Origin of the sequence: Anianabacter salinae, from assembly GCF_019061145.1 — a bacterium.
GTDB classification, from domain to species: domain Bacteria; phylum Pseudomonadota; class Alphaproteobacteria; order Rhodobacterales; family Rhodobacteraceae; genus Anianibacter; species Anianibacter salinarum.
The window spans coordinates 613217-725690 of record NZ_JAHQZS010000001.1 but is presented as its reverse complement, the minus strand read 5'-3'; the positions used below and the strand labels follow the sequence as shown (position 1 = coordinate 725690).

110 protein-coding genes and 1 tRNA gene (2 of these 111 cut by a window edge) are annotated in these 112474 nt (G+C 66.2%); 39 read left to right on the top strand and 72 right to left on the bottom strand.

Annotated features, from left to right (window positions below; translation table 11 throughout):
* From KTJ87_RS03575 to KTJ87_RS03375, 41 genes are all read right to left on the bottom strand, one after another.
* Positions 1-725, bottom strand: partial view of a peptide chain release factor 3 gene (locus KTJ87_RS03575; protein ID WP_267137932.1) — the start only. It extends 895 nt beyond the left edge of the window; only the first 725 of its 1620 coding nucleotides appear in the window; it begins with the start codon at positions 723-725; its stop codon lies beyond the left edge, outside the window.
* Positions 726-819: 94 nt separating this feature from the next.
* Positions 820-2487 carry a ribonuclease J gene (locus tag KTJ87_RS03570; RefSeq protein WP_267137685.1) on the bottom strand — a complete coding sequence of 556 codons (1668 nt, stop codon included), beginning with the start codon at positions 2485-2487 and terminating at the stop codon, positions 820-822.
* On the bottom strand, positions 2484-3263 hold the full coding sequence (locus KTJ87_RS03565) for a type III pantothenate kinase (protein WP_267137684.1): 780 nt from the start codon (positions 3261-3263) through the stop codon (positions 2484-2486). Before KTJ87_RS03565 ends, KTJ87_RS03570 begins: the two co-directional genes overlap by 4 nt.
* Positions 3264-3277: 14 nt before the next feature.
* Positions 3278-4033, bottom strand: a complete 756-nt coding sequence (locus KTJ87_RS03560; RefSeq protein WP_267137683.1) for a biotin--[acetyl-CoA-carboxylase] ligase — start codon at positions 4031-4033, stop codon at positions 3278-3280.
* Between the two features lie 101 nt (positions 4034-4134).
* Positions 4135-5571 carry an NADH-quinone oxidoreductase subunit NuoN gene (gene nuoN / locus KTJ87_RS03555; protein ID WP_267137682.1) on the bottom strand — a complete coding sequence of 479 codons (1437 nt, stop codon included), beginning with the start codon at positions 5569-5571 and terminating at the stop codon, positions 4135-4137.
* Between the two features lie 22 nt (positions 5572-5593).
* Positions 5594-7138 carry an NADH-quinone oxidoreductase subunit M gene (locus KTJ87_RS03550; RefSeq protein ID WP_267137681.1) on the bottom strand — a complete coding sequence of 515 codons (1545 nt, stop codon included), beginning with the start codon at positions 7136-7138 and terminating at the stop codon, positions 5594-5596.
* Positions 7138-9237 carry an NADH-quinone oxidoreductase subunit L gene (gene nuoL, locus KTJ87_RS03545; RefSeq protein ID WP_267137680.1) on the bottom strand — a complete coding sequence of 700 codons (2100 nt, stop codon included), beginning with the start codon at positions 9235-9237 and terminating at the stop codon, positions 7138-7140. Before nuoL ends, KTJ87_RS03550 begins: the two co-directional genes overlap by 1 nt.
* Positions 9238-9420: 183 nt before the next feature.
* Complete coding sequence (gene nuoK / locus KTJ87_RS03540; protein ID WP_267137679.1) at positions 9421-9729, bottom strand: NADH-quinone oxidoreductase subunit NuoK; 309 nt, start codon at positions 9727-9729, stop codon at positions 9421-9423.
* A 99-nt stretch (positions 9730-9828) separates the two neighbouring features.
* On the bottom strand, positions 9829-10443 hold the full coding sequence (locus KTJ87_RS03535) for an NADH-quinone oxidoreductase subunit J (protein WP_267137678.1): 615 nt from the start codon (positions 10441-10443) through the stop codon (positions 9829-9831).
* Between the two features lie 52 nt (positions 10444-10495).
* Positions 10496-10990 (bottom strand): NADH-quinone oxidoreductase subunit NuoI, encoded by a 495-nt coding sequence (nuoI, locus tag KTJ87_RS03530; RefSeq protein ID WP_267137677.1) that lies wholly within the window; start codon positions 10988-10990, stop codon positions 10496-10498.
* A gap of 17 nt (positions 10991-11007) precedes the next feature.
* On the bottom strand, positions 11008-11751 hold the full coding sequence (locus KTJ87_RS03525) for a class I SAM-dependent methyltransferase (protein ID WP_267137676.1): 744 nt from the start codon (positions 11749-11751) through the stop codon (positions 11008-11010).
* Positions 11752-11779: 28 nt separating this feature from the next.
* The gene (gene nuoH, locus KTJ87_RS03520) at positions 11780-12808 is read right to left on the bottom strand and encodes an NADH-quinone oxidoreductase subunit NuoH (protein WP_267137675.1); all 1029 of its coding nucleotides are present in this window, start codon (positions 12806-12808) and stop codon (positions 11780-11782) included.
* A 6-nt stretch (positions 12809-12814) separates the two neighbouring features.
* Positions 12815-13210 carry a hypothetical protein gene (locus KTJ87_RS03515; protein WP_407650458.1) on the bottom strand — a complete coding sequence of 132 codons (396 nt, stop codon included), beginning with the start codon at positions 13208-13210 and terminating at the stop codon, positions 12815-12817.
* A 5-nt stretch (positions 13211-13215) separates the two neighbouring features.
* Positions 13216-15240 carry an NADH-quinone oxidoreductase subunit NuoG gene (gene nuoG / locus KTJ87_RS03510; protein ID WP_267137674.1) on the bottom strand — a complete coding sequence of 675 codons (2025 nt, stop codon included), beginning with the start codon at positions 15238-15240 and terminating at the stop codon, positions 13216-13218.
* A gap of 3 nt (positions 15241-15243) precedes the next feature.
* Entirely contained in the window at positions 15244-15744 is a 501-nt protein-coding gene (locus KTJ87_RS03505) for a DUF3291 domain-containing protein (RefSeq protein WP_267137673.1), read from the bottom strand.
* A gap of 4 nt (positions 15745-15748) precedes the next feature.
* A complete protein-coding gene (locus tag KTJ87_RS03500) occupies positions 15749-16096 on the bottom strand; it encodes a hypothetical protein (RefSeq protein ID WP_267137672.1) in 348 nt (115 codons plus the stop codon).
* Between the two features lie 3 nt (positions 16097-16099).
* Positions 16100-16324 carry a hypothetical protein gene (locus tag KTJ87_RS03495; protein WP_267137671.1) on the bottom strand — a complete coding sequence of 75 codons (225 nt, stop codon included), beginning with the start codon at positions 16322-16324 and terminating at the stop codon, positions 16100-16102.
* 5 nt (positions 16325-16329) lie between these two features.
* On the bottom strand, positions 16330-17625 hold the full coding sequence (gene nuoF, locus KTJ87_RS03490; protein WP_267137670.1) for an NADH-quinone oxidoreductase subunit NuoF: 1296 nt from the start codon (positions 17623-17625) through the stop codon (positions 16330-16332).
* Between the two features lie 4 nt (positions 17626-17629).
* Positions 17630-17860 (bottom strand): DUF5337 domain-containing protein, encoded by a 231-nt coding sequence (locus KTJ87_RS03485; protein ID WP_267137669.1) that lies wholly within the window; start codon positions 17858-17860, stop codon positions 17630-17632.
* An 8-nt stretch (positions 17861-17868) separates the two neighbouring features.
* Entirely contained in the window at positions 17869-18732 is an 864-nt protein-coding gene (locus tag KTJ87_RS03480) for a hypothetical protein (RefSeq protein ID WP_267137668.1), read from the bottom strand.
* Between the two features lie 36 nt (positions 18733-18768).
* The gene (locus KTJ87_RS03475) at positions 18769-19908 is read right to left on the bottom strand and encodes an NADH-quinone oxidoreductase subunit E (protein ID WP_267137667.1); all 1140 of its coding nucleotides are present in this window, start codon (positions 19906-19908) and stop codon (positions 18769-18771) included.
* 1 nt (position 19909) lies between these two features.
* Entirely contained in the window at positions 19910-20068 is a 159-nt protein-coding gene (locus KTJ87_RS03470; protein WP_267137666.1) for a hypothetical protein, read from the bottom strand.
* Positions 20068-21282 (bottom strand): NADH-quinone oxidoreductase subunit D, encoded by a 1215-nt coding sequence (locus tag KTJ87_RS03465; protein WP_267137665.1) that lies wholly within the window; start codon positions 21280-21282, stop codon positions 20068-20070. The genes KTJ87_RS03470 and KTJ87_RS03465 overlap by 1 nt, the downstream gene beginning before the upstream one ends.
* Before the next feature lies 1 nt (position 21283).
* On the bottom strand, positions 21284-22162 hold the full coding sequence (locus KTJ87_RS03460) for a sulfotransferase (RefSeq protein ID WP_267137664.1): 879 nt from the start codon (positions 22160-22162) through the stop codon (positions 21284-21286).
* Positions 22163-22165: 3 nt separating this feature from the next.
* The gene (locus KTJ87_RS03455; RefSeq protein WP_267137663.1) at positions 22166-22789 is read right to left on the bottom strand and encodes an NADH-quinone oxidoreductase subunit C; all 624 of its coding nucleotides are present in this window, start codon (positions 22787-22789) and stop codon (positions 22166-22168) included.
* A gap of 27 nt (positions 22790-22816) precedes the next feature.
* On the bottom strand, positions 22817-23350 hold the full coding sequence (locus KTJ87_RS03450) for a NuoB/complex I 20 kDa subunit family protein (RefSeq protein ID WP_267137662.1): 534 nt from the start codon (positions 23348-23350) through the stop codon (positions 22817-22819).
* Complete coding sequence (locus tag KTJ87_RS03445; RefSeq protein WP_267137661.1) at positions 23341-23706, bottom strand: NADH-quinone oxidoreductase subunit A; 366 nt, start codon at positions 23704-23706, stop codon at positions 23341-23343. The genes KTJ87_RS03450 and KTJ87_RS03445 overlap by 10 nt, the downstream gene beginning before the upstream one ends.
* Before the next feature lie 146 nt (positions 23707-23852).
* Positions 23853-24623 (bottom strand): crotonase/enoyl-CoA hydratase family protein, encoded by a 771-nt coding sequence (locus tag KTJ87_RS03440; protein WP_267137930.1) that lies wholly within the window; start codon positions 24621-24623, stop codon positions 23853-23855.
* Complete coding sequence (locus tag KTJ87_RS03435; protein WP_267137660.1) at positions 24620-24799, bottom strand: DUF6653 family protein; 180 nt, start codon at positions 24797-24799, stop codon at positions 24620-24622. The genes KTJ87_RS03440 and KTJ87_RS03435 overlap by 4 nt, the downstream gene beginning before the upstream one ends.
* Positions 24799-25152: a DUF6653 family protein gene (locus KTJ87_RS03430; protein WP_267137659.1), complete on the bottom strand. Its 354-nt coding sequence runs from the start codon at positions 25150-25152 to the stop codon at positions 24799-24801. Before KTJ87_RS03430 ends, KTJ87_RS03435 begins: the two co-directional genes overlap by 1 nt.
* Entirely contained in the window at positions 25145-26005 is an 861-nt protein-coding gene (locus KTJ87_RS03425) for a hydroxymethylglutaryl-CoA lyase (RefSeq protein WP_267137658.1), read from the bottom strand. Before KTJ87_RS03425 ends, KTJ87_RS03430 begins: the two co-directional genes overlap by 8 nt.
* Positions 26002-26667 carry a glutathione S-transferase family protein gene (locus KTJ87_RS03420; protein WP_267137657.1) on the bottom strand — a complete coding sequence of 222 codons (666 nt, stop codon included), beginning with the start codon at positions 26665-26667 and terminating at the stop codon, positions 26002-26004. Before KTJ87_RS03420 ends, KTJ87_RS03425 begins: the two co-directional genes overlap by 4 nt.
* A complete protein-coding gene (locus KTJ87_RS03415; protein WP_267137656.1) occupies positions 26664-28613 on the bottom strand; it encodes an acetyl/propionyl/methylcrotonyl-CoA carboxylase subunit alpha in 1950 nt (649 codons plus the stop codon). The genes KTJ87_RS03420 and KTJ87_RS03415 overlap by 4 nt, the downstream gene beginning before the upstream one ends.
* The gene (locus KTJ87_RS03410; RefSeq protein ID WP_267137655.1) at positions 28613-29584 is read right to left on the bottom strand and encodes an NAD(P)H-dependent flavin oxidoreductase; all 972 of its coding nucleotides are present in this window, start codon (positions 29582-29584) and stop codon (positions 28613-28615) included. The genes KTJ87_RS03415 and KTJ87_RS03410 overlap by 1 nt, the downstream gene beginning before the upstream one ends.
* Positions 29585-29681: 97 nt before the next feature.
* The gene (locus KTJ87_RS03405; RefSeq protein WP_267137654.1) at positions 29682-31289 is read right to left on the bottom strand and encodes a carboxyl transferase domain-containing protein; all 1608 of its coding nucleotides are present in this window, start codon (positions 31287-31289) and stop codon (positions 29682-29684) included.
* Positions 31286-32098, bottom strand: a complete 813-nt coding sequence (locus tag KTJ87_RS03400) for an EcsC family protein (RefSeq protein WP_267137653.1) — start codon at positions 32096-32098, stop codon at positions 31286-31288. Before KTJ87_RS03400 ends, KTJ87_RS03405 begins: the two co-directional genes overlap by 4 nt.
* A 3-nt stretch (positions 32099-32101) precedes the next feature.
* Positions 32102-32593 carry a lysozyme inhibitor LprI family protein gene (locus KTJ87_RS03395; RefSeq protein ID WP_267137652.1) on the bottom strand — a complete coding sequence of 164 codons (492 nt, stop codon included), beginning with the start codon at positions 32591-32593 and terminating at the stop codon, positions 32102-32104.
* Positions 32590-33306 (bottom strand): flavodoxin family protein, encoded by a 717-nt coding sequence (locus tag KTJ87_RS03390; protein ID WP_323371607.1) that lies wholly within the window; start codon positions 33304-33306, stop codon positions 32590-32592. The genes KTJ87_RS03395 and KTJ87_RS03390 overlap by 4 nt, the downstream gene beginning before the upstream one ends.
* On the bottom strand, positions 33303-33641 hold the full coding sequence (locus tag KTJ87_RS03385; protein WP_267137651.1) for a hypothetical protein: 339 nt from the start codon (positions 33639-33641) through the stop codon (positions 33303-33305). Before KTJ87_RS03385 ends, KTJ87_RS03390 begins: the two co-directional genes overlap by 4 nt.
* Positions 33638-34798, bottom strand: a complete 1161-nt coding sequence (locus KTJ87_RS03380) for an isovaleryl-CoA dehydrogenase (RefSeq protein ID WP_267137650.1) — start codon at positions 34796-34798, stop codon at positions 33638-33640. Before KTJ87_RS03380 ends, KTJ87_RS03385 begins: the two co-directional genes overlap by 4 nt.
* A 192-nt stretch (positions 34799-34990) precedes the next feature.
* Positions 34991-35656: an HAD-IA family hydrolase gene (locus KTJ87_RS03375; RefSeq protein ID WP_267137649.1), complete on the bottom strand. Its 666-nt coding sequence runs from the start codon at positions 35654-35656 to the stop codon at positions 34991-34993.
* A gap of 90 nt (positions 35657-35746) precedes the next feature.
* On the opposite strand from KTJ87_RS03375, the gene glmU reads away from it, so the two are divergent.
* From glmU to KTJ87_RS03355, 4 genes are read left to right on the top strand one after another with little or no spacing between them, the layout of a single operon-like run.
* On the top strand, positions 35747-37099 hold the full coding sequence (gene glmU / locus KTJ87_RS03370) for a bifunctional UDP-N-acetylglucosamine diphosphorylase/glucosamine-1-phosphate N-acetyltransferase GlmU (protein WP_267137648.1): 1353 nt from the start codon (positions 35747-35749) through the stop codon (positions 37097-37099).
* 3 nt (positions 37100-37102) lie between these two features.
* Positions 37103-38929, top strand: coding sequence for a glutamine--fructose-6-phosphate transaminase (isomerizing) (glmS, locus tag KTJ87_RS03365; protein WP_267137647.1), 1827 nt, complete (start codon positions 37103-37105; stop codon positions 38927-38929).
* Positions 38926-39633: a DNA alkylation repair protein gene (locus tag KTJ87_RS03360; protein WP_267137646.1), complete on the top strand. Its 708-nt coding sequence runs from the start codon at positions 38926-38928 to the stop codon at positions 39631-39633. The genes glmS and KTJ87_RS03360 overlap by 4 nt, the downstream gene beginning before the upstream one ends.
* Positions 39634-39655: 22 nt before the next feature.
* On the top strand, positions 39656-40342 hold the full coding sequence (locus KTJ87_RS03355) for an HAD family hydrolase (RefSeq protein ID WP_267137645.1): 687 nt from the start codon (positions 39656-39658) through the stop codon (positions 40340-40342).
* Here KTJ87_RS03355 and KTJ87_RS03350 read toward each other — a convergent pair.
* Both KTJ87_RS03350 and KTJ87_RS03345 read right to left on the bottom strand, forming a co-directional pair.
* Positions 40331-41806 carry an AMP-binding protein gene (locus KTJ87_RS03350; protein ID WP_407650457.1) on the bottom strand — a complete coding sequence of 492 codons (1476 nt, stop codon included), beginning with the start codon at positions 41804-41806 and terminating at the stop codon, positions 40331-40333. The two genes, KTJ87_RS03355 and KTJ87_RS03350, sit on opposite strands and share 12 nt — an antisense overlap.
* Positions 41807-41955: 149 nt before the next feature.
* The gene (locus KTJ87_RS03345; RefSeq protein WP_267137644.1) at positions 41956-42411 is read right to left on the bottom strand and encodes a D-galactarate dehydratase; all 456 of its coding nucleotides are present in this window, start codon (positions 42409-42411) and stop codon (positions 41956-41958) included.
* Positions 42412-42496: 85 nt separating this feature from the next.
* On the opposite strand from KTJ87_RS03345, the gene moaA reads away from it, so the two are divergent.
* Positions 42497-43504, top strand: coding sequence for a GTP 3',8-cyclase MoaA (gene moaA / locus KTJ87_RS03340; RefSeq protein ID WP_267137927.1), 1008 nt, complete (start codon positions 42497-42499; stop codon positions 43502-43504).
* Positions 43505-43591: 87 nt separating this feature from the next.
* Here the strand turns inward: moaA and KTJ87_RS03335 are convergent, their stop codons facing one another.
* Positions 43592-44269 (bottom strand): ImuA family protein, encoded by a 678-nt coding sequence (locus KTJ87_RS03335; RefSeq protein WP_267137643.1) that lies wholly within the window; start codon positions 44267-44269, stop codon positions 43592-43594.
* A 103-nt stretch (positions 44270-44372) separates the two neighbouring features.
* Between KTJ87_RS03335 and KTJ87_RS03330 the strand changes: the two genes are divergently transcribed.
* Together KTJ87_RS03330 and KTJ87_RS03325 are read left to right on the top strand one after the other, a co-directional pair.
* The gene (locus KTJ87_RS03330; RefSeq protein ID WP_267137642.1) at positions 44373-45416 is read left to right on the top strand and encodes an aldo/keto reductase; all 1044 of its coding nucleotides are present in this window, start codon (positions 44373-44375) and stop codon (positions 45414-45416) included.
* A gap of 65 nt (positions 45417-45481) precedes the next feature.
* Complete coding sequence (locus KTJ87_RS03325) at positions 45482-46648, top strand: WD40/YVTN/BNR-like repeat-containing protein (protein WP_267137641.1); 1167 nt, start codon at positions 45482-45484, stop codon at positions 46646-46648.
* 2 nt (positions 46649-46650) lie between these two features.
* Here KTJ87_RS03325 and KTJ87_RS03320 read toward each other — a convergent pair whose 3' ends face one another.
* On the bottom strand, positions 46651-47508 hold the full coding sequence (locus KTJ87_RS03320; RefSeq protein WP_267137640.1) for a helix-turn-helix domain-containing protein: 858 nt from the start codon (positions 47506-47508) through the stop codon (positions 46651-46653).
* Positions 47509-47616: 108 nt separating this feature from the next.
* Here KTJ87_RS03320 and KTJ87_RS03315 point away from each other — a divergent pair, with 108 nt between their 5' ends.
* Positions 47617-47859 (top strand): DUF2061 domain-containing protein, encoded by a 243-nt coding sequence (locus KTJ87_RS03315; RefSeq protein ID WP_267137639.1) that lies wholly within the window; start codon positions 47617-47619, stop codon positions 47857-47859.
* Here KTJ87_RS03315 and KTJ87_RS03310 read toward each other — a convergent pair.
* Entirely contained in the window at positions 47837-48538 is a 702-nt protein-coding gene (locus KTJ87_RS03310; protein ID WP_267137638.1) for an NUDIX hydrolase, read from the bottom strand. The genes KTJ87_RS03315 and KTJ87_RS03310 overlap by 23 nt on opposite strands.
* A 25-nt stretch (positions 48539-48563) precedes the next feature.
* A complete protein-coding gene (locus KTJ87_RS03305; RefSeq protein WP_267137637.1) occupies positions 48564-48959 on the bottom strand; it encodes a DUF983 domain-containing protein in 396 nt (131 codons plus the stop codon).
* Positions 48960-49164: 205 nt separating this feature from the next.
* Between KTJ87_RS03305 and KTJ87_RS03300 the strand changes: the two genes are divergently transcribed.
* From KTJ87_RS03300 to KTJ87_RS03285, 4 genes are all read left to right on the top strand, one after another.
* On the top strand, positions 49165-49701 hold the full coding sequence (locus KTJ87_RS03300; protein ID WP_267137636.1) for an EF-hand domain-containing protein: 537 nt from the start codon (positions 49165-49167) through the stop codon (positions 49699-49701).
* An 86-nt stretch (positions 49702-49787) separates the two neighbouring features.
* The gene (locus tag KTJ87_RS03295; protein WP_267137635.1) at positions 49788-50372 is read left to right on the top strand and encodes an RNA polymerase sigma factor; all 585 of its coding nucleotides are present in this window, start codon (positions 49788-49790) and stop codon (positions 50370-50372) included.
* Complete coding sequence (locus KTJ87_RS03290) at positions 50365-50724, top strand: dihydroorotate dehydrogenase (RefSeq protein WP_267137634.1); 360 nt, start codon at positions 50365-50367, stop codon at positions 50722-50724. The genes KTJ87_RS03295 and KTJ87_RS03290 overlap by 8 nt, the downstream gene beginning before the upstream one ends.
* A 3-nt stretch (positions 50725-50727) precedes the next feature.
* A complete protein-coding gene (locus KTJ87_RS03285; protein WP_267137633.1) occupies positions 50728-51243 on the top strand; it encodes a periplasmic heavy metal sensor in 516 nt (171 codons plus the stop codon).
* Here the strand turns inward: KTJ87_RS03285 and KTJ87_RS03280 are convergent.
* Complete coding sequence (locus KTJ87_RS03280; protein WP_267137632.1) at positions 51240-52619, bottom strand: diguanylate cyclase; 1380 nt, start codon at positions 52617-52619, stop codon at positions 51240-51242. The two genes, KTJ87_RS03285 and KTJ87_RS03280, sit on opposite strands and share 4 nt — an antisense overlap.
* A gap of 101 nt (positions 52620-52720) precedes the next feature.
* Between KTJ87_RS03280 and KTJ87_RS03275 the strand changes: the two genes are divergently transcribed.
* On the top strand, positions 52721-52999 hold the full coding sequence (locus KTJ87_RS03275; protein WP_267137631.1) for a DUF3572 domain-containing protein: 279 nt from the start codon (positions 52721-52723) through the stop codon (positions 52997-52999).
* 136 nt (positions 53000-53135) lie between these two features.
* Positions 53136-54416, top strand: a complete 1281-nt coding sequence (locus KTJ87_RS03270; protein ID WP_267137630.1) for a DUF3422 family protein — start codon at positions 53136-53138, stop codon at positions 54414-54416.
* A 17-nt stretch (positions 54417-54433) separates the two neighbouring features.
* Here the strand turns inward: KTJ87_RS03270 and KTJ87_RS03265 are convergent, their stop codons facing one another.
* The 6 genes from KTJ87_RS03265 to KTJ87_RS03240 form a co-directional block, all read right to left on the bottom strand.
* Positions 54434-55495 carry a YeeE/YedE family protein gene (locus KTJ87_RS03265; RefSeq protein WP_267137629.1) on the bottom strand — a complete coding sequence of 354 codons (1062 nt, stop codon included), beginning with the start codon at positions 55493-55495 and terminating at the stop codon, positions 54434-54436.
* A 205-nt stretch (positions 55496-55700) separates the two neighbouring features.
* Positions 55701-56630, bottom strand: coding sequence for an ABC transporter permease (locus KTJ87_RS03260; RefSeq protein WP_267137628.1), 930 nt, complete (start codon positions 56628-56630; stop codon positions 55701-55703).
* Entirely contained in the window at positions 56623-57630 is a 1008-nt protein-coding gene (locus KTJ87_RS03255; protein WP_267137627.1) for an ABC transporter permease, read from the bottom strand. The genes KTJ87_RS03260 and KTJ87_RS03255 overlap by 8 nt, the downstream gene beginning before the upstream one ends.
* 70 nt (positions 57631-57700) lie before the next feature.
* Positions 57701-59419 carry a peptide ABC transporter substrate-binding protein gene (locus KTJ87_RS03250; protein WP_267137626.1) on the bottom strand — a complete coding sequence of 573 codons (1719 nt, stop codon included), beginning with the start codon at positions 59417-59419 and terminating at the stop codon, positions 57701-57703.
* Between the two features lies 1 nt (position 59420).
* Entirely contained in the window at positions 59421-60494 is a 1074-nt protein-coding gene (locus tag KTJ87_RS03245; protein WP_323371604.1) for an ABC transporter ATP-binding protein, read from the bottom strand.
* The gene (locus KTJ87_RS03240; RefSeq protein ID WP_267137625.1) at positions 60487-61491 is read right to left on the bottom strand and encodes an ABC transporter ATP-binding protein; all 1005 of its coding nucleotides are present in this window, start codon (positions 61489-61491) and stop codon (positions 60487-60489) included. The genes KTJ87_RS03245 and KTJ87_RS03240 overlap by 8 nt, the downstream gene beginning before the upstream one ends.
* Before the next feature lie 223 nt (positions 61492-61714).
* Between KTJ87_RS03240 and argE the strand changes: the two genes are divergently transcribed.
* The 6 genes from argE to KTJ87_RS03210 all read left to right on the top strand — a co-directional run bounded on the left by argE (position 61715) and on the right by KTJ87_RS03210 (position 70632).
* The gene (gene argE, locus KTJ87_RS03235; protein ID WP_267137624.1) at positions 61715-62890 is read left to right on the top strand and encodes an acetylornithine deacetylase; all 1176 of its coding nucleotides are present in this window, start codon (positions 61715-61717) and stop codon (positions 62888-62890) included.
* Entirely contained in the window at positions 62887-64230 is a 1344-nt protein-coding gene (locus KTJ87_RS03230; RefSeq protein WP_267137623.1) for an NAD(P)/FAD-dependent oxidoreductase, read from the top strand. The genes argE and KTJ87_RS03230 overlap by 4 nt, the downstream gene beginning before the upstream one ends.
* A gap of 75 nt (positions 64231-64305) precedes the next feature.
* Positions 64306-65475: a M20 aminoacylase family protein gene (locus KTJ87_RS03225; RefSeq protein WP_267137622.1), complete on the top strand. Its 1170-nt coding sequence runs from the start codon at positions 64306-64308 to the stop codon at positions 65473-65475.
* Between the two features lie 283 nt (positions 65476-65758).
* Positions 65759-66823: a serine hydrolase domain-containing protein gene (locus KTJ87_RS03220; RefSeq protein WP_267137621.1), complete on the top strand. Its 1065-nt coding sequence runs from the start codon at positions 65759-65761 to the stop codon at positions 66821-66823.
* Positions 66824-66909: 86 nt separating this feature from the next.
* Entirely contained in the window at positions 66910-68622 is a 1713-nt protein-coding gene (gene metG, locus KTJ87_RS03215) for a methionine--tRNA ligase (RefSeq protein ID WP_267137620.1), read from the top strand.
* A gap of 9 nt (positions 68623-68631) precedes the next feature.
* The gene (locus KTJ87_RS03210) at positions 68632-70632 is read left to right on the top strand and encodes an acyltransferase family protein (RefSeq protein ID WP_267137619.1); all 2001 of its coding nucleotides are present in this window, start codon (positions 68632-68634) and stop codon (positions 70630-70632) included.
* Between the two features lie 145 nt (positions 70633-70777).
* Here KTJ87_RS03210 and KTJ87_RS03205 read toward each other — a convergent pair whose 3' ends face one another.
* The 5 genes from KTJ87_RS03205 to KTJ87_RS03185 form a co-directional block, all read right to left on the bottom strand.
* Positions 70778-71266 carry a hypothetical protein gene (locus KTJ87_RS03205; RefSeq protein WP_267137618.1) on the bottom strand — a complete coding sequence of 163 codons (489 nt, stop codon included), beginning with the start codon at positions 71264-71266 and terminating at the stop codon, positions 70778-70780.
* Positions 71267-71302: 36 nt separating this feature from the next.
* Positions 71303-71389, bottom strand: a tRNA-Leu gene (locus tag KTJ87_RS03200).
* A gap of 344 nt (positions 71390-71733) precedes the next feature.
* Entirely contained in the window at positions 71734-72276 is a 543-nt protein-coding gene (locus KTJ87_RS03195) for a tetratricopeptide repeat protein (RefSeq protein ID WP_267137617.1), read from the bottom strand.
* 35 nt (positions 72277-72311) lie between these two features.
* A complete protein-coding gene (locus KTJ87_RS03190) occupies positions 72312-73124 on the bottom strand; it encodes a hypothetical protein (RefSeq protein ID WP_267137616.1) in 813 nt (270 codons plus the stop codon).
* A 207-nt stretch (positions 73125-73331) separates the two neighbouring features.
* Entirely contained in the window at positions 73332-73796 is a 465-nt protein-coding gene (locus KTJ87_RS03185) for an Lrp/AsnC family transcriptional regulator (RefSeq protein WP_267137615.1), read from the bottom strand.
* A gap of 104 nt (positions 73797-73900) precedes the next feature.
* Between KTJ87_RS03185 and putA the strand changes: the two genes are divergently transcribed.
* Together putA and KTJ87_RS03175 are read left to right on the top strand one after the other, a co-directional pair.
* A complete protein-coding gene (gene putA, locus KTJ87_RS03180; protein ID WP_267137614.1) occupies positions 73901-77341 on the top strand; it encodes a bifunctional proline dehydrogenase/L-glutamate gamma-semialdehyde dehydrogenase PutA in 3441 nt (1146 codons plus the stop codon).
* Between the two features lie 30 nt (positions 77342-77371).
* Positions 77372-78118: a rhomboid family intramembrane serine protease gene (locus tag KTJ87_RS03175; RefSeq protein WP_267137613.1), complete on the top strand. Its 747-nt coding sequence runs from the start codon at positions 77372-77374 to the stop codon at positions 78116-78118.
* Between the two features lie 36 nt (positions 78119-78154).
* Here KTJ87_RS03175 and KTJ87_RS03170 read toward each other — a convergent pair whose 3' ends face one another.
* Positions 78155-78940: an inositol monophosphatase family protein gene (locus tag KTJ87_RS03170; RefSeq protein WP_267137612.1), complete on the bottom strand. Its 786-nt coding sequence runs from the start codon at positions 78938-78940 to the stop codon at positions 78155-78157.
* A 235-nt stretch (positions 78941-79175) separates the two neighbouring features.
* On the opposite strand from KTJ87_RS03170, the gene glsA reads away from it, so the two are divergent.
* A complete protein-coding gene (gene glsA, locus KTJ87_RS03165) occupies positions 79176-81038 on the top strand; it encodes a glutaminase A (RefSeq protein WP_267137611.1) in 1863 nt (620 codons plus the stop codon).
* 26 nt (positions 81039-81064) lie between these two features.
* On the opposite strand, the gene KTJ87_RS03160 is transcribed toward glsA, so the two are convergent.
* Both KTJ87_RS03160 and KTJ87_RS03155 read right to left on the bottom strand, forming a co-directional pair.
* Positions 81065-82339, bottom strand: a complete 1275-nt coding sequence (locus KTJ87_RS03160; RefSeq protein WP_267137610.1) for an MFS transporter — start codon at positions 82337-82339, stop codon at positions 81065-81067.
* Between the two features lie 129 nt (positions 82340-82468).
* Positions 82469-83410: a LysR family transcriptional regulator gene (locus KTJ87_RS03155; RefSeq protein ID WP_267137609.1), complete on the bottom strand. Its 942-nt coding sequence runs from the start codon at positions 83408-83410 to the stop codon at positions 82469-82471.
* A gap of 92 nt (positions 83411-83502) precedes the next feature.
* Between KTJ87_RS03155 and metF the strand changes: the two genes are divergently transcribed.
* The 3 genes from metF (at position 83503) to KTJ87_RS03140 (ending at position 85450) form a co-directional block, all read left to right on the top strand.
* Positions 83503-84369, top strand: a complete 867-nt coding sequence (metF, locus tag KTJ87_RS03150) for a methylenetetrahydrofolate reductase [NAD(P)H] (RefSeq protein ID WP_267137608.1) — start codon at positions 83503-83505, stop codon at positions 84367-84369.
* Positions 84370-84431: 62 nt separating this feature from the next.
* Positions 84432-84917 (top strand): PaaI family thioesterase, encoded by a 486-nt coding sequence (locus tag KTJ87_RS03145; protein ID WP_267137607.1) that lies wholly within the window; start codon positions 84432-84434, stop codon positions 84915-84917.
* On the top strand, positions 84893-85450 hold the full coding sequence (locus KTJ87_RS03140) for a GNAT family N-acetyltransferase (RefSeq protein WP_267137606.1): 558 nt from the start codon (positions 84893-84895) through the stop codon (positions 85448-85450). Before KTJ87_RS03145 ends, KTJ87_RS03140 begins: the two co-directional genes overlap by 25 nt.
* Positions 85451-85453: 3 nt before the next feature.
* Here the strand turns inward: KTJ87_RS03140 and KTJ87_RS03135 are convergent, their stop codons facing one another.
* The 3 genes from KTJ87_RS03135 to KTJ87_RS03125 form a co-directional block, all read right to left on the bottom strand.
* Positions 85454-86509 carry a DUF2235 domain-containing protein gene (locus tag KTJ87_RS03135; RefSeq protein WP_407650456.1) on the bottom strand — a complete coding sequence of 352 codons (1056 nt, stop codon included), beginning with the start codon at positions 86507-86509 and terminating at the stop codon, positions 85454-85456.
* Complete coding sequence (locus KTJ87_RS03130) at positions 86496-88793, bottom strand: xanthine dehydrogenase family protein molybdopterin-binding subunit (RefSeq protein WP_267137605.1); 2298 nt, start codon at positions 88791-88793, stop codon at positions 86496-86498. The genes KTJ87_RS03135 and KTJ87_RS03130 overlap by 14 nt, the downstream gene beginning before the upstream one ends.
* 65 nt (positions 88794-88858) lie before the next feature.
* The gene (locus tag KTJ87_RS03125) at positions 88859-90001 is read right to left on the bottom strand and encodes a type III PLP-dependent enzyme (protein WP_267137604.1); all 1143 of its coding nucleotides are present in this window, start codon (positions 89999-90001) and stop codon (positions 88859-88861) included.
* Positions 90002-90133: 132 nt separating this feature from the next.
* Between KTJ87_RS03125 and KTJ87_RS03120 the strand changes: the two genes are divergently transcribed.
* Together KTJ87_RS03120 and KTJ87_RS03115 are read left to right on the top strand one after the other, a co-directional pair.
* A complete protein-coding gene (locus KTJ87_RS03120; protein WP_267137603.1) occupies positions 90134-90562 on the top strand; it encodes an Lrp/AsnC family transcriptional regulator in 429 nt (142 codons plus the stop codon).
* 65 nt (positions 90563-90627) lie between these two features.
* Positions 90628-93744 (top strand): valine--tRNA ligase, encoded by a 3117-nt coding sequence (locus tag KTJ87_RS03115; protein WP_267137602.1) that lies wholly within the window; start codon positions 90628-90630, stop codon positions 93742-93744.
* Between the two features lie 20 nt (positions 93745-93764).
* Here the strand turns inward: KTJ87_RS03115 and KTJ87_RS03110 are convergent, their stop codons facing one another.
* The 3 genes from KTJ87_RS03110 to KTJ87_RS03100 are packed head-to-tail and all read right to left on the bottom strand — an operon-like array spanning position 93765 to position 96033.
* A complete protein-coding gene (locus tag KTJ87_RS03110) occupies positions 93765-95099 on the bottom strand; it encodes an MATE family efflux transporter (protein ID WP_267137601.1) in 1335 nt (444 codons plus the stop codon).
* Entirely contained in the window at positions 95096-95611 is a 516-nt protein-coding gene (locus KTJ87_RS03105; protein ID WP_267137600.1) for a PaaI family thioesterase, read from the bottom strand. The genes KTJ87_RS03110 and KTJ87_RS03105 overlap by 4 nt, the downstream gene beginning before the upstream one ends.
* Positions 95608-96033, bottom strand: coding sequence for a PaaI family thioesterase (locus tag KTJ87_RS03100; protein WP_267137599.1), 426 nt, complete (start codon positions 96031-96033; stop codon positions 95608-95610). The genes KTJ87_RS03105 and KTJ87_RS03100 overlap by 4 nt, the downstream gene beginning before the upstream one ends.
* A gap of 110 nt (positions 96034-96143) precedes the next feature.
* On the opposite strand from KTJ87_RS03100, the gene KTJ87_RS03095 reads away from it, so the two are divergent.
* The 9 genes from KTJ87_RS03095 (at position 96144) to KTJ87_RS03055 (ending at position 106058) form a co-directional block, all read left to right on the top strand.
* Complete coding sequence (locus KTJ87_RS03095) at positions 96144-97301, top strand: putative manganese transporter (protein WP_267137598.1); 1158 nt, start codon at positions 96144-96146, stop codon at positions 97299-97301.
* 49 nt (positions 97302-97350) lie between these two features.
* Entirely contained in the window at positions 97351-97731 is a 381-nt protein-coding gene (locus tag KTJ87_RS03090) for a MerR family transcriptional regulator (RefSeq protein ID WP_267137597.1), read from the top strand.
* A 263-nt stretch (positions 97732-97994) separates the two neighbouring features.
* Entirely contained in the window at positions 97995-98393 is a 399-nt protein-coding gene (locus KTJ87_RS03085; protein WP_323371601.1) for a MerR family transcriptional regulator, read from the top strand.
* Positions 98394-98403: 10 nt separating this feature from the next.
* A complete protein-coding gene (locus tag KTJ87_RS03080) occupies positions 98404-100182 on the top strand; it encodes an acyl-CoA dehydrogenase C-terminal domain-containing protein (protein ID WP_267137596.1) in 1779 nt (592 codons plus the stop codon).
* 87 nt (positions 100183-100269) lie between these two features.
* Positions 100270-100482, top strand: coding sequence for a hypothetical protein (locus KTJ87_RS03075; protein ID WP_267137595.1), 213 nt, complete (start codon positions 100270-100272; stop codon positions 100480-100482).
* A 26-nt stretch (positions 100483-100508) separates the two neighbouring features.
* A complete protein-coding gene (locus tag KTJ87_RS03070; RefSeq protein ID WP_407650467.1) occupies positions 100509-101660 on the top strand; it encodes an acyl-CoA dehydrogenase family protein in 1152 nt (383 codons plus the stop codon).
* Between the two features lie 306 nt (positions 101661-101966).
* On the top strand, positions 101967-102602 hold the full coding sequence (locus tag KTJ87_RS03065; protein WP_267137593.1) for a glutathione S-transferase family protein: 636 nt from the start codon (positions 101967-101969) through the stop codon (positions 102600-102602).
* Between the two features lie 19 nt (positions 102603-102621).
* Positions 102622-103833 carry an acetyl-CoA C-acetyltransferase gene (locus KTJ87_RS03060; RefSeq protein ID WP_267137592.1) on the top strand — a complete coding sequence of 404 codons (1212 nt, stop codon included), beginning with the start codon at positions 102622-102624 and terminating at the stop codon, positions 103831-103833.
* A 23-nt stretch (positions 103834-103856) separates the two neighbouring features.
* Complete coding sequence (locus KTJ87_RS03055; protein ID WP_267137591.1) at positions 103857-106058, top strand: 3-hydroxyacyl-CoA dehydrogenase NAD-binding domain-containing protein; 2202 nt, start codon at positions 103857-103859, stop codon at positions 106056-106058.
* A gap of 194 nt (positions 106059-106252) precedes the next feature.
* On the opposite strand, the gene KTJ87_RS03050 is transcribed toward KTJ87_RS03055, so the two are convergent.
* Complete coding sequence (locus tag KTJ87_RS03050; protein ID WP_267137590.1) at positions 106253-107308, bottom strand: glycosyltransferase family 2 protein; 1056 nt, start codon at positions 107306-107308, stop codon at positions 106253-106255.
* A gap of 122 nt (positions 107309-107430) precedes the next feature.
* Between KTJ87_RS03050 and KTJ87_RS03045 the strand changes: the two genes are divergently transcribed.
* Complete coding sequence (locus tag KTJ87_RS03045) at positions 107431-109056, top strand: AMP-binding protein (RefSeq protein ID WP_267137589.1); 1626 nt, start codon at positions 107431-107433, stop codon at positions 109054-109056.
* Between the two features lie 80 nt (positions 109057-109136).
* On the top strand, positions 109137-110153 hold the full coding sequence (locus KTJ87_RS03040) for a hypothetical protein (RefSeq protein ID WP_267137588.1): 1017 nt from the start codon (positions 109137-109139) through the stop codon (positions 110151-110153).
* Positions 110154-110400: 247 nt separating this feature from the next.
* Here KTJ87_RS03040 and KTJ87_RS03035 read toward each other — a convergent pair whose 3' ends face one another.
* The 3 genes from KTJ87_RS03035 to KTJ87_RS03025 all read right to left on the bottom strand — a co-directional run.
* Complete coding sequence (locus KTJ87_RS03035; protein ID WP_267137587.1) at positions 110401-111333, bottom strand: hypothetical protein; 933 nt, start codon at positions 111331-111333, stop codon at positions 110401-110403.
* 76 nt (positions 111334-111409) lie between these two features.
* Positions 111410-112042 (bottom strand): uracil phosphoribosyltransferase, encoded by a 633-nt coding sequence (upp, locus tag KTJ87_RS03030; RefSeq protein WP_267137586.1) that lies wholly within the window; start codon positions 112040-112042, stop codon positions 111410-111412.
* A gap of 1 nt (position 112043) precedes the next feature.
* Positions 112044-112474: the 3' end of an adenosine deaminase gene (locus KTJ87_RS03025; RefSeq protein ID WP_267137585.1), read on the bottom strand. 559 nt of this gene lie beyond the right edge of the window; 431 of the gene's 990 nt are visible here — the last part of the coding sequence; its start codon lies beyond the right edge, outside the window; it ends in the stop codon at positions 112044-112046.

Sequence of the window (112474 nt, the reverse complement as noted above, 5' to 3'; positions counted from 1 at the left end):
ATCTCGAGGTCTTCGCGCAGCTTGTCCAGAAGATGCGGCGGAACGTGATCGGCCAGTTTGGGATCATCCAGCCCGTCGATGCGGATGGATTCGCCGACCTTGTTGCGGTCGGCGCGGTCCATCAGCTCCAGCCGGTCGTTCAGCACGTCATAGCAGCCGATGAACTCGCGCCCGACGCCGATGGGCCAGCTTGCGGGCGTCACGTCGATGGCGAGGTTTTCCTGGATCTCGTCGATGATCTCGAAGGTGTCGCGGCTTTCGCGGTCCATCTTGTTGCAGAAGGTCAGGATCGGCAGGTCGCGCAGGCGGCACACCTCGAACAGCTTGCGCGTCTGCGACTCGACACCCTTGGCGCCGTCGATCACCATCACGGCGCAGTCCACCGCCGTCAGCGTGCGGTAGGTGTCTTCGGAAAAGTCCGAGTGGCCGGGCGTGTCGACAAGGTTGAACCGATAGTCCAGCCCGCCGCTCGCAAAATCGAACGACATCGCCGAGGCCGAGACCGAGATGCCCCGGTCCTTTTCCATCTGCATGTAATCCGACCGGGTGCGCCGCGCCTCGCCCTTGGCACGCACCTGCCCCGCCATCTGGATCGCGCCCCCGTACAGCAGGAACTTTTCCGTCAGCGTCGTCTTGCCCGCGTCGGGATGCGAGATGATGGCAAAGGTCCGCCGCCGGGCAATCTCGGCGGGCAGGTCGGGGGCATTCGAGGCACGGTCCAGCATGGGCGGGATATATAGGCGCGCCACGCGAGTGGCAATCAGCGTCGCGAGGCTGGAATCAAAGGGAATCCTCGTCGAGGATTTGCCCCGCGGTGCCTCAACTCAACCGGCTGACAACCACCGTCACCTCGGGCTTCTTGCCGATCTCGTCGTTCGCCGTCTGGCGCACCACGCGGCGCAGCGCCTCGTCCAGCTTGTCGTCATCGCGGCGGGTCTTGCGATCCGCCCGGCCAAGGAACTGGTCGAGGTCCGCCTCCAGCACGTCGATCAGCGGCGCCTTGGACCGTCCCGTCGGCGGCAGGCCCATGACCTCGCACCACGGCTCGCCCAGCGGCGCGTCTTCCTCGTCGAGGATCACGGTCACGACGACATGGCCGTTCATTGCCATCCGCAGCCGGTCACGCACCACGCCGTCCATCGCGCCGATCTGCACCGACCCGTCGATGTATGTGCGCCCGGTCTCGACGAATTCGGCGATCTTCGGCACCTTGCCGGTCAGGTCGATCATGGTGCCGTTCGGCGCGATCACCGCACGGCGCCCGCTGTCTTCGGCCAGCTTGGCATGGGCGCGCAAATGGCGGTGTTCGCCGTGCATCGGGATCACCACGGCAGGATCGACCACGGTGTGCATCTGCATCAGGTCGGGCCGGTTGGCATGGCCCGAGACATGGTAAAGCCCCGAGGAATCATCGACCACGTCCACGCCCATCTCGCTGAACGCGTTGACGATGCGCGCCACAGATCTCTCGTTGCCGGGGATCGTCTTGGACGAGAACAGGAACAGATCACCTTCCTTCAACGTGAGGCCCATGTACTTGCCGCGCGACAGCTGCGCGGTCGCGGCGCGGTGCTCGCCTTGGCTGCCGGTGGTTAGCAGCATCAGGTTGCCGCGCGGGATGTCCTGCGCCTCTTCGGGGCTGACGACCTTGGGAAAATCGGTCAGAACGCCGGTCTCGATCCCGGCCGTCACCATACGCCGCATCGCGCGCCCCAGCAGCACGATGGACCGCCCGGCGCGGCTCCCGGCCTCGGCCAGCGTCTTCACCCGCGCGATGTTCGACGCGAAGGTCGTCGCGGCCACGAGGCCCGGCGCAGAGGCCACCAGTTTCTCGATCTCGGGGCCGACGGTCGCCTCGGACCGGCCGGCATGTTCCGAGAACACGTTTGTCGAATCGCAGACCAGCGCCTTGACGCCGGGCTTGGCGACCTCGGCCCAGAGCGCGGGATCGAATGCCTCGCCCACCACGGGCGTCGCGTCGATCTTGAAATCGCCGGTGTGCACGATGCGCCCTGCCGGGGTATCGATCACGATGCCCGAGCTTTCGGGGATCGAGTGCGACACCGGGATGAACCCGATCTGGAACGGACCCACCGTCGCCATCTGCGGGTAAGGCTCGATGATCCGCAGGATGTCGGCGGCAAGCCCATATTCCTCCATCTTCAACCGGGCGATGTGGCCGGTGAAGGCGCGCGCGTAGACCGGCGCCTGCAGCCGCGACCACAGATGACCGACGGCGCCGACGTGATCCTCGTGCGCGTGGGTGATGACGATGCCGTCCAGCCGGTCGCGGCGCTCTTCCAGCCAGGCGATGTCGGGCAGGATCAGGTCGACGCCCGGCGTCGTCTCCATGTCCGGGAAGGTCACGCCAAGATCGACCAGCAGGAAGCGTTCCGCACCCTCGGGGCCATAGCCGTAGACGTAGCAGTTCATACCGATCTCGCCGGCGCCCCCCAATGGGAGGTAGATCAGTCTGTCGCTGCTCATGGGCTGCCTCGTTCCGTGTTGTATCTGTGGATGACGGTGAGACCGTGCATGGTCAGATCGTCCTCGATGTCGTCAAATAGCACATCGCCTTGGGCGAACAATGCCGCAAGGCCGCCGGTTCCGATGATCCGCATGGGCCTGTCGCACTCGGCCCGGATGCGGTCGGTGATGCCGCGCACAAGGCCGACGTAGCCCCAGAACACACCCGATTGCATGCACGCAACCGTATTCGTGCCGACCACGCGCTGCGGCTTGGTCACATCGACATGCGGCAGGGCCGCAGCGGCCATATGCAGCGCCTCGAGCGACAGGTTCACCCCCGGCGCGATCACCCCGCCGACATAGGCACCGTCGGGCGCCACGACGTCAAAGGTGGTGGCGGTGCCGAAATCAACCACGATCAGGTCGCCGCCATGCCGGTCAAAGGCGCCTGCCGTGTTCACCAGCCGGTCGGGGCCGACCTGCGTGCCCTCGTCCACCCGCGGCGGCACCGGCAACAGGCAGTCGGGCTTGCCCACCACCAGCGGACGCGTGCCAAAGTAGCGGTCCGCGAGGACACGCAGATTGAATACCACGCGCGGCACCGTGGACGACACGATCACCGCGTCGATGTCGATGTCGATGCGGTGGTGCTGCATCAGCGTCGAGAACCAGACATAATACTGGTCGGCGGTGCGCTGGTGTTCGGTCGCGGTGCGAAACGTCGCGACGAACGCGCTCCCGTCCCAGACGGAAAAGACCGTGTTGGTGTTGCCGGTGTCGATGCACAGAAGCATGGCTGCCCCCCTCGTCAGAAGAATACCTCGGCCGCCGCGATGCGCCGCTCGCCGTCGCGCGTGACCAGGACCAGATGCCCGGCCTCGTCCACCGTCTCGAAGCGCCCGGTGATCTCCTCGCGTCCCATGCGGGCGGTGATCACCTCACCCAGCCGCGCCGCCTGCCGCAGCCAGGCCTTGCGCACGGCGCCGAACCCCAGTTCGGCCAGCACCCGCTCTTGCGTGGCGAAATGGCTGGCGAGGAACGACAGGAACTCATCGAGGTCCGCCTCTTCGCCGCCCTGCCCTTCAAGGCTGACGGGCGGAAACGCGGCATCGTGCAGGCCGTCCGGGATCTCGCAAAGGTTCACGCCGATCCCGATCGACAACCAGTCGACGCGGCCCGCGCCGCCGCCCACGCTTTCCAGAAGGATCCCCGCCACTTTGCCATTGTCCAGCAGCACGTCGTTGGGCCATTTCAGCGAAAGCCGTGTGCGGTCTATCTTGAGAGCCAGCGCTTCGAACAGCGCGTTCGCCGCCATGAAGGACCGCAGCGCCGCGCGGCCCGGCCCGCCTTCGGGCCTCATCACCAATGTCGCGGCAAAATTGCCCGCCGGATGGGTCCAGACCTTGCCCTGCCGCCCGCGCGCCGCCGTCTGGTGCCGCGCCATGATCCAGGTCGGCCCGTCCAGCCCCGGCGCGCGGCGCGCGGCCTCGGCCATGGTGCTGTCGACCTCGTCCAGGATGATGCGGCCGACACCACCGGGCCAGGGCAACAGCTCACGGGGCATGGCGCCCCCCTGCACATCTTTGGTCTGCAAATACCTCTGGGGGGTTTGGGGGGCAAAGCCCCCCAACGGATCGCGCGCGCCAGCGCGCGACACCGGCCGCGTCAGTTGACAAGCGTCGCCGCCGCAGCCGCCGCCACGCCTTCGATGCCGAACAGGTTGATGACCCCGAAGACCATCGCTGCGGCGGAAGCCATCAGAAGCCCCCAGGCCACTGGCTGCATCGGGGCCTCCATGCCATCGGCCTCTTCGCCGAAATACATGTAGAAGACGATGCGCAGGTAGTAGAACGCGCCGATCACCGAGGCGATCACGCCCGCGATCGCCAGCCAGGCCATGCCGCCATCGACCGCCGCGCGCAGGACATAGAACTTGCCGAAGAACCCGACCAGCGGCGGCACGCCCGCCATCGAGAACATCAGGACAAGGATCGCCAGCGCCTTCAGCGGCTCTTTCTTCGAGAACATGTTGAGCGCGCGGATGTCGGTCACGGCCTTGCCGTCCCGCTCCATCGACAGGATGAAGGCGAAGGTGCCGACGTTCATCGTGACGTAGATCGCCATGTAGACCAGCATCGCCTGCACCCCGAACGCGGTTCCTGCCGCCAGTCCCATCAGTGCAAAGCCCATGTGGTTGATCGACGAATACGCCATCAGCCGCTTGATGTCGCGCTGCCCGATGGCCGCGACGGCGCCAAGGAACATCGAAGCCACCGACAGGAACGCCACGATCTGGGTCCAGTCCGCGGTGATCTGGCCGAATGCGTCATGCGCGAGGCGCGCGAACAGGCCCATCGCGGCCATCTTGGGCGCGGTGGCAAAGAAGGCGGTGACGGGCGTCGGTGCGCCTTCGTAGACGTCCGGCGTCCACATGTGGAACGGCGCAGCCGACACCTTGAAGGCCAGACCCGCGAACAGGAACACGAGGCCGAACAGAAGGCCCAGCGGGATCTCGCCCTGTGCGGCCTGGATGATGCCCGCGAATTCGGTCGTGCCCGCGAACCCGTAGGTCAGCGACGCGCCATACAGCAGCAGGCCCGACGACAGCGCGCCCAGCACGAAATACTTGAGACCCGCCTCGGTGGATTTCGCACTGTCGCGGCGCAGCGCCGCCACGACGTAAAGCGCCAGCGATTGCAGCTCCAGCCCCATGTAAAGCGCGATCAGGTCGCCCGCCGATACCATCACCATCATGCCGATGGCCGCCAGCGCGACGAGGATCGGGTATTCGAACCGCAAGAGATCACGGCGCGACATGTAGGTCTCGCTCATCAGGAGGACGGCGGCGGCGGAGACAAGGATCACAACCTTGGCAAAGCGCGCAAAGCCGTCGTCGATGAACATCCCGCCATAAGCCGCGTTGGTGCCCTCACCCGCGAGGCCGATCCACAACGCCAGCAGCGCAAAGACGGCCGAGGTCGCCCAGACCAGCATCGGCGCCGTCTTGTCCTTGCCGGTGTAGACGCCGAACAGAAGCGCCGCCATGGCGAAGACCGCGAGCAGGATCTCGGGCAGAAGGATCGAGAAATCGGCAGAGGTCATGTCAGCGCCTTCATTGGGACGTTCAGTGAGATTGGGCCAGTTCGGTCGCGGGGCGATAGGCCTCCACCGCGGCCTGCTGGTTCTGCAAGAGGTTTTCGACCGACGGGCCGATGATGTCGGTGATGAGGCTCGGGTAGACACCAAGGATCAGCGTCATCGCCACCAAGGGCGCCATGATCGCCTTTTCGCGGCGGCTCATGTCGGTGATCGCCTTCAGGCTTTCCTTTATCAGGTCCCCCATCACGACGCGGCGATACAGCCAAAGCGCATAGGCCGCCGACAGGATCACGCCGGTCGTGGCGATCGCCGCGACCCAGGTGTTGGCCTGGAACATGCCCACCAGCGTCAGGAATTCACCGACAAAGCCGCTGGTGCCCGGCAGGCCTACGTTGGCCATGGTGAAGAACAGGAAGATCAGCGCATAGGCCGGCATCCGGTTCACAAGGCCGCCGTAGGCGTCGATCTCGCGGGTGTGCATCCGGTCGTAGATCACGCCGACCGACAGGAACAGCGCGCCCGAGATGAAGCCGTGGCTGATCATCTGGAAGATCGCACCGTCAAGGCCCTGCTGATTCAGCGCAAAGATACCAGCCGTGACGTAGCCCATGTGCGCCACCGACGAATAGGCGATCAGCTTTTTCATGTCGGTCTGCGCCAGCGCCACCAGCGAGGTGTAGACGATGGCGATCGCGCTCAGCCACATCACCATCGGCGCAAGGATGTCGGACGCGACCGGGAACATCGGCAACGAGAACCGAAGAAAGCCGTAGCCGCCCATCTTCAGAAGGATCGCCGCCAGCACGACCGAGCCCGCTGTCGGCGCCTGAACGTGTGCATCGGGCAGCCAGGTGTGGACCGGCCACATCGGCATCTTCACCGCGAAGGACGCGAAGAAGGCAAGGAACAGAAGCGTCTGCAGCCCGCCCGCGATGTGGATGCCCAGCACCGTCATCGTCTCGGACCCGAAGTTGTGGGTCAGCAGCGTCGGGATGTCGGTTGTCCCCGCGTCGAAGAACATCGCCACGATAGCGACCAGCATAAGCACCGAGCCAAGGAAGGTATAGAGGAAGAACTTGAACGCCGCGTAGATGCGCGCCTTGCCGCCCCAGATGCCGATGATCAGGAACATCGGGATCAGCCCGCCCTCGAAGAACAGGTAGAACAGCACCAGGTCCAGCGCCGCGAAGACGCCCAGCATCAGCGTTTCCAGCATCAGGAACGCGATCATGTATTCCTTGACGCGAACCTGCACCTCCCAGGCCGACCAGATCACCAGCGGCATCAGGAAGGTTGTCAGCATCACGAACAGGATCGAGATGCCGTCGACGCCCATCTTGTATTCGAGGCCCAAAAGCCATTCGCGTTCTTCCACGAATTGGAAACCAGGGTTGCTGGCATCGAAGCCCGCCAGCAGGAACAGCGAGATCAGGAACGTCACGCTGGTGGCGATGAGCGCCAGCCACTTGGCGTTCTTCTGCGCCGCCTCGTCCTCTCCGCGCAGGAACAGCGCGAGGATCAGCGCAGCGACTGCCGGAAGGAAGGTGATGATGGAAAGAAGGTTGTCCATTATTCCGCTCCGGCGCCCAGCGTCATCCAGGTGATCAGGATCGCGATGCCCAGCACCATCGCAAAGGCGTAGTGGAAGAGGTAGCCGGACTGTGCCCGCCCCGCGAGCCGGGTGAAGAACGGCACGATGCCCATCGCCAGCCCGTTGATGCCGCCGTCGATCACGTTGCCGTCGCCGCGCCGCCACAGGAAGCCGCCCAGCCACTTGGTCGGACGGACGATCGCGAAGTCATAGATCTCGTCGAAATACCACTTGTTCAGCAGGAACAGGTAGAGGGGCCGCTGGCTTTGAGCGAGCCGCTTGGGCAGTTCGGGGTTCACGATGTAGAACAGATACGAGAACGCCAGCCCGATCAGCATCGCCACGAAGGGCGCGACCTTGACCCAGGTTGGCGCGTGGTGCGCTTCGTCCATGACGTGATTGTCCGGCGCCATGTAGATCGCGCCGCTCCCAAGGGTCCAGCCGCCCGCGACGGCCTCGCCCGCGCCGTGATCGCCCTCAGCGGCGTCGGCGCTGCCTTCGCCGTGGTCATCGCCAGCCGCCTCTGCCGACGCCTCGGAATGCGCCGGGATGCCGAAAAAGCGGTTCACGTCGTCATGGGTGCCGAAGAAGCTGTTGAACCACACCATGCCCGACAGCACCGCGCCGATCGCCAGAACGCCCAGCGGCACCAGCATCGTCATAGGAGACTCGTGCGCATGCTCGTGCGTGTGCTTGTTGCCGCGCGGCGTGCCGAAGAAGGTCAGGAACATCAGCCGCCAGGAATAGAAGCTGGTGAACATCGCCGCGATGACCAGAAGCCAGAACGCATAGGTGCCCGCGCCAGACATGGCGCCCCACGCGCTTTCGATCACGGCATCCTTCGACAGGAACCCGGCAAATCCGATATGGGTCAGCGGGATGCCGACGCCGGTGATCGCCAGCGTGCCGATCATCATCGCCCAGTAGGTATAGGGCAGCTTTTTGCGCAGGCCGCCGTAGTTCCGCATGTCCTGCTCATGGTGCATCCCGTGGATCACGGACCCTGCGCCAAGGAACAGCATCGCCTTGAAGAAGGCGTGCGTGAACAGGTGGAACATCGCGGCGGAATAGACACCTACGCCCGCTGCGACGAACATGTAGCCAAGCTGCGAACAGGTGGAATAGGCGATCACGCGCTTGATGTCGTTCTGCACGAGGCCGACCGTTGCGGCGAAGAAGGCCGTTGTTGCGCCAAGGACCACGATGAAGGTTTGCGCCTCGGGCGCGTATTCCATCAGCGGCGACATGCGGCAGACGAGGAACACGCCTGCCGTCACCATCGTCGCGGCGTGGATCAGCGCCGAAACCGGGGTCGGGCCCTCCATCGCGTCGGGAAGCCATGTGTGCAGGATCAGCTGCGCCGACTTGCCCATCGCGCCGATGAACAAGAGGACCGCGATCAGGTTCGCCGCGTTCCAGTCGGTCCACAGAAAGCTGATCTGCGATTGCGCCAGTTCGGGCGACGCCTCGAAGATGACATCCAAGTCGATGGAATCGACCATGAAGAACAGCGCGAAGATGCCCAGCGCAAAGCCGAAGTCGCCCACGCGGTTGACCACGAAGGCCTTGATCGCGGCGGCGTTGGCCGACGGCTTGCGGTAGTAGAAGCCGATCAGCAGGTAGGACGCGACGCCCACGCCTTCCCAGCCAAAGAACATCTGCACAAGGTTGTTCGACGTGACCAGCATCAGCATCGCGAAGGTGAAGAACGACAGGTAGGCGAAGAAGCGCGGCCGATAGCTTTCGCCTTCGCGGAAGTTTTCGTCATGCGCCATGTAGCCGAAGGAATACAGGTGCACGAGCGAGGACACGGTGGTGATGACGATCAGCATGATCGCCGTCAGCCGGTCCAGCCGGATCGCCCAGCTTGTCGACAGGCTGCCGGATTCGATCCAGCGGAACAGCTCGATATACTGCGTCTCGCCGTCGAAGCTCAGGAACACGACCCAGGACAGAAGCGCCGACAGGAACAGCAGCGACGTTGCGGTCCACTGAGCCGCCGTCTCGCCGATCAGGCGCCAGCCGAAGCCGCAGAGGATCGCGCCCACGAGCGGAGCAAAGAGGATGATCGTCTCCATTACGCCTCAGCCCTTTTCGCTACACATTTTGCAGACAAACAAACCACTTGGTGCTCAAATCCCGGAAGAGCCGAGTGGGTCAGTTCACATGAGTTGCACTTAAGCACGAGGACACCACCATCTTCAGAGACCACCCGCATGCCACCCAAGGTGACACGGTCCTTCTTCAACCCCATGACCGGCTCAGCCTTTCATCACGTTGATGTCTTCCACGTCGATCGTTCCGCGCGTGCGGAAGAAACAGACGAGGATCGCAAGGCCGATGGCCGCCTCAGCGGCGGCGACGGTCAGCACGAACATGGTAAAGACCTGGCCCACCATGTCGCCCAGAAGCTGTGTCGAGAAGGCGACGAGGTTGATGTTGACCGACAGCAGGATCAATTCGATCGACATCAGGATGATGATGACGTTCTTCCGGTTCAGGAAGATCCCGAAGATGCCGATGACGAACAGCGCGGCGGCCACCGTCAGGTAATGTTCAAGTCCGACCATGTCGTCCCTCAAATCGCTTCTTCTTTTCACGCCGCCTGCGAATGGCGGTGACGATCAGCGCCACCAGCCCCAGAAGGGGCAACAGCGGCGCAAGCTGGCTCACAGCCCCTGCCCCGGCTTGACGTCTTTCAGTTCCATCGCCTTGGCGGGGTCGCGGTACATCTGGGCAAGGATATCCTGGCGCTTGATGTCGGTGCGGTGGCGCAGCGTCAACACGATTGCGCCGATCATCGCGACCAGCAGGATCAGCCCCGCAAGCTGGAACAGAAGGATGTAGTCGTCATAGATCAGCTGCCCCAGAGCGGCGGTGTTCTGCACCTGCGAGGGGTCGGGCGACACGGCGGCGCGCAGCCCCTCGGCCTGGTCGGACACCGACCATGCACCGAAGACGATGCCAAGCTGCATCAGGATCACCACGCCGATCAGCAGCGCGATGGGCATGTATTTCGCCATCTCGGCCTTCAGTTCGGCAAAGTCGATGTCGAGCATCATCACCACGAACAGGAACAGCACCGCGACCGCGCCGACGTAGACGATGATGAGAAGCATGGCGACGAACTCGGCCCCCATCAGCACGAACAGGCCCGCAGCGGACAGGAACGCCAGGATCAGCCACAGCACCGAATGGACGGGGTTGCGGGCGATCACGGTGAACAGCCCCGCCGCGACCACGGAGATCGCGAAGAGATAGAAGGCGAAACTGGCAAAGGCCATCGGTTCGTTCCCTTGTCGCGCGGCGTCGTGCTGCGCCGCTGTCGGCGCCCGTTTAGCGGTAAGGCGCGTCGATTTCCAGATTGCGCGCGATTTCTGCTTCCCAGCGTTCGCCGTTTTCCAGCAATTTCGCCTTGTCGTAGTATAGTTCTTCGCGCGTTTCGGTCGAAAACTCGAAATTCGGGCCTTCGACGATGGCATCCACGGGGCAGGCTTCCTGGCAGAAACCGCAGTAGATGCACTTGGTCATGTCGATGTCGTAGCGAGTCGTCCGGCGCGAGCCGTCTTCGCGCGGTTCGGCGTCGATGGTGATCGCCTGCGCGGGGCAGATCGCCTCGCACAGTTTGCAGGCGATGCAGCGTTCCTCGCCGTTGGGATAGCGTCGCAGCGCATGCTCGCCCCGGAACCGGGGCGAGAGCGGACCTTTTTCATGCGGGTAGTTCAGGGTCGCCTTGGGGGCAAAGAAGTATTTGAACCCCAGGGCGAACCCCTTGAAGAAATCCGCAAGCAGGAAGTAGCGCGTGGCGCGAGTGTAGTCGATCGTTGCCATGAGCGCATAAGCTCCTTCTAGTTCGGGTGACTATCGTCGCGCTGCCAGCGCGATACGTAGTCGGATTGAAGCGCCGGGCCTTGCAGCACCGCCTCTTCGGATTTTCGCACTTCGTAGTAGAGATAGACGCGGCTTTGCGGCAGCTGCTGGCCAAGCCCGCGCAGGCGGCGTCCGAATTCTGCCGGGTCGGGAAGATCGACCGCCGGGAATTTCTGGTGCGTCGGCAGGGCCATGCAGTTCATCACCTCGCAGCCCGCGCTGCGCTTCCAGAAGGAATACACGAGGTCGGGGTTGAACTGGTAGAACCCGTGCGCCCACCAGCCGTTCATGCCGTTCGCCGAGGCAAAGATGCCGCCCGGCCGCAGCATCTTGAACACGTTCTCCAGCGCCTGCGCGACGTTGAACACATGCTCGATGGTGCCACCGTCGAAGATGAAATCGAACTGCTCGTGCAGGCTTTCATCGACGGGGCGGTTCAGGTCGGCGATGTGCTGCGCGCCTTCGGACGGGCTGTAGTCGAGCGACTCAACATGGCCGAAGCCCAGCTCGAACAGGGCGTCTTCGGCGTAGTGGTCGTCGGTCACGAGATCGCGGATTTCCTTGTCCTCGACCCCGGCCCAGCGCAGCGCCTTGTTATAGCGCTGTTCGCCCTTCTCGCGCAGGACCAGCGTCTGGCGGCCCAGCATCAGGCTGCGTTTGGGGGTCGGCATCCGTGTCGAAAGATCCGCAAGTCGTGAAAATAGTACCAGGTCAATGCCCATGGTGTTTCCTCTGCCTCTGCTCTTTTTTTTATAGCCAGCGGGCATAGGCCCCGCCGAACAGGTCGTATTGTGCAAAGAAGGATACCATAACAACCCAGATCAGGGACATAGGAAGAAACACCTTCCATCCCAGACGCATAAGTTGATCGTAGCGGTAGCGCGGCACGATGGCCTTCACCATCGCAAAGAGGAAGAAGAAGAACGACATCTTGGCGATCATCCACAGCGCGCCGTCGGGCAGACCGGGGATTGGCGACAGCCAGCCGCCGAAGAACAGCAGCGACAGCAGCGCGCACATCAGGAAGATGGCGATGTATTCACCCGCCATGAACAGCAGGAACGGGGTCGACGAATATTCTACCTGGTAGCCCGCCACCAGTTCGGATTCCGCCTCGGGCAAGTCAAACGGCGGGCGGTTCGTCTCGGCCAGCGCAGACACGAAGAACAGCACGACCATCGGCAGGTGCGGCAGCCAGTACCAGTTGAACAGGCCATAGTTGCCGTCCTGCGCCGCGACGATCGCGGTCAGGTTCATCGAGCCGGTGGACAGGATCACCCCGATGATGATGAGGCCGATCGAGACCTCGTAAGAGATCATCTGCGCCGCAGACCGCAGCGAGCCAAGGAACGGATATTTCGAGTTCGACGCCCAGCCGCCCATGATGACCCCGTAGACCTCGAGCGACGAGATCGCGAAGATGTACAGGATCGCGACGTTGATGTTGGACAGATACCAGTTCTCGTTGAACGGGATCACCGCCCAGGCCGCCATCGGCAGCGCGAACGCCAGAAGCGGCGCAAGAAAGAACACCGTCCGGTCCGCGCCAGCGGGAACGATCACCTCTTTCAGGACCAGCTTGAGCATGTCCGCAAGGCTTTGCAGCAGGCCCCAGGCGCCCACCACGTTCGGGCCGCGCCGCATCTGCACGGCGGCCCAGACCTTACGGTCGGCATAGAGGATGAAATAGGCCGACAGCAGCAGGAACACCACCATCAGCAGGCATTGGGCGAGGGTCAGTACGAGAATGCCAAGCCCGGTTGAAAAGAATTCAGCCATAAGTCCTCACACCGTCGGTATGCCTGTGTCTTCGCAGAGGGCCACGACGACTTCCGCGTCGATGGTCCGAAGCCCCTCGGGGAGCGCATTCGAGATGGTGTAAACCGCATCTCCAAGCCAGACGCCACCCTCCATCTCAACATTTGTGCGCACATGGCGCGCGAATCCGTAGCCGCGGATCAGTGCATAGCGCGCTGCCGCGCATTCTGCATAGGATTCGACCTGTTCGCGTCCCGCCTCGGGGCTCATCCGCACGAGGAAGTTCACCAGATCGCCCTCCAGAAGGCGGGTCTCGATCCCCAGGTAGTCGCCGATCCGCGCGTCCTCGGGCAGAAGCGGCCCCGTGCAGGCGGCAAGGGCGATGACCGCCCCCGCCAGAGGTGCGAGCCTGAAGCGGCCCACACGGTTCACTCCGCCGCGAGCGCCGTCTGCTGCCGTTCTGCAGCAAGCCGCGACAGCTCCGCCATCAGTTCGGACGCGCGGGCCACGGGGTTGGTCAGGAAATGGTCCGCGATCGCGGGCTTGAACGCCCCCGCCCCGGGTTTCTGCAACGGCAGGCGCTGCCAGTCGTTTTCGGGAACCTGATCGACCATCTTCAGATGCGGCACCGCCTTGACCAGCGCCTGACGCAGTTGCGGCAGCGAGTCGTAGGGCAATTGCGCGCCCATCTCGGCCGACAGCGCGCGCAGGATCGCCCAGTTCTCCTTGGCCTCGCCCGGCGGGAAGCTGGCGCGCAGCGCAAGCTGCGGGCGGCCTTCGGTGTTCACGAACAGGCCCTGTTCCTCGGTGTAGGCGGCGGCGGGCAGGATGATGTCGGCGCGGTGCGCGCCCCGGTCGCCGTGGCTGCCCTGGTAGATCACGAAGGGCCCCTTGGCGATCTCGACCTCGTCGGCGCCAAGGTTGTAGATCACCTCGGCCCCGTCCATCGCGGCGTCGATGCCGCCGTCGAACGTCGCGCCCACGTCCATCGCGCCGACACGTCCGGCGGCGGTGTGCAGGACAAGGAACGTCGCGCCCGCGTTCTCGACCAGCTTCATCGCCTGGCTGAGAACGGCGGCGCCATCCGCGTCGCGCAGCGCGCCCTGTCCGATGATGACGACGGTGTTCTTGGTGTCCCGCGTGTCGGCGGAAATCTCGCGCGCGGCCAGATCGACCAGCGCCGCGCGGTCGGTGCCGACATGGGCGTAATCATAGGTCAGATCGACCGGCTCGCCCACCAGCCCGATGCGCGCGCCCTTGAGCCATGCCTTGCGGATGCGGGCGTTCAGCACCGGCGCTTCGGCGCGCGGGTTGGTGCCGATCAGCTGGATCATGTCCGCGTTCTCGATATCCTCGATCGTCGCGGTGCCGACATAGGCGGAACGATTGCCCGCAGGCAGCTTGGCGCCGTCGGTGCGGCATTCGGTGCGGCCGCCCTGCCCCTCGATCAGTTCTTTCAGCGCAAAGGCGGCTTCGACCGGGGCCAGATCGCCCACCAGACCGGCGACGGTCTTGCCCTTCATCGCCTTGGCAGCGGCGGCCAGCGCCTCGCCCCAGCTTGCAGGGCGCAGCTTGCCGTTTTCGCGGATATACGGCTTGTCGAGCCGCTGGCGGCGCAGGCCGTCCCAGACATAACGCGACTTGTCCGACAGCCATTCCTCGTTCACGCCGTCATGGTTGCGCGGCAGGATTCGCATCACTTCGCGACCCTTGGTGTCGACCCGGATGTTCGACCCCAGCGCGTCCATCACGTCGATGGTTTCGGTCTTGGCCAGCTCCCACGGGCGGGCGGTAAAGGAATACGGCTTGGAGGTCAGCGCGCCCACCGGGCACAGATCCACGATATTGCCCTGCATCTCGGATTCGAGCGTCTGGCCAAGATAAGCGGTGATCTCTGAATCCTCGCCGCGCCCGGTCTGGCCGAGTTCCGGCATCCCCGCGACTTCGGTGATGAAGCGTACGCAGCGGGTGCAGGAAATGCAGCGGGTCATCGCGGTGCCGACGAGCGGCCCAAGGTCCATGTTGTCGGCGGCGCGCTTGGGTTCGCGGTAGCGCGAGAAATCGACGCCATAGGCCATCGCCTGATCCTGCAGGTCGCATTCGCCGCCCTGGTCGCAGATCGGGCAGTCGAGCGGGTGGTTGATGAGCAGGAACTCCATCACCCCCTCGCGGGCCTTCTTGACCATCGGGGAATTCGTCTTGATGACCGGCGGCGCGCCTTCGGGGCCGGGGCGCAGGTCCTTGACCTGCATCGCGCAGCTTGCGGCAGGCTTTGGCGGGCCACCCACGACCTCGACAAGGCACATCCGGCAGTTGCCCGCGATCGACAGCCGCTCGTGATAGCAGAAGCGCGGGATCTCGATCCCGGCCTGTTCACAGGCCTGAATGAGCGTCAGGGCCGGATCGACCTCGATCTCGGCGCCGTCGATGATGATTTTCCTCAAGTCGCTCATGCGTCACTCCGCTGCGATTTCACTGCACCGACGCTCTTTCCAGAGCCGCGCGTTGTTCAGATGGGACCAGCCGAAAGCATGGTCTGTGTCGCCGTGACGACGCAGATGGTCAAGGCGTCCCAATGCCTCATCCAGCGTCGGGCGGTGCCCGGCCGGCACCCACCACATCACGAAATGCATCTCGCCCAGAACCTCGAACCAGTCGGCCCGGCGCTCATAGAACTGCCGGTGCACGGTGTTCCAGACAAAAGCCTCCAGCGTCTCGACGCTTTCCCAGACGGTCAGGTTCGAGACATGGCGCGGATCGCCGTCGATCTTGGCCTCGGTGTTGCCGGTGCCCGGTTCGCCCGAGCCTTCCATCATCCACACGAAGCCCGGCATCCGCTTGCCCAGTCCGTTGATGCGGTCGAGCGCGGCCATGAACTCGGCCACGCGCGGGTCATCCACATCGGCGACAAGGCGGCCGACGTTCAACTCGGCCAGATGAAGGACATCGTCGGTCATCGTCTCAGCTTTGTGTGCAGCGGCCCGACAGGACCACGGTGTCGTTCACCGGCTGGAAGCCGGCGGGATCGGCATCAGGGCCGACGGTCCAGTCGGTGTCCGAGCCGCCGTATTCCCGCAGACAATACTTGGTCGCCTCGTAGCGCCCCGATTCCAGCGCGGCACGGGGGTTCACCGTGAACGGTGTCACGTTCACGGTAAAGGCGCGGCGGTCGTCGGAACTCGCCGAGAGTTTCGATTTGAAGCGGATGCCTTCGAAGGTCGTCGGGGCGTCGCCGCTCACGGCATTCGTGACGCGCGAACAGGACGGAAGTACGACCAGAAGGGCCATGAAGATCAAAAGGTTACGCATGGCTCAGCCCTCCACTAGATCAAGGCGCTTTTCAATACGCGACAATCTGTCGTCGAAGCGGTCCATGCGACGATTCAGGATGCTCAACTGCTCTTCCACGTTCGTCGTGCGTTTTCCAAGGTCACGAATATCGTCACGCATGTCGTGCATATCCGCCCGCATGTCCGCGAGCGTCCTCTCGAACTTGCGCATGTATTCGAGGATCAGGTTGCCAGTTTCGTCCGTCACCCCGATCACTCCGCCGCCACAGCGCTGACGCGTCCGGTGCGCTTGTGCTTGATGCGGTCCTCGATTTCGTCGCGGAAGTTGCGGATAAGGCCCTGGATCGGCCAGGCCGCCGCGTCGCCGAGCGCGCAGATGGTGTGGCCCTCGACCTGCTTGGTCACGTCCAGCAGCATGTCGATTTCCTCGACTTCGGCGTCGCCCGTCACCAGCCGTTCCATCACACGCATCATCCAGCCGGTGCCTTCGCGGCACGGCGTGCACTGGCCACAGCTTTCGTGCTTGTAGAACTTCGCCAGCCGCCAGATCGCCTTGATAATGTCGGTCTGCTTGTCCATCACGATGATCGCGGCGGTGCCAAGGCCCGACCGCTGCTCGCGCAGATAGTCGAAATCCATGATCGCCTCGCGCATGTTCTCGCCGCGGATGCAGGGCACCGAAGACCCGCCGGGGATCACCGCCTTGAGATTGTCCCAGCCGCCGCGAATGCCGCCGCAATGGGTTTCGATCAGCTCTTCAAAGGTGATCGACATTGCTTCTTCGACGACGCAGGGGTTGTTCACATGGCCCGAGATCGCGAAGACCTTGGTGCCCGCGTTGTTCGGGCGGCCGAAGCCTGCGAACCACTCCGCGCCCCGGCGCAGGATGGTCGGCACGACGGCGATGGATTCGACGTTGTTCACCGTCGTCGGGCAGCCATAAAGCCCCGCCCCCGCCGGGAACGGCGGCTTGAGGCGCGGCATCCCCTTGCGGCCTTCGAGCGATTCCAGAAGCGCGGTTTCCTCGCCGCAGATATAGGCCCCCGCGCCGTGGTGCAGGTAGATGTCGAAATCCCAGCCGGAGCCGCAGGCGTTCTTGCCGACAAGTCCCGCGTCATAGGCCTCGTCGATGGCGATCTGCAGCGCCTCGCGCTCGCGGATGTATTCGCCGCGAATGTAAATGTAGCAGGCATGCGCCTGCATCGCGAAAGACGCGATCAGGCAGCCCTCGATCAGGGTATGCGGATCATGGCGCATGATCTCGCGGTCCTTGCAGGTGCCCGGCTCGGACTCGTCGGCGTTCAGCACCAGGTAGGAGGGGCGACCATCCGACTCCTTGGGCATGAACGACCATTTCAGCCCGGTCGGAAAGCCCGCGCCACCACGTCCGCGCAGGCCAGAGGCCTTCATCGTATCGATGATCCAGTCCCGGCCCTTGCCGAGGATGTCGGCGGTGCCGTCCCAATGGCCACGGGCCTGCGCACCTTTCAAGGTGCGCTCGTGCATCCCGTAGAGATTGGTAAAGATCCGGTCCTTGTCGCTCAGCATTGCCTCATCCTTCGTTGTCCCGGCGTTTCCGCCAGATCTGATAGGTCACGACCATCGCCCAGACAAATCCGGCGAGGGCCGCGAAATCGAAGAGGAACGCATAGCGGGCGGGAAGGCCGATCGCGCCGCCGATCCACGTTCCCGCCATCCAGACGATCATCGTGGCGGCGATGACAAGCGCGACGATGCGCGCCTGCCGTGCCAGTTCCCTGTCCTTGTCGGACCCTTGGGTCATGCGTGTCCTCAGTAAACGTTGCCCTTCTGAACGCGGGTCGAGAATTCGGTCTCGGCCCCCGTGGCAAGGGTCTTGGCCTGGGAAACCCAGTTGTCGCGGCTGGCCCGGCCCTTGAACCCTTCGAGGTTCTGGTCGACCCAGGCCAGTTCACGCTCGGTCCAGCCCGCGATCTGGTCGAAGTGATAAACCCCCATGCCGTTCAGCATGACTTCGAGCTTCGGACCGATCCCCTTGATTTCCTTCAGGTTGTCCGGCCCGCCGTCACGGGGCTTGTCCATCATCGCCGGCTTGTCCTCGGCCTTCACGTCGGCGGGGGCTGTGCCCGCTGTGGCGCCGGTGCCCGAAGGCTGGTCGGCGGGCGTGGGATCGGCTTTTGGCGGGGCCGCCGCCGGGGCCGCGCTGGCCGGGGCCGCCGCCGGAGCGGTCGTCTTTGGCGCCATGGCGGCAGAGGCTGGCGCCTCTGCCTCGCTTGTGCCTTTTGCCGCCGGTGCCGCCGGGGCGGCGGCGCCGCCCGCGGCAGGCGTCGCATCAACTGCGGACGCACCCGGGCCTGTCGCCGCCGAAGCGGACGAGGCGCTTGCCGACGCCGATGCCGCCCCAGCCGCTGCCGTTCCTGTCGAAGTGCCAGCCGTTCCGTGGCCCGCGCCGTCCTTCACGCTGCGCGCGCCGCCATCACCGGGATGATCCGGCTTGTGATGAAAGCCACGATACAGGATCACGGCCACCACCAGCGCGACGAAAATCGCGAGGAAGAAGGCCGGATTGAACCCGAAACCGCCCAGAACCATGAGGGCGACGAACGCTACGATACCTACCGTCCCTGCAAGAACGGCAACCAAAAGCAGCGATCCTTGCGTCTCTTTGGAAGCCATTTTGTTATCTCCTTAAAGCCAGAGTGCTTGTTGCGCCTAATACTTAGCGCGTTTGGAGAAATCTGTCTCGCCCCCCGACGCAAGCACCTTCGCCTGCGCCTGCCAGTCGTCGCGGGTCACGCGGCCGCGGAACCCTTCGAGGTTCTCATCGACCCATGCGACCTCTTCTTCGGTCCAGCCTGCGATCTGGTCGAAGTGGTAGAAACCCAGCGACTGCAACAGCTGTTCCAGCTTGGGCCCGACGCCCTTGATCTTCTTGAGGTCGTCCGCTCCGCCGCCGCGCGGCCCGCTCAGCGATTGCGGCTTTTTCTGCGGACGTTCAGCGGCTTCACCCGGTTCGGTGGCGGGCGGATGCCCGGTGCCTTTCGCCGGTGCCTCGCGTTCGTCGATGCCAGTCTCGTCGATGGGCACACCCTTGGCGGGGCGCGGGCTTTTCGGTGTCGATCTGACATCGACGTTCACGTCCGTCTCGGGGTTCCACGGCGTGCGCAGCGGCACTTCGGTGCCGTCGATGCGCTTTACGGTGTCGCCGAGGTCTGTGGCAATCTGGACACTTGCGTTGTGCTTGGTGTGGCCCGAATCATATTCCATCAGGCTGGTCAGCCCCGACATCGGCTCGGACGCATAGCGCCCGTTCTGCGGGCCCGGCGTCGGCACCTTGCCCGCCGCCAATTCGTCGATGATCTCGCCCAGCCGCTCGGCGGTCAGGTCTTCGTAGTAATCCTTGCCGATCTGGGCCATCGGCGCGTTGGCGCAGGCGCCCAGGCACTCGACCTCTTCCCAGCTGAACTTGCCGTCCGCCGACACCTCATGCGGGCGCTTGGCGATCTTGTCCTTGCACACCGCCATCAGGTCCTCGGCGCCGCAGATCATGCAGGACGTGGTGCCGCAGACCTGGATGTTCGCGACGCTGCCCACCGGCTGAAGCTGGAACATGAAGTAGAACGTCGCCACCTCGAGCGCGCGCATGTAGGCAAGGCCCAGCATGTCCGCGACATGCTCGATCGCCGGGCGGCTCAGCCAGCCTTCCTGTTCCTGCGCGCGCCACAGCAGCGGGATGATCGCGCTGGCCTGACGGCCCGCCGGATACTTGGTGATCTGCGCCTCGGCCCATTCGCGGTTCTCGGGTGTGAAGGCAAAGTTGGCGGGCTGGTCATGGTAAAGACGGCGGAGCATTTCAGACAAACCCTCGTAGAATGGACATCAGAAGGGCAACCACGGCCCCGATGATTGCGCCGCTGACAAAGCGGTTGCGCCCGCGCGCGCCATAGACGGCGGCAGCACCGGCGACAGCCCCGACAAGGACGACCCAAAGCGATACGGTCACGGCACCCATCAGCGGTCGATCTCCCCGAAGACGATGTCGAGCGAGCCGAGGATCGCCGAGACGTCGGCCAGCTGGTGGCCCTTGCACAGGTGATCCATCGCATGCAGGTGCGGATACCCCGGCGCGCGCAGCTTGGCGCGGTAGGGGCGGTTGGTGCCGTCTGCCACAAGATACACGCCGAACTCGCCCTTGGGTGCCTCGACCGCGCAATAGACCTCGCCCTCGGGGACGTGGAAGCCCTCGGTGTAAAGCTTGAAGTGGTGAATGAGCGCTTCCATCGAGGTCTTCATGTCGCTGCGCGTCGGCGGCGACAGCTTGCCCCGGGTCAGCACGTCGCCCTTGTTCTGCGGCTCGCGCAGTTTGGCGCAGGCCTGCCGCATGATCTTCACGCTCTCGCGCATCTCGGCCATGCGGACAAGGTAGCGGTCATAGCAATCGCCGTTCTTGCCCACGGGGATCTGGAATTCGAACTCGTCGTAGCACTCATAGGGCTGAGCGCGCCGCAGATCCCAAGCGAGGCCCGACCCGCGCACCATCGGCCCCGAGAAGCCCCAGTTGAGGATATCCTCTTCCGTCACGACGCCGATGTCCGCGTTGCGCTGCTTGAAGATGCGGTTCTCGGTCAACAGGTCGTCGATGTCGTCCAGCACGGCAAGGAACGGATCGCACCACGCCTCGATGTCGTCGACCAGCTCGTCCGAGATGTCCTGGTGCACGCCGCCGGGGCGGAAATAGGCCGCATGCAGGCGTGCGCCCGACGCCCGCTCGTAGAAGCCCATCAGCTTTTCGCGCTCCTCGAACCCCCAGAGCGGCGGGGTCAGCGCGCCCACGTCCAGCGCCTGCGTCGTGACGTTCAGAAGGTGGTTCAGGATGCGCCCGATCTCGCAGTACAGCACGCGGATTATGGACGCGCGGCGCGGCACCACGGTGCCGGTCAGCTTTTCGATCACAAGGCACCAGGCGTGTTCTTGGTTCATCGTGCCGACATAGTCGAGCCGGTCGAAATACGGCAGGTTCTGCAGGTAGGTGCGGCTTTCCATCAGCTTTTCGGTCCCGCGATGAAGCAGGCCGATGTGCGGGTCCACCCGTTCGACCAGTTCGCCGTCGAGTTCCAGCACCATGCGCAGCACGCCGTGCGCCGCAGGATGCTGCGGGCCGAAGTTGATGTTGAAGTTGCGGATCTTCTGTTCGCCCGTCACGGCGTCTTCGAATTTTCCGTCCATGTCACACCTTCATGTTGGCCGCCCAGGCGGGGGGCAGCGCCGCGCCGAACCTGTCGGCGACGTATTCGTATTGCGGGGCAAGCTGGTCACGCAGCCGCGCCCGGCTTTCCTGCGACAGCGGAATGCGCACGCCGCCGTGGACGGTGCGGTCCGCCTCGCCGGGACGGGGCGCGATGCCCAGGAAACCGCAGATGCGCGTCAGCGTCTCGGTCTCGAACAGCCGCTCGAAGAACTCGATCAGGATGTGCGGGCCGGGAACGGCGTTGAACAGCCGTGTCAGGGTGCCGCGATAATCCGAGCGGTCGATCACGTCCGTCGCCTCGCCGCTGAACACGCGGCCAAGGATGCGCTGTGCGATCTCTGCCACCTGCTCGGGCCGCTCGGCCCGGCGCGCTGCGGCGCCGCGAATGTTGGACCACGCCCGGTCCACCGGGTCGCGCAGGATCATGACGAACCGCGTCTGCGGCGCCAGCCCCGCCATCTCGCGGAACCGCGCTTCGGGCAAGAGCGCGTAGGCCGGGGTGATGTCGCCGACAACCCGGCGGCCATTTGCGGCCTCGCGCAGAAAGGCGGCATAGTCGCGCGGACCGACGCCCTCATCCGCCATCAACGCGCCATAGCGGCACAGATCGGCATGGCGGCGCTGCAGCGCCGCGCGGCGTTCGGGCGCGGCGGTTTCGGCCTTCATCTCAAGCATGGCGATGCGGCGCATGGTCTTGTCGACCTCTTTCAACCGCCCGCCGAATTCGAGGCTGTCGAAGAAGTGCAGTTCCTTGGGCTCGGGCATCGCCACCTCGGGGTGCAGCGACAGATAGCGGTGCAGCCAGGACGTTCCCGCCTTGGCAGCGCCGATCCCGTAGAGAAGCGTCGCCTCGCCCATGGATCAGGCCTTTGCCTCCGCGGCCTTGTCGCCGCCTTTTTCATCGCCCGGAAGGATGTAATTGGCCCCTTCCCACGGGCTCATGAAATCGAACTGGCGGTATTCCTGTACCAGCTTGACCGGCTCGTAGACGACGCGCTTCTGCTCTTCGTCATAGCGCACTTCGGTGTAACCCGTGGTCGGGAAATCCTTGCGCAGCGGATGCCCGCGGAACCCGTAATCGGTCAGGATGCGCCGCAGGTCGGGATGGCCGGTGAACAGGATGCCGAACATGTCGAACACTTCGCGCTCGTACCAGTTGGCCGAATGGTAGACGCCCGAGATCGACGCGACCGTCTGATCCTCGCGCACGGCGGCCTTCACGCGGATGCGGTGGTTCTGCCACATCGACAGGAAGTGATAGACCACGTCGAACCGCGCGTCCCGCTCGGGCCAGTCGACGCCGGTGATGTCCACCAGCGTTGTGAAGCGGCAGGTCGAATCGGCTTTCAGGAACTCGGCGAAGCTGAGGATCGAGGACGGCGCGATCTCGACCGTCAACTCGTCCAGCGCCACCGACCAGCGGACCACGCAATCGGGGCGCTTCGCCTCGATGTGCTGGCCAAGCTCTTGCAATGCCTGGGTCATGGATAACCTTCCTTTCGCGTCCCGCGCCTAGCGCCGGATCGTGCCGGTGCGGCGGATCTTCCGCTGCAACTGGAGGATGCCGTACAGCAGCGCCTCTGCCGTGGGCGGGCAGCCGGGAACGTAGATGTCCACGGGAACGATCCGGTCGCAGCCGCGCACCACGGAATAGCTGTAGTGGTAATAGCCGCCGCCATTCGCGCAGGACCCCATCGAGATCACGTAGCGCGGCTCGGGCATCTGGTCGTAGACCTTGCGCAGGGCAGGCGCCATCTTGTTGGTCAGCGTGCCGGCGACGATCATCACGTCGGCCTGACGCGGCGACGCGCGCGGCGCGATACCGAAGCGTTCGGCGTCATAGCGCGGCATAGAGGTGTGCATCATCTCGACGGCGCAGCAGGCCAGACCGAAGGTCATCCAGTGCAGCGACCCGGTGCGCGCCCAGTTGATGAGGTCCTCGGTCGAGGTGACAAGGAACCCCTTGTCCTGAAGCTGACGGTTGAGGGTCTGGGTGGCGACCTCGTTGTCGCCCCCTGCGGTGTTCACGGCGGTGCTCACTCCCATTCGAGGGCCCCTTTCTTCCACTCATAGGCAAAACCGACCGTCAGCACGGCCAGAAAGACCATCATCGACCAGAACCCGACCAGCCCGACATCCTTGAACGCGACGGCCCAGGGGAACAGGAAGGCGATTTCCAGATCGAAGATGATGAACAGGATCGACACCAGGTAGAAGCGCACGTCGAACTTCATCCGGGCATCGTCGAAGGCGTTGAAGCCGCATTCGTAGGCCGACACCTTCTCGGGATCGGGGTTCGACGGCGCGACCAGAAGCGCCGACAGCATCAGGATCAAGCCAAGGCCAAGCGAGACCCCGATAAACAGCAGGATGGGGAGGTATTCGCGCAGCAGTTCGTCCACGGCCAGCTCCTTTCATGCGAATTGGAAGCGCATGGTCTACAGGTTGCGCATGACCTACTCCTGCCCTGCGGGGTGGTCAACCGAAGCCGGGTTCAATTCCGCCGTGAAAGCGTGCGTTCGGGCGGCTGTGCCGCAGGATCGGTCCACTAGCCCTTGCGAGAGGCAAAGAACGCGGCAACACGGTCCCGTCCCTCGACCGTGTCCCAGCGGTCCACCAGCGCGCGGATGGTGTCGTCGATGACCGCATCGTCGATGACCGGCCCCAGCCTGCGCACCAGCGCCTTGGCGGCGGCGACGGCGCCCGGCGCGGCATCCAGATAGGGCGCCACTTCGGCCTCGACGGCCTCATCCAGAGCCTCGGGCGGCACGACACGCGCCAGAAGGTCCAGATCGCGCGCCTCCTCGGCGCCGAACAGGCGCGGCGAGGCGAAGATGCGACGCGCCTTGGCCGCGCCCATGCGCGCCACGACATAGGGGCCGATGGTGGCCGGGATCAGCCCCAGCCGCGTCTCGGTCAGCCCGAACTTCGCGCCCGTCGCCCCGATGGCGATATCGCACACCGACATCAGGCCCAGCCCGCCGCCGAAGGCCTGCCCCTGCACACGACCGATCAGCGGCTTCGGCATCTCGTCCAGCGCCTTGAGCATCAGCGCCAGCTTGCGCGCCTCGGCAAAGCGCGTCTCGGGATCGGCTGCCATCTGCGCCTGCATCCACGCCAGATCGCCGCCCGCACAGAAGCTGCGCCCCTCGGCGGCCAGCACCACGACGCGCACGGCGTCATCCCCGCCCAGCCGCGCGGCGGCGTCCGTCAACTCGGCGATCATCTGCGCGCTCATCGCGTTGTGCTTGTCGGCCCGCGTCAGGGTCAGCGTCGCCACGCCGCGCGCGTCACGGTCGATCCGGATCGTTTCCATCAGACATCCTCCATTCCGGGCTCCATTCCGGGCCCCATTCCGGGCACTGTGCGGCCCGCGCCGGTCCAATCGTCATGCAGCCACACCATGCGGTCCACGAACCACAGCTTGGCCAGCGCAGCGAGGGCGGCGCCGAACACCGCCCCTTCCCACCACAGGATCGCTAGGCCAAGGATCATCACCGCCGTGCCCGGCAGGGCGGCCCAGCCAAGCGCGATGCCCAGACACGATGATGCGCCGGGATCTCGGCGCGATGTTCCAGAAAGATGCGCTCTCCCAGAACCGCGCGGCTCATCCAGCGGTCAAGGCGCGCGGGCTGCGGAAAGATGCGCGGGTTGGCCCAAGTCCAGAGCACGACACCGGCGACCGGAACCACGGACCACCAGCCGATCCAAACCCTGCTCCATACGGCCAGCACGATCAGGGGAAGGGCGGCCATGCGCGAATAGCCCGACCACGGGTTGGCGTGTCGCCGCCAGGTCCGATCGTCCATCGCCATAACGCGTGCGGCAAGGCGGAACCCGTCAGCCATGCATCCCCCGCATTGCCCGGGCCATCTTTGCGGCCTCGTCCAGAACGGCGGCATCAAGTCCCGTGTCAAAGCCCAGCGCCTTGAGCCGCGTCGCAAGCGCCTCGGTCGCCACGTTGCCCGCGGCGCCCGGCGCGTAGGGACACCCGCCAAGCCCTCCGACCGCCGCGTCGAACGCCCGCAGCCCCAGCGCGAGCGACGCCTCGACGTTGTCCAGCGCACGCCCCGCCGTATCGTGGAAATGGCCCGCAAACTGCGCCGCTGGAACCTTGGCCAACACCGCCTCCAGCATCGCCGTCACGGTGGCGGGCGTGCCCTGCCCGATGGTGTCGCCAAGGCTGATCTCGTAGCAGCCCATCGCGTGCAGGGCCGCCGCGACCCGCGCCACTGCAGCCGGGTCCGTCGGCCCGTCATAGGGGCAGTCGGTCACGCAGGACACATAGCCGCGCACCGGTAGGCCCGCCGCCCGCGCGGCAGCCGCCACGGGCGCGAACCGCTCAAGGCTTTCCGCGATGGTGCAGTTGATGTTCGCCTTCGAGAAACCTTCGGACGCGGAGCCGAAGATCGCCACCTCGTCGGCGCGCGCGGCCAAGGCCCGCTCCAGCCCCTGCATGTTCGGCGTCAGTGCGGCATAGGACACGCCCGGCACGCGCCGTATGCCCGCCAGCACCTCGGCCGAGGACGCCATCTGCGGTACCCATTTCGGACTGACGAAGCTGGCCACCTCGATGCGCCGGAACCCCGCACTGCCAAGGCAATCGACCAGCGCGATCTTCTTGGCCACCGGGATCTCCCGCGCCTCGTTCTGCAACCCGTCGCGCGGCCCGACCTCGAAAATCTCGGCACGGTCGGTCATGTCGCCGCCTCCTCCCACGCCGGATAGAAGGTGCGTGCATACAGCCGCGTCGCCCCCTCGGGCGGCAGCGACGCCGCGAACGCCGGGCGCGCCGTGATCCGGTCCATCCAGTCCGTCACCGCAGGAAATCCATCCGTCCGCGCAAAGTGCCGCGCCAGCCAGACCGCCTGCCCGACGCCGACATCCGCCGCCGAAAACCCGGAGGCAAGCAGATGACGCCGCCCCTGCAACCGCCCCTCGATCGCGGCAAAGCACTTCTCCGCGCGCTTCGCCTCGATCCGCATCAGCGTGGGCGAACGCATGGCGTCGTCGCGCAGCACGATATGCTGCTGCGTCAGCGCGGCGGCGTGCTGGGTCACCGTCTCGGCAAAGTGCAGCCAGATCAGCCAGTCCGCGCGTTCGGGATCACCCGGCGCGCGGCCAAGCCCCGCCTCCGGGAACCGTTCGCACAGCACCTCGGCGATGGCGCCGGTTTCCCAGATCACCGCGCCGTCCAGTTCCAGCGCGGGCACCCGCCCCGCCGGGTTCAGCGCAAGGTAGTCCTCCGACCGGAGCGACTTGTCAAAGCCGTGCAGGACCACCTCGAACGGAGCGCCGATCTCGTGCAGCAGCCAGAGTGACCGCATCGAGCGCGTCTCGTGGCAATGGTGCAGCCGGATCACGCTTTCGGCTCCTCGTCCGGGGCCTCGAAGCGGATCAGCGCCGCTCCCGCCTCGACCTGCGCGCCCTCGGCCACCAGCACCTCGGCCACCGTGCCGCCCACCGCCGCCGTCAGCGCATGTTCCATCTTCATCGCCTCCAGCACGGCAAGCCGCTGGCCCGGCGCGACGGCATCCCCCGCGCGCACCAGCACCGACTTGACCAAACCCGGCATCGGCGCCTCGATCACGTCGGTCGGTCCGGCGTCGGATGCGGCCCGCTCCAGCGGATCGACGTGCCTGAACTCGGCCCGGCAAGTCCCCGTCACTACGACGAGATCCTCCGCACAGGATGCAATCAGGCCAGAGCGTGCGCCAATGCGCCACCCGGCGGCGCTGCGCCGCGCTTCGATCACATTTCCTGCAACGGCGGCATCAATCCGGTCCGCCCGCTCGATCCGCAAGACGACCTCGTGCAGCGTCTCATCTTCGACAAGATGTACGCTCCGTGCAAGCGGCGCCCAAAGCGTGAAGCCCGCAAGCGGATCGCCCGCACCGGGCCCCGCCACCGCAAGCGCCGCCGCCACGACAGCCTCGGGCGGTGTCGCCTCGGGGGCGGTCAACGCCTCCAGATTGCGCTCGATCAGGCCGGTGTCGACATCGCCCGCACGGAAGCCCGCGTCCTTCACCAGCCGCGCGAGGAAACCAAGGTTGGTCACGGTGCCCGCGACTTCGGTGCGCGCCAGCGCCGCGTCCATCCGCGCCAACGCCACGTCCCGCGTCGGTCCGTGGGCGATCAGCTTGGCGATCATCGGGTCGTAATGCGGGCTGATCGCATCGCCCGAACGCACGCCGCTGTCCGCGCGCACACCATCAGGAAACGCCAGATGCGCCAGCCGCCCCGTGGCGGGCAGAAAGCCCTTGGGCACGTCCTCGGCATAAAGCCGCACCTCGACCGCGTGACCGTCCAGCGCGATGCCGTCCTGCGTGGCTGGCAGTGCCTCGCCGCTCGCCACGCGAAGCTGCCATTCCACAAGGTCGATGCCGGTGATCGCCTCGGTCACCGGATGCTCGACCTGCAACCGCGTGTTCATCTCCATGAAGTAGAAGCGGTCGGCGCGCAGCCCCTCGCTGGCGTCGACGATGAATTCGACCGTCCCCGCCCCGGAATACCCGATCGCTTCTGCGGCGCGCACCGCCGCCGTGCCCATCTCGGCGCGCATTTCGGGGGTCATGCCGGGCGCGGGCGCCTCCTCCACGACCTTCTGGTGACGGCGCTGCAGGGAACAGTCGCGCTCGTGCAGGTGCACCGCACGGGTTCCGTCGCCAAAGACCTGCACCTCGATATGGCGCGGCTTCTCGACGTATTTCTCGACCAGCACCGCGTCGTTGCCGAAGGCACCCTTCGCCTCGGCCCGGGCAGAGGCCAGCGCATCGCCGAACTCCGCCGCCGCGTGCACCTTGCGCATGCCCTTGCCACCGCCGCCCGCGACCGCCTTGATCAGCACCGGATAACCGATGCCGTTCGCCTCGGCGGCCAGCCGCGCGTCCGACTGGTCGTCGCCGTGATAGCCCGGCACCACCGGCACGCCCGCCTCCTGCATCAACGCCTTGGCCGCGTCCTTGAGGCCCATCGCGCGGATGGCGCTGGCAGAGGGTCCGATGAACACCAGCCCCGCCGCCTCGACCGCTTCCACGAAGCCGGGGTTCTCGGACAGGAACCCATAGCCGGGATGGATCGCCTGCGCCCCCGTCGCCAGCGCCGCCGCGATGATCGCGTCGCCCTTGAGGTAGCTTTCAGAGGGCGCGGGCGGGCCGATACGCACCGCCTCGTCGGCTTCGGCCACATGCATCGCCCCGGCGTCGGCGTCCGAGTAGACCGCCACCGTGCCCACGCCCAAGCTGCGTGCCGTGCGGATCACCCGCACCGCGATCTCGCCCCGGTTCGCGATCAGGATTTTCTCGAACATCAGCTTCCCCGTTTCCAGCCGCCCGCCAGAAGCGCCTCGGCCTCGTCAGTCATCCGGCGCAGGATCGCGCCCGCAGGCTCGATCCGGTCGATCATGCCCACCGCCTCGCCGACGAAGGTGTTGGCGGTGTCCGTATCGCCGCTCTCCCAGGCCGCCGCCCAGCGCGCCGCCTCGGCTTCGGCCACCGCCAGCAGACCCGGCACATCGCCGTGCCAGCGGTCGGTGAAGGCGTTGCGCAGCACCCGCGCCGTGTAGCGGTCCGGCCAGTCGAGCCGCCGCGCGACATCCATCACGGTGGACCGGATCGTGTCGTCGCCCGTAGCGCCCAGCGCGGCGGCATGCATCGCGGGATGCACCAGCGCCTCCTCCGATGCCCACAGCCGCGAGCCGACCAGCACGCCGTCCGCCCCCAGCATCAGCGCCGCCGCCAGCCCGCGCCCGTCGGCGATCCCGCCCGCCGCCAGCAGCAGCACCTCCGGCGCCCGACGCGCCAGCATATCCGCGACTTCGGGCACCAGCGTGATCGTCGCGCGCCGCTCACCGTGGCCGCCCGCCTCGGCGCCTTGCGCAACGATCACCGCAGCCCCGGCGGCGACGGCGGCCTTCGCATCGCGCAACGTCTGCACCTGGCAGATCAGCGGCACGCCCGCCCCGGCAATGCGCGCGGCAAACGGAGCCGGATCGCCGAACGACAGCATCAGCGCGCGCGGATCATGTTCCAGCGCGATGTCCAGCGCCTCGGGTGCCTTCGCCAGCGCCCAGGTGATGAACCCCACGCCCACGCCCGCATTCCCCGCCGCCGCGATCTCGGAGCGCAGCCACGCGCCATCCGCATAGGACCCGCCGATCAGCCCTAGCCCGCCCGCGCCGGTCACCGCCGCCGCAAGCCGCCCGCCCCCGGCCTTCGCCATCGGCGCAGACAGGACCGGCAGAGTCAGCCCGAACCGCTCGGTCAAACGGGTGACAATCATCGCCGCGCCCCTAATTCTTCTTTGTTCAAATACGCATCTCCACCGCTGCAACGCGGGCACCACCCGGGTTGGGCGCAGGGGTTGGCTGCAGAACAGATCACATGCGGAACACGCCGAAACGTGTCTCCTCGATGGGCGCGTTCAGTGCCGCCGACAGCGACAGCGCCAGCACGGCCCGCGATTTGCGCGGATCGACGATGCCGTCGTCCCACAGCCGGGCAGAGGCATATAGCGGGTGCGACTGCCGCTCGAACATCTCGACGGTGGGGCGCTTGAATTCGGCCTCGTCCTCGGCAGACCAGTCGCCGCCAGCCCGCTCGATGGCGTCGCGCTTGACCGTCGCCAGCACCCCCGCCGCCTGCGCGCCGCCCATCACCGAGATCCGGCTGTTCGGCCAGGTCCACAGGAATCGCGGCTGATAGGCCCGCCCCGCCATGCCGTAATTGCCCGCGCCAAAGGACCCGCCGACCAGCATCGTGACCTTGGGCACCGACGTCGTCGCAACCGCCGTCACCAGCTTTGCGCCGTTGCGGGCGATGCCCTCGTTCTCGTATTTGCGGCCCACCATGAAGCCGGTGATGTTCTGCAGGAACACCAGCGGGATCTTGCGCTGCGAACACAACTCGACGAAATGCGCACCCTTCTGGGCGCTTTCCGAGAACAGCACGCCGTTGTTGGCGATGATGCCGACGGGCACCCCCATGACCTCGGCGAAACCGCAGACCAGCGTCTCACCGAAGCGGGCCTTGAACTCGTCGAAATACGAACCGTCCACCAGCCGCGCGATCACCTCGCGGATGTCATAGGGCGTGCGCAGGTCCGCAGGTACCACCGACAACAGCTCCTCGGGGTCATACGCCGGATCGGTGCCCCGTAGGGCGGGACTTGTCCCGCCGCCCGCCATGCCGCGAAGCGATCCCACAGCCCGCCGCGCCAGCGCCAGCGCATGCCCGTCGTCCTCGGCCAGGTAATCCGCCACCCCCGACAGCCGCGTGTGCACGTCGCCGCCGCCAAGGTCTTCCGCCGTCACCACCTCGCCCGTCGCCGCCTTCACGAGCGGCGGCCCTGCCAGAAAGATCGTCCCTTGCTCTTTCACGATGATCGACACGTCCGACATTGCGGGCACATAGGCCCCGCCCGCCGTGCAGGACCCCATGACGACCGCGATCTGGGCGATGCCCTTGGCGCTCATTCGGGCCTGGTTGTAGAAGATGCGCCCGAAATGGTCGCGGTCGGGGAACACCTCGTCCTGGTTGGGCAGGTTGGCACCGCCCGAGTCCACAAGGTAGACGCAAGGCAGATGGCATTCCTCGGCGATCTCCTGCGCGCGCAGGTGCTTCTTGACCGTCATCGGATAGTAGGTGCCGCCCTTCACGGTGGCATCGTTGCACACCACCATGACCTCGCGGCCCATCACCCGGCCCACGCCCGCGATCACGCCCGCACAGGGCGCCGCACCGTCATAGAGGCCGTGCGCCGCTACCGCGCCGATTTCAAGGAACGGCGTGCCGGGATCGAGCAGGTTCGCCACCCGCTCGCGCGGGGGCATCTTGCCGCGCGAGACGTGCCGCTCGCGCGCCTTCTCGCCCCCCCCCGCAGCTGCGGCCTCCGCCGCGGCGCGGATCACCTCCAAAGCGTCGAGATGCGCGGCGCGGTTGGCGCGCGCCTCGTCCGAGCCGGGGATCAGCGTGGTATTGAGCTTCATGCGGTCTTCTCCGGTTCCGGTCCCGGCAGCGCCTTGCGTTCCAACAGCCAGCGCTGGCGATAGGCATAGCGCGCGGCGCGGGCGACATCGGCCTGAAAGCTGGCGTTCACGGTCGCGGCCACCAACCCGCCGACGATGGGCACCACCTGCCCCGCCTTGCGCGCGGCCAGCGACAGGCCAAGCTGGCGCGCGATGCGCTCGAACACCTTCTCGGTCAGCCAGCGGCCGCCCTTTTCCAGCATGAATTTCGCTTCGGGCGAGGACAGTTGCCGCGCCAGCGCGTTCAGATCGTTCAGCCGTTCCGCCCGCGTGTCCGACGCCAGCGAGGTCGCCACCTCCAGCACCATCAGCCGGAAGGCGCGTTCGTTGTCGCTGTCCTCGGTAAAGCCGAAACTGCCCCCCGTTGCGCGCACCGTGCGCGCGGCCAGCGTCAGCGTGGCGGGCAGATCGACGGCAAGACCCGCAGCCCCGAACCAGCCCGCAGCCCCGCCGGTGGCGGCGCTGGTGCCCTGCCCCCAGGCCTGCACCCGCAGGGCCGCCGCCTCGCACTGTGCCAAATCATCGGTGTCATGGGCCGCGATGCCGCGCGGAAGCGTCATCGCCGCAGCCCGGTCGGCCTGGTGCAGCGCGGCGCGCACCGCCTCGGGCGGGATCATCCGGGCGATCCAGCCGCCGATCGGCGCTGTCATCCGCTCGGCGCCCTGTCCCAGCCGCGTGGCGCGGGCGCGCTCGAACTTCTTCTGGCGCTCGACCGCTGCCGCGACCAGCGCGCCCCAGTCGTCAGGTCGTGCGGGGGGCTGTCCGGTCATCGCCTAGTACCCGTCCAGCGTGGCTTCGAGATAGAGCACCTGTTCGCCGGTCAGCTGCATCAGGCAGCCCAGGATGGCGGGGCCGCCGCCGGTGCCGCCGCCCCACTGGGAATACTCGTAGTCGCAGCGCCCGTCGCGGTAGGCGATCCAGGCGCGTTGCATGTCGCGCAGCGCCTCGGCCTTGCTGGGCAGGTTCGGGCCGCCGTAGTCCGCATCGTCCGCCCGGTCCGAGGCCAGAAGGTCTTGATAGACCGCGTTCAGCCGGTCGTCCCAATAAGCGCGCTCCAGATCGAGGCATCCGCTCATACCGGCGGTGGAGCCTCCGCCGGGCGTGTCCTCCATGCAGGCGGAGGCCGCGACGCCGATGCAATCCCGGCGCTCGGCTTCGCCTGCGGCTTCGTCGAGGCACCATTGCGGTGTGTCGCCCGAAAAGATCAACTCTTGCGCGGCGACGGGCGCGGCCAGAAGCGACAGAAGAAACGTCAGGCGGATCATGCGCGATACTCCGGGTTCTCGTAATCGAAACGGCACCCGGCTTTCCACGCGGTCCGGTCGTTGCCTTCGTTGTCGTAGCCGCCCGCGTCCTTAAGCATCCTGGCGAGGTGCATCAGGTTCCACGTCATGATCGTGGTGTTGCGCTGGGTGAATTCGTTGTCAAAGCCCGCAGGCTTGCCATCCACGTCATCGCCATAGGACGGCCCCGGCCCGGCCTCGCCGATCCAGCCGCAATCGGCCTGCGGCGGGATCGTGTAACCCAGATGCCCCAGCGCATAGAGGATCGTCATGGCGGAATGCTTGATGCCGTCCTCGTTGCCGGTGATGACGCAGCCGCCGGTCTTGCCGTAGAAGATCGACTGCCCCTTGTCGTTCAGCATCCCCGACATGCCATAGAGCCGTTCGATCAGCACCCGGCAGACCGAGCTCTCCTCGCCCAGCCAGAGAGGGGTGCCGACGACGAGGATCTCGGCCGCCTTGACCTTGTCCCACAGCGCAGGCCAGTCGTCCTGTGTCCAGCCATGGTCGGTCATGTCGGGATAGACGCCCGGCGGCACCTGATGGTCAAGCATGTAGACATGCTCGACTGCGACGCCGTTCTTTTCCATGATCCCCGCCGAGGCATCCAGCAGGCGCTGCGTGTGGCTCTGCGTCTTCTGCTTCTTGAGTGAGGTGTTCACATAAAGCGCCGTCAGTCCGCTGAAATCCGTCATGTCCGGTCTCCTTCCCCGCCGAATGGGCGATGGCCCGAGTATGCAGGCCGCCGGTGATCGAGACCACCCGATGGATCGACGTGGTATTCGTAGATCGCGCCCGTCCGATCCGGCCCGCAGCGCACCGTAAGCCAGATATCGGAAGCGGCGACCGGAACCGCAAGGCAATCGGTCAGGGCGGCGCCTTTGGCTTCGGACAGGTAGCGCGCGGCGTAGCGGTCGATCACCTGGGTCTCGGTCAGGCGGGCCTGCCCGGTGCCAAGCCGAAGCCCGGCGATCCCGGCGACCAGCACCAGCGCGGCCAGCGGCAGGAACAGGGGCCAGCGGCGCCTCACATCGCCCCCATGAGTTCCCGCCCGACCAGCATCCGCCGGATTTCCGAGGTGCCCGCGCCGATCTCCATCAGCTTGGCGTCGCGGAACAGGCGGCTGACCGTGCTGTCGTTCATGAAGCCCGCGCCGCCCATCGCCTGCACCGCCTGATGCGCCTGCTTCATCGCCTCTTCGCTTGAATAGAGCACGCAGGCCGCCGCGTCCTGCCGCGTCACCTCCCCGCGGTCGCAGGCCTTGGCGACCTCGTAGACATAGGCGCGGGCGGAGTTCATCGCGGTGTACATGTCGGCGATCTTGCCCTGCATCAACTGGAAGTCCCCGATCGGCTTGCCGAACTGCTTGCGTTCCTTGAGGTAGGGCATCACCTCGTCAAGGCAGGCCGCCATGATCCCGGTGCCGATGCCCGACAGCACGACACGCTCGTAATCCAGCCCCGACATCAGCACGCGCACGCCGCGTCCTTCTTCGCCAAGGACGTTCTCGAACGGCACCTCGACGTTTTCGAAGATCAGTTCGGCGGTGTTCGACCCGCGCATCCCCAGCTTGTCGAAATGCGCGCTGGTCGAGAAGCCGGTCATGGATTTCTCGATCAGGAAGGCGGTGATGCCCCTGGACCCGGCATCGGGGTCGGTCTTGGCATAGACCACCAGCGTGTCGGCATCGGGGCCGTTGGTGATCCAGTATTTGGTGCCGTTCAGGCGGTAGTGATCGTTGCGCTTTTCGGCGCGCAGGCTCATCGACACCACGTCCGATCCCGCCCCCGCCTCGGACATCGCCAGCGCGCCGACGTGCTCGCCCGACACCAGGCTCGGCAGATACCTCGCCTTCTGCTCGGGTGTGCCGTTCAGCGCGATCTGATTCACGCAGAGATTGGAATGCGCACCGTAGGACAGCGACACCGAGGCGGACGCGCGGGCGATTTCCTCGACCACGACGGTATGGGCGAGATAGCCCATGTCTGCGCCGCCGAATTCCTCATCCACGGTCACGCCAAGCAGGCCAAGATCGCCCATCTCGCGCCAAAGCGCGCGGGGGAAATCGTTGGTGCGGTCGATCTCGGCGGCCAGCGGTTTCAGCCGCTCCTGCGCCCAGCGGTGCACGGTGTCGCGCAAGGCGGCGATGTCCTCACCCAGATCGAAGGTCATGGAGGCTGTGAACATGCGGCGCGTCCCCGGACTGTAGTTATTGAACGGTCGTTCAGTTAATAGGCGCAGGCAAGGCTGTCGTCAACCGGGATGAGGGTGGCAGCGGTGGCTGGGGGGCTCTGCCCCGTCGCCATTGTCTCTCGGACCAATGGCGCGACAATGGCGACTCCCCCGGAGGTATTTGTGGACCAAAGATGAACTGGGGCTTCATCCGATCAGGCGGGTGATTTCGGCAGGGAGCGCGCCGTATCCCGCGAAATAGCCATCCGCGTCCAGGCGGCGGATGCCCTCGCCCTCGGGGCCGAAGGTGACGAGGATGCAAGGCACACCAGCGGCGCGGGCGGTCAGGCGGTCAGTCTCGGTGTCGCCGACCAGCAGCGAGGTGGTCAGCAGGCCGCCTGCCCCCTCGACGGCGGCGCGGTAGGGGGCGGGATCGGGCTTGCGCACCGGCAGGGTATCGGCGCCGATCAGCATGTCGAACAGGTGCCGTGCGCCAAGGCGGGTCATCAGAGTTTCGGCCAGGGCGGCGGGCTTGTTGGTGCAGATCGTCGTGACATACCCAGCGGCGCGCAGGGCAGTGACCGTTTCCATGGCATCGGGATACAGGCGCGTCTCGCGGTCGATGCCATCCTCGTAGGCGGCCAGGAAAGGCGCGTATTGGGCGTCGATCCGCGCGTCATCCGCCGCGCCGTGCAGCCGCTCGAACCCCAGCCGCAGCATCGCGCGTCCGCCGCGAAAGGCGGTCGATGCATCGGCCAGCGGATCGAGAGGCGCGGCATGTCCCAGCGCGATGAAGCACGAATTGGCGGCCGCGATGAGATCGGCGCTGGTATCGGCGAGCGTTCCGTCGAGATCGAAGACCACCGTGCGCATGACATCCCTCCGTCCCGCTCCGGGCGCGACCCTTGCAGAGGGGCGGGCAATCGGCAATACCGCGCGCGGACGCCGCAAGGAGAGCCTGCCATGCCGACCGCCCTTATCGTCCTTGCCGCCGGCAAAGGCACCCGCATGGAGTCGGACCTGCCGAAGGTGCTGCACGAGGTCGGTCAGGCGCCGCTTTATGCCCATGCCGTCGCCTCGGCCCGTGACCTGGAGCCAGAGCGGATCGTGCTGATCGTCGGACATGGCGCCGATGCGGTTCAGGCCTCTGCTGGTGCGCTGGGGATCGAGGCCACGTTTGCCCTGCAGGCCGAGCAGCTTGGCACCGCCCACGCCGTCGCGCAGGCGCGCGCGTCGCTGGACGGCTTCGACGGCGATGCAATCGTGCTCTACGGCGACACGCCGTTCATCCGGCCCGAAACGCTGGAGAGGATGCTGGCGGCGCGTGCGGCGGGCCATGCGGTGGTGGTGCTGGGATTTCAGCCGGATGATCCCGCGCGCTATGGGCGGCTGGTGATGGACGGCGACCGGCTGGCCCGGATCGTCGAGTTCAAGGACGCGACCGAGGCCGAGCGTGCCATCGGTCTTTGCAACTCGGGCGTGGTGGCGGCGGATGCGCAGACGCTGTTCAATCTGGTGGATGCCGTCGGCAACGACAACGCCAGCGGCGAGTATTACCTGACCGACATCGTCCAGATCGCGAACGCGCGCGGGCTGACCGCTACGGTTGTGACCTGCGATCCGTCCGAGACCATGGGCATCGACACCCGCGCCAAGCTGGTCGAGGCCGAAGCGGTGTTCCAGGCGCGCGCCCGCGCCGAGGCGCTGGACAACGGCGTCACGATGCTGGCCCCCGAGACCGTGTTCTTTGCCCAGGACACCCATGTCGGCCGCGACGTGGTGGTCGAACAGAACATCGTCTTCGGCCCCGGCGTCACCGTCGAGACCGGCGCGCGCATCCGCGCCTTCAGCCATCTTGAAGGCTGCCACGTCTCGTCGGGCGCGGTGATCGGCCCCTATGCCCGGCTACGCCCCGGCGCCGAGATCGGCAACGACGCGCGCATCGGCAATTTCGTCGAGGTGAAGGCCTCCGAGATCGGCGAAGGGGCCAAGGTGAACCATTTGTCCTACATCGGCGACGCCACCGTGGGCGAGCGCAGCAACATCGGCGCAGGGACCGTCACCTGCAACTACGACGGCGTGTTCAAGCACCGCACCACCATCGGGCGCGGGGTGTTCATCGGGTCCGACACCATGCTGGTTGCCCCCGTCACCATCGGCGACGACGCGATGACGGCTTCGGGGTCGGTCATCACCGAGGATGTGCCGGTCGGCGGATTGGCGCTTGGCCGGGCGCGGCAGGTGAACAAGCCGGGACTTGCGAGGAAGCTTTTTGATAGGCTCCGCGCTGAAAAAGACGCGAAGAAAAAGGGATAGACCATGTGCGGGATCGTTGGGGTTCTGGGGCATCACGAAGTGTCGCCGATGATCGTCGAGGCGCTGGGGCGGCTTGAATACCGCGGCTACGACAGCGCGGGGATCGCCACGGTGAACGCCGCGCGACAGCTCGACCGTCGCCGCGCGGTGGGCAAGCTGGTGAACCTGTCGGACCTTCTGGTGCATGACCCGCTGCCGGGCAAGGCCGGGATCGGCCACACCCGCTGGGCCACCCACGGCGCGCCCACGGTGTCCAACGCGCATCCGCACAAGTCGGGGCCGGTCGCGGTTGTCCACAATGGCATCATCGAGAATTTCCGCGAATTGCGCGCCGATCTGGCGGCGAAGGGCAAGGAGTTCTTCACCGAGACCGACACCGAGACCATCGCCGTGCTCGCCGAGACGTTCCTCGACCAGGGCCTGTCGCCGCGCGACGCGGCAGAGCAGACCATCGCGCGCCTGCACGGGGCATTCGCCTTGTGCTTTCTGTTCGACGGCCAGGACGATCTGCTGATCTGCGCCCGCAAGGGCTCGCCGCTGGCCATCGGGCATGGCGAGGGCGAGGTCTTCGTCGGCTCGGACGCCATCGCGCTGGCGCCGCTGACCGACCGGATCACCTATCTCAACGAAGGCGACTGGGCGGTCCTGACCCGGAACTCGGTCGAGATCATGGACAGCCAGGGCCGCCGCGCCAACCGCGAGATGCGGATCGTCCAGATCGACACCAGCCGGATCGAGAAGGGCGGGCATCGTCACTTCATGGCCAAGGAAATCGCCGAGCAGCCGACGGTGATCGCCGAGGCGCTGCAGAACTACCTGTCGAGCGACGGCAAGAGCCTGAACATGCCCGCAGCCCTGCCCGATTTCGCCAAGGTCGACCGCATGGTCATGGTCGCCTGCGGCACGGCGTTCTATGCCTGCCTGACGGCGAAATACTGGTTCGAGCAACTCGCGGGCCTGCCGGTCGAGGTCGATGTCGCCTCGGAATACCGCTACCGCGAGCCGCCGGTGACCAAGGGCACTGTGGCGGTGTTCGTCAGCCAGTCGGGCGAGACCGCCGACACGCTGGCAGCGCTGCGCTACTGCACCGGCAAGGCCGACACGGTCCTGTCGGTGGTCAACGTCGCCGAAAGCTCGATCGCACGCGAAAGCGCGCTGGCGCTGCCGATCCTTGCGGGGGTCGAGATCGGCGTCGCTTCGACCAAGGCATTCACCTGCCAATTGACGGTTCTGGCGCTGATGGCGCTCAAGGCGGCGTCGGATCGCGGACGGCTGAGCGACGGCGAACTTGCCACACGGCTTGCGGCGGTGCGCGCGCTGCCGGGGATGCTGAACCAGGCACTGGATCGGGGGACCGAGATCGCGGACATCTCGCGCCGCTTGGCCGAGGCGCGCGACGTCTTGTTCCTGGGGCGCGGGCCGCTTTATCCCATCGCCTTGGAAGGCGCGCTGAAGCTGAAGGAAATCAGCTATATCCACGCCGAAGGCTATGCCTCGGGCGAGTTGAAGCACGGGCCGATTGCCTTGATCGACCGCGATGTGCCGGTGATCGTCTTTGCACCGCGCGATGCGCTGTTCGACAAGACTGTGTCGAACATGCAGGAGGTGATGGCGCGGCAGGGCAAGGTGCTGTTGGTGACGGACGCGCTTGGGGCCGAACAGGCGGGCGAAGGCACCTGGAAGACGGTGACGATGCCCGACATCGACCCGTTCCTTGCGCCAATCCTTTATGCCCTGCCCGCGCAGATGATCGCGTATCACACCGCCGTCGCCAAGGGCACGGACGTGGATCAGCCGCGCAACCTTGCAAAATCCGTTACGGTGGAATGACCGGGGATACGGCGCTTTCGGCGCTGATCGCGCAGGAAGACCCGCAGAAGGCCGCCGAGATGGCGGCCTATCACAAGGTGCAGCGCCGCTATCTTGGCGTGCCGAACCCGGCGATCGACGCGCAGGTCAAGGACTGGCGCGGCGCGCTGACGGTCGAGGACCGCGTGGCGCTGGCGGACGCGCTGTGGCGCACCGACATCCACGAGGCGCGCATCGCCGCCGCCAAGCTGCTGGTGCAGGCGCGGCTGCGCCCCGACGACGGCGCCTGGCGCCTGATCCTCTCCTGGGTGCCGCAGTTCGATGCCTGGGCCATCGCCGATCACGTTGCCATCGCGGGGCAGAAACGGCTGGTCGCGGACCCGTCGCGGATGGATGAGGTCGAGGGCTGGACCCGGTCCGATCTCATGTGGACCCGCCGCGCCGCGCTGGTGATGACCCTGCCCTGGACCAAGCAGAACCACCCCAAGCCCGAGGATCTGGCGATCCGTGACCGGGTGCTCGGCTGGGCGGCGGGATATGTCGATGATCCCGACTGGTTCATCCAGAAGTCCGTGGCGTGGTGGCTGCGCGATCTGTCCAAGCACGACGAGGGACGCACCCGCACGTTCCTGGACGTCTACGGAGCCCGGATGAAGCCCTTTGCCCGGCGCGAGGCAGCACGACATCTTCCAGCGATGGAACCGAACCTCGCCCCCGGTGATTGACGCTCAAACGTGACGGAGTGACATGGCGATCAAGGCTCTTCTCATCGGCTCCATCGGAGTGCTCTGCGAGACATCGAACATGCAGCGGCACGCCTACAATGCCGCCTTCAAGGAAACCGGTCTCGACTGGACGTGGGAGGCCAAGGCGTTCACCCGTCTCGTGCAGGCCCATCCCGACTCGGTCGCCCGCATCGAGGCGCATGCGCGCACCACCGGGCAGCGCATCGATGCAAGCGCGGTGGCAGAGCGCAAGTCACGGATCTTTCGACAGATGCTGGCCCGCGCGCCGGTGCGGCTGCGGCCCGGCCTTGCCGACAGCCTGATCGCCGCGCGCAAGCTCGGCCTGCGGCTGGCGTTCACCAGTTCCGAGGATATCGCCGAGATCGAGGCCCTGCTTGACGCCACCACCCCGCGCGTGGCCATGGCCGATTTCGCCTATGTCGGCCACAGCGATACGGCACAGGCACAAAAGCCCGCGCCGGACGTCTACCTTGCGGCGCTCGCCCGCCTTGGTCTTGGTGCTTCCGAGGTTCTGGCGGTCGAGGATACGCCGGACGGCGCGCAGGGCGCCATCGCCGCAGGTGTCGCTTGCGTCGGCTTTCCGAACATCGCCCAGATCGGGCAGACGTTTCCCTGCCCCACAGTCGATGTGCTGTCGCCCAGCCGCATCGGGCTGGTGGCCGAGGACGGCTTTCCTCTATCCGCCTGACGCGTCGTCGCGCAGCGCGCGGCGCATGATCTTGCCCGTCGCGGTCATCGGCAGGCTGTCCGCCCGTTCCACGATGCGCGGCGCGACATGCGGGCTGACGCGGGCCCTCACCCGCTCGATCAGCGCCTCGGGCAGGCCGTCCCACACCGCGCCCTCGCGCAGCACGACGACCGCCTTGACGATCTCGGTGCGCACCGGGTCGGGCACGCCGATGCAGGCGGCCATCACGACATCGGGATGCCCGCACAGGCAGTTCTCGATTTCCGTGGGCCCGATCCGGTAGCCCGCTGATGTGATGACATCGTCATCGCGCGAGACGTAGGTGATGTAACCGTCCGCATCCATCACCCCCAGATCGCCGGTGCGCATCCAGTCGCCGGTGAACTTCTCGGCCGTCTTGTCGGGCTTGTTCCAGTAGCGGAGGAACATGATCGGATCGGGGCGCGCCACCGCGATCTCGCCGACTTCACCGCGCGGCGCCTCTTGCCCGTCGCTGTCCAGGATAACGATCCGGTGCCCCGGCGTTGCCTTGCCCATCGCGCCGGGGCGCACCTCCATCAACCCCTGCGCCGTGCCCACACAGATGTTGCATTCGGTCTGGCCATAGATCTCGTTGATCGGCGCGCCCAGCGCCTCGACACCCCAATTGAGGATATCGGCCCCAAGGCTTTCCCCGCCCGAGGTGATCGACCGCACCCCCAGCCCCCGTGGCACATCGGCCTGCCGCATCAGCTTGAGCGCGGTCGGCGGCAGGAACAGCCGGGTGATGCCCTCGTCCCGGATCAGGCGAAATGCGGCACCGGGATCGAACTTGCGCATCCGCTGGCTGACCAGCGGCACGCCGTAGTAAAGCGACGTCATCGCCATATCCATCAGCCCGCCGATCCAGGCCCAGTCGGCGGGCGTCCAGCCAATATCACCCGGCGCGCCAAAGCCAGGGTGCGTCGTTTCCAGCGACGGCAGGTGCCCGATCAGGAAGCGGTGAGCGTGCAGCACGCCCTTGGGATCGCCGGTGGTGCCAGAGGTGTAGATCAGCACCGCCGGGTCCTCTGCGGCCGTGTCCACGGGTATGAAGCCCCTCGCCGCCGCGACTTCTGCCTCGACGTGGCGCACCGGCGCGGCGGCGGGATCGAGCGAATACACCTCGCGCAAGGCAGGCAGGCCCGCGCGCAGGTCCATGACCTTGGGCAAGTTCGGCGCATCGGTGACGACCGCCACCGCGCCGCTGTCCTCCAGCCGGTAGCGCAGCGCATCCTCGCCAAAGAGCGTGAACAGCGGCAGGATCACCGCGCCCAGCTTGTAGACCGCCATGTGCACGACCATCACCTCGGGGCATTGCGCCAGCAGCACGGCCACCCTGTCACCCCGCACCACGCCGCGCGCGCGCAGCGACGCCGCCAGCCCGTCCGATGCGTCCTTGAGCCGCCCGTAGCTCCAGACATCGCGCGCGCCGTCCTCAGTCACATGAATGATCGCGGTGCGTCCCGGATCGGCGGCGGCCCAGCTGTCGCAGCAGCGCTCGGCAATGTTGTAGCGGTCGGGGACAGGCCAGCGAAACGCGGCGTCGATCTCCTCGATGCTTGCGCCGCCTGGAAGGATCGCCCGCGGCTGGGTCAGGGCGCGTAGACCTCAAGCTGCGGCAAGCCGGTGATCGGCGCCTTCAGCGCCTGAAGCGCCTGCAGCGACACCTGGCTGCCCGATCCGGCGGCCCCGCCCGAGGGGCGCAGTTCCACCGCGACGGTGACGCCGCTGGCCGGATAGGTGATCCGCCCGGGCTGGACCTGCGCCACAAGCGGCGTGGACATCCAAAGCCCGCTGTCCGCAGGATTGCCAAGCGAGGCGACAGTGGTGCCCAGAAGCCCGTTCGCCGCTGGCGCGGGCGCCGCGGCGACGGCATCTGCGCCCTCCGCAGTCTCAGCGGTCCCCGGTTCTGCCACAGGGTCAACCGGGGCCGGCACCGGCGCCGCAACGGGCGCGGGCGCCGGATCATCGCGGTCGAACATCCCGCCGATGCGGCTGCATCCCGAGATCACAAGGCAAGCGAGGGCGACGAACAGGACATGTTTCATGTTCGCGACGCTACGACCATTCGCGCCCGTGATCAACGACAGGACGCGCCTTGCGGGGATTTCCGCGACCCCATACATTCCCTTCATGACAGTGCAGCTCATCGACCCGTTCCAGCGCCCGATCACCTACCTTCGCGTCTCGGTCACCGACCGCTGCGACTTTCGCTGCGTCTACTGCATGTCGGAAAACATGACCTTCCTGCCCAAGAAGGACCTGCTGTCGCTCGAGGAACTGGACCGGCTGTGCTCGACCTTCGTCGGCCTTGGCGTCGAGAAGCTGCGCATCACCGGCGGCGAGCCGCTGGTGCGCCGCGACATCCTCACCTTCTTCCGGTCGATGTCGCGCCACCTCGAGACAGGCGCGCTGAAAGAGCTGACGATCACCACCAACGGCTCGCAACTCGAACGCTTCGCGGCAGACCTCTACGCGGCAGGCGTGCGCCGCGTGAACGTCTCGCTCGACACGCTGGACGAGGACAAGTTCGCCCGCGTCACCCGTTGGGGCCGCCTGCCGCAGGTTCTGCGCGGCATTGACGCGGCGCAAGCGGCGGGACTGCGCGTCAAGATCAACGCCGTCGCGCTCAAGGGCTTCAACGAGGACGAATTGTTCACGCTGGCCGAATGGTGCGCGTCCCGCGACATCGACCTGACCTTCATCGAGGTGATGCCGATGGGCGATCTCGGCAACGAGGACCGCATCGGCCAGTACTGGGCGCTGAGCGATCTGCGCGCCGACCTCGCCGCGCGCTATACCCTCACCGATTTGCCCGAACGCACAGGCGGCCCCGCCCGTTATGTCCGCATCGAAGAGACGGGGCAGAAGATCGGCTTCATCACGCCGCTGACCCATAACTTCTGCGAAAGCTGCAACCGGGTCCGCGTCACCTGCACCGGCGAGTTGTTCATGTGCCTCGGGCAAGAGGACAACGCCGACCTGCGCGCGCCGCTGCGCAACCACCCGGGCGACAACGCGCCGCTGGAACAGGCGATCCGGCAGGCAATCTTCCGCAAGCCCAAGGGTCATGACTTTGACTATTCCCGCCAGCGCGCCGACGGCCAGGTCTCGCGCCACATGAGCCACACCGGCGGCTGACCCCCCGGCGGAGCGCGAGCCGTCCCGCGTCGCAAGTTGAGTATTTGAAGACCAAAGATGAGGCGCGCGCGCCCACTCCATCTTTGGTCACGAAATACTCGGGAGAGCGCGAGAGGGAACGTCTCGCACGCCCCAAGCGGGCTCGATGCCCGCGCCGGGGCGTTCCCCCTCCGCCAGCGCGATCCCGTTCGGGCCCGGCACCACCGTCCAGTGCTTCGGTGGCTCGGCACGGGCGCGCAGGCGGGTCAGGGTCCAGGCGTCCTGATGCGGCTCATGTGCTTCGAGCAGATGCCAGCGGGTCTCGATCCCCTGCGCGCCGCCCCTGTCCGGCGTTAGGATCAGGCCGAGCGGCCGCACGCCGCCCGCGCCGCTGCCGGTCTCGGCGGCAAGGTGCAGGCGGCGCACCGGGGTCAGGCCCGGCGGCTCCGGCAGGTCGGCAACCACAAGCGGCGCGGCGCCAGAGCGCAGCGCCTCTTCCATCGTCCACAGCATGTCCTCCGCGCGGTGCGGGGTGAAGATCACCAGCCGGCCCGGATCACAGAACCGGGTCATCGCCGCCCCGCACAGACGGTCCGCCTGCCAGCCCGGCACGATCCAGATCACCGGGCCGCGCAGCGCGCCCGCGACGATCAGCGCAAGGGTGCGCCGGGCTGGACCCGCCGCCTCGTGCACCCGCGCCAACGCCAGCCGCAATTCGCCGGACACCTCGAGCATGGGGCGTGTTTCTTCACGGTGGCTGGCGCGGGTGAGGGGAACGGTGGACATGCGCCGATTATATATGTTCGCTAAATGCTCTCAAGTCCACCCTTGCCCTTCCGCCCCTCCCGCGCAAGTTACGCCGCAACCGAGACACCGATGGAGACGCGCGATGAAGATGAACCGCCTGGGACGCACCGATGTGATGGTGTCGGAGCTTTGCCTCGGCTCGATGACCTGGGGCACCCAGAACACCGAGGCCGAGGGCCACGCCCAGATCGACCGCGCGCTGGACCGGGGCGTGAATTTCATCGACACCGCCGAGATGTATCCCACCAACCCTGTCAGCGCCGAAACGGTGGGCGATACCGAAAGCATCATCGGCACATGGCTGGCCCGCACCGGGCGGCGCGGCGACATCGTGCTGGCCACCAAGGTGTCGGGCACGAACGGCGGCTTCGTGCGGGAGGGGCGCGGCTATGACGGCGCCACCATCCGTCAGACGGTGGACCAGTCGCTGGAGCGGCTGCGCACCGACCACATCGACCTCTACCAGCTGCACTGGCCGAACCGGGGCAGCTATCACTTCCGGCAGTCCTGGACCTATGATCCTTCGGGGCAGGACCGCGCCGAGACCGAGGCGCACATGCTCGACGTGCTGCGCGCGATGGACGACCTCGTCAAGGCCGGGAAGGTCCGGCATTTCGGCCTGTCGAACGAGACCACATGGGGCACGATGATGTGGCTGCGGCTGGCCGAGGAGCATGGCCTGCCGCGCGTGGTGTCGGTGCAGAACGAATATTCCCTGCTGGCGCGGCTGGCCGACACCGACATGGCAGAGATGTGCGTGAACGAGGATGTGGGCCTGTTGCCGTTCTCGCCGATGGCGGTGGGGTTGTTGTCGGGAAAATACGCGCCCGATGTCACGCCCGAAGGCACGCGCCGGTCGCTCACACCCGATCTGGGCGGGCGGATCACGCCGCGCGTCTGGCCTGCGATCGACGCCTACCGCGCCGTCGCGGCGCGGCACGGGCTGGATGCCAACCAGATGGCGCTGGCCTTTACCCTGACCCGGCCATTCGTCGTCTCGTCGATCTTCGGCGCGACCTCGATGGAGCAGCTGGACCTTGCGCTGGGGGCCGCCGACCTGACTCTGTCGGACGAGGTGCTGGCCGACATCGCCGAGGCGCACAAGACGCACCCGATGCCGTTCTAGGGCTGCCAGACGCCCGAATCATGTTAGCGTCCGCGCCACAGATGGATGTCGCGGGAGCGGATGCCATGACGATCACCGTACTTGTAGGAACCACCAAGGGCGCTTTTCTGCTGCACGGCGATCAGGACCGCGGCAATTTCACGGTCAGCGGGCCGCATTGCGACGGCTGGCCGATCAACCATGTCATCGGTGATCCGGACACCGGCACGATCTGGGCGGCGGGCGGCGGCGAGTGGCACGGCGCGGGCGTCTGGCGCAGCGCCGACAACGGAGAAACCTGGACCCTGTCGCAGCTTGCCAACGGCCAGTCCGATGCCTTCGCGGCCGCAAATCCCGAACTGGCCGCGCAACTGGGGTTCACGCCTGCGCCCCCTGCCCCGCACACCGGCGAGATCGACACGTTCTGGTCACTGGGGCGCGCGGGCGGCACCGTCTATGCGGGCGCCAAGCCTGCCGCGCTTTTTGAAAGCCGCGATGACGGGACCAGTTGGGCGCCGGTGCGCGGGCTGTCCGATCACCCCTCGCGCGAGACGTGGAACCCCGGCGGCGCCGGGCTTGTGCTGCACAGCATCGTCTCGGCGCCAGAGGATCCGTCCAAGCTGTGGCTCGGTATCTCGGCGGCGGGCATCTTTGCGTCCGAGGATGGCGGGCAAAGCTGGGACCGGCGCAACCGCCGCTCCAACGAGGCGGCGGGCGAGGCCTGCACAGCGCATCCCGCCGGGGGCGACGCGCAGGAAATCGGGCACTGTGTCCACAACATCGTGCGCGCGGGCGGTGACGGGGAGACCGGCGATCTGCTCTACCAGCAGAACCACCACGGCGTCTTTCGCTCGCAGGATGGCGGGCGCAGTTGGCACGACATCTCGGACGGTTTGCCGTCGAAATTCGGCTTTCCGATCGCGGTGCATCCGCATGATCCCCGCACAATCTGGGTGCTGCCGTTGATGGAGATGGCCGGGCGATACCCGCCCGGCGCCAATTGCATCGTCTGGCGGTCGCGCGATGGCGGCGACAGCTGGCAGCCGATGACGGACGGGCTGCCGCAGGAAACCTGTTTCTTCACCGTGCTGCGGCAGGCGATGGCGACCGACCGCGCGGCCGAGGCCGGGGTGTATTTCGGGACCAACTCCGGCTCGGTCTTTGCCAGCCGGGACGCGGGCGAGCACTGGTCGGAAATCGCGCGGCATCTGCCGACCGTGTTGTCGGTCGAGGTGCTGGACCGCGTGCACTGACGTCACAGCGCGTCGCGCAGACCCTGAAGATAGGGAATGATGTCGCGGTCGGGCACGGCGGCCTGCCGCACCAGACCGTCGAAATGGGTCGTGAACGCCTGCACCCGTTCGCTGTCGCGAAAGGCGATGTAGTAGCGCCCGACATAGAACACCGCCAGCAGCGGCCCGAACACCGTGATCGGCGAGGAATAGGTGCGGCGGGCATCGAAGATGTGCAGCCGCAGCGTCGGAAACAACTGGTCATAAAGCTCGATCAGCCGGTCAAGCTGCGCCGCGCGCAGATCGCGCGGCAGATCGCTGTAGTAGCCATGCGCCCGTGCAAAGCACTCGATCTCGTGCAGGGAGACCGCGATCTCGTAGTCCGAATGCAGGTTCAACAGCAGCGCCAGACGGTCCTCTGAGGCACGGATCGCCTGCGCGCTGGTGCGCCCCAGGTGCGGCTCGTATTCCCATTCCAGCACCTCGCGCAGCTTGAGCATGTCGGGCAACGCGGCGGGAACGTGCCTGATCTTGAAACCCGCCGCCTCCTTGTGCCACGCGAAGATCTGTTCATCGACCAGTGCGCGCGGGGCCTCGGTGATCGACAGGTTGATCGCCATCAGGTCGGCGGCGCTTTCGGGGCGCTCGGTCAGGCCCAGCAGCCAGTCGGCAGACACGCCCAGCGCAGAAGCGCATTCCGCGACGATCTGCGCGTTGGGCAGGCGCGGGCCGTCCGAAGACAGAAGTTGCGAAATGGTCGAGCGATCGGCGCCGACGCCACGGGCGAGCGCGCTCTGGCTCATGGTGCGGGTGGCCATCGCTTGCGCCAGCCTGGTGCGAAACAGGTCCGCGCGATCACGCTTGTCGAACTTTATCTGCATGGGTGCATTTTATCACGACTTGCGTGATTCGGTTAACTGTATTCCGAATTCTCGCGGGGTGCCCTGGCACGATAGGGCTGCGGTGTTGCCAACGAAAAGAGGTTCGATATGGAAACCCGCAGACGCACCATCGTCAAAGCCATCGTCTGGAATATCATCGGCCTTGCGACCATGTCGCTGGTCGGCTGGCTTGCCACCGGGTCGGTCGCGGCGGGCGGCGGCATCGCGGTCGTGAACACCGCCGTCGGCTTCACGCTTTACATTCTTTACGAACGGGTCTGGGCCGGCATCCGCTGGGGCCGCGTGATCGCGGACCTGCGGGACGGCTTCACCACGTCCGCCGCCCGCTGAGCGGCGCCGCCCCCAGCCGCAGGAACAGGCTTTCCTCTTCGTCGTTGCGGAAAAACGGCACGGTTTCGGGCGGGGCAAGATCGGGCAGGCGCGCGGCGACCTCGGCCAGCACGACCTCGGTGATGAACGGCAATTCGAACCGCCGCACGTCGGCCAGCGCGATCCATTGCAGATGCGACAGCTCGTCCGAAGCCGCCGAGAAATCGTCAGGATCGCCCGCGATGTGGGCCGCGTCAGCCAGGAAAAAACGCGCGTCGAACCGGCGGGGGCGGCCCGGCGGCGTGATCGCGCGAAACACGAACCGCAGCGGCGCGGCGTTGGGCAGATGGCCCGTCGCGGCGAAATCGCTCCAGTCGGCGGGTGGATCACCGGCCCACGTGCCCGGCAACCCCAGCACCAGCCCCGTCTCTTCCCACAATTCGCGAATCGCCGTCGCGGACAGGGCATGGGACAGATCACGCTCGGACTCTTCTGCGACACGTTTCAGGCAGGTCCCGGGCATCGGCCGGGCCAGCGGCACGCCCGCGTCCGCATCGTCCAGCGCTCCGCCCGGAAAGACGAACTTGTTCGGCATGAAGGCGGCCTGCGCCCCGCGCTGGCCCATCAGGACATGCGGCCGCGTATCGGGATCGCGCACCAGGATCAGGGTCGCCGCATCTCGGATCTGGTCTTTGGTCATGTGGCCCCGCAGTGGCGGCGCCGTGTCAGTCCGTCCCGAACCCATGCATCCGCTTGGCCCATTGGAAGGCCACGAGCGCCCCTTTCAATCTGGGCAGAAGGTAGAGTGACAGCGCGACGCAGCCAACCGAGAAAACGCTTGCCAGTACCAATGGCTCGGGGCGGAAGGTGGTGAAGGTCACCAGCAGGATGGGTGCCATCAGATGCCCGACGATCAGGATCGTCAGGTAGGCCGGTCCATCGTCGGCGCGGTGGTGATGCAGTTCCTCGCCGCAGACCGGGCAATCGCTGCGCACCTTGAGATACCCCTTGAGGATCGGGCCGGTGCCGCAATTCGGACAGCGCCGCCGCCAGCCCCGGAACAGGGCAGGCCACATCTCGCGTTCGGTGGTGGTCGGCGTGGCGGAGCCGGAATCATACATGGTGCGTCATCCTCGGGAAGGGTGGGACCAACATAGGGGGTCAACGCCCCGCAAACACTGCGCGTTTCGTCCTTGCGGCGGGATGTCGCGCAGATCGCCCGGAAAATTCACGCACCGCGCGACGGAACCCCGCCACCGCCCCGTTCAAGGATCATGCAGCGGGCAGAACGCGCCCCCTGCTCCTGAAACCTGGGAGACCTAGATCATGAAGAAACCATCGAGCTTTGTCACCGCTGCCCTTCTGGCCGCACTTACCGCAACCGCCATCGGCGCCAGCCTGCCCGCAACTGCGCAGGATACCGATGCCGCCAGCGACCCTGCCCCGCGCGCCATGCGCCTGTTCGAGCGCTTCGATACCAACGGCGACGGACAGATCACCGAGGAAGAGATCGCGGCAGGACAGCAAGCGCGGTTCGAGGCCGCCGATGCTAACGGCGATGGCAACCTGTCGGCGGAAGAGCTTGTCGCCCGCGCCGAGGCGCAGCGCGCCGAGCGTATCGCGGACCGCGCAGAGCGCATGGTCGAGCGGCTGGACTCCAACGATGATGGCCTCTTGTCCGCCGAGGAAATGGCCGCAGCGGGCGAAGGCCGTCGCGGCGGGTCGATGTTCGACCGCCTCGATGCCGACGACGACGGCATCCTGACCGAGGACGAGGTCGCGGAGGTGGCAGAGCGTCATCGCGGCGGCCCTGGTCGCCAGGGCGGCGATCACGGCCCGCGCGGCTGGTGGGGCCGCAACTAAGGCGCCACCCATGAGGCGGCGCGCCTGTCCCCGCAAAGGCGCGCCGCCGATTGCCCGAACGACAGGGATGATAGACAAGTCGGATCATGACCATGCCTTTCGACGCATTCTCGGAGGTGCCGGACGAGGCCCTGCTGATCGCATTCGCCAATGGCGACCGTGCGTCGGCAGAGGCGTTGACGCTGCGCCTGACGCCGAAGGTGATGGGCTTTGCCGTGCGGATGCTGGGCGACCGGGCCGAAGCCGAAGACGTGGCGCAAGAGGCGATGCTGCGGCTGTGGCGGATCGCGGCGGACTGGCGGCAGGGCGAGGCGCAGGTGACGACGTGGCTCTATCGCGTGACGTCGAACCTGTGCACCGACCGGCTGCGCAAACGGCGCGGCGTCGGGCTCGACACGATCGCGGAACCCGAGGACGGCCGCCCTGGAGCGGCGCACGGCCTGCTGGAACAGGCGCGCGCCTCAGCGCTCGAGGCGGCGTTGGCGGACTTGCCGGACCGCCAGCGCGAGGCGGTCGTGCTGCGGCACTTGGACGAGCTTGGCAATCCCGAGATTGCCGAGATCATGGACATCAGCGTCGAGGCGGTCGAAAGTCTGACCGCCCGGGGCAAACGGGCGCTGGCCAGGGCTTTGGCCGGACGGCGCGCAGAGTTGGGGTATGACGATGACTGACCCGAGGAACCTGGACGACACCGAGCTGGACACGCTGTTCGGCGCGGCCCGCGCGCAAGCTCCGCAAGCGTCCGCAGCGTTGTTGGCGCGGGTGGCAGCGGATGCAGACGCGGTTCTTGCGGACCGCACCGCACCGGCCCCGGCTCGGCCGGGCTGGCTGGCGCAGATCGTCGGCGGGCTGGGCGGCTGGCCGTCGCTCGCCGGGCTTGCCGCAGCCAGCGTGGCGGGCGTGTTCATCGGGTTCGCGGCGCCATCGGCGGTGGAAACAGCGTCGGGCGGCTACATCGCGGGCGATGGCTATGACGTGGCCGATTTCCTGCCAAGCTACACCGACGCGCTGGGAGACAGCTGAGCCATGACCGACACAGCACCCTCCAAGGCCCCGCGCTGGATGCGCATCGCGCTGGTCCTGTCGCTGGCCGTTAACCTGGCCGTCGCAGGCATCGTCGGCGGAGCCGTTCTGCGCCATGACCGCGACGAGCGTGGTCCGCGCCCTTCGGCGGTCGGGCTTGGCCCGTTTGCCGATGCGCTGTCGCGCGAGGACCGGATGATCGTCTTGCAGGCGTTCCGGCGCGAGGCCGGCGCGTTCCGCGAAAACCGCAGCGCCCTGCGCGACCAGTTCGAGACGCTGCTGGCGGCGCTGCGGGCCGATCCCTATGACCCTGCCGTCGTGCGCGACATCATCGCCGCGCAGGACGCCAAGCTGTTCGAGCGCCTGACCCTCGGACACGACCTGCTGCTGGAACGGATCGACGCGATGGACGATGCCGCGCGGCAGGCCTATGCCGCCCGGCTGGAAGACCGCCTTTCACGCGGAGGCAGGCGAGGGCCGGACGAAAGACCCGAAGCCGGGCCTGCAATCGACCGCTAGGCCGCGCTGAGCGGTCCCAGCGTCACGGTGTTGCGCCCTGCCCCCTTGGCCGCGAACAACGCCCGGTCAGCCGAGTCGAGGTGCGCCTCTGCCGGGACAGGAGCGTTCGCTCCGCCGCCAAGGGACAGGCCGATGCTGACCGTGATCGCCACCTCGCCCAGTTCACCGGGCAGGGTGACAGGACGATCTGACACCGCGCGGCGCATGCGGTCGGCAAGACGCCCGGCGGCGTCCTGCGCGATGGTGGGCAGGATCGCGACGAATTCCTCGCCTCCGATCCGGGCCAGCGTGTCGCCCCGGCGCAGCACGCGGCGCATGCGCGACGCGATCTCGCGCAGGACCGCGTCGCCTGCGGCATGGCCGAAACGGTCATTCACCGACTTGAACCGGTCAACATCGACGACCATCACGCCAAAGCCCGCTTCTGGCGTGCAGCCCTCGACGACCCTGGCCAGTTCGCACATCGCATAGCGGCGGTTGTAGAGCCCTGTGAGGGGGTCCGTCACCGACAGCCGGATACCGGCATCAAGTTCGGCCACCAGCCTCTCACGCTCGACCTTGAACGCCAGTTGCCTGCCGATCCGGATCGCCAGTTCGCGGCGGGGCGGCGCCGGAGGCGTGCGGATCAGATCGTGCGTGCCAAGGTCCAGCGCCAGCACCGCGCTGGCGTCGTCCTTATCGTCGATGACGCACAGATGCGCCGCCTGCCGGGTTTCGCTGCGCGATTGCAGATCGGTCAGCAGGCGCAGCGTCGCCGGACCTTCGCCAATGCCGAGGTCGACCAGGATGGCATCGAAGGGCCGTTGAGCGAACAGCATCTCGACATCCGCGCGCGCGAAGACTTGGGCACGGTGGCCCTGCACCTCGAACTCGCGCACCAGGGCGGCGGCGGTCTGCGGCGCATTGTTCACCAGCGCGACGCGGCAGGCCCGACGGAACGTCGCGCCGGGGTCCGCAAGCCCGAGGGCCATCCGCGCACCGGGGCGCCCGGTCAGATCGAACCGGGCGGCGGACCGGCGCAGAAGGTTGCGGATCCGCGCCAGAAGCAGCGTCTCGTTCATCGGCTTTTCGATCATCGCATCCGCCCCCGCCTCGAAGCAGGCTAGCCGCAGGTCCGCGCCGATTGCGGGCGCGGCCACGATGATCGGGGTCTGCCGCAGCGCAGGCACGCGCCGCAGCCGCTGACACGCTTCGGCCCCGCCGCCCTCGATTCCATGATCGACAAGGATCAGGTCGGGCGCCCGCGTGAGTGCGAGGCCCAGCGCCTGCTGCACACTCGCGGCCTGCATCACCCGGTATCGCGCCGACGACAGCTTTACCGTAAGGATGATCCGGTTGGTCGACACGCCATCGAGGATGAGAATGGAGCCGGGCATGGGACGTCGCAATTCGTGACAAATCTTTCGGGTTGGGCTCAGGGTAGGCGCAATCAGTTAACAACATCTTTCCAATTCAGGGATGAGGCACAGGCAGAGCGATGAAACCGGAACAAGCAGAGATCGTGGCGCTGCGGGCGCTGGAATGGCTGGCGGGCGAGGATGACCTGCTGCCGGTGTTCCTGGGTGCCTCGGGCGCAAGCGAGGACGACTTGCGTGCGCGCGCAGGTGACGCAGACTTCCTCATCGCGGTGCTGGATTTCATCACCATGGACGACGCCTGGGTGCGGTCGTTCTGCGACAAGGAACGGCTTGCCTATGACCTGCCGCTGCGCGCCCGTCACGCTCTGCCGGGCGGCGAGGCCGTGCACTGGACGTGACAGGCAAACCCTTGAAATCGGGCGCGAATGGGCATGGTGCACGAAAGTATACATCTAAGTCACGGATTTTCTTGAATTATTCTGTTTACAGCGGGTGCGAAACGGCTAGGTTCCGTGCATCCTGCGGAGGCGCGGCATGAGCCCAATCCAAGACCACCCGTTGCGCTACGAGCTGGCGAACGAACTGCACGCGCGGCCCTTCCCGTCGCTCGAGGCGCCGTGTCATGCCGTCTACCTGGCGATCAAGCAACCGCACGATGCCGCCAGCCGCGACCGCGATGCCGACCGCGCGCATCTTCTGGCGCTGCTCGACCGGTTCGGCGGCCCGCACCCCAAGCCGGGGGCGACGCATCATTTCGGACAGCTTGGCCAGCACCAGCTGAAATGGGAACAGCACACCGAATTCGTGACCTACACGGTGTTCGTGAACGGCGTCGCCGAGCGTCCTTTCGACAAGGCGTCCTATACCGTGTTTCCCGAGGACTGGCTGGCGGATGCGCCCGGCGTGCGCATCACCTCGGCCTTTATCCGGGTCGAGCCGATGCCGGATGACGACGAGATTCGGCGCAAGCTGGACGACTGGTTCGTGCCCGAAAGCCTGGCGGTCAGCCGCGTGCTGGACGACACCGCCGCGATGGCGGGCGATTTCCGCATCGATGCCGGCGGGCACATGCGCTTTGCCGTGTTCGTGCGTCCCGACACCGGCCCGCGCCGGGTGGGGCGGATCGTGCAGCGCATCTGCGAGATCGAGACCTACAAGACCATGTCGATGCTCGGGCTCAGCCGGGCACGGACACTCACGCCCAAGATGGGACAGCTCGACAGCCAGTTGAACACCCTGATGGAAGACATGACCGGCACCGTCAGCCAGCCCGACGCGACGCTCAAGGCGCTGCTGGAAATCTCGGCGGAACTGGAATCGCTTCTGGCGAAGACCGCCTTTCGCTTCGGCGCGACCGGCGCCTACGAGGCCATCGTGAACCAGCGCATCGGCGTGATGCGCGAGGAGCGCTTCGAGGGGCGGCAGACCTTTGCCGAGTTCATGATGCGCCGGTTCGACCCTGCGATGCGCACCGTGAAATCCACCGAGGACCGGCTCAAGGCGATGTCGGAACGCGCGATCCGGGCGGGCGAGTTGCTGCGCACCCGGGTCGACGTGGAACGCTCGGCGCAGAACCAGCAGCTTCTGGCGTCGATGGACCAGCGCGCCGACCTGCAACTGCGGTTGCAGAAGACGGTCGAAGGCCTGTCGACGGTGGCGATCAGCTATTACGCGCTGAACCTGGTGATCTACGCCGCCGGTCCGTTTGCCGAGCCTTTGGGGCTGTCAAAGGGCCTCCTGACGGCGATCGCGACGCCGCTGGTCGTGCTTCTGGTCTGGGGCATGGTGCGCCGCATCCGCCGCAAGATGGAATAGGCGCTCCCGCCTGAGGATCATTCCGCCGGAACGGCGACCCCGCGCGGCGAGGCTCGGCGCGACAGCGCGCGGTCGGCGGCGACGCCCCCCGCTGCAATCGACAGGATCGCCAGGATCGCGGCCACCGACAGGGTCGGCACGCCCGACAGGCCCGCGCCCACGGTGCAGCCCCCGGCCAGCACGCCGCCGACGCCCATGAGCGCGCCGCCTGCAAGATAGCGGCCCGTCTCGGCAGGAGACGAGAAGCTCTGCCAGCGGAACCGGCCTGCAATCAGAGCCAGCACCGAGGCGCCTGCGATGGTGCCGCCGATCAGCCCGACGCCAAAGGTGGCCCCGATCGACGTCGACGCGACACCCCAGAACAGGGTTTCAGCCGAGGGAGAGGTGAACGACAGGCTTTCCATCGCGATGGGGTCAAAGTCGTCGAACAGCACGTATCCCGTGCCGACCCAGGCCAGCGGCACCAGAAGCCCGATCACAGCCGCCAGCGCCAGATGCACCGGGCGCGCGCCGCTGCGGGCGGCAAAGGCCAGCGCCAGCGCGGCCAGTACGATCGTCGCCAGCAGCGCCCCGCCCGGAAGCGCGGCCAGCGACACCGCGTCGCCGAGGGGCACGGTGATCGACCCCAGCGCCGTGCGCAGCGGTGCAAAGACCCCCTTCAGGGTGGCATGGGCCGCGATGGCGAAGACCAGCATCACGGTCAACGCGCGCAGGTTGCCGGTACCTGACAGCACCGTCAGCCGCGAGATGCAGCCGCGCGTCAGCACCATGCCTGCGCCGAACAGCACACCGCCCGTGACGATGGCCGCCCAGGGCAGATCGGACGCCATGAAGCGGTGATCCGCGAACGAGATCAGGCCCACAGCGACGGCGCCTTGCGTGCCGACGATCGCCACGGCCAGCGCGGTCAGCCAGACACCGGCGGCAGAACGCCGCTCGGACGCGGGGCCCGCGACGGCGCGACGGAAACAGAAGCGCGTGACCTCGGCCAGGGCACCAAAGGCAAGGCCGATGGCAAGGCCGAACCAGATGGCCGCCTGCGGCGCGGTGAGGGTCTCGAATCCGAAATCGGCGAACATGGCAGCCTCCGTGGGAAAGTATCCCGCAAATTGCGCAATCCGGCGGCCATATCAAGAATATCTGAATATGTCTCAGGGACATCGTGCGGGAAAGTGGCCCGCAATGCCGGGATACCCGGAACGTATGTTCTTTCGCGCCCTTCAAACAGCGAACAGGCGGCCCACAAAGGCGCCGCCTGTTCGCTTAGATGTCCTTATTCGGGGGTCAGCGTCCCCGGATGCGCGGGTCGAGCGCGTCGCGCAGACCGTCGCCGATGAAGTTGACCGACAGCACGGTGAAGGAAATCGCCAGCCCCGGCCAGATCACCCGGCCCGGATACTGCTGCAGGTAATCCGTCGCATCGAACAACAGCCGCCCCCAGGTCGGAAAGTCCGGCGGAAAGCCGAGGCCAAGGAACGACAGCGCGGATTCGGTGATGATCGCGGTAGCGATGCCCAATGTCGCGGACACCATGATCGGCGACAGGATGTTCGGCAGGATGTGCCGCGAGATCAGCCTTCGGGGCGGAGTGCCGATGGACCGGGCGGCCAGCACGAACTCGCGTTCCTTCAGCGCCAGGACGTCGCCGCGCACGATCCGCGCCGTGGGCATCCAGGACGTGATGCCGATGCCGGTCACGATCAGGATGAAGATACCAAGCTCTGGCCCGAACAGCCCGTTCAGCCGTTCACGGAACAACAGCACGCCGACCAGCAGAAGCGGCAGCAAGGGAAGCGCGAGGAACAGATCGGTCAGCCGCATCAGCGGGCCGTCGAACTTGCGGAAGAACCCGGCGACGACGCCGACGAACGTGCCCAGCATCAGCGCCAGCGCCATCGCCGTCAGGCCCACCGCGACCGAAACGCGCCCGCCGGCCATCATCCGGGCGAACATGTCCCGGCCAAGCTGGTCGGTGCCCATCGGGTGCGCAAGGCTTGGTCCCTGGTTGCGGGCGCGAATGTCGATGAAGGTCGCGTCATAGGTCCACAAGAGTGGGCCGACCGTGACCATCAGGATGATGAACACGAAGAACGCCAGCCCGAACAGCGCGCCGCGGTGCGTCTTGAACTGGTCCCAGACGTCAAGCCACTGGTTGCGCGGCGGCCTGGCGGTCACGAGGGCTTCGGCGGGGGCGTTGGCGGCGGGGTCAGTCATAGCGGATCCGGGGGTCGAGGATGCCGTAAAGCACGTCGGCGATCAGGTTGAAGACGACGATGAGCACGGCGAAGATGAAGGTAATCGTCTGAACCATCGGCAGATCGTTCGCCTGAATGGCGGTGATCAGAAGCTGGCCGATGCCGTTCACCTTGAAGATCTGCTCGGTGATGATGGCGCCGCCAAAGATCGCCGGCACACCCAGCGCGATGACGGTGACGACCGGGATCATCGAATTGCGCACGACGTGGACCATGACGACGACGCTTTCCGACAGTCCTTTGGCCCGCGCGGTGCGGACGTAGTCCTGGTTCAGGTTGTCCAGCATCGAGGCGCGCATGAATCGGCTGATCTGCGCCGTGGTCTGCAAGGCAAGCACCATCACCGGCATGATCATCTGCTTGAATTGCACGACAAAGCTGTCCCAGTCGTTCACCACATGGGTGGTGTCATAGATCGACGGCAGCCAGCCCAGCTGGATCGAGAAGATCACGATCACCAGGACGCCGGTGAAGAACGGCGGCACCGAAAAGCCGATCATCGACACGAAGGTGCCCGCCTGATCGAAGATCGAATACTGCTTGTAGGCCGAGATGATGCCGATGGGCAGCGCGATCAGCACCCCGACGACATAGGCAAGGCCAACAACCCACAGGGTCTGCGGCATACGCTGGACGACGATGTCCATCACCGGCGAGCGGGTCTGCCAGGAAATGACGCGCTGCTGGCCTTCGGACAGCGAGGTGCCGAACAGCCAGTCGATGAACACCGACGGCTCGACGACGAAGAACTGGTACATCCATTTGACGAAGCGGACCGGCACCGGCTCTCCCAGGCCGAGCGCAAGGCGCATCTTCTGCTTGACTTCGTCCGGCACCGTCAGCGGCACCTGCGCCATCGGATCGCCGGGCGCGAGTTCAAGCAGAAGGAAGATCACCAGACTTATGAACAGAAGCGTCGGGATGGAAATCAGAAGGCGTCGGATGGCGAATGTCAGCATCGGCGTCTCGGTTCATCAGTCTGCATAAAAAAGGTGGCAGGGCGCGACATGCGCGCCCTGCCGGCTTGGATCACTCTGCGATGCGGTGCCAGTCGGCCACGTTCCACAGCTCGCTGTCCCACACGTTGAGCGCAACGCCGCCCAGCGAGTTGGAGTGCGCGGACAGACGGCCGCGGTGCACCAGCGGGATCATGCTGCCTTCGTTGACCGCCATCGCGTTCAGTTCCTTGGCGATGCGCGCACGCTCGTCAATATCCGCGGTCTTGGTCAGCTCTGCATGCAGCGCGTCGAACTCTTCCGAGCAGAAGCGCGAGATGTTCTCGCCCTGCCACTGGGTCGCCGGACGCGGAGCCTTGTCGCACAGACCGTTGCCCAGATAGGCCTGCGGATCGGTGCCGTCGAAGGTGTTGGCGTACATCTCGACGTCTGCATAGAACTTCTGGAAGGTGTCCGGCGAACCGGGGTCCCCGCCGAAGAACACCGACGAGTCGATGTTGCGCAGCTCGACCTCAAGGCCAAGCTCGTTCCACCACTGCTTGATCAGCGCCTGGAAATCCTGGCGCACGGCGTTGGTCGAGGTCTGGTAGAGGATCGACATCGGCATGCCATCGGGCGTCTCGCGGACACCGTCGCCATCGCTGTCGACATAGCCCGCCTCTTCCAGCATCGCCTTGGCCGCTTCCATGTCGAAGTTGGCGCAGCTGAGGTCACCGGTGGCGTAGACGGCGGGTGCGGGCACCCAGTCGCAGGTCACGCGGCCTGCTTCGCCGTAGCCGACTTCGACCAGAAGTTCGCGGTCGATGGCCATCGACAGCGCCTTGTAGACCGCCGGATCGCCCAGGAACGGGTGCGGGCGGATCACCGACCGCTCGTCCGGGCCGAGGCTCGGGTCGGGGTTGGTGTTGTTGAGCATGATCCGCTCCATCAGCGGGCCGAAGCCTGCCACCGGAACGCCCATGCCACCCGACTGCATCTGCGCGATGACGTCGGGCGCAAGCTGCAGGTTCCACGCGTAGTCGTATTCGCCGGTTTCCATCACGGCGCGGCCTGCGGCCGCAGCATCGCCGCCGCCCTTGAAGGTCACGGTCTGGAACGCGGGCTTGGACGGATCGCGATAGTTCGGGTTCGCCTCAAGCGTGATCACGTCGTTCGGACGGAAGTCGGTGACGACGAAGGGTCCGGTGCCGATCGGGTTGAAGTTCTCTTCGGTGCAGCTGGACGCTTGCGCGCCGACGCAATCGGCGAACTGGGCCTTCTGGATGATCGGCGACTGGCCGCCCACGAAGGGACCGTAGGGGAACGGCGTCGGGCCGTCGAAGGTCACCACGACGGTCAGCTCATCGGGGGTGTCGACTGCGGTCACGCCGCCGAACTTGGTCAGCTGCGCGCAGCCGCCATCGGGGTTGGTGCAGTATTCCCAGGTGAACTTGACGTCTTCCGAGGTCACCGGGGTGCCATCGGACCACAGAAGGCCCTCTTGCAGCTTCCAGGTGATCTGGGTCAGGTCCTCGGACACGCCGCCATTTGCGACGGTCGGGATCTCGGTCGCCAGCCAGGGCGTCAGGTTGCCTTCGGTGTCGTAGCGGGCCAGCGGCTCGATCACGAGCGAGGCCGCCTCGATGTCCTTGGTGCCGCCCGACAGGTACGGCGTCATGATCGAGGGCGCCTGCCAGTAGAGGATGCGAACCTCGCCGTCGCGGCCGCGCTCGCCCTCATGGGCAGCGCCGAACGCGGACGTGGCAAGGGCAACCGTGGCAACCGCGCCCATCAGCGCGTGTTTCGTTTTCATGTCACTCTCCTTGTTGGATTGGCTCGAAAGCCTCTTTCGCCGCCGTTGGCTCGGCGGGCATTGTCGTTGTCTCGCAGTAGAGATGGCAGGCCGTAAAGTGGCCCGGCGCGATCTCTCGGTATTCGGGATCGACTTTGCGGCAGATGTCCATGACATCGGGGCATCGGGTGCAGAAATTGCAGCCCGTCGGCGGGTTCGCCGGGCTGGGCACGTCGCCTTGCAGCACGATGCGCTGAATGCGCGATTCCTCTCGCGGGTCGGGCTCGGGCACCGCCGACAGAAGCGCGCGTGTATAGGGATGCTTGGGATCGCCGTAGAGGTCATCGCGCGACGCGAGTTCCACGATCTTGCCCAGGTACATCACCGCCACGCGGTCGGCGATGTGCCGCACCATCGACAGATCGTGGCTGATGAACAGGTAGGTCAGGCCAAGGCGGTCCTGCAATTCTTCCAGCAGGTTCACCACCTGCGCCTGGATCGACACGTCGAGCGCCGCGATCGGTTCGTCGCAGACGATGAACTTGGGGTTCAGGGCAAGCGCCCGGGCGATGCCGATGCGCTGGCGCTGCCCGCCAGAGAATTCATGTGGATAGCGGTTGGCGAAATCGCGGTTGAGGCCGACCTGGTCCATCAACTCATACACGCGCTCAAGCTGCTCTGGCTTGGTCAGACGGGTGTGTTCGCGCAGCGGCTCACCAATGATGGAGGCCAGCGTCATGCGCGGGTTGAGCGATGCCTGCGGGTCTTGGAACACCATCTGCATGGTCGGGCGCATCCGGCGCAGGGTGTTCGGCCCAAGATGCGCGATCTCGTGCCCGTCGACCCGCACCGAGCCGTCCGTCACCTCGTAGAGACGCAGCACGGCGCGCCCGCATGTGGACTTTCCGCAACCGGATTCTCCCACAAGGCCAAGGGTTTCCCCCTCGACGATATCAAAAGTCACATCGTCAACCGCCTTGATGTCCCCCGTCTTGCGGCGCAAGAGCCCCGTATGGATCGGGAAATACATCTTCAGGCCGCGCACCTCGACAAGCGCCTTCTTGCGCGGCGCGCCCTCAAGCCTGTCGTCAAGCATGTCGGGCTCCGTTCGTCTCGGGGTCCCAGAAACAGGCCGCGTCATGGCCCTGGCCGACATCAAAGCGTGGCGGGTTCTCGCGGTCGCAACGCTCGAACCGGTGGGCGCAGCGGAACCGGAACGGACAGGCCGACGGCGCCGCGGTCAGGATCGGCGGCTGGCCCTCGATCACGTTCAGCTTGGGCGCGCGTTCGCCGCGCACACTGGGCACCGTCTTGAGCAGCGCGCGGGTATAGGGATGCTGGGCGTTGCGGAACAGCTCCTTGACCGGGGCCTGTTCCACGACCTGCCCGCCATACATCACCATCACACGGTCGGCGATGCCCGCGATCACGCCCAGATCATGGGTGATCCAGACGATCGCCATGCCCAGCTTCTGCCGCAGGTCCTTTACCAGTTCGAGAATCTGCGCCTGGATCGTCACATCGAGCGCCGTGGTCGGCTCGTCCGCGATCAGGACCTGCGGATCGCAGGCCAGCGCGATGGCGATCATCACCCGCTGCCGCATCCCGCCTGAAAACTGGTGCGGATAATCCGAAAGACGCTGCCGCGCACCGGGGATGCCTACCAGCTCCAGCAGTTCCACCGCGCGGTTGCGGGCGGCGGTCTTGCCAAGGCCCATGTGCTTGCGCAGCGGCTCCATGATCTGGAAGCCGACGGTGTAGACCGGGTTCAGCGAGGTCATCGGATCCTGGAACACGAAGCCGATCCGTGCGCCGCGAATGGCCCGCAGGCGGTTCGCGTCGATCCGCAGCAGATCGTCGCCGCCGAACATCACGGTTCCGCCGCGCACATCTGCGGGCGGCGTCGGCAGAAGGCCGATCAGCGACATCATCGTCACCGACTTGCCAGAGCCGGATTCGCCCACCACGCCCAGCAACTCGCCGGGGCGCAGGTCGAAACTGACATCGTTGACTGCGTGCACTTCCCCCGACCGCGTATGGAACACGGTCTTCAGATCCCGCACGTCGAGGATCGGCGCGGCCCCGTCGGGCATATGGGACTCTCCCCGTCTTGTATCGTTGTTCCCGGCCTCTGCTGTGAACAGGACCCGGTTGATCAAGACGCTAACATGAAACTTTTTCCCCACAACCCATAAAGCCGTCCTGCCCCCGCGCGGACGTTGCGTCCCGCTGCGCTGGCGAAACCGAAGGCGCCGGGCCTTGACCTTGGGCAGTCGGCGGATCACCGTCGCGCTATCCAGCCAACGGACCCACCTCATGCCAGACCCCCTGAGCGCCCGCGCGCTCCTTGAAAAACTCGTGTCTTTCCCGACAGTCAGCCGGGACAGCAACCTTCCGCTCATCGACTGGGTCGAGGAATATCTCGGCCAGTTCGGCATCACCTGCCACCGCGACTACAGCGCGGACGGCATGAAGGCAGGGCTGTTCGCCCACATCGGCCCCGATGTGGACGGCGGCGTGATCCTGTCGGGGCACACCGATGTGGTGCCCGTCGACGGTCAGGACTGGTCCAGCGATCCCTTCACCGTGACCGAACGGGACGGACGGCTTTACGGGCGCGGCACCTGCGACATGAAGGGATTCGACGCGCTCGCCATCTGGGCCGTCGTTCACGCCGCGCGAACGGGCGTATCCCGCCCGCTGCAGCTTGCCCTGTCCCGCGACGAGGAAATCGGCTGCATCGGCGCGCCGCCGCTGATCCGCGCGATGGCAGGCACGGTGCCCAAGGCCGAGCTGGCGATCATAGGCGAGCCGTCGATGATGAAGATCGTCACCGGCCACAAAGGCGGCACCGGCTACCGCGTGCACGTCATCGGGCACGAGGTGCATTCGTCGATCATGCACACCGGCGTCAACGCGATCATGGAGGCGGCCAAGCTGATCGAATGGGCCACCGCGATGAACGCCGAGAACCGCGCGCGCACGCCGTCCTCGCTGGCCGCGATGTTCGATCCGCCGTGGACCACGGTGCATGTCGGCACGATCGAAGGCGGCACCGCCCACAACATCACCGCCAAGGATTGCCATTTCGGCATCACGTGGCGCTGCGTGCCCGGCGAGTCGCCCGAGGACTGGAAAGCGCGGTTCCGCGCCAAGGTCGGCGAGGTCGAGGCCGAGATGCAGGCGATCCACCCCAAGGCGCGGATCGTGCTGGAGGACATGTTCACCGTCCCCGGCCTGCAACCCGAAACCGAAGGCCCCGCCGAACGCTTCGTGCGCGACCTGACCGGCGCCAACGGCTCGGAAGTCGTCAGCTACGCCACTGAAGGCGGCCAGTTCCAGGACGGCGGCTATTCGGCCGTGGTCTGCGGCCCCGGCGACATCGCCCAGGCGCACCAGCCCGACGAGTTCATCTCGCTCGACCAGTTCGCCGAGGGCGAGGCGTTCATGCAGCGGCTGGTGGCGCGGCTGGCGGACCCATCGCAGACATGAGCTTTCCCTTCACGCTTGAGGCACCGCCGGAACATGGCGCTGACCTGCCCGCCGCATCGGACGTCGTGGTGATCGGCGGCGGCGTGATCGGCGTCTGTGCGGCACTGTGGCTGGCGCGCGCAGGCATGCGGGTGACGCTCCTGGAAAAGGGCCGGATCGCCGCCGAGCAATCGAGCCGCAATTGGGGCTGGATTCGCGTGCAGGGGCGCGACCTTGCGGAAATTCCGATTGCGCTCGAGGCGCAGCGGCTTTGGCAAGAGCTGGACAAGGAGTGCGGCGGCAGGCTGGGTCTACGGCAAATGGGCGTCACCTATCTGGCCTCGGACGCGAGCGGGATGGACCGCTATGCGGCATGGCTGAAGGACGCAGCCCCGCTGGGCGTGTCGAGCACCCTGCACGATGCGACCGACACCGCCCGCCTGTTCCCCGGAGCCGCGACGACCTGGGTAGGCGCGCTGCACACACCCACCGACCTGAAGGCCGAACCTTGGGTCGCGGTGCCGGAACTTGCGCGGCTGGCCGCGAGCGCGGGCGCGAGGATCATCGAAGGCTGCGCCACCCGCGCGCTCGATATCGAAGGCGGTCGGATCACCGGCGTGCACACCGAACGGGGCCGCATCGCCTGCACCGAGGTCATCCTTGCCGCCGGGGCGTGGTCGGCGCTGTTCCTGCGCCGTCACGGCGTGTCGATCCCGCAGCTTTCCGTGCGCTCGACCGCGATGGAAACCGGCCCGCTGCCGCAGGTCACTGGCACGGCGGGGGTCGACAGCCGCCTTGCCTTTCGGCCCCGCGCCGATGGGGGCTATACCCTCGCGCCGTCGACCTCGTCGGAACTCTACATCGGCCCCGATGCGGTGCGGGCGCTGCCGAAATATCTGCCACTGTTGCGGGCGGGCAGCTTCGACACCGCGTTTCACATCGCCGCGCCGCAGGGCTACCCGGACGCCTGGACCACGCCGCGCCGCTGGTCCGAGGACACCGAAACCCCGTTCGAGCGGATGCGCATCCTGAACCCTGCGCCGAACACGAAGAAGGTCCGCGCCACCTGCGCGGCCTTTGCCGACAGCTTTCCAGAGGCGAGCAAGGTAGAGGCCCGCACGGCATGGGCGGGCATGATCGACGTGCTGCCCGATGTGGTGCCCGTGGTGGACCGCGTCACCGCCCTGCCCGGCCTGACGGTGGCCACCGGCATGTGCGGCCATGGCTTCGGCATCGGCCCCGCGTTCGGACGCATCGCCGCCGCGCTGGCGACGGGGGGTGATCCGGGGCACGACCTGACGCGCTTCCGCGCCGGGCGTTTCTCGGACGGCAGCCCGCTGGTGCCGGGGCCGAACCTCTAGCGCGGCCTTGCCCTTGCCGGGGCGCTCGGGCAGGCTTTGCCGCAGGCCCAGACACCCCCATCCAAGGAGACCCCGATGCCGGTCCGTAACCGTTTCGCCGAGATGCTGCCCGAGATCACCGCGTGGCGCCGCGACCTGCACGAAAACCCCGAGATCCTGTTCGACACGCACCGCACCTCTGCCGTGGTTGCGGAAAAGCTGACCGAGTTCGGCTGCGATGAGGTGGTGACGGGCATCGGCCGCACCGGCGTCGTCGGCGTCATCAAGGGCCGCAGCGACAGCGCCGGCCGCGTCGTCGGCCTGCGCGCAGACATGGACGCGCTGCCGATCCACGAACAGACGGGGCTCGACTATGCCTCGAAGACCCCCGGCGCGATGCATGCCTGCGGCCATGACGGGCACACCGCGATGCTGCTCGGCGCGGCGAAATACCTGTCCGAGACACGCAACTTCGACGGCACGGTGGTGGTGATCTTCCAGCCCGCCGAAGAAGGCGGCGGCGGCGGCAAGGAGATGTGCGACGACGGCATGATGGACCGCTGGGGCATCCAGGAGGTCTATGGCATGCACAACTGGCCGGGCCGCCCGGTGGGCAGCTTCGCGATCCGCCCCGGTGCCTTCTTCGCCGCCACCGACCAGTTCGAGGTGGTGATCGAGGGCCGCGGCGGCCACGCGGCGAAACCGCAGGAGACGATCGACTCGACGCTCATCGCCAGTCACGTCGTCGTCGCGCTGCAATCCATCGTGGCACGCAATGTCGATCCGGTGGCGCAGGCGGTGGTGTCGGTCACCTCGATCGAATCGTCGTCCAAGGCCTTCAACGTCATCGCCCAGCGCGTCACCCTGCGCGGAACCATCCGCACGCTCGACGCCGCCGTCCGGGCCGAGGTGGAAGACCGGTTCAAGACGGTGGTCGCCGCCACCGCCCAGGCCTTCGGTGCGGCCGCCGACATCAACTTCATGCGCGGCTACCCGGTGATGGTGAACTCGGAGACCGAAACCGACTATGCCGCCGACGCCGCCCGGGCGGTCACGGGCGCCTGCGACGACGCCCCCCTGGTGATGGGAGGCGAGGATTTCGCCTTTATGCTCGAAGAACGCCCCGGCGCCTACATCCTTGTGGGCAACGGCGACACCGCGATGGTCCATCACCCCGAATACAACTTCAACGACGAGGCGATCCCGGCGGGATGCTCGTGGTGGGCGGAGATCGTCGAACGGCGCCTCGCCCCCGCCGCCGGTTAAAGCGGGGAACGCCGCTTGCGGGCATTGAGCCCGCTGCGCGGCGTACGAGACGTTCCCTCTCGCGCTCTCCCGAGTATTTCGGGACCAAAGATGGGACGCCTCGCTCCATATTCATCTTTGGTCCTCAAATACCTCTGGGGGGTCCGGGGGGCAAAGCCCCCCGGCCGGATCGGGCGCGCAGCGCCCGACACGCTCAGGCCGGAAAATGCCGAACCGGCGCCGCAGAGAGGCCGGATTGCACTGCCATGGGAGCTTGGCCGAGCGGGTCGGCCGGAGGTTCCAGATGCGGCGCATATTCTTGATCCTGACGCTTGTCTTCGGGCTCGGCCTTGTCGGCAGCGCCGGAGTGATGGCGCTTGCGGACCGCGGGTTCGTTCCGTCCATGGATGTCGTCCTTGCCGCCATTGCGCCCCCGGCGCCGCAGGCTCCGGAAATCGACGGCGGGGCGATCGAGACTGCCTGGTCGGCGTGGCGCGAGCGGCACGACATCGAAGCGTCGAGCATGGCCGTGGGCGCAGGAGGCGCGATCGTCCATGTCGCCGGAGCGGGCCGCGAGGCCGCGCAGCCCTACCCGGTCATGTCGCTGTCCAAGGCCATCACCGCGCTGTGCATGACCAAGCTGCTGGACGAGGCGCGTCTGACCTGGAACGCAAGTCTTGGCGGGATTGCGGATGTCCTGTCGGCGGCCGGTGTCACGCCTCCGGACCACGCGGCGGCGATCACGCTGGCCCAGCTTGTCACGCACACCTCTGGCATGGCCCCCGACATCACCCAAGGGACGATGCGCTCGAAGCTGCACGGCAGTCTCGGCCTTCACCGCCGCATCGGGTTCCAGGCGATGCAGCGCGAGAACCTGACCGGCGTGCGCGGCGACAATTTCTATGCCAATTCCAACTATGCGCTTCTGGGCGCGATCATCGAGGGGCTGTCGGGGCGGGGCTATGGCGAGACCTGCAAGGAGCGCATCCTGCACCCGGCGGGCATTCACGAGGCCATCATCGAGGGGGCGAGCGGGTCGATGTCGTCTTATGCGGGCTGGGAGATGTCGGCAGAGGACTATGCGCGCCTTGCGATGCACTGGTTCAACGCCGCGCGTCCCTGGGTGCTGCAGCCTGGCGCCTATCCGGCACATGACGGATACGGCCTTGGTGCAAGGATCGCGGGTGCCGGGCGGGACGCCGTCATCAGCCACACCGGCCGCTTCTGCTCGGGCGGCAACGGCACGGACAATGGGGCGATCTTCGTGGCTACCGGCGCAGGGGCGGCGTTTGTCGCCAACTGGGACGGCTGTGTCGATGCCCGCGCCTACGCGGACCTCGAGCGGGCGGTGACGCGGCTTCTGGACTGACGCCCTGCTGTCGCAGCGCCTTGGGCACTGGCATCGCGGGGCTGCGCGCGCTACATCGGCGCGGCACCACGGACAGGACACGCGCGATGGCCCGGCACCTCATCACTTCGGCGATCCCCTATATCAACGGGATCAAGCACCTCGGGAACCTCGTCGGCAGCCAGTTGCCGGCCGACCTGTTCGCCCGCTACCTGCGCGGGCGCGGGCACGAGGTGATGTTCCTCTGCGCCACCGACGAGCATGGCACCCCCGCCGAGTTGGCCGCCGCCAAGGCGGGCAAGCCGGTGGCCGAGTATTGCGCCGAGATGCACGCCGTGCAGGCCAAGCTGGCCGACGGGTTCCGCCTGTCCTTTGACCATTTCGGGCGCTCGTCGTCCGAGCAGAACCGCCGCCTCACCCAAGCTTTCGCCAAGGCGCTGGACGAAGCCGGCCTGATCCGCGAGGTGAGCGAGACGCAGATGTATTCGCCCACCGACGGGCGCTATCTGCCGGACCGCTACATCGAGGGCACCTGTCCCAACTGCGGCTTCGACAGCGCGCGCGGCGACCAGTGCGACAACTGCACTAAGCAGCTTGATCCCGTCGACCTTATCAACCCGCGTTCGGTGATCTCGGGCGCGACGGACCTGCAGATGCGTGACACCAAGCACCTGTATCTGCGCCAGTCCGCCCTCAAGGACGAGCTTGAGCAATGGATCGACACGCGCGAGGGGTGGCCAGTCCTGACCACGTCCATCGCCAAGAAGTGGCTGAACGACGGCGACGGGTTGCAGGACCGCGGCATCACCCGCGATCTGGATTGGGGCGTCCCGGTGCAGCGCGGCGACGAGCCCTGGCCGGGGATGGAAGGCAAGGTGTTCTATGTCTGGTTCGACGCGCCCATCGAATATATCGCCTGCGCGCAGGAATGGGTCGATGCGGGCAAGGGAACCGACTGGGAACGCTGGTGGCGCACCGACAAGGGCGCAGGCGACGTGACCTACACCCAGTTCATGGGCAAGGACAACGTGCCGTTCCACACGCTCAGCTTTCCGGTGACGATCCTTGGCTCGGGCGAGCCGTGGAAGCTGGTGGATTACATCAAGTCGTTCAATTACCTCAATTATGACGGCGGCCAGTTCAGCACCTCGCGCGGGCGCGGCGTGTTCATGGACCAGGCGCTCGACATTCTGCCGTCGGACTACTGGCGCTGGTGGCTTTTGTCGCATGCGCCCGAGAGTTCGGACGCCGAGTTCACCTGGGAGAATTTCCAGGCCTCCGTGAATAAGGACCTTGCCGACGTTCTGGGCAACTTCGTCAGCCGCGTGACCAAGTTCTGCCGCTCGAAATTCGGCGAGGTGGTGCCCGAGGGCGGTGCCTACGGCGCAAAAGAAGAGGCCGTGATCGCCGAACTCGGCGCGCGCCTCAAGACCTACGAGGCGCATATGGACGCCATCGAGGTGCGCAAGGCCGCCGCCGAGTTGCGGGCGATCTGGGTTGCGGGGAACGAGTACCTGCAGGACGCCGCACCCTGGTCGGTGTTCAAGGAGGACGAGGCAGCGGCGGCGGCGATCATCCGCTTCTCGCTGAACCTGATCCGCCTCTATGCCGTGCTGTCGGAACCGTTCATCCCCGATGCCAGCGACACGCTGAAAGCGGCGATGAAGGTTACGGATGCAGGCTGGCCGGACGACATCGGCGGAGCGCTGTCGGCGCTGCCCGCAGGCCACGGCTTCGAGGTGCCCGAGAACCTGTTCCGCAAGATCGCGGACGAGGAACGCGAGGACTGGCAGGCGCGGTTCGCCGGCGTGCGCGACTAGGCGCCACAGATGCGCTACCGCCCCGAGATCGACGGTTTGCGGGCGGTGGCGATCCTGCCGGTGCTTGGCTACCATGCAGGGATCGCGGGCCTGTCCGGCGGGTTCGTCGGTGTCGACGTTTTCTTCGTCATCAGCGGCTATCTGATCACCACGCTGATCCTGGCCGAACGCGCGGAGGGCAGCTTTTCGCTGTGGTCCTTCTATGAACGGCGGGCGCGGCGCATCCTGCCGCCGCTGATCCTGGTGATGGCGGCCTGCGTACCGTTTGCCTGGGCGTTGATGTTGCCGATTGCCCTCAAGGATTTCGGACAAAGCATCGTCGCCACGACGTTCTTCGTCGAGAACGTGCTGCTCTGGCGCGAGGGTGGATATTTCGGCCAGCCCAGCGAATTCAAGCCGCTGCACCATTTGTGGTCCCTGTCGATCGAAGAACAGTTCTACCTTGTGTTCCCCGTGCTTGTCCTGCTGCTGGCGCGGCTTCGGCGCGGCAGTCTTCCGCTGGTGCTGGGCGCGCTGACGCTGGCAAGCTTCTGCGTCAGCGAATGGATGGTTCGCACGCAGCCCTCGGCGGCCTACCTGATGCCGCACGCCCGCGCGTGGGAGCTGCTTGTGGGGGCGCTGTGCGCGCTGGCGCTACGGCGCTGGCCGGGTTTGAACAGCACACCGCTTGCCGCCGCTGGCCTGGCGATGATCGCAGCCTCGGTGACGCTCTATTCCGATGCCACGCCGTTTCCGGGGGTCGCGGCGCTGCTGCCGGTCGGGGGCGCTGCGCTGGTGATCCTGTTCGCGCCCGCGGGCGCGCCCGTCGCCGCGCTGCTGTCGCTGCGGCTGGCCGTCGGGATCGGCCTGCTGAGCTATGGGGTCTACCTGTGGCACATGCCGCTTTACGCCTTCGCGCGGATCGTCAGCGTGGGCACGCCGCCGGATACAGTGTTCGCGGCGCTGGCGCTGGCCAGCTTTGTGCTGGCCTATGCAAGCTGGCGCTGGCTGGAACAGCCGATACGGGGGCGGCGCGGGCGCCTGTTGCCGGGGCTACGACGCTTTGCGCCCGCCGCAGCCGTTGCGGTGTCGGGGCTGTGTGCCTTCGGTGTCTTCGTCCATGTCTCGCACGGCGCGCCGGGGCGGCTGTCGCCCGAGGTGCTGGCGCTGGCGATCGATGAAGCGACCGAGCGGCCAGGAACCTGCGGACCGATCAGTGCAACGACTGCCGCGGCGGGCGAATCGGGCTGCGCATACCTTGGGCCGGAAGGCGGCTTCGACCTGTTGATCGTTGGCGACAGCCACGCCGCCGCCGTCGCCAGCGCGCTGCTGCCCGAGTTGCGACGCGGCGGGGTAACGCACAGGTTGTCGTGGCAGAGTGGCTGCATCGGATTGCCGGGCCTGACGCGCCCGCAAGCCGAGCCTTTCGCGCGTGAAGCCTGCGACCGCCTCGGCGGGGACGTTGGTGCCTTCCTGTCCGACCCGCGCGTGAAGGCGGTGATGATCGCCGCGCGCTTTCCGGCCTATCTGCTGGGCACGCGTTTCGACAACGGCGAGGGCGGGCGCGAACAGGGCCGCGATCTGTCCGTGACGGTCGAAGGCGCTGCGCTGCAGGACGACGCGGCCCGGAAGGCGGCGGTGCTGGCGCATCTTCGCACCACGCTTGAACAGATCGCCCGCGAGCGGGCACTGGTGCTGGTCTACCCGGTGCCGGAAGCGGGCTGGCAGGTGCCGCAGACTGCGGCGGCGCAGGGGCTGGTGCACGGGCTGGACCGGGACCTGACCACGCCGCTCGACCGCTTCGAGGCGCGCACCGCCGAGATCACCGCCCTGTTCGACAGCCTGACCGGCGGGAACATCCAGCGGGTCAGACCAGCCGAGCACCTTTGCGATACGGCGACACGGCGCTGCCGCAACACCCAGCGCGCGACGGCGCTCTATTTCGACGACGACCACTTGTCGCTCGCGGGTTCGTCGCTGCTGGTGCCCGACCTCATGCGCGCCATCGCGGCCGCCTTGAGCGGTCGCTGACCCGCGCAGGATGCTGCCGCCTGGTGCCCGCGGCCGGACTCGAACCGGCACGCCGTACGGCTAGGGATTTTAAGTCGGCCAACACACCCTTAAGTCTTTGTTTTCTATTAGCTAAGGATGTCACAATGTCACAGCGTGGCACAAGCTATGGCACAGTTTTCTTCCATTCGGACACGGCCTCTCTGATGCCGTATACTTCGACCAGAATTTCGTTCGCGTCATTAAGAGCGAATGCGATGTAGTCGGCGTCGATGGTTTGGCTGTGATCTCTCCAGTCAGCTTGCTTGCTATCTCCGAAATTCTTGAAGAATGTCACGCTCATGTCACCGAGATTGCCGACCTGCCAAGCACCATGAATAGCCATATGGCGATTTTCAGTTCCCGCCTCTATTCTTTTGCAGACTTCACGAATGCGACCTTGGATTTCGTGTGGGGCGGTCGAGGCCGCGTTCTTCAGATCGGACAGCTTCCCGTCTATTCCAGGCTTCTTAAGGAGGGGTCTCGTCTTGTCGAATTGGTCCTTGTCGTGTGGATCAAGACCTTTGAGTTCAAGGCACAAAAGCCAAGCCGCCCACTCTATGTGGGCACAGCTTGCAACGTACTCACCTAGGTTCCGAAGGAATTCGGTCGGCAATGCACTACAAATTATTCGACTCATTTAATCCACTTCTGGTGCGGACGGCGGGACTCGAACCCGCACGCCAATAACAGGCCAGGGAGTTTAAGTCCCATGTGTCTACCATTCCACCACGTCCGCGTCAGATAAATGATCCTAAGAATCAACTAGAGCCTGAATTCATGTGGGTAAGTGAGCTGTCAATCCAAGGGATTTTTTTTCTTGGTTTTTTTGAGCCTACTCCTTTACGGTCCGCAACGTATTGGTAACGTTGGAAAAATCGGAGGGTTCGGTATCGGAACGTTCTCAATACCGGATATAGATGGCACAGACAAAAATCAACCGTCTAAGATATTGATATTCCAATGAAAAACTATCCACAACTTACAGATGATTTTAAGTCCCCTGTGTCTACCATTCCACCACGCGGGCCCGGCACCAGCGTTTAGGCGACAGCGCACGCGGCGTCCACGCCGATTGCCGGATCAGATGTCCTTGCCGGGTGGCTCGACGAGCAATCCGCGCTCGGGCAGCCAGGGGTTCAGCTTCAGCGCGGAGCGCAGGGCGGCCTGCCCGGCCTCGTCGCGGCCAAGCCGCAGAAGCGTTAGCGCAAGGCCCGACATGGCCGCGATATGGTCGGGGTCACGCTCGAGCGTGCGCTCCAGATCCTCCAGCGCGGCGCCGTAGTTTCCGCGCAGAAAGTCGACAAAGGCGCGCTGGTTGTAGCCTTCGGGATAGTCGGGACAGTAGGCCGTCAGCTCGTCAAAGGCCGCGCGCGCGCCATCCCAGTCATAGGACGACCGGGCGCGCATCCCGCGGTCCAGCATCTCTTGCGCGGCGGCGTCGGGCGCATCCGTCCAGATCTCCCACAAGCGGTTCACCTCGGGGCGCGCCGCACCTTCGGTCGGGGCGGCCTGCAGCCGGGCGATGATCGCCGCCATTTCGGCCTCGTGGTCGGGGGCCTGCGGACAGGTCTCTGCCAGCAGGGTGGTCGGGGCCATGATCAGGGCAACGATAAGCGCGCGCATGGCCTGATGATGCCCGGCGCGCCGCCTCGGTCAAGTCACGAAGCCGCGCGCATCCCCTCGTGCTGCGAGAACAGGAACCGGACCGGATCGCCCGCGACGATCCGCGCCGCCGAGACCAGCCCTTGCGATTCGAGACCGCCGCCAACTGCAATGCGTCCGTGTTGATGGACCGACCCCGCCGACCCCGGCTGTCCATGCACCACCCAGCGCCCGTCTGTGCGCGGCACGGTGTGAAAGCGCGCATGACCGTTCAGCACGGTCTCTGGCGATTGCAGCCGCAGCGGCAGGCCGGGGTCGAGCGCGGCATGTGCGGCGACAAGGTTGCCGCTGGTCCACAGCAGCGGACGGCGCGCGAGCCAGGACACAAGGTCCGGCCCGAGCGCCGCCGCCAGCTCCGCCGCCGCGCGCCACAGCGCGTCCGGTGTGATGTCGGCCGCGAGAGAGATGCGAAAGGCCGACAACATGGCCCGCCCGCCCTGGGCAAGCCAGACCGGCCCGAACGCCGGCGGAGATTTCAGAAAGTCGAGAAGCGCGCGTTCGCGGTCGCCCATCAGGACGACGATCTCGCCGTCCGAGGCCTGCTCTGCGCCCGCGAGCGCCTGCATCACATCCTGCGCGGTCGCCCCGCCCGACAAATCGCCAAGAAACACGATCCGCGAGCGATTGAGGCCCGAAGCCTCGATATCCTGGCCGATGGTGTCCAGCAGGCCGCCGAGACGGTCCAGACCTCCGCATAGAGGACCCACCACATAGCATGGGATGTCAGGACGGGGCGCGCCGGAACGCGCGGACCGCCCAAGCGGCCGAATCCGCCGGGGCGTTCCCGGCATCATGTCGTAGGTCATCATCGTACTTGCCCCGTTCCCCGCAGGCCTTCGATGCTCTGCGGGACAGCGGCCCCCGGCGGCACAATGCGGCGGTACTGCGGCACGGCACAAGACATAGCGGCGGAAACATGTCTTCGGCGGCGCGTTTGGCGACAATTCGGCGCCCTTTGCCTGAATTGTCCACGAAGTTGCGCCTTGAGCGTGCACGCGGCGGTGCGGGCGCCCGACTCAGATGCCGTCTTCCTTGACCGCCTCCATCGCCACATAGGTCGAGGTATGCGAGACATGCGGCAGCGACGAGATGCGTTCAGCCAGGACACGGCGATAGTCCGACATGCTGGATGTGCGCACCTTCAGAAGATAGTCGAACGAGCCTGCGATCATGTGCGTCTGTTCGATCTCGGGCACCTTGCGCACCTCTTCGTTGAACGCCGTCAGCGCGCCCTCGCGCGTGTCCGACAGCCGCACCTCGACAAAGGCGACGTGGTCCAGCCCCATACGGATCGGGTCGAGCATGGCGCGATAGCCGGTGATGACGCCGTCCTGCTCGAGCCGCTTCAGCCTGGCCTGCACGGGGGATTTCGACAGCCCGACTTCACGCGCCAGATCGGTCACGCTGATGCGCCCTTGCGTGCTGAGAATGCGCAGGATCTTGCGGTCGAAGGAGTCGAGATCGGCTTCGTTCAATTGCATCGTGTCTCTCTCGATTTTCAGGTGGAACGCCCGCCATTTCTGGAAATTCGGCCGAATTGCCCGAGATTCAAGTGCTATCATCGCCGAATTGACAGGAGAGTGCCATGCCTCGTGATGCAGACCGGGCCCCGCGCGATGCGATCGATACCGGCATGTATGCCGAAGAACGAACCATTCTGGACCGTCTGATCCACACCGCCGCGCTAAGCGACGCCGACCGTGCCGCGATCGCGTCCGAAGGCGCGCGTCTCGTGCGCCGCATCCGCACCAGCGGACGCCCCGGCCTGATGGAGGTGTTCCTTGCCGAATACGGCCTGTCCACCGAGGAAGGCATCGCGCTGATGTGCCTGGCCGAGGCCTTGCTGCGCGTGCCCGATGCCGAGACCATCGACGCGCTGATCGAGGACAAGATCGCGCCGTCCGACTGGGGCAAGCACCTTGGGCATTCGTCGTCCTCGCTGGTCAACGCCTCGACCTGGGGCCTGATGCTGACGGGCCGCGTGCTGGAAGACCCGCGCCCCGGCCTTGCGGGCACGCTGCGCAGCGCTATGAAACGGCTGGGCGAGCCGGTGATCCGTGCCGCCACCGGGCAAGCAATGCGCGAGATGGGCCGCCAGTTCGTGCTGGGCGAGACCATCGGCAAGGCGATGGACCGCGCCGCCAAGCAAGAGGCGCGCGGCTACACCTATTCCTACGACATGCTGGGCGAGGCGGCGCGCACCCATGCCGACGCCGACCGCTATCACCGGGCCTATGCAGACGCGATCCGCGCCATTGGGCTGGCCGCCACCCATGAGAAAAGCCGCGACAACCCCGGCATCTCGGTCAAGTTCTCGGCGCTTCATCCGCGCTACGAGGACACCCATGCGGATACGGTGATCGAACAGCTTGTGCCGCGCGTCCTCGATCTCGCGCTGATGGCGCGCGAGCGGAACATGGGCCTGAACGTGGATGCGGAAGAGGCGGACCGGCTGTCACTATCGCTTGACGTGATCGAGCGCGTGGTGGCGGACGAACGGCTTGCAGGCTGGGACGGGTTCGGCATCGTGGTGCAGGCTTACGGGCAGCGCGCGGGCGACGTGATCGACTGGATCAACGCCCTGGGCGAGCGGCTGGACCGGCGGTTCATGGTCCGGCTGGTCAAGGGCGCCTACTGGGACACCGAGATCAAGCGCGCGCAGGTGATGGGCGTGGACGGCTTCCCGGTGTTCACGACAAAGCCCGCGACCGACATCAGCTACATCGCAAATGCGCGCAAACTGCTGTCGATGACGGATCGCATCTATCCGCAGTTCGCCACGCACAACGCCCACACGGCGGCAGCGATCCTGCACATGGGCGCCGATCCTGCCGTCTACGAATTCCAGCGCCTGCACGGCATGGGCGAGCGGCTGCACGACATCCTGATGGAAGAGAACGCCACGCGCTGCCGGATCTATGCCCCCGTCGGCGCGCACAAGGACCTTCTGGCCTACCTCGTCCGCCGTCTGCTGGAGAACGGCGCGAACTCATCCTTCGTGAACCAGATCGTCGACGAAGACGTGCCGCCCGAAATCATCGCCGCCGATCCCTTCGACGCGCTGCCCAAGGTGCGGCGCGTGGTCGAGCCGGGGCCAGACCTGTTCCGCCCCGAGCGCGCCAACGCAAAGGGCTGGGACTGGACGCACAGGCCGACCCGCGCCGCCATCGATGAGGCGCGCGGCGACTGGGCTTCGACCACCTTCGACGCAGAGCCGCTGATCGACGGAGCCGTGCAGAGAGGCGATACCGCGACGTCGATGAATCCCGCAGTTCCGGGCGACACCGTTGGCCGCGTCACGCAAGCGAGCAGCGCGGATGTGGAAACCGCGCTGGCCTCGGCAAAGGTCTGGGACGCGCCTGCGCAAGAGCGCGCGAAGGTGCTGAACCGCGCCGCCGACCTCTATGAGCAGAATTTCGGCAAGCTGTTCGCCATCGCGTCGCGCGAGGCGGGCAAGTCCATCCCCGACGCGGTGGGCGAATTGCGCGAGGCGGTCGATTTCCTGCGCTACTACGCGGCGCAGGCACTGGCCCTGACGCGGCCGCCGCTGGGCACGGTCGTCTGCATCAGCCCGTGGAATTTCCCGCTGGCCATCTTCACCGGCCAGATCGCAGGCGCGCTGGCGGCAGGCAACGCGGTGATCGCCAAGCCCGCCGAACAGACGCCGGTGATCGCGGATGAAGCTGTGAAACTGCTGCACGAGGCGGGCGTTCCGCGCGCCGTGCTGCAGTTCCTGCCGGGAGACGGCGGAACGGTGGGCGCGGCACTCACATCGGACGGTCGGGTGAACGGTGTCGCCTTCACCGGCTCCACCGAAACAGCGCTGGCGATCCGCCGCGCGATGGCCGATCATATGGCGCCCGGCACGCCACTGATCGCGGAAACCGGCGGGCTGAATGCGATGATCGTCGATTCGACCGCGCTGCCCGAACAGGCGGTGCGCGACATTGTCGCCTCCAGCTTCCAGTCGGCGGGGCAACGCTGTTCGGCGCTGCGCTGCCTTTATGTGCAAGAGGATGTTGCGGATACCGTGCAGGCGATGCTGTTCGGCGCGATGGACGCGCTGCACATCGGCGATCCGTGGGAGGTGTCCACCGATGTCGGCCCGGTGATCGACGCCGAGGCGCAGGGCCAGATCGCTGCCTATGTCGAGGCCAAGCGCAAATCGGGCAAGGTGCTGCACGAACTGACCGCGCCCGAGGGCGGTCATTTCATCGCCCCCGTGGCGGTCCGCGTCTCGGGCATCGAAGAGCTGGAGCGCGAGGTGTTCGGCCCGGTGCTGCACATCGCCACCTACAAGGCGACCCGGATCGACCGGGTGATCGACGCGATCAACGCGCGCGGCTACGGGCTGACCTTTGGCCTGCACACGCGGATCGACGACCGGGTGCAGCACATCACCGACCGTATTCGCGTCGGCAACACCTATGTGAACCGCAACCAGATCGGCGCCATCGTCGGCAGCCAGCCGTTCGGCGGCGAGGGGTTGTCGGGCACCGGACCCAAGGCGGGCGGCCCGTTCTACGTTCCGCGCTTTACCCGGCCCGATCCCGGCACGGCGCAGGACACTGGCGGAGACGCGACCGAGACCGCCGTGCAGAAGGCGCTTCTGGCAGCGGGTGACGGCGCGGTGCGCGATGTCGTGGACCTGCCAGGGCCGACGGGTGAATCGAACCGCCTGACGCGGCTGGCGCGACTGCCGATCCTCTGCCTTGGCCCCGGTCCGGACACCGCGCGGGCGCAGCGGCAGGCGGTCGAGGCGCTTGGCGGACGCGCGCTCGAGGCGGCAGGGCTGGAGGCGCAGGCGCTCATCACGCTTGGCGGCTTCTCGGCCGCGATCTGGTGGGGCGACGCGGACACCGCACGCAGCCTGACGCAAGCCTTGGCCAAGCGCGATGGCGCGATCCGGCAGCTGATAACCGGCCAGCCGACCGAGGCCGACGCGCTGCTGGAGCGGCACCTGTGCATTGACACCACCGCGTCCGGCGGGAACGCCGAATTGCTGGCGAAGGCGGGTTCCGCTTGACCTTTTGCGGATCGGGAACACTGTTGGCGCATGTTTCCGATCCGCGATCATAACCCGTCGACGCAGACCCCTTGGGTCACCTATGCCCTGATCGCCACCAACGTCGTGGTGTTCCTGCTGTATCTGCCGCTGATGGACGATCCGCGCGCGTTGCAGCAGTTCTTTCTGACCTGGGGCATGGTGCCTGCGCGCATCGCGTCAGGCGACGGCTATCACACGCTGGTGACATCACTGTTCCTGCACGGCGGGTTCATGCACCTGGCGGGCAACATGCTGTTCCTGTGGATCTTCGGCGACAACCTGGAGGAAGACCTTGGGCGCGCCGGGTTCCTTGCCTTCTACCTGGCCAGCGGCGTCGGTGCCGACCTGATCCAGATGGCCGCCGCCCCGCTGTCGCTGATCCCGACGGTGGGCGCCTCGGGCGCCATTGCGGGCGTGATGGGCGGCTACCTGCTGCTCTATCCGCGCGCTCGGGTGGATATCCTGTTCATATTGTTCGTGTTCTTCAAGATCATCCCGGTGCCCGCCTGGGTCATGCTGGGCCTGTGGTTCGCGCTTCAGGTGTTCAGCGGCGTCGGCGCCGACCCCGATATGGGCGGGGTCGCCTACTGGGCGCACGCGGGCGGATTCCTGATCGGTTTCCTGTTCATGATCCCGACCTTCCTGCGCAAGGGCGGCACCGCCTTCTGGACGCGGACGCACGGCCATCCCGACCACCCCGAGGCGAAGTACAAGTTCCAGCGCAGTTCGGTTCCGACCATCGACCGGCGCAGATGATCGCCGACGGGGCAACGCTCTTTGTCGGGGGCGTTCCTAGCCGCGGATGACCTTGGCGAAGCCGTCGAAGATCGGATCGTTGGCGCAGAGGATGTCACCGGCCTCGACCGGGTTCTCGCCGGGGGTGATCGCCTCGACAAAGGCCCCCGCTTCGCGCGCGATCAGGATGCCTGCCGCCACGTCCCACGGCTTCAGCCCGCGTTCCCAGAACCCGTCATACCGCCCCGCAGCCACATAGGCGAGGTCAAGCGCCGCCGCGCCCCAGCGCCGCACGCCCGCACAGGCCGGCAAAAGCCGCCCCAGGTCGCGGATCGTCGCGGGCAGGTCGGGGCGGCCGCCGAACGGCAGGCCGGTGGCGAAGATGCACTCGATCATCTTGTGACGGCCCGAAACGCGCGTGCGGGTCTCGTTCATCCAGGCGCCGGTGCCCTTCTCGGCCACGAACATCTCGTCCTTGGCCGGATCGAAGATTACCGCAGACACGATCTCGCCCTTGTGTTCCAGCGCGATGGACACCGCCCAGTGCGGCAGTCCGTGCAGGAAGTTCGTGGTGCCGTCGAGCGGATCGACGATCCAGCGGCGGGTCGGGTCGGTGCCCTTGACCTCGGCGCTTTCCTCGCCCAGCCAGCCATAGTTCGGGCGTGCCTCGGTCAGTTCCTCGCGGATGATCTTTTCGGCGGCGATGTCGGCCTTGGACACGAAATCGCCCGCGCCCTTCATCGAGACCTGAAGGTTCTCGACCTCGCGAAAATCCTTCACAAGGCTGCGGCCCGCCTTGCGCGCGGCCTTGATCATCACGTTGAGGTTGGCGCTGCCCTGCATCGTCGTCTCCGTCTGTCAGGCGGCGCGTATACGCGGCAGGGCGGACGATGCCAAGAGGCGTGACACGGGCGGCGGCAGGCAGCGTGATTCACATGCGCCCAAAATGGTGGCGGATTGCCCGATAATAAGGCGCACGCCTGCGCGTACCCCGGCAGAATCCGCCACCGGCGCGTTTTTTCTGCAAGGCCACAACGCTTTGAATAGGTTGCCCGAAGGTCAGTCTGGGAGACCGTGCATGTCGTCATCCATACCCGCCTTCGAGGCGGGCACCAGTGCCGCAGATGGACCGATCAGCCGCTATCTCGATGCGCTTCACGACCGCCTGCTGCCGCTACGCGACGGCGAAATAGCCACCTATATCCCCGAATTGTCGACCGCCGATCCCGACGCCTTCGGCATCGCCATCGCCACTGTCGACGGCCATCTCTACACCTCGGGCGCGGCGGGCCATCCCTTTACAATACAGTCGATGTCCAAGCCGTTCACCTATGGCTACGCCCTGCGGTCCTGCGGCGTGGCGCGGGTGCTGGAACAGGTCGGCGTCGAGCCCACGGGCGAGGCGTTCAATTCGATCATCCTCGACAATGTGAACAACCGCCCGTTCAACCCGATGGTGAACGCGGGCGCCATCGCGGTCTCGGAACTGATGCCGGGCGACACGCCAGAGGCGCGGCTGGCGATGATGATGGACTTCTTCAACGATCTTGCCGGGCGCAGGCTCGACATCGACGAAGCGGTCTTTGCGTCCGAGCGCGACACCGGCCACCGCAACCGCGCCATCGCCTACATGATGCTGAACTCTGGCATGATAACCTCGCCCCCCGAGGACGTGCTGGAGCTGTATTTCAAGCAATGCTCGATCAACGTGACCTGCGCCGACATGGCGATGATGGCCGCGACGCTGGCCAACCACGGCACCCAGCCGGTGACCGGGCGCAAGATCCTCGACCCCGACCAGATCCGCGACATGCTGACCCTTATGTCGACCTGCGGGATGTATGACTACGCGGGCCAATGGGCCTACGAGGTCGGTCTGCCCGCAAAAAGCGGCGTGGCGGGCGGTATCTTTGCGGTGATCCCCGGACAGGCCGGAATCGCGGTCTATTCGCCGCCGCTCGACCAGGTCGGGAACTCGATCCGGGGCGTGGCGGTCTGCAAGGAAATCAGCCGCGATTTCGGGCTGCACGCGTTTTCCGACCGGACCATGGTGCAGACGGTGATCCGCCGCGAATACCGCGCGTCCGAGGTCCGGTCCAAGCGCCTGCGCTCGGTCGCCGAAATTGCGGTGCTGGCGCGCGAAGGCCACCGCATCGCAGTGCTGGAGGTGCAGGGGGCGCTGTTCTTCGGCTCGGCCGAGCGGCTGATCCGCCGTCTCGCCGCACTGGCCGAGGACTGCATGGCCATCGTCATCGACTTCAAGCGCTGCTCTGACGCGGACCCAGCAGCGCTGCGCCTGATCGAGGAAGCCGTCGCCCGCTTCGGCGAGGCGGGGCCGGACCTGGTGGTGACCCATGTGCCGGGCGACCACCCCTTGCGCGCGCTCTTGCCGGGCGGTGCGCGGGGGACGGGGCGCGTGCTGACCCTGCCCGACACCGACACCGCGCTGGAAGAGCTCGAGAACGACCTGCTGTCCGGTTTCTTCGAGACCGACGATCTGGCCCGCTTCGCCCTGAAACGGATCGACCTGTTCCACGGGCTGGACGAAGGCTGCATCAAGGCGCTTGAGGGCGCGGTGTCGTCGTTCCAGTTTTCTGCCGGTCAGCAGGTGATACGCGAAGGCGACGACGCCAACGCCTTCTTCGTCGTCGCGTCCGGTGCGGCCAGCATTTCGGTCACGCTGCCGGGCGGCCAGCGCAAGCGCGTCGCCTCGGTCGGGCCGGGGCAATCCTTTGGCGAAATGGCACTGATCGACGGGGGAAAACGCACCGCCGATGTCCACGCCGACAGCGCGATGATCTGCTACGCGTTCTCGGTGGATCGCATCCGAGAGATCGCCAAGGCCCGGCCCGAGGTTCTCACGACGATCCTGCAGAACCTTGTCATCAGCCTGACCACCCGGCTGCGGATGGCGAACGACGAAATCCGGAACTTGGTGTAAAAGACACGTCCGCGCAGCGAAACAGTCTAGCCATGCTCCGCCCGCGCGGCTTCCTCGCGGTCCGCCTCGCCCTGTTCTGCCGCCCAGACCCCGGCCACCTCGACCGTAACCGGAGACGCCGTCGGGAGGACGCCGATATAGCTTTCGGTATTCCCGACAGCCACCGGCGCGCGTTGCGTCATCCGGTAAAGCGCATAGCCCGCGATCAAGCCGAAGGTGCCCCCCAGAACGACCCAGAAGGCAAAGGGGTCAAACTGCTGCATTGCCCAACCGGCGACCAGCGGCCCGAGGATCGCCCCAACGCCGAAGGTGAAGACCAGACCGCCCGAAGCGGCGGGCATGTCTTCTGGCGCCAGAAAGTCATTCGTGTAGGCCAGAAACAGCGCATAGAGCGGCGTTGTCACGCCCCCGGCAAAGAAGGCGGATGCCATCAGCGGATAGATGCTGCCACCCGACAGCCAGCCGATTGCGCAGGAGATTGCGCCAAGCAGGGCAGATCCAAAGATCAGCTTGCGCCGGTCGATCCGGTCCGAGAGCCAGCCGATCGGATATTGCATCAGAAGCGCACCGGCGAACAGCATCGCGACAAACAGTGCGATCTGACCCGAAGTCATGCCGATCTGCGTGCCAAAGACCGCGCCCATGCCCGATTGCGTGGCGTAGACACCCCCCAGAAAGAATATTCCCAGCGTGCCCAGCGGAGAGTTTCTGAACAGCTCTTTCAAACCCATCGGCCGCGCCACCTGCGCAGCCGGAACCGGCGTGATCGACAACAGGATCGGGGCAAATGAGATCGAAACCAGGATGGACGCCCAGATGAACAGCGCTGCCGTCGTTTCGTCGCCCAGTGTCAGCAATCCCTGCGCCCCGATGATTCCCAGGGTCTGGGCGATCATGTAGGCCGAAAGCACCTTGCCCCGGGTTTCGTTGGTGGCCGCATCGTTGAGCCAGCTTTCCGCCGTGACGTAGATGCCCGACATGCAGAACCCGATAAGGATGCGAAGGACTGTCCAGGCCCACGGCTCTGCAAGCAGCGGAAAGGCGATCAGACCTGCCGACATGAAGCTGCCCAGCGCCGCGAACACGCGGACATGACCCACGCGCCGGATCAGATCGGGACTGAACCGGGCACCCGAGAGGAACCCAAGGAAGTAGCCCGAGGTCACGATGGCAAGTTCCGTTGCGGAGAAACCTTCGGCGCCGCCGCGCAGACCGATGAGCGTGAAGTGCATGCCATTGCCCAGCATGATCAGCACGACACCCAGCAAGAGCGCCCAGATCCCTCCGATCACCTGCAACATGATGCGGCCCCGAATACGTGTGTTTCACGCATTCGGTGACATGGCACGGTGCGTTTCTGCATTGCAGCAACGTCGCTATGGTTGCGATTTGCGACGTTGCCCCGGCAGCGACGCCGCAGGTCGTCTTGGTCAGCCCACTGTCGGCGCTTCCTCGGCGGCCTCGGCGCGCCCCCGCTGCAACTGAACCGGGATCGTCCGTGCCAGACGCAACAGATGCGCCATGAACGGCTTGGTCGTCTCCTCGGCGCGCGTGGCCGCATACAGCCGCCGGGTCAGGCCGCCCTTGGTGATCGGCCGGGTGACATAGTCCGAATGGTAGCGCACCTCGCGCACGACCCAGTCGGGCAACACCGCGACGCCTCGGTTCGACGCCACCAGAAGCAGGATCACCGCCGTCAGTTCCACCTGCCGCACCCCGCGCGGTTCCACCTTGGCGGGGGTCAGAAGCTGGCTGAACACATCCAGCCGCGCACGGTCCACCGGGTAGGTGATGAGCAGCTCGTCGCGGAAATCCTCGGCCTCGACGAACGGCTTTTGCGCCAGCGGATGCTGGGATGAGGCGACGAACACCGGCTCGTAGTCGAACAGCGGCGTGAAATCCATGTGCGGGATCGTCTCGGGGTCGGACGAGATCACCACGTCCACTTCCTCGCGGCCCAGAGCAGGCAGCGCGTCGAAGGCGAGGCCCGGGCGGATGTCGACATCGACTTCGGGCCAGGCCTTGCGGAACTGTTCCAGCACAGGGAACAGCCATTCGAAACAGGCGTGGCATTCGATGGCGATGTGCAGGCGGCCCGACTTGCCCGATTGCAGCGACCGGAACTCCTCTTCCAGCGCCTCGATCTCGGGCAGCACCTTTTCCGCCAGCTTGAGCAGCTTCATCCCCGCCGCCGACAGCTTGAGCGGCTTGGACCGGCGCACGAAAAGCTCCATCCCGGCCTGATCCTCAAGCCCCTTCACCTGATGCGACAGGGCCGATTGAGTGATGTTCATGAGGTCGGCGGCGCGGGCGAGCCCCCCCGCCTTGTGGATCGCGCGGATCGTGCGCAGGTGCCGGAATTCGAGGTGCATCTATCACGGAACTCATAATGGTGTTGAGGATTATGAATTTGTCTCACGCTCCACGCCATGAGACAAGACGGGAACTTGCAAAGGATCACCCCATGTCCGCCCCCAAGGTGTCGTTCGAATTCTTCCCGCCCCAGTCGCTCGAAGCGTCGTTCCGTCTTTGGGACACGGTCAACACGCTGGCGCCGCTCAATCCGCAATTCGTGTCGGTGACCTATGGCGCGGGCGGCACGACGCGCGACCTGACCCATGACGCCGTGGCCACGATCCACAAGAATTACGGGTTGAACGTGGCCGCGCACCTGACTTGCGTGAACGCGACAAGGGCCGAAACGCTGGACATCGCCGCGCGCTACCATGCCGCTGGCGTGCGCGAGATCGTGGCGCTGCGGGGCGATCCGCCCAAGGGCGCGGGCAAGTTCACGCCGCATCCCGACGGTTTCGCCGACAGCTGTGCGCTGATCGAGGCGCTGGCGGACACCGGCAAGTTCCACTTGCGTGTCGGCGCCTACCCCGATCCGCACCCCGATGCTGCCGACATGGACGCCGATGTCGCCTACCTCAAGCGCAAGATCGACGCGGGCGCGGATTCGGCGATCACGCAATTCTTCTTCGAGACGGACACGTTCTTCCGGTTCCGCGACAAATGCGCGGCGGCGGGCATCGACGCACCGATCGTTCCCGGCATCCTGCCGATCGAAAACTGGACCGGCGTGCGCAAGTTCGCCGCGCGCTGCGGCGCCTACATTCCGCAATGGCTGGACGATGCGTTCGACGCGGCGATCCGCGACGACCGCCACGATCTGCTGGCGACGTCTCTGGCGACCGAGATGTGCAGCGACCTGATCGACGAGGGCGTGGACCAGTTGCATTTCTACACGCTGAACAAGCCCAACCTCAGCCGTGACATCTGCCACGCGCTTGGCGTGACGCCCGATGTGAGCCTCGAAAAGGTCGCGTGACCTTGCGGCTGCGGCAATAGTCGCTACCGTCGCCCCCGATCATCAGGACGGGGGCGCATGTCATGGCGCAATACGCAGCGAAGACACCGCAGGACCTGCCGACGCAGGCGCAGCTTCTGTCGATGTCGGGGCTCGACTTCATGCGCGGCATGTTGAGCGGCGCGCTGTCCGGCCCGCCCATAGCGGCCGAGCTGGGCTATACTCTCGATACCGTCGAGGAGGGCCGCGTGGTGTTTCGCGGCACGCCCGAGTTTCGCTTTTCCAACCCGATGGGATCGCTGCACGGCGGCTGGTACGGCACGCTTCTGGACAGTTGCATGGCCTGCGCCGTGATGACGCTGGTGCCGCAGGGAAGCTATTACACGACGCTTGAATACAAGGTGAACATCACCCGCGTGATCCCCATCGGGATGGAGATTCTGGCGACAGGCGTTTCGCTGCACGCGGGCCGGTCCACCGGCGTCGCCACCGGCGAGATCCGGGGCGCCGAGGACGGCAAGCTTTATGCCACCGGGTCCACGACATGCATGATTATGGCAGCGCGATGACCCGGATCGAGACCGAGCGCCTGATCCTGCGCCCGTTCGAGCCGCAGGATCTGGATGCTTTCGCCGCGCTGAATGCCGACCCCGTCGTGATGGAGCATTTCCCGGCGGTGATGACGCGGGACGAGACTGAGGCGTTCATGGACCGCATTGCCGAGAAACAGGCGCGCGTTGGCTATGCCGTCGGCGCTGTCCTCGACAAGGCGGATGGCGCGTTCCTGGGCCTGTGCGGCCTCAACCTGTTCGAGATCGACCTGCCCTGGACCCCGGAGACCGAAATCGGCTGGCGCTTCACGCGCGCGTCCTGGGGCAAGGGCTATGCGTCAGAGGCGGCACGCGCATGGCTGGCGTATGGCTTCGGCACGCTTGGTCTGTCGCGGATCGTGGCCTTTACAGCGACCGCCAACCACGCGTCGTCAAAGGTCATGGAACGGATCGGGATGGAGCGGGCCGAACACCTCGATTTCCAGCACACGCATGTGCCGCCCGGACACCCGCTTGCCCCGCACATCGTCTACCAAATGACGGCGCCCTGAACCTCAGGTCGCGGGCGCCCGCATCTGCATCGCCGGCACGTCGCCCGTCACCGTCCAGTGCACCCGCTCTGACGGATCGTGCCCGATGGCGCGCGGACGGCGGGCGACAAAGGCCTTGCCCCAGCCCCGGTTCATACCGACGGACGGCGCGTTGGGATCGGTGGCGAAGCGCCCCCGCCATCCCTCGGGCAGCGACAGCCCCCGCGCCTCGGCACGCTCCAGCATCCAGACGAGCGGGATATTCGACAACGGCCGCGCCGCATCGAAGCCGCCCAGCATACCGCCGACATCACCGTGACTGCCCCGGAACCAGACCTGTTCGACGCGCGCGTCCGTGGTGTCTGTCGTTTCCCACAGCACCGGCGCATAGGCCATCCGCGCCTCGTCATGGGCGAGCGCGTGGTAGCCGTGGCGCACCGAAGGCCCAAGGTCATGGTTGTGAAAGGCATGCGCTTCCCCGCCGATGTTCCACACCAAAGGCACGCGCAGGCCCAGCGCCTTGACCGTGTCGAATATGCCGATCATCTCGATGGGCGCGGCGTCGTGGCAATAGAGCCGGGCAAAGGCGCGGGCGACCTCGCCCTGCCCGCCGCGCATGTAGTGGCGATACGCCTCGCGGATGTTGCGCTCGGTCGCATGGTCGGTGCGCAAGAGCCCAAGCTGGTCGATCACCCCGGCGAGCGAGCGCACCGCATAGGCCCCGCGCGAGAACCCGAACAGGAAGATCCGGTCGCCGTCCTTGTAGCGCGAGGCGATCAGACCATAGGCGCGGCGGATCTGGCGGTTGATGCCGCGCCCCTCGATCACGTCGCGGGTGGCCGACCACGTCCGCCACTGGATGCCCTTTTCATAGTGCAGCGACAGGTGCGCCGAGGGCGCGACCTCACGCAGGAGCTTGTAGATCAGGCCGACGTTGGATTCCTCGCCCTCGCGCAGAGACGACATGGTTCCGTCCAGCAGGACCACATGATCGACGCGCCCACGGCGATAGCCAAGTTGCGACGTCTCGGCCCAGGGCCGAAACGACAGCAGACGGCGGAGGCGGTCATTCAGCAGCAATCGACCTCTCGTTCAGCATCGACCAAACCCGCAGCGGGGTGAACGGCATGTCGACCTTGTGAATGCCTTCGTCCCAGACGGCGTCCAGCACGGCATTGGCGACGGCGGCCATCGCGCCGACGGTGCCCGCCTCGCCGCAGCCCTTCATGCCCATCGGGTTGGCGGTGGACGGCACGGCCTCGGTGTAGAAGGCGATCATCGGCAGATCGTCTGCGCGGGGCATTCCGTAGTCCATGAAGGTGGCGGTCAGAAGCTGGCCGTCGGCGTCGTAGACCGTGTGTTCCATCAGCGCCTGACCGACACCCTGCGCGACGCCGCCATGCACCTGCCCCTCGGCCAGCATCGGGTTGATGAGGTTGCCGAAGTCGTCGGTGACGGTATAGCCGACCACCTCGACCGTGCCGGTGTCGGGGTCGATCTCGACTTCGGCGATATGCGCGCCGTTGGGATAGGACCGCGCGGGCAGCTTGGCGCTTTCCTTGAAGCTTAGCAGATCGGTGCGCCCGGCGGAGCGGGCCATCTCGGCAGCATCCAGGAAGGTCGGCGTCAGGTTCGACCCTTCCGCGCGGAACCGCTCGTCATCGAAGCTGACGGCGGCGGGATCGACGCCCATTTCGCCCGCAAGAAACTCGGAATAGGCCGAGATCATCGTGCCAACGGCCTGAAGCGTGACGTTGTTCTGCACCGTGACCGACCGCGAGCCGCCGGTTCCGCCGCCCCAGGCGATGCGGTCGCTGTCGCCCTGCACCACCTCGATCTTGTCGGCGGGAATGCCGGTCTGGTCGGACAGGAACTTGGCGAAGACCGTCTCGTGCCCCTGCCCGTTCGACTGCGTGCCGACATAGATCGACGCGGTGCCATCGTCGTTGAACGCGACCTCGACGTTCTCGGACGGATCGCCAAGGATCGATTCGATGTAATAGCAAAGCCCCATGCCGCGCAGCTTGCCCGCCTTGGCGCTTTGCGCGCGCCGCGCCTCGAACCCGGCGCGGTCGGCGTGGATTTCGCAGGCGCTCAGCACGCGGTTGAACTCGCCCACGTCATAGGTCTCGCCGGTCGCGGCCTTGTAGGGGAATTTCTCGGGCGCGATGAAGTTGCGGCGGCGCAGTTCCCACGGGTCGATGCCCAGAACGCGCCCCGCATTCTCCATCGAGCGTTCCAGCACGTAGATCGCCTCGGGGCGGCCCGCGCCGCGATAGGCATCCACGGGCGTGGTGTTGGTGAACAGCCCCTCGACATGCAGATAGCTGGTCTGGATGTCATAGGTGCCGCACAGAACGCGGGCAAAGAGGTTCGACTGGATCAGCTGCCCGAAGTTCGAGACATAGGCGCCAAGGTTGGACACGCTGTCCACACGATAGGCCGTGATCCGGTAATCCTCGTCAAAGGCCAGTTCGGTCGTCGACACCAGATCGCGGCCCGCGTTGTCGGTCAGCATCGCCTCGGTGCGGTCCGACATCCAGCGCACGGGGCGCCCTGTGCGGCGCGCGGCCTCGGGGAGGAAGTAATACTCGGGATAGGGCATCCCCTTCATGCCAAAGCCGCCGCCGACATCGGGGTTGGTCACGCGCACCTGCTCGCCAGTCAGCCCGTAAGTGGCCATCAGCCGGTCCTTCATGCCCCACACGCCTTGCCCGTTGAAGCACAGGTGCAGCTTGTCGCCGTCCCACTCGGCATAGGCGCCGCGCGCCTCCATCGAGTTGACGATGACGCGGTTGTCCTCGATCTCGAGCTTGACGCGGTGGGCGGCGGCCTCGAACGCGGCGTTCACCGCAGCCTCGTCGCCAAGGCCCCAGTCATAGACCCGGTTGTCCGGGGCATCGTCGTGGATCGGCGCGCCGCCGAAGGCCAGATCGACATGTGCGGGCAGATCGTCGACGTCGAACTCGATCAACTCGGCGGCATCCTTGGCCTGCTCCAGCGTCTCGGCGACAACGACCGCGACCGCCTCGCCGACAAAGCGCACCTTGTCCTTCGCAAGGAACGGGCGCATCGGCGCTGCGGCAGAGGTGCCGTCGCGGTTCTTGATGATCGTCGCCGTGACGTGCAGCGAAATGCCCGCCTCCTCGAAATCGGCGGCGGTCAGCACCAGCGCAACGCCGTCGGCCTCGCGCGCCTCGGACACGTCGAGCGTGCGGATCACGCCATGCGCAGCGGTCGAGCGGAAGACGAAGGCATGCAGGGCACCCTCTGGGGCGATGTCGTCGACATAGCGTCCGCCCCCGGTCAGGAACCGCACGTCCTCGGTGCGTTTCACCGACTGGCTTTTTCCGAACTTGTCCATCGCGCGCGTTCCTTGTCCCTCGTGTCCGGGGGGACATTAGCGGCAGGCGCTTGAGTGTCCAGACGTCAGACCGTGCGCTTGTGCAGGGTGGCCGTCTCGAAGTCGCCGTAGCCGTTGAACCGCGTGGCGATGGCCGTGCCATAAGCGCCGATGCCGTCGAAAATGACATAATCGCCCTCGCCCAGCGTCTCTGGCAGCGCCACAAGGCCCGGCAAGCGGTCAAGGCTGTCGCAGGTCGGACCGAACACGGGGCGCAGGGCGGTGTCGCCGGTGCGCTCGGTGCCATCGGGCGCCAGCGCGCGAATACGGTCGGACGGGCCGATGTCGCGCCATTCGGACAGGGCCCCGTATATGCCGTCGTTCAGGAACACATCGTCACCCCGGACGGCCCGCACCTGCGCGGCAAGGATGAAGGCATCTGCGACCATCGCGCGCCCCGGCTCGCACACCAGCGCGGGGGGCGTTTCGCCAAAGGCGCGGGTGACGGCGGTCTCGATCACGTCGAAGACCCAAGCCAGCACCGGGGCGCTGCCCGCGCGGTGCGCCGGAAACCCGCCTCCGACGTTCAGCCGGTGCAGCGTCACGCCCGCCTCGTCGGCGATCAAGGCCGCGCGCTCGATATAGCGCGCCCAGGCTTCGGGGTCGGTGCACTGGGTGCCGGGATGGAAGGTGAGCGAGGCGTTGAAACCGGCCTCCGTCACCTGCCGCAGCAGATCGCTCGCCGCTTCGGGGTCGGCGCCGAACTTGGAGCCGAAATCATAGGCCGCGCCTTTGACCGGCAGGCGGAACCGCACCGACACCTCCGCGCCTGTCGGCAGGCCGCAGGCGATCAGCTTGTCCAGCTCGCTTTGCGCATCGACCGAGAACGACCGCACGCCAAGCGCCAGCGCCTCGGTGATCTCGGCGCGCGCGCGCACGGGATTGTTGTAGTGCATCACGGCGCCGGGCGCATGATGCGCGACCAGCCGCGCCTCCCACGGGGAGGCGATGTCGAAAGCGGTCATTCCCTGTGCCGCAAGCGCCTCGATCACGCGCGCATCGGGGTTGGCCTTGACCGCATAGGTCACCAGCCCCGGGAACCCGCCGATAAAGGTCTGCGCCGCCCGCTCCAGCGCCGCGGGGTCGAAGTAGATCACCGGGCGCTCCGGGCGTTCGGTCGCCAGATGCGCCGCGATGCCGGGCCATGGGGTATGGATGAAATCTCGCATGTCGCCTCCTGCCATGTGCCGGGTCTTTGCCCGATCCGTTCCAATGTGACCTGAATGCTGTCGATTTCACCGGACATTGCGACCGGGTTGCAGTAGACTTTCGGCAAAATGACGAAGTAACCGGCGATCTGCATGGATACCCTCGACCGCGACATCCTGCGCGCCCTGTCCGACGACGCGCGCCTTTCGGTTGCGGTGCTGGCCCGTCGCCTTGGCGTCGCCCGCTCGACCGTGCAGGCGCGCATCGAACGGCTGGAGCGGGACGGCACCATAGCGGGCTATGCGCTGCGGCTGGGGCATGCGGCAGAACCGCTGATCCGCGCCACCGTCCTGTTGACCATCGAGCCGCGCGCGCAGGGCGCGGTCCTGTCCCGCATCCGTGCCATGCCAGAGGTCGCAAAGGCCGTCACCACGTCGGGCCGTGTCGATCTGATGATCGAGCTGGCCGCCGACAGCACCGCGCGGATCGACGCGGTGTTGGACGATCTCGGCGCGATCCCCGGCGTGAAGGCGTCCGAAAGCCTGATCCACCTGTCCCGCAAGATCGACAGGCCGATCTGAGCCTTTCCCTCGCCCGCCCCGTTCGCTAAGTCACGCCCTGACCCCAAGCGAGACGGACCGACACCATGGCGATGGACAAGAATTTCGACGCGGCCGAAGCCGAGGCGCGGATCACCGCAGCCTGGGAAGACGCAGGTGCCTTCAAGGCGGGCGCGAATGCCAGGCCCGGCGCCGACAGCTTTTGCGTGATGATCCCGCCGCCAAACGTCACCGGGTCGCTGCACATGGGTCATGCGTTCAACAACACGCTGCAGGACATTCTTGTCCGCTGGCACCGGATGCAGGGGCACGACACGCTCTGGCAGCCCGGCACCGATCACGCGGGGATCGCCACGCAGATGGTCACGGAACGCGAAATGGCCGCGAACGGCGAGCCGCCCCGCACCGAGATGGGACGCGAGGCGTTCCTGGCCCGCGTCTGGCAGCAGAAGGTCAAGTCGCGCGGCACGATCATCGGACAGCTCAAGCGGCTTGGCGCGTCCTGTGACTGGTCGCGCGAGGCGTTCACGATGGGCGGCGCCGACGGCGACCCCGACAAGGGCACGCACCCCAATTTCCACGATGCCGTCATCAAGGTCTTCGTCGACATGTACGACAAGGGCCTGATCTATCGCGGCAAGCGGCTGGTGAACTGGGACCCCCATTTCGAGACCGCGATTTCCGACCTTGAAGTCGAGAACATCGAAGTCGACGGCCACATGTGGCACTTCAAGTATCCGCTCGCAGGCGGGGAAACCTATACCTACGTCGAGAAGGACGAGGACGGCACCGTCCTGTTCGAGGAGGTGCGCGACTACATCTCCATTGCCACCACCCGGCCCGAGACGATGCTGGGCGACGGCGCGGTCGCGGTGCATCCGTCGGACGCGCGCTATGCGCCCATCGTCGGCAAGCTGTGCGAGATCCCCGTCGGGCCTAAGGAACACCGCCGCCTGATCCCGATCATCGTGGATGAGTATCCCGATCCGACCTTCGGCTCGGGCGCGGTCAAGATCACCGGCGCGCATGACTTCAACGACTACCAGGTCGCCAAGCGTGGCGGCATCCCGATGTTCAACCTGATGGACACAAAGGGCGCGATGCGCGCCGATGGGCGCCCCTACGCTCAGGAAGCCGCCGATGCGCTGGCCATCGCGCGGGGCGAGATGACGTTCGACGAGAACTCCATCGCCGCGATGAACCTTGTCCCCGACCACCTGCGCGGGCTGGACAGGTTCGAGGCGCGCAAGGCAGTTGTGGACGAGATCACCGCCGAGGGTCTGGCCGTGATGGTCACGGACACCGACCCGCGTCTGGGCAAGGCGGCGGTCAAGACCCCGCTCGCCCCCGAGGAAGGCGGCGAGGTGCGCGACGCGGAGCTTGTCCCGCTGGTCGAGGCCAAGAAGATCATGCAGCCGTTCGGCGACCGCTCGAAGGTCGTGATCGAGCCGTATCTCACCGACCAGTGGTTCGTGGACGCAGCAAAGATCGTCGGCCCGGCGCTGGATGCCGTGCGCAACGGCGACGTGAAGATCATGCCCGAGTCGGGCGAGAAGACCTATTTCCACTGGCTCGAGAACATCGAGCCGTGGTGCATCTCGCGCCAGCTGTGGTGGGGGCACCAGATCCCGGTGTGGTACTTACCAAAGCTTGATGTCGATGAAGATGGTTACCTTTGCCAAGGCTACACGGTCGGTGAGAATGGCCAGCCAACCTCCAGTATCGGCGGCGATCGAATCTGCGCTCACTCTGAGGAAGCGGCGTTAGAGGAAGCCAAGAGAAGAGTTTCGTCTTTGACCGATGAGGAGGTCGAGCTTGTCTTCGGGGAACCTCTTCCAGGGCATACTGGGATCAAAATCCTCGCGAACGGCAAGAAGCGTATCAGACTTCATCGCGACCCCGACGTCCTCGACACATGGTTCTCTTCGGGCCTCTGGCCCATCGGCACGCTCGGCTGGCCCGAGGACACCGAGGAACTGAAGCGTTACTTCCCGACCAGCGTTCTGGTCACCGGACAGGACATCCTGTTCTTCTGGGTCGCGCGGATGATGATGATGCAGCTTGCCGTCACCGGCGAGGTCCCGTTCCGCGAGGTCTATCTGCACGGCCTTGTCCGCGACGCCAAGGGCAAGAAGATGTCGAAATCGCTCGGCAACGTCATCGACCCGCTCGAGATCATCGACGAATACGGCGCGGATGCATTGCGCTTCTCGTCGGCTGCGATGGCGGCGCTGGGCGGCGTGCTGAAGCTGGATATGCAGCGCATCGCGGGCTACCGGAACTTTGGCACCAAGCTGTGGAACGCCACCCGTTTCGCGGAAATGAACGAGGTCTTCGCCGCGCCTACCGGGCTGCCCGACCTTGCCGCGATGCAGGGCACCGCGAACAAATGGATCGTCGGCGAAACCGCCCGCGTGCGCGAAGAGGTCGACACCGCCCTTGCCGCCTACCGCTTCAACGACGCCGCCTCGGCGCTTTACTCCTTTGTCTGGGGCAAGGTCTGCGACTGGTATGTCGAATTCGCCAAGCCGCTGCTGGACGACCCCGCACTCGCGGACGAGACGCGCCAGACGATGCGCTGGGTGATCGAGCAGTGCCTGATCCTGCTGCACCCGATCATGCCCTTCATCACCGAGGAACTGTGGGGCACCACGGCGCCGCGCGACAAGATGCTGGTTCATGCCGACTGGCCGACCTATGGCGCTGCGGGCATGGTCGATCCGGCCGCAGAGCGCGAGATGCGCTGGGTCATCGCGCTGATCGACGCCGTTCGCTCGGCCCGTGCGCAGATGCACGTTCCGGCGGGCCTGCACATCCCGATGATCGAGGTGCAGCTTGACGAGGCAGGCCGCGCCGCGTGGGAGCGGAACGAGGGCCTCATCAAGCGCCTCGCGCGGATCGACAGCCTGACCCGTGCCGATGCCGCGCCCAAGGGCGCCATCACGCTGGCGGTCGAGGGCGGCACCTTCTGCCTGCCGCTGGCCGACATCATCGACGTGGCCGAGGAACAGGCGCGGCTGTCGAAGACGCTCGAGAAGCTGGAGAAAGACCTGCGCGGCCTGATGGGACGGCTGAACAACCCCAAGTTCGCCGAAAGCGCGCCCGAAGAGGTTGTCGAGGAAACCCGCGAGCTTGCCGCGCAGAAAGAAGACGAGAAGGCCAAGCTGAAAGCGGCGCTCGACCGGCTGGCCGAAATCGCCTGACGCTTTTCCGTCCCGCTGCCCTACGCGGCGGCGGGCCGGTCCGCCTCGGCTTCCAGAGCGGGATAGCGCAGCGCAAGCGTGAGGCCGCGCACGACGAACGAGACCAGGAACGCGATCCACAGGCCGTGGTTGCCGTAGGCCGGAACCAGCACCAGCACCGCCGCAACGTAGACCACAAGCGACACCGCCGCCATGTTGCGCATGTCCGCCGTGCGGGTCGCGCCGATGAAGATGCCGTCCAGCATCCACGCGGGCAGCGCCAGGATCGGCACGAGCACCATGTAGATCAGGAACAGCTTTGCCGTCTCGCGCACCTCTGGCGCGGTGGTCATGATGTCGATGATCTGCGGCCCCAGCAGCAGGAAAGCCAGGCTCAGCACCGCGCATGTGCCGAGGCCCCAGACGCTGGTGAGCATCGCCCCGCGCCGCAGCCTGTCGCGCGCCCGCGCGCCCAGGGCCTGCCCCACCAGCGCCTCGGCGGCAAAGGCGAAGCCGTCCAGCGCGTAGGCGGTGAGTTCAAGGAACTGCAGCAGGATCTGGTTCGCTGCCAGCGGCACGTCGCCGAAATCGGCGCCGAGAAACAGAAACGACATGAACATCGCCTGCAGCATCAAGGACCGCAGCAGGATGTCGCTGTTGACCTTCGCCATGCGGATCAGGCGCACCCGGTCGAACACGCGCGGCCAGTCCTTCCACGCCGTTCCTCCGAACGCATCGCGGCACAGCCACAGCCCCAGCGCGAGCCCCGACCATTCGGCAAGGAACGTGGCGAAGGCAACGCCGTTCACGCCCCAGTCGAGACCCAGCACGAACCACAGGTCCAGCGCGATATTCACGCCGTTCATCCAGACCTGAAGCACCAGCACCGCCCGCGTGCGTTCAAGCGCGATCAGCCAGCCGGTCAGCCCGAAGATGGCGATGGCGGCGGGCGCCGACCATATGCGGATCGCCATGTAACCCTGCGCCAGCGTCTCGACCTCGGCGCTTGCGGGTGACAGCCAGAACGCCAGCCGAAAGACCGGCAGTTGCAGCGCCATCAGCGCAAGCCCCCCCGCCACGCCGATCATCACCGCGCGCGACAGCATCGCGGCGACCTCTAAGGCGTCGCCCGCCCCGTGTGCCTGGCTGGTCAGGCCGGTGGTGCCCATCCGCAGAAAGCCGAAGATCCAGTAGATGCCGGTTATGACGATGGCGCCGATGCCGACCGCGCCGATGGGCTCGGGCAAGCCAAGCTGACCGACAACCGCGGTGTCCACCAGCCCCAAGATCGGCACGGTGGCGTTGGACAGAACGATCGGGAACGCGATCTTGAGAACGCGGGCATGTGTCAGTCGCGGGGTGTCCGCGACGCTCACCCTGTGCTGTCTCTTTCGGGCATCAGGAAATGCCCGGTGCCTTGCGCATAAAGTCGGCTGCGATTGTCTTGCCATGCCTCGACATGAACGCTGGCATAGCGCCGCCCCGACCGGTTGATCCGCGCGCGGGCATAAGCATCGCGCGGCAGGCCCGAGCGCAGGTAGTCGATGGTGAAATCGATGGTCTTGGGCAGCCGGACCGCCCCGGGCGCGGCCAACGTCTCGGGATCAAGCGCGCCCGATTCGATGTCGTCCCAGAGATAGGACCACGACAGCTCGATGATCGCGGTCACTTCCAGGAACGACGCGGTCGCGCCGCCGTGCAGCGCGGGCAGGATCGGGTTGCCGATCAGCTTTTCGTCAAAGTGCATCACGGCGGTCAGTTCATCCCCGTGCCGCTCGAATCCGATGCCGAGAAAGCGGATATAGGGCACGCGGCCCACGATCGCCGACAGCGCGCGGTCGCGGCGCTCCTTGACGATCTGTACCGGCTCGGGGCGGGGGCGGCTCATCGCTTGGCCTCCACGGTAAAGGTTCCGGTCGCGGCGGCGACGGGGCGGGTTTCGTCCTCGTCAAAGGCCTGCGCGCGCACGAAGGCGACCGAGCGAGTCATGTGATAGCATTCCGCCCGCGCAGTGATCGACTGCCCCGGGGTCGCCGCGCGCATGTAGTCGATGCGCAGGTCGATGGTCGCCGTGCCGCCCGGGTTGTCGGGATGGGTCATCACCGCCGCGCCGCCGCAGGTGTCCATCAACGCGCTGACCGCCCCGCCGTGGATCACGCCGGTGTCCGGATCGCCGATCAGGTCAGCGTGGTAGGGCATACGGATCGCCGCCATGCCGTCGCCGATCTCGACCATTTCCATGCCCAGCGCCTTTCCAAGCGGAAGGGCCGCGATGAATGTCTCGCCGAAGTCGGCTTTGCGGTCGGTCATGTGGGGGCAGCTTTCTGCGGATGGGCCGGCAGTTTCGTTATTTCGCGCTTGAAGGGGGCGCCGCAAGTGCTAAATTCCGAATTGTTAGCTGACAGCAATAGGTATAGCCCATGGCAAATTCGACAGTGAATATCCGCGACAGCATCCCCGAGACATTCCGGGCGACGGACTGGCTTGGCCCGTTCCGCTCGCGCCGTCTGCTGGTCGCACTGATCTTCGCAGGTCTGGCCATGGCGCCGGGCGAATTGGGCAGCCTGACCCGCAGCCTGATGACCGACGCCTATGTGCAGGTCTCGGTCTTTGTCGCCGCGACGCTGCTGCTGTTCTACGGGGCCGAACGTGTGTTCGGCTTCGACATCGGCCGCTCGCTCAGCACCGCGAAGGGCTGGCAGGTGCCGATTGCGGCGCTTCTGGGCGCGACGCCGGGCTGCGGCGGCGCCGTGGTGGTGGTCGCGGCGTATTCATCCGGCAACGTGCGCTTCGGCGCGGTCGTCGCCACGCTGACCGCGACGATGGGCGATGCTGCCTTTCTGCTGATCGCCACACGTCCCGACGCGGCGGCGGTGGTCTTGCCGCTGTCCTTCGCCGTCGGCATCATTTCAGGCTGGCTGGTGGACCGCTTCAACCGCGTCGACCTGACGCCGGACACCGGCAACCTGTGCATCGTCGCCCCCCGCATCGGCCGCACCCGCCCGCAGGATCTGGCTTATCTGGCGCTCGCCGCACCCGGTCTTGTCGTCGGCATCGCCCAGCTTGCACAGATCGAGATCGCGTCGGTGTTCGGCATCCCGGTCCTGTGGATCGCGCTGGCTGGCACCGCGCTGGGCCTGTTCATCTGGTCGACCTCGCCGCTGCAGGCGATGACCAACAGCGAGGACAGCCCCGCCACCCGCCTGGCCGAGGAAACCAGCTTTATCTCGGTCTGGGTGATCGGCGCCTACCTGGCCTATGATTATGCCGCGACATTCGCCGGGCTCGATCTGGCGGCATGGTTCGCCGCCGTGGCTCCGGTGCTGCCGCTGATCGGTATCCTGGTCGGCTTCGTTCCGGGCTGCGGGCCGCAGGTGCTGGTGGCGACCCTCTATATCAACGGCGCCCTGCCCTTTGCCGCGCTGATCGGCAACGCGATCTCGAACGACGGCGACGCGCTGTTTCCGGCAATCGCACTGAACCCAAAGGCGGCCGTGGTCGCGACCCTCTACTCGGCTATTCCGGCGTTCGTCGTCGCCTACGGCTTCTATTTCTTCGCGCCGGGTTTCATGAACTGAATTGACCACGCGTGCCTGTCAGTTACGTTCGGGGGCGGAGGAGCGTCCGATGTCTGACAGCCGCCTGAGCTTCAAGGAGATGTGCGCGAAGTTCGACGTGACCCCGCGCACGCTGCGCTATTACGAGTATATCGAGCTTCTCAGGCCCGAGAAGGAAGGTCGCTCGCGGTTTTTCACCAGCCGCGAAGTTGCACGGATGACACTGATCCTGCGCGGCCGCCGCTTTGGCTTCAGCCTTGAAGAAATCCGGCAATGGCTGGAAATGTACGAGGAACGCGGCACGAAGGCGCAGTATGAGGTCTTTGTCGAGAATGCCGACCGACAGATCGTTGCGCTGACAGAGCAACAGAAGCAGCTTTCCGAAACCATCGACGAGCTGCAACGCCTGCGTGCGGAAGCCGCTGAAATCGCGGATGAAACCGACGCTTGACGTCGCCGTGAGTTCGCTGTTCACTCCACCGTGATAGGCTGATTTCCGCCTTGTCGCGCTGTGACGCGACGTTCTGGTGACGGCCGCGTGAATTACCATTGTGATCGCAGTCGAGATGGCGCATCTGGTGTGTCGCCTCACGCATTCCCCTGCGCTTTTCCTGTGTCTTGAGTCCCCTTGGCGGCGGACTTCCGCCGCGCGTGCATATCCGGGGAAACTCCATGCGGTGACGCTGCGTTCTATCTAAAAGGAGAGACTTGGCTTTGACTGACAGACTGCTCACCATTCGCACGATGTGTGATCAATTCGACGTCACTCCGCGGACGCTCCGCTTCTATGAGCAAAAGGAACTCCTCGCGCCGATCCGCGAGGGGCAGAAACGGCTTTATACGAAGCGGGACCGTGCGCGGTTGACCCTTATTCTGCGCGGCAAGAAGTTTGGCTTCAGCCTCGAAGAGATCCGGCAGCTGCTGGACCTCTACGATCGCGATGACCAACAGCAGGCCCAGATCACGCAATCCTACAAGATCGCCCGGACGCGACTGACCGAGCTGGAACGCCAGCGCGAAGAGCTGGACGTGGCGATCTCGGAGTTGAAACAGCACCTGAAATGGGCTGAAGGCGTGATGACGACCTTTTCGCTCAGCCAGGCCGGCGAATAGGGAGAGACCCATGCCCACCTACACCCCGCCCACCAAGGACATGCAGTTCATCTTGCACGATGTCCTCAAGGTCAGCACGTCCGATACGCCCGGCTATGCCGAGCTGGACCGCGAGTTTACCTCTGCCGTTCTGGAAGAGGCCGGAAAACTCGCCGCAGGCGTGCTTGCGCCGCTGAACCCGGTGGGCGACAGGGAGGGCTGCACGCTTCAGAACGGTGTGGTGCGCACGCCCAAGGGCTTCAAGGAAGCCTATGACCAGATGCGTGATGGCGGCTGGATCGGGCTTGATTGCGATCCCGACTACGGCGGCCAGGGCATGCCGTATCTGCTGGGCACTGCCGTCGGCGAACTGTTCGTCTCGGCGAACATGGCGTTCAACATGTACCAGGGCCTTAGCCACGGCGCGATCAACGCGCTGCAGGTGCACGGGTCGGACCAGCAGAAGGCCACTTACCTGCCGAAGATGATCGAGGGGTCGTGGTCCGGCACCATGAACCTGACAGAGCCGCAATGCGGCACCGATCTGGGCCTTATCCGCACCAAGGCGGAACCCCAGGACGACGGCAGCTACAGGATCAGCGGCCAGAAGATCTGGATCTCGGCGGGCGAGCATGACCTGACTGACAACATTATCCACCTCGTGCTCGCCAAGGCCCCCGGCGGCGGCGAAGGCACCAAGGGCATCTCGCTGTTCATCGTGCCCAAGTTCATGGTGAACGAGGATGGCAGCCTTGGCGACCGCAACGCGGTCTCTTGCGGCGGCCTTGAAGAAAAGATGGGCATCCACGGCAACGCCACCTGCGTGATGAACTATGACGGCGCGACCGGCTATCTGGTAGGCGAACTGCACAAGGGCATGCGCGCCATGTTCACCATGATGAACGAGGCGCGGCTGGGCGTCGGCCTGCAGGGCTATGCGCAAGGTGCGGTCGCCTACGAGAACGCGCTTGGCTTTGCCCGCGACCGGCTGCAGGGCCGCGACGTGACCGGCGCGCAGAACCCCGACGGCCCCGCCGATCCGATCATCGTGCACCCCGACGTGCGCCGGAACCTGCTGGACCAGAAGTCCTTTGTCGAAGGTGCGCGCGCCTTCGTCTTCTGGGGCGCCGAGATGATCGACCGCAGCCACCGCGCCAAGGACGATCAGGCCGAGCAGATGATTTCCCTGCTGACCCCCGTCATCAAGGGTTTCCTGACCGACAAGGGCTTCGAAACCACCGTTCTGGCGCAGCAGACGCTTGGCGGGTCAGGCTTTACCCGCGAATGGGGTCTGGAACAGTTCGTTCGCGATGCCCGGATCACGATGATCTACGAGGGCACCAACGGCATCCAGTCGCTTGACCTCGTCGGCCGCAAGCTGGCGCTGAACAACGGCAAGACCGTGATGGCGTTCTTCGACATGGTGAAGGACTTCATCAAGGAGAGCGAAGAGCATGGCGAGTTGAAGGAATACTTCCTCGACCCGCTCAAGAAAGCGTCGAAAGAGCTTCAGCAAGCCGGCATGTTCTTCATGCAGAACGGCATGAAGACCCCCAACGCGGCGCTGTCGGGCAGCTACGACTTCATGCACCTGTTCGGCCATGTCTGCCTTGGCCTGATGTGGTCGCGGATGGCGAAAGCATCCTACGAGGCGCTCAAGGACGGCACGGCGGACGAAGATTTCCACCGCACCAAGATCGCAACGGGGCGCTACTACATGGCGCGGCAACTGCCCGCGACGGCGACCCATCTGGCGCGCATCGAAAGCGGCGCGGACCCGGTCATGCAACTGGACGCCGCGAACTTCTGATCCGATGGGGCGTGCAACCGCACGGCCCTGCGAATACTGTGACCGGGCGGCCCCACTGGCCGCCCGTTTTCGCATGAGGGAGCAGACATGCCCAAACGCTTTCGCCTGACCCGCCGCTTTCCCGTCGCGATGACCGAGGACGGCTATCGCCGCCTGCGCGGCTTCGCGAAAGAGGCCGGACTGGACGAGGGCGAGGCACTGTCGTTCCTGTTCGAGCATTTCGACAGCATCACCGACAGCGACAAGCTGACCCACCGCCTGCGCCTGTTCAACGCCGAGATCGACAAGCGCAAACGGTGACCGAGGGAGGGACCCCGATGAACGACATGACCCCGCAAGGCTGGATGACCGACGAGCATACGATGCTGGCCGCCATGACGGCGAAATTCCTCAACGACACCTGGGTCGCGCGGCTGCCCGAATGGAACGCCCAAGGCCAGATGGACCCCGGCATCTGGCGCGAGGCCGGGCAACTTGGCCTTCTGTGCCCGTCCATCCCCGAGGAATACGGCGGCGCGGGCGGTGACTTCGGGCACGAGGCGGTGATCCTGTTGGAAGCGGCCCGCGCCAACCTCGCCTGCTGGGGCGTCGGTATCCATTCGGGCATCGTCGCGCATTACATCCTCGCCTACGGCACCGAGGAACAGAAACAGCGCTGGCTGCCAAAGATGGCCAGCGGCGAGATGGTCGGCGCGCTCGCGATGACCGAACCCGGTGCGGGGTCGGACGTGCAGTCGATCAAGACCCGCGCGATCCGCGACGGCAATGTCTACCGGGTGTCGGGGCAGAAGATCTTCATCACCAACGGCCAGCACGCCAACCTTGTCATCGTCGCCTGCAAGACCGACCCCAGCGCCGGCGCGAAAGGCACATCGCTGGTGGTGGTGGAAACCGACGACGCCGAGGGCTTCGCGCGCGGGCGCAACCTCGACAAGATCGGCCTGCATGCGTCGGACACGTCCGAGCTGTTCTTCGACAATGTCGCGGTCCCGCCCGAGAACGTGCTTGGCGGCGATGAAGGCCAAGGCTTCTACCAGATGATGAAGCAGCTCCCGCAGGAACGGCTCATCATCGCCTGCGGTGCCGTCGGCGCGATGGAGGGCGCGGTGACACGCACGATCCGCTACGCCAAGGAACGCGAGGCGTTTGGCGGCCCGCTGACGCAGTTCCAGAACACCCGCTTCAAGCTGGCCGAGGTTCAGACCAAGACCACCGTCGCCCGCACCTTCCTTGACGCCTGCATGGCCGAACATCTGCGCGGCGCGTTGTCGGTCGAAAAGGCCGCGATGGCGAAATACTGGATCACCGACACCCAGATGGAGGTGCTGGATGAGTGCCTGCAACTGCATGGCGGTTACGGCTACATGGCCGAGTACGACATCGGCCCGATGTGGACGGACGCGCGGGTGCAGCGGATCTATGGCGGCACCAACGAGATCATGAAGGAACTGATCGCGCGCAAGATCGTGCGCGACTGACGGCGCGCCTCTGCCCGGCGGCGGCGCGCATGTCTGGCCGGGAACGCCTTCGGCGAGAGTATTTGTGCCAAGAAGAAGCCGGGCGCGAGGATGACCCCGCCACGTGGTCCGGCCCGTTGCAGATAACCTTGCGCGCGGCGGGGCTTCTCCTTGGGCGGTCATCGGCTCTCCAGCCTGTACCGCGCCTGTCATGCTAGGGCGCTAGGTTTAACGCACCGTTACTTCGTGAGACCCCTTTTTCTTCTTGGAAAAAATACTCAAGTTAACCGCGTGCCACAGGGCGCGGCGCAGCAGGGAGGCACGCGCATGACCATCAAGCTTTATTGCTTCGGCGAATCCGGAAACGCCTACAAGGCGGCGCTTGCGCTGGAGCTTTCCGGCCTCGACTGGGAGCCGGCCTTCGTCGATTTCTTCAAGGGCGAGACCCGCAGCCCCGACTTCCGCGCGACGGTGAACCCGATGGGCGAGGCCCCGGTGATGGTCGACGGCGATCTGCGGCTGACGCAGTCGGGCGCGATCCAGCAATACGTCACCGACAAATCCGGCAAGTTTGGCGGAAGCGGCAACGACCGTTACGAGGTTCTGCGCTGGGTGCTGTGGGACAATCACAAGCTGTCCAGCCAGGCGGGCGTGACCCGGTTCCTGATGAACTTCCTGCCCGAGGACAAGCGCCCGGCCGAAGTGATCGGCTTTCTTCAGGGCCGTCTCAAGGCCGCCTATGACGTGCTGAACGGGCATCTTGCGGGCCGCGACTGGATCGTCGGCGACGGCATCACCAACGCCGACCTCTCGTGCTGTGCCTACCTCTACTACCCCGAACCCTTCGGCTTCGACCGCGCCGACTGGCCGCATATCGATGCCTGGCTGACACGCCTGTCAGAGACCCCCGGCTGGAAACACCCCTATGACCTGATGCCCGGCAATCCGTCGGACCGGGCCTGAGACCGAAAGGCAGACAGACATGACCGAAGCCTATATCTACGACGCCGTCCGCACCCCGCGCGGCAAGGGCCGCAAGGATGGCGCGCTGCATGAAGTGACCAGCGTGCGCCTGTCCGCGACCGTTCTGAACGCGCTGAAAGAGCGCAACGATCTGGACACCAAGGCGATCGAAGACGTGATCTGGGGCAATGCCACCCAGGTCAAGGAACAGGGCGGCTGCCTGGCGCGGACCGCCGTGCTGGCCTCGGACTTCGACGAGCAGGTGCCGGGGCTGTCGATCAACCGCTTCTGCGCCAGCGGCCTCGAGGCGGTGAACCTGGCGGCAAACCAGGTCAAGGGCGGCGCCGGGTCGGCCTATGTCGCGGGCGGTGTCGAGATGATGGGCCGCGTGGCGATGGGGTCGGACGGCGCGGCGATCGCGGTCGATCCCTCCGTCGCGATGGACAGCTATTTCGTCCCGCAAGGCATCTCGGCCGACATCATCGCGACGGAATACGGGTTCTCGCGCGATGACGTCGATGCGCTGGCGGTGGAATCGCAGCGCCGGGCAAAGGCGGCCTGGGATGACAACCGCTTCGGCAAGTCGGTCCTGACCGTGCGCGACGTGAACGGCCTGCCGATCCTCGACACCGACGAATACATGCGCCCCGGCACCGACATGCAGTCGCTGGGCGGCCTCAAGGCGTCGTTCAAGGACATGGGCGAGGTGATGCCCGGCTTCGACCAGATCGCGCTGATGAAGTACCCGCATCTGGAACGGATCAACCACGTCCACCACGCGGGCAACTCCAGCGGCATCGTCGACGGCTCGGCAGGCATCCTGATCGGGTCCAAGGAATTCGGCGAGAAATACGGGCTGAAGCCCCGCGCCCGCATCCGCGCGACCTGCAAGATCGGCACCGATCCGACGATCATGCTGACCGGACCGGTGCCCGCCACGCAGAAGATCCTTGCCGATCACGGCATGGAGATCGGCGACATCGACCTGTTCGAGGTGAACGAGGCGTTCTCGGCCGTTGTCCTGCGCTTCATGCAGGCCTTCGACGTCGATCATGACAAGGTGAACGTGAACGGCGGGTCCATCGCGATGGGCCACCCCTTGGGCGCCACCGGCGCGATCATCCTCGGCACGCTGCTCGACGAGCTGGAGCGGTCCGGCAAGGGCGTCGGACTTGCCACGCTGTGCGTCGCGTCCGGCATGGGTGCCGCCACCATCATCGAGCGCGTGTAAACCAACGCCAGGGAGACATCACCATGACTGATTTCACGATGACCACCGGCGACGACGGCGTTGCCCTCATCACCTGGGACGTGCCCGGCAAGTCGATGAACGTGCTGAGCTTCGATGCCCTGCGCACGCTCGACGGCCATATCGACGCCGCCCTTGCGGACGATGCCGTGAAGGGCATCGTCATCACCTCGGGCAAGGCGGACAATTTCGCCGCCGGGATGGACCTGAACGTTCTGGCCAGCCTCAAGGACAGCGCGGGCGACAACCCGGCCAAGGGCGTGTTCGACGGCATCATGCAGATGCACGGCGTGTTGCGGAAGATCGAGCGCGCGGGCATGGACCCCAAGACCAACAAGGGTGGCAAGCCGATCGCCGCCGCCCTGCCCGGCACCGCGCTGGGCATCGGTCTGGAGATCCCGCTGGCGACGCACCGGATCTTTGCCAAGGACGACCCCAAGGCCAAGATCGGCCTGCCGGAAATCCAGGTCGGCATCTTCCCCGGCGCGGGCGGGACCACGCGCCTTGTGCGCAAGTTGGGCGCGATGGGCGCGTCGCCCTTCCTCCTGGAAGGCAAGCTGAGCGAGCCTGCCAAGGCGAAATCGGCGGGGATCATCGACGAGGTCGTCGCAGACCCCGTTGCCGCAGCACGCGACTGGGTGCTGTCGGCCAAGGACGCCGACATCGTCAAGCCGTGGGATGCCAAGGGCTACAAGATGCCCGGCGGCGAGCCCTATCACCCGGCGGGCTACATGACCTTCGTCGGCGCATCCGCGATGGTCCACGGCAAGACCAAGGGCGTCTACCCGGCGGCCAAGGCGTTGCTGTCTGCGGTCTACGAAGGCGCGATGGTCGATTTCGACACCGCCCTGCGGATCGAGGCGCGCTGGTTCACGTCCGTCATGATGAACCCGTCCTCGGGCGCGATGATCCGGTCGCTGTTCGTCAACAAGGGCGCGCTTGAGAAAGGTGCAAACCGCCCCGACGCGCCCGACCAGCGGGTCAGGAAAGTCGGCATCATGGGCGCGGGCATGATGGGCGCGGGCATCGCCTACGTCTCGGCGCTGGCCGGGATCGAGGTGGTGCTGATCGACCAGAAACAGGAGGCGGCGGACAAGGGCAAATCCTACTCCGCAGACCTTCTCGACAAGGGCATCAGCCGCAAGAAGGTGACCGAGGAGAAGAAGGCGCAAGTGCTGGGCCGGATCACCGCCACGACGGAATACGATGCACTGAAAGGCTGCGACCTGATCGTGGAGGCAGTGTTCGAGGACCCGTCGATCAAGGCCGAGGTCACCAGAGGCGTCGAGGCCGTCATCGGCGACGACTGCATCTTCGCCACCAACACCTCGACCCTGCCGATCTCGGACCTTGCCAAGGCGTCAAAGCGCCCCGAGCAGTTCATCGGCATCCACTTCTTCTCGCCCGTCGACAAGATGATGCTGGTCGAGATCATTCGCGGCCAGCAAACCGGCAACCGCGCGGTGGCCAAGGCGCTCGACTACGTGCGCCAGATCCGCAAGACGCCCATCGTGGTGAACGACGCGCGGTTCTTCTACGCCAATCGCTGTATCATCCCCTACATCAACGAAGGCGTGCGGATGGTGTCCGAAGGCGTCACGCCGCCGCTGATCGAGAACGCGGCCAAACTGGTGGGGATGCCACTGGGTCCGCTGCAACTGGTCGACGAGACCTCGATCGACCTTGGCGTGAAGATCGCCAAGGCGACCAAGGCCGCGATGGGCGACGCCTATCCCGACAGCGCCGTGGACGAGGTGCTGTTCTGGATGGCGGACGAGGGCCGCCTGGGCCGCAAGTCGAGCGCGGGGTTCTATGCCTACGACGACAAGGGCAAGCGCGACGGTCTCTGGACCGGTCTGGGCGCACGCTACGCGGTGAAGGACGACCAGCCCGAGGTGACCGAGGTGCAACACCGTCTGCTCATGGCACAGGTACTTGAAGCGGTGCGCGCGCTGGAAGACGGCGTGCTGATGGACATCCGCGAGGGCGATGTCGGCGCGATCCTCGGCTGGGGCTTCGCGCCCTGGTCGGGCGGCCCGTTCTCGTGGCTGGACATCATCGGCGCAGCCAAGGCGGTCGAGATCTGCGACCGTCTGACCTCCGCCCATGGCCCGCGCTTCACCGCGCCGGACCTGTTGCGCGAAATGGCAGAGAAGGGTGAGACCTTCTATGGCCGCTTCGGACCCGAGGCGGCACACGCCGCCTGAGAGTTGTCGGGCGCTGCGCGCCCGATCCGGCCGGGGGGCTTTGCCCCCCGGACCCCCCAGAGGTATTTGAGGACCAAAGATGAATATGGAGCAAAGCGTTTCATCTTTGGTCCCGAAATACTCGGGAGAGCGCGAGAGGGAACGTCTCGCACGCCGTGCAGCGGGCTCAATGCCCGCAAGCGGCGTTCCCCGCCCTACGCCTCGTTGTCCTTTTGCAGCCGGGCGCGCAGGGCGATCCGCTTCCGCAACAGTGTTGCGGCGAGCCCTTGGTCGATGTCGTGCCGCTCGGTCCCGGCGCAGCGCGTGACGAGCTGAAGCCCTTCCAGAGTGTCGAAGGCGACGGCGGCCTGCGTTCGGTGCCAGTCAAGCCCGGCATCGTGCAGGGATGCGAGCGCGGGATCTGTCCTCAAGTCCGCGAGCCGCGCCAGCAGCGCTGGAAGGTGGCGCAGGATGCTGCGGTCCTCCGCCGTGTTGAAATTGCGGTCTGACCAGTAGCCGATGTCGATAGCCTTTTGCGTTCGGTTCGGCAGGCCGCGTGCCGCCTTGACCAGGAAGGCAAAGGCCGATTTCACCGAATAATGGTTCAGCTGGACCAGCTCGTACCCGGCGAGCGCGCCGTAGGTCACGGTCGCCACCGTAGCAAAGTCGGGCGGCATTCGCACGCCCGACCCGTTTGTCCAGACCACCGTGTCGCGTGCATCGGCCCTGGGCGCCTTCGGGCGGTGCACGCCCAGCTTGCCGTAGCTGCCGTCGTTGCGGAACAGCGTCTTGAACTGGCTGGCCTGCCAGGGCGCGTGGCAGGGGATCGGCGCGGCAAGGGTGTAGTCCTCGATGACGGGGCGATCCGAGATCTCGATCCGGTGCGACGATCCGAACAGCCGCCATGTCAGCGCGATCGCCTGCGCCGCGGGCACCGCCGCGACCAGATCGGCGAAGGTGCCCTCCCCGGCCTTGATGTTCACGAACTCGTCGATGTCGCTGACCAGCAGCCAGTCGGCGCCGGTCACGGCGGGATGGCTGCCCGCACGGTCGAGGGCGGACCACTGGATGCCCTTCTTGCCGATCTCGTCATTGCGGACGTGGATAACCTCGCCCCGCGCCGCGAGACGGTCGAGCATGGTGTCGGTGCCGTCCTCGCAGTCGTTGGAATAGACAAGGATGTCGGTGGCGCCGATCAAGCGGTGATAGGCGACCCATTCCAGCACATAGGGCGCCTCGTTGCGCATCGTCGTCACGATCGTCAGCTTCATGCCCGCCCCCACGTTTGCCAAAGTGATACGGCGCGGGGGCGGCCCGGGGAACCCCGCGCTTTTCATTTCCGGTGCAGCCGGTATCTACTGTGGCTCTGACGAAGGCGTGGGGAGGCGCAGGCATGGGCTGGATGGCGGACGAGACCGGGCTGGAACGGAACGCGGCGAACCATGTGCCGCTGACGCCGTTGTCGCATTTGCGGCGGGCGGCCCTGCTGGCCCCGGAGCGCACGGCGCTGGTCGACCGAGCGCGGCGCTGGACTTACGCCGAGCACCTCGCCCGTGTGACGCGGCTGGCCTCGGCGCTGGCGGCGCGAGGCGTGGCCCCCGGCGACGTGGTCGCGACGATCCTGCCGAACGTCGCGCCGCAGGTCGAGGCGACCTGGGCGGTACCTGCTGCGGGCGCGGTGCTGAACGCGATCAACACCCGGCTTGATGCCGACACGGTCGCCTACATCCTGTCGCATGGCGGCGCGAAGGTGGTCCTTGTCGATGCGGCGCAGCTTGGCATGGCAGAAGAGGCGCTTGCCCTGATGGACGGCCCCATGCCGCTGCTGGTCGAGGTGCCGGACGAGGCGGCGGGGTTCCCTGCGAGCGGGCGGCACATGACCTATGAGGCGCTGGTGGCGGAGGGCGATCCCGGCTTCGAATGGATCATGCCGCAGGACGAGTGGGAGAGTCTTGCGCTCAACTATACCTCGGGCACCACCGGGCGGCCCAAGGGCGTCGTCTATCACCACCGGGGCGCATATCTGGCGACGATGGGCAACCTGATCTCGTGGCGGATGCAGCTCTACCCTGTCTACCTGACCATCGTGCCGCTGTTCCATTGCAACGGCTGGACCCATCCCTGGATGGTGCCGCTGCTGCTTGGCACCACGGTGTGCTGCCGCGACATCACCGCGCGCGCGATCTACGGCGCCATCGCGGACGAGGGCGTGACCCATTTCGGCGGCGCGCCCATCGTGCTGAACGCGATCATCAACGCCAAGCCGGACGACCGGCGCGCGTTCGACCATGTGGTGGAGGTGTTCACCGCCGGTGCGCCGCCCCCTGCCGCGACGCTCAAGGCGTTCGAGCCGCTGGGCTTCAACGTCACGCAGGTCTACGGGCTGACCGAGGTTTACGGACCCGCAACCGACTGCACCTGGAAGCCTGAATGGGACGCGCTTCCGACAAACGAGCGCGCCGAGATCAAGGCGCGCACGGGTGTCGTGATGCCGATGATGGAGGCGATCACCGTGCACGGCGAGAACGATGCCGAAGTGCCGCGCGACGCGGCCACCACGGGCGAGATCGTCATGCGCGGCAATGCCACGATGAAAGGCTACTACAAGAACCCCGAGGCCACCGCCGAGGCGTTCAAGGGCGGCTGGTTCCGGTCCGGCGACATCGCGTTCCTGCACGGCGATGGCTACATCAAGATCACCGACCGCGCGAAGGACATCATCATCTCGGGCGGCGAGAACGTGTCATCGGTCGAGATCGAGGACCGGCTGATGCATCACCCCGCCGTGCTGCTCTGCGCCGTGGTCGCCAAGCCGGACAAGACATGGGGCGAGGTGCCTTGCGCCTTCGTCGAAGTGAAGGAGGGGCAGCAGGTGGCAGAAGAAGACCTGATCGCCTTCTGCCGGGAGCGGCTGGCAGGGTTCAAGACCCCCAAGCGCGTCGTGTTCGAAGAGTTGCCCAAGACATCGACCGGCAAGATCCAGAAATTCGCGCTGCGGGCGAAAGCAAAGGCGCTTTAGCGGCTATACCGCTTGCCGCCCTCATGCGCTAGGATGCCGGGAAACACCAAGAACATGCGCGGGCAGACAGTGGATCATCCATGACGGCGCTTACTGGATACCAGCGCCTCGAAGCGTCCGGCCTCTGGCGGGCGGGGGCCGAGGATCAGCGGCGCGACGTGATCGTCTCGCTTGGCGATGCGACGCTGACGATCAGTGACACCGCAGAGCGGGCGCTGGTGCACTGGTCGCTCGCCGCGATCGAATTGCGGGGCGAGGCGGGACCGCCCGCGATCTACGCGCCCGGCCCCGATTCGGCCGAGGAACTCGAGATCGAGGACGAAACGATGGTCGCGGCCATCGAACAGGTGCGCCGGGCCGTGGCGCGCAGGCGCCCCCGGCGCGGACGGCTTCGGCTGGCGGTCGCGGGGGCAAGCCTTCTGGCGATCCTCGGCCTTGGTGTCTTCTGGCTGCCGGATGCGCTGGTGCGCAACGCTGTCTCCGTGGTCCCGGCATCGCAGCGGATTGATATCGGCGCGCGGCTTCTGTCCAGCATGGAAAGCTTCACCGGCGCACCCTGCACGTCGCGCCTTGGCACACAGGCGCTGGCGGCGCTGCAGGCGCGTCTGCGCGGCGGGCGGCCCGGGCGCATTGTCGTCGTCAGGGGCGGCATCGACAGCGCCGTGCATCTGCCGGGCGGTATCATCGTGCTGAACCGCGATCTGGTGGAACGCTGGGAAGACCCCGAGGTTCTGGCCGGGTTCGTTCTGGCCGAAGACCTGCGGGCGGCGGCGCGCGACCCGCTCGCCCGCCTGCTTGAAGATCAGGGGCCGGTGACGGCGTTCCGTCTGCTGACCTCGGGCGACGTTCCGGGCAATGCGCTGCGGGACCATGTGGACACGCTGGTGACGTCCGCGCCCTCCGATCTGGCGCCAGATGCGCTGATCGCCCAGTTCGAGGCGGTCGGCCTGCCCTCGTCGCCATTCGCGGGCGCGCTGCCGTCAGACGATCCACTCGCCACGGCATTGACCGAGGGCGACCCGGGCCGGGACCCGATGGCGGGGCAAATCCTGCCCGACGATCTTTGGATCAGCCTTCAGGCCATCTGCTTCGACTGATACGGGAAAAGGCCCCGCCTTTCGGCGAGGCCTCTCCGGAGGCTTTTTGCTGTTAAGGTGGAATTGCGCGGGCAAGCTCCCGAAAGCCCGACGCGGGGGATGGCGGATCGCTTCGCCAAATTCACTGAAACTCGTGTGGCCCGGGCGCGGCGGGCGTCACAGCTCTGTCATACGCGTTCTGGTCGGTCTGGCAAGTCACGCTGCATCACACGCGCGGGACCTTGCCGGAACGCTGTCTGACAGGCGGTTACTGGCCGATGTTCTTGGTTGAGTACCGCACATTGGACCCGGGCGCTGCGTCGGCGCGATTGGCGACGATGACATAGCTGCGGTTGCCGTTCGGCGTCACGATGGTGACGCGCTGACCGGGCACCTTCTGCGCGCCGGTGGGCCGCATGTTGGCGTAAAGCGCGGTGAAATCGCGCCCCGTCCCCCGCTCTACAAGGCGGCGCGGCACCTCCTGGGTCCAGACCAGAGTCATCTGCGCATTGCCGGTCAGCGTCTGGACGCCGCGATTGGGGTTCAGCCGATCGTCGGTCCATGCGGCCTTGTAGCCGTTCGGGACCTGCACGGCGCTGGCATCGGGCACCCGAAGCTGCGCCCCCGCCCGCCCGGAATAGGGGTCTTCGGCCTGCGGACCACAGCGCACGGCATAGCGCCCGTTGCGTTGCAGGTACTGACCAGAGATCCCGGCCACGTTGGGGCACGCCCCGCTGCCGCCACCGGTTTGCCGGGGTGCGGGGGCATAGGTCGGCTGCTGCGGCGCCGGGCCGGTCGGCTGGGGCGGCGGCAGGGAGACATAATTCTGACCCGAGGACGGCGCCACGCCTCGCGGCTGGGCGGCGGGCGGCGGCGCCTGCACCACGCGGGGCTGCTGGGCCGGTGCGGTCTGGCGCGGAGCCTGCGCGGTCGTCGTCCCGTTCGGGAATGTCGGCTGGAAGCCGCACACCACTTGCCGACCGCGCGTGACGCGCGGCACCCAGGTGACGTTGCCGTCGAACCCGGCGCGGATATAGACGCAACCGCGGCTGTCGACATACTGGCGCCCGTCAAAGCTGGACGGCGGCAATTCGGCCGGGGTGTCGGCCTGATCTATCGAACGGTTCTGCGCTGCCACCGGCAAGGCAGTGACAGCGGACAGGGCGGCGGCAAGGAAAACGCGGCGCAAGAGAATCGTCATATGTGCCCCCACACAAAATCTGGTGTGAGTGTGCCCGATCCCCCCCTATCCGTAAAGGGGCGGCCCGAGCGGCGGACTATTTCGTGCCGAACATCCGGTCGCCTGCATCGCCAAGGCCGGGCACGATATAACCCTTTTCATTCAGATGACTGTCGAGGGCTGCGGTGACGATGGGCACATCGGGATGCGCCTCTTTCATCCGCGCGACGCCCTCGGGTGCGGCCAGAAGGCACAGGAACCGGATATCCGTCGCGCCCGCCCCTTTCAGCAAGTCCACGGCGGCGGCAGAGGAGTTACCGGTGGCGAGCATCGGATCGACCGCGATCACCAGCCGGTCGTTCAGCCCCTCGGGCACCTTGAAGTAATACTGCACGGGTTGCAGCGTCTCCTCGTCGCGGTAGAGGCCGACAAAGCCGACCCGCGCGGAGGGGATCAGTTCCAGCACTCCGTCCAGCAAGCCGTTGCCCGCCCGCAGGATCGAGATCAGCGCCAGCTTCTTGCCGTCGAGCGTGGGCGCGTCCATCGGCTCCAGCGGGGTCTCGATCCGCTTGGTCGTCATCCGCAACTCGCGCGTGATTTCGTAGGCGAGCAGCTGGCTGATCTCGCGCAGAAGCTGGCGGAAGACGGCCGTTGGCGTGTCCTTGTCCCGCATGATGGTCAGCTTGTGCTGGACCAGCGGGTGCGTGACGACGGTCAGGTGATCGGTCATGTCAGGCGGCCCCTTCCAGGATTTTCAGCTTGGCGGCGCGCGTGGTCTCGTCGCAGAAGGCGGCGTTCATCGCAGTGCGGTTGAGGTCGAGGAAATCGGCATCCTCCCAGCCGAAGGTGTCAGCCAGCATGTCGAATTCCCGGGTCATCGTGGTGTGGAAGAACGGCGGATCGTCGGTCGATACGGTCACCTTCACCCCCGCCTCGCGCAAAAGCTGGACCGGATGCCGCTGCCAGTCGGGATAGACGCCCAGCGTCACGTTCGACCCCGGGCACACCTCTAGAACGATGCCCTCGGCGGCGATGCGGTCGACCAGTTCGGGATCCTCGATGGCGCGCACGCCGTGGCCCAGCCGCTCCGGTTTCAGATGATCCAGCGTCGCGACGATGCCCTTGGGGCCGCGCCATTCGCCCGCATGGGCGGTCAGCCGCA

Bases quoted from the DNA above. Each gene is read 5' to 3' on its own strand.
- KTJ87_RS03105 (WP_267137600.1), bottom strand. From the start codon at position 95,611: ATGAGCCGCCCCCGCCCCGAGCCGGTACAGATCGTCAAGGAGCGCCGC.
- KTJ87_RS03300 (WP_267137636.1), top strand. From the start codon at position 49,165: ATGAAGAAACCATCGAGCTTTGTCACCGCTGCCCTTCTGGCCGCACTT.
- KTJ87_RS03475 (WP_267137667.1), bottom strand. From the start codon at position 19,908: ATGCTCCGCCGTCTTTACCATGACCAGCCCGCCAACTTTGCCTTCACA.
- KTJ87_RS03270 (WP_267137630.1), top strand. From the start codon at position 53,136: ATGAGCCCAATCCAAGACCACCCGTTGCGCTACGAGCTGGCGAACGAA.
- KTJ87_RS03255 (WP_267137627.1), bottom strand. From the start codon at position 57,630: ATGCTGACATTCGCCATCCGACGCCTTCTGATTTCCATCCCGACGCTT.
- KTJ87_RS03230 (WP_267137623.1), top strand. From the start codon at position 62,887: ATGAGCTTTCCCTTCACGCTTGAGGCACCGCCGGAACATGGCGCTGAC.
- KTJ87_RS03125 (WP_267137604.1), bottom strand. From the start codon at position 90,001: ATGCGAGATTTCATCCATACCCCATGGCCCGGCATCGCGGCGCATCTG.
- KTJ87_RS03400 (WP_267137653.1), bottom strand. From the start codon at position 32,098: ATGACCGGACAGCCCCCCGCACGACCTGACGACTGGGGCGCGCTGGTC.
- KTJ87_RS03455 (WP_267137663.1), bottom strand. From the start codon at position 22,789: ATGACCCAGGCATTGCAAGAGCTTGGCCAGCACATCGAGGCGAAGCGC.
- glmU (WP_267137648.1), top strand. From the start codon at position 35,747: ATGCCGACCGCCCTTATCGTCCTTGCCGCCGGCAAAGGCACCCGCATG.
- KTJ87_RS03155 (WP_267137609.1), bottom strand. From the start codon at position 83,410: ATGCACCTCGAATTCCGGCACCTGCGCACGATCCGCGCGATCCACAAG.
- KTJ87_RS03405 (WP_267137654.1), bottom strand. From the start codon at position 31,289: ATGAAGCTCAATACCACGCTGATCCCCGGCTCGGACGAGGCGCGCGCC.
- KTJ87_RS03095 (WP_267137598.1), top strand. From the start codon at position 96,144: ATGGCAAATTCGACAGTGAATATCCGCGACAGCATCCCCGAGACATTC.
- KTJ87_RS03465 (WP_267137665.1), bottom strand. From the start codon at position 21,282: ATGGACGGAAAATTCGAAGACGCCGTGACGGGCGAACAGAAGATCCGC.
- nuoI (WP_267137677.1), bottom strand. From the start codon at position 10,990: ATGGCAACGATCGACTACACTCGCGCCACGCGCTACTTCCTGCTTGCG.
- KTJ87_RS03505 (WP_267137673.1), bottom strand. From the start codon at position 15,744: ATGACCGACGATGTCCTTCATCTGGCCGAGTTGAACGTCGGCCGCCTT.
- KTJ87_RS03090 (WP_267137597.1), top strand. From the start codon at position 97,351: ATGTCTGACAGCCGCCTGAGCTTCAAGGAGATGTGCGCGAAGTTCGAC.
- KTJ87_RS03335 (WP_267137643.1), bottom strand. From the start codon at position 44,269: ATGTCCACCGTTCCCCTCACCCGCGCCAGCCACCGTGAAGAAACACGC.
- nuoK (WP_267137679.1), bottom strand. From the start codon at position 9,729: ATGGTCGGACTTGAACATTACCTGACGGTGGCCGCCGCGCTGTTCGTC.
- glmS (WP_267137647.1), top strand. From the start codon at position 37,103: ATGTGCGGGATCGTTGGGGTTCTGGGGCATCACGAAGTGTCGCCGATG.
- KTJ87_RS03460 (WP_267137664.1), bottom strand. From the start codon at position 22,162: ATGGGCGAGGCGACGCTTCTCTACGGGATCGGCGCTGCCAAGGCGGGA.
- KTJ87_RS03500 (WP_267137672.1), bottom strand. From the start codon at position 16,096: ATGCGTAACCTTTTGATCTTCATGGCCCTTCTGGTCGTACTTCCGTCC.
- KTJ87_RS03450 (WP_267137662.1), bottom strand. From the start codon at position 23,350: ATGGGAGTGAGCACCGCCGTGAACACCGCAGGGGGCGACAACGAGGTC.
- KTJ87_RS03265 (WP_267137629.1), bottom strand. From the start codon at position 55,495: ATGTTCGCCGATTTCGGATTCGAGACCCTCACCGCGCCGCAGGCGGCC.
- metF (WP_267137608.1), top strand. From the start codon at position 83,503: ATGTCCGCCCCCAAGGTGTCGTTCGAATTCTTCCCGCCCCAGTCGCTC.
- KTJ87_RS03570 (WP_267137685.1), bottom strand. From the start codon at position 2,487: ATGAGCAGCGACAGACTGATCTACCTCCCATTGGGGGGCGCCGGCGAG.
- KTJ87_RS03225 (WP_267137622.1), top strand. From the start codon at position 64,306: ATGCCGGTCCGTAACCGTTTCGCCGAGATGCTGCCCGAGATCACCGCG.
- KTJ87_RS03240 (WP_267137625.1), bottom strand. From the start codon at position 61,491: ATGCCCGACGGGGCCGCGCCGATCCTCGACGTGCGGGATCTGAAGACC.
- KTJ87_RS03390 (WP_323371607.1), bottom strand. From the start codon at position 33,306: ATGACGGATTTCAGCGGACTGACGGCGCTTTATGTGAACACCTCACTC.
- nuoH (WP_267137675.1), bottom strand. From the start codon at position 12,808: ATGGCTGAATTCTTTTCAACCGGGCTTGGCATTCTCGTACTGACCCTC.
- KTJ87_RS03290 (WP_267137634.1), top strand. From the start codon at position 50,365: ATGACTGACCCGAGGAACCTGGACGACACCGAGCTGGACACGCTGTTC.
- KTJ87_RS03065 (WP_267137593.1), top strand. From the start codon at position 101,967: ATGACCATCAAGCTTTATTGCTTCGGCGAATCCGGAAACGCCTACAAG.
- KTJ87_RS03080 (WP_267137596.1), top strand. From the start codon at position 98,404: ATGCCCACCTACACCCCGCCCACCAAGGACATGCAGTTCATCTTGCAC.
- KTJ87_RS03060 (WP_267137592.1), top strand. From the start codon at position 102,622: ATGACCGAAGCCTATATCTACGACGCCGTCCGCACCCCGCGCGGCAAG.
- KTJ87_RS03140 (WP_267137606.1), top strand. From the start codon at position 84,893: ATGCATGATTATGGCAGCGCGATGACCCGGATCGAGACCGAGCGCCTG.
- KTJ87_RS03430 (WP_267137659.1), bottom strand. From the start codon at position 25,152: ATGGCTGACGGGTTCCGCCTTGCCGCACGCGTTATGGCGATGGACGAT.
- KTJ87_RS03120 (WP_267137603.1), top strand. From the start codon at position 90,134: ATGGATACCCTCGACCGCGACATCCTGCGCGCCCTGTCCGACGACGCG.
- KTJ87_RS03195 (WP_267137617.1), bottom strand. From the start codon at position 72,276: ATGCGCGCGCTTATCGTTGCCCTGATCATGGCCCCGACCACCCTGCTG.
- KTJ87_RS03245 (WP_323371604.1), bottom strand. From the start codon at position 60,494: ATGCTTGACGACAGGCTTGAGGGCGCGCCGCGCAAGAAGGCGCTTGTC.
- KTJ87_RS03175 (WP_267137613.1), top strand. From the start codon at position 77,372: ATGTTTCCGATCCGCGATCATAACCCGTCGACGCAGACCCCTTGGGTC.
- KTJ87_RS03055 (WP_267137591.1), top strand. From the start codon at position 103,857: ATGACTGATTTCACGATGACCACCGGCGACGACGGCGTTGCCCTCATC.
- KTJ87_RS03190 (WP_267137616.1), bottom strand. From the start codon at position 73,124: ATGATGACCTACGACATGATGCCGGGAACGCCCCGGCGGATTCGGCCG.
- putA (WP_267137614.1), top strand. From the start codon at position 73,901: ATGCCTCGTGATGCAGACCGGGCCCCGCGCGATGCGATCGATACCGGC.
- KTJ87_RS03565 (WP_267137684.1), bottom strand. From the start codon at position 3,263: ATGCTTCTGTGCATCGACACCGGCAACACCAACACGGTCTTTTCCGTC.
- glsA (WP_267137611.1), top strand. From the start codon at position 79,176: ATGTCGTCATCCATACCCGCCTTCGAGGCGGGCACCAGTGCCGCAGAT.
- upp (WP_267137586.1), bottom strand. From the start codon at position 112,042: ATGACCGATCACCTGACCGTCGTCACGCACCCGCTGGTCCAGCACAAG.
- KTJ87_RS03045 (WP_267137589.1), top strand. From the start codon at position 107,431: ATGGGCTGGATGGCGGACGAGACCGGGCTGGAACGGAACGCGGCGAAC.
- KTJ87_RS03525 (WP_267137676.1), bottom strand. From the start codon at position 11,751: ATGGGCATTGACCTGGTACTATTTTCACGACTTGCGGATCTTTCGACA.
- KTJ87_RS03310 (WP_267137638.1), bottom strand. From the start codon at position 48,538: ATGACCAAAGACCAGATCCGAGATGCGGCGACCCTGATCCTGGTGCGC.
- KTJ87_RS03100 (WP_267137599.1), bottom strand. From the start codon at position 96,033: ATGACCGACCGCAAAGCCGACTTCGGCGAGACATTCATCGCGGCCCTT.
- KTJ87_RS03250 (WP_267137626.1), bottom strand. From the start codon at position 59,419: ATGAAAACGAAACACGCGCTGATGGGCGCGGTTGCCACGGTTGCCCTT.
- nuoN (WP_267137682.1), bottom strand. From the start codon at position 5,571: ATGACCTCTGCCGATTTCTCGATCCTTCTGCCCGAGATCCTGCTCGCG.
- KTJ87_RS03480 (WP_267137668.1), bottom strand. From the start codon at position 18,732: ATGGCTTCCAAAGAGACGCAAGGATCGCTGCTTTTGGTTGCCGTTCTT.
- KTJ87_RS03375 (WP_267137649.1), bottom strand. From the start codon at position 35,656: ATGCGCACGGTGGTCTTCGATCTCGACGGAACGCTCGCCGATACCAGC.
- KTJ87_RS03075 (WP_267137595.1), top strand. From the start codon at position 100,270: ATGCCCAAACGCTTTCGCCTGACCCGCCGCTTTCCCGTCGCGATGACC.
- KTJ87_RS03425 (WP_267137658.1), bottom strand. From the start codon at position 26,005: ATGACCGACCGTGCCGAGATTTTCGAGGTCGGGCCGCGCGACGGGTTG.
- KTJ87_RS03315 (WP_267137639.1), top strand. From the start codon at position 47,617: ATGGAAACCCGCAGACGCACCATCGTCAAAGCCATCGTCTGGAATATC.
- KTJ87_RS03330 (WP_267137642.1), top strand. From the start codon at position 44,373: ATGAAGATGAACCGCCTGGGACGCACCGATGTGATGGTGTCGGAGCTT.
- KTJ87_RS03325 (WP_267137641.1), top strand. From the start codon at position 45,482: ATGACGATCACCGTACTTGTAGGAACCACCAAGGGCGCTTTTCTGCTG.
- KTJ87_RS03380 (WP_267137650.1), bottom strand. From the start codon at position 34,798: ATGTTCACAGCCTCCATGACCTTCGATCTGGGTGAGGACATCGCCGCC.
- KTJ87_RS03130 (WP_267137605.1), bottom strand. From the start codon at position 88,793: ATGGACAAGTTCGGAAAAAGCCAGTCGGTGAAACGCACCGAGGACGTG.
- moaA (WP_267137927.1), top strand. From the start codon at position 42,497: ATGACAGTGCAGCTCATCGACCCGTTCCAGCGCCCGATCACCTACCTT.
- KTJ87_RS03145 (WP_267137607.1), top strand. From the start codon at position 84,432: ATGGCGCAATACGCAGCGAAGACACCGCAGGACCTGCCGACGCAGGCG.
- KTJ87_RS03395 (WP_267137652.1), bottom strand. From the start codon at position 32,593: ATGATCCGCCTGACGTTTCTTCTGTCGCTTCTGGCCGCGCCCGTCGCC.
- KTJ87_RS03410 (WP_267137655.1), bottom strand. From the start codon at position 29,584: ATGATTGTCACCCGTTTGACCGAGCGGTTCGGGCTGACTCTGCCGGTC.
- KTJ87_RS03115 (WP_267137602.1), top strand. From the start codon at position 90,628: ATGGCGATGGACAAGAATTTCGACGCGGCCGAAGCCGAGGCGCGGATC.
- KTJ87_RS03560 (WP_267137683.1), bottom strand. From the start codon at position 4,033: ATGCCCCGTGAGCTGTTGCCCTGGCCCGGTGGTGTCGGCCGCATCATC.
- KTJ87_RS03535 (WP_267137678.1), bottom strand. From the start codon at position 10,443: ATGGCCTTTGCCAGTTTCGCCTTCTATCTCTTCGCGATCTCCGTGGTC.
- nuoL (WP_267137680.1), bottom strand. From the start codon at position 9,237: ATGGAGACGATCATCCTCTTTGCTCCGCTCGTGGGCGCGATCCTCTGC.
- KTJ87_RS03170 (WP_267137612.1), bottom strand. From the start codon at position 78,940: ATGCAGGGCAGCGCCAACCTCAACGTGATGATCAAGGCCGCGCGCAAG.
- KTJ87_RS03470 (WP_267137666.1), bottom strand. From the start codon at position 20,068: ATGGGTGCCGTGACCGTATCGCTTTGGGTCGTCCTTGTCGGGGCTGTC.
- KTJ87_RS03220 (WP_267137621.1), top strand. From the start codon at position 65,759: ATGCGGCGCATATTCTTGATCCTGACGCTTGTCTTCGGGCTCGGCCTT.
- KTJ87_RS03485 (WP_267137669.1), bottom strand. From the start codon at position 17,860: ATGACCCAAGGGTCCGACAAGGACAGGGAACTGGCACGGCAGGCGCGC.
- KTJ87_RS03040 (WP_267137588.1), top strand. From the start codon at position 109,137: ATGACGGCGCTTACTGGATACCAGCGCCTCGAAGCGTCCGGCCTCTGG.
- nuoG (WP_267137674.1), bottom strand. From the start codon at position 15,240: ATGAGCGACTTGAGGAAAATCATCATCGACGGCGCCGAGATCGAGGTC.
- KTJ87_RS03210 (WP_267137619.1), top strand. From the start codon at position 68,632: ATGCGCTACCGCCCCGAGATCGACGGTTTGCGGGCGGTGGCGATCCTG.
- KTJ87_RS03275 (WP_267137631.1), top strand. From the start codon at position 52,721: ATGAAACCGGAACAAGCAGAGATCGTGGCGCTGCGGGCGCTGGAATGG.
- metG (WP_267137620.1), top strand. From the start codon at position 66,910: ATGGCCCGGCACCTCATCACTTCGGCGATCCCCTATATCAACGGGATC.
- KTJ87_RS03070 (WP_407650467.1), top strand. From the start codon at position 100,509: ATGACCCCGCAAGGCTGGATGACCGACGAGCATACGATGCTGGCCGCC.
- KTJ87_RS03035 (WP_267137587.1), bottom strand. From the start codon at position 111,333: ATGACGATTCTCTTGCGCCGCGTTTTCCTTGCCGCCGCCCTGTCCGCT.
- KTJ87_RS03360 (WP_267137646.1), top strand. From the start codon at position 38,926: ATGACCGGGGATACGGCGCTTTCGGCGCTGATCGCGCAGGAAGACCCG.
- KTJ87_RS03285 (WP_267137633.1), top strand. From the start codon at position 50,728: ATGACCGACACAGCACCCTCCAAGGCCCCGCGCTGGATGCGCATCGCG.
- KTJ87_RS03415 (WP_267137656.1), bottom strand. From the start codon at position 28,613: ATGTTCGAGAAAATCCTGATCGCGAACCGGGGCGAGATCGCGGTGCGG.
- KTJ87_RS03295 (WP_267137635.1), top strand. From the start codon at position 49,788: ATGACCATGCCTTTCGACGCATTCTCGGAGGTGCCGGACGAGGCCCTG.
- argE (WP_267137624.1), top strand. From the start codon at position 61,715: ATGCCAGACCCCCTGAGCGCCCGCGCGCTCCTTGAAAAACTCGTGTCT.
- KTJ87_RS03185 (WP_267137615.1), bottom strand. From the start codon at position 73,796: ATGCAATTGAACGAAGCCGATCTCGACTCCTTCGACCGCAAGATCCTG.
- KTJ87_RS03435 (WP_267137660.1), bottom strand. From the start codon at position 24,799: ATGATCCTTGGCCTAGCGATCCTGTGGTGGGAAGGGGCGGTGTTCGGC.
- KTJ87_RS03160 (WP_267137610.1), bottom strand. From the start codon at position 82,339: ATGTTGCAGGTGATCGGAGGGATCTGGGCGCTCTTGCTGGGTGTCGTG.
- KTJ87_RS03345 (WP_267137644.1), bottom strand. From the start codon at position 42,411: ATGAAACATGTCCTGTTCGTCGCCCTCGCTTGCCTTGTGATCTCGGGA.
- KTJ87_RS03550 (WP_267137681.1), bottom strand. From the start codon at position 7,138: ATGGACAACCTTCTTTCCATCATCACCTTCCTTCCGGCAGTCGCTGCG.
- nuoF (WP_267137670.1), bottom strand. From the start codon at position 17,625: ATGCTGAGCGACAAGGACCGGATCTTTACCAATCTCTACGGGATGCAC.
- KTJ87_RS03280 (WP_267137632.1), bottom strand. From the start codon at position 52,619: ATGCCCGGCTCCATTCTCATCCTCGATGGCGTGTCGACCAACCGGATC.
- KTJ87_RS03260 (WP_267137628.1), bottom strand. From the start codon at position 56,630: ATGACTGACCCCGCCGCCAACGCCCCCGCCGAAGCCCTCGTGACCGCC.
- KTJ87_RS03355 (WP_267137645.1), top strand. From the start codon at position 39,656: ATGGCGATCAAGGCTCTTCTCATCGGCTCCATCGGAGTGCTCTGCGAG.
- KTJ87_RS03305 (WP_267137637.1), bottom strand. From the start codon at position 48,959: ATGTATGATTCCGGCTCCGCCACGCCGACCACCACCGAACGCGAGATG.
- KTJ87_RS03320 (WP_267137640.1), bottom strand. From the start codon at position 47,508: ATGCAGATAAAGTTCGACAAGCGTGATCGCGCGGACCTGTTTCGCACC.
- KTJ87_RS03050 (WP_267137590.1), bottom strand. From the start codon at position 107,308: ATGAAGCTGACGATCGTGACGACGATGCGCAACGAGGCGCCCTATGTG.